This window comes from Streptomyces sp. NBC_00631, assembly GCF_045206895.1.
Classification (GTDB): Bacteria; Actinomycetota; Actinomycetes; order Streptomycetales; family Streptomycetaceae; genus Streptomyces.
This window is the reverse complement of sequence record NZ_CP107734.1, coordinates 4,052,517-4,165,807: the sequence shown is the minus strand read 5'-3', so window position 1 is coordinate 4,165,807 and position 113,291 is coordinate 4,052,517. Positions and strand designations below refer to the sequence as shown.

Below are 113,291 nucleotides of genomic sequence, written 5' to 3'. Positions count from 1 at the left end.
GACGGTTCGGAAGGGGCAGAAGAAGCAGGAACTCTTGGGCGGTACCGGCAGGCCGGCCTCGGTGATGATGCGCTCGCAGTCGTCTCGGCGCAGCCCGAGGTCGAGGAGGGGGTACTCGATGACCTCGTGGGCTTCCCTCCGCCGACGGTTGGCGCGATGGATCTCGTCGAGCGAAATGCCGATGCCGACCGCCGCCGGTGCCTTCGCGGTGGCGCCATGCTCCCGAAGCCACCGCCCGACCACTTTGATCTTGAAGTCTGCGGTGCAATTACGGCGGCCAGGAGCGCCGTTGGCCATACGGACCGGGATGGGGATTGACCGGGTATCTGGCCGGTTCAGCCGCTGCATGAGGGTTTCCGTAGCCCCGTCACGGCGCTGTCGCTTGAGCTCGTGGATGTCCAAGCCCGCACGCGTGGCATACGGGATGGCGATCTCGCGAACGTACGCGAGGGTCGCCGGGTGCTCGCTGTCGTCCCCGACATTGGCGAAGAGGAAGCTGGGGAAGTCGATCTTGCGCTGGGCAGCCAGCACCAGCAGCGCGGTCGACTGGACGCCGCCTCCGTAGGAGATGACCCTCATCGGGCATTCACCTGACGGGTGAGCGGCCGGGTCGAGGACAGCCCGTGGGCCTGTTTCCGTCGGGTTGTCGTGGTGGGCTCCGGGGGTGCGTGACAAGATCGGCATGTGAGAGACAGTATTGATTGAGGGGAGGGTTATCAAGTGTTCCTCTCGCAGCTGTCGGCGAACACCGCCTAGTTGCGACATCGCGTTCTGGGGATCCGTTCCAGTCGGGACGGGAAAGGCCGACTAAGGTCGCGGCTCGATGACCACAGAGTGTCCCTCTGCCAGGACTGCTGCCAGGAACTCAGCCGCGGCAGCCTGATCGGCACCGGTGAATGTCCGCGCTGCGGGCGGGACCTTGCGCGACGGCTGCGAGAAAGGCGCTCTCTGCCTTCGCCCGCGTGGTTTCTGCGGGGCGCGGTGACCTGTACGCAGCAGCTCGACCTCGGACGCAAGGATGGTGCGCTGACGCAGTTGCGCATCATCCAGGATGGTCTCCAGCAGCCAGAGAGGGGAGCCGGAGAGGGTCAGGTCAGCCTCGGCGATCTGTCGCCGGTTACGCCATCGGGAGATCGCCTGCGCGTCCCGCGCGAGGATGCGGGCGACCTCCTGGATGCCGAGGATGACCGGGAGGTCCCGCTTGTCCTGGACCTCGTAGCCGCGAGGGATGCTGGTCTTGTAGGCCGTGAGCCGGTCTTGCGCTACGTGGCGGTCGCCGACGCCGTCGAGCCGCATTACCGTCGCCAGCAGCCAGTACGGGTTGCCGGACGCGACCAGGTCAGGTGCGGCGAGCGCGCCCTCTGTCCGCCATTTCTGCGAAGTTTGGCGCTCTACTCGATAGAGGGAGGCGATTTCTGCATGCCCCAGCAGGAACGGGACCCGAACCTGTGCCATGAGGGGCCTTCCCATCACCTTCGTCTCCGTGGGGTGGCGTTGAGCGGGGGAGTTGCTCCGCCGCTCAACGCCGTGCACGCAGATCTTAGGTGTGCTCCCGTCCTGGCCGCAGCTCCCACGAGCCCACCTCGGTGTAATAGCGGCCGAAGTGCTGCAGCCAGGCTGCGAGGGTCTCGGTCGTCCTCCGTGCCTGGTCTTCTGGGTCTCCTGTCCGTTCCACGATGGCCTTCTGGAGCTCGATGTTGCTGAGGCGCTCGCCGACGAGCAGCTTGTGGAGTTCTGGGATGGCGTGCAGCCGAGCCTCGACCGCCGTGTTGAAGTCGTGCTCCGCCAAACCTGCCGGGACATCGAGCATGGCAAGGTCCTGGATGATGCCAGCCTCAACCGGCGAGGTGAATCGTGTTCGCCCGCTGTAGAGCGCGAACACGTTCTCCGGGCGCCTCGTCTCCGGGTACCAGAGTGGGGCGGGTTCGCCCTCGGCCGGGGACGTGATGCGTTCCTCCCTCAGAAGTTCTGCCTGCTGCCGGACAAGGGCGGCCACCACGGGTGTGGCCGCTGCCGAGCGGGACTCGATCAGGCTGAGAACGCGCTGCACTTCGGGATGTGTGAGGGGCACATCCAGCAAGAGCTCCACGTTGGCGTTGGGGACTCGGCCGGTGGCCTTGCCGGTCAGGTTCGCGGATCCGACCAGGCATCGGTCATCGGCGACGTAGATCTTGGCATGCAGCGACGGGCAGAGAGTGATCTGCACGCGCTCGTCCCGCTCCGCCGCCTCGATGATCTCGGGATCGGAGACCCCGGCGGCTACCTCCGCGGGAGTCCAGCGCGTGACGCATTCGATCGTCTCCACCGAGGCCGGCACCGAGGCGAGGGTTGCCTCGAAGACGGCCTTTTTGATGAAGGGCGCCACGAGGATCACTCGCGTGGTGGCGCCCTTCATCAGGTCGGCTATCTGCTGCCAGACGTGGTCCGGCTGCGTCACTCGTCATCGCTCCCGTCTTCGATGAAGTCGCGGGCGTAGCGGCCCCAGTCGCGCCGGGCGTCCGAGATCCTGGCTCGGTCCCGCTTGTTGGGGATCTCGTCCTCCATGCGGGCCCAGGAGAAGACGAGGAGTTTGAAGGTGTCGGAGGCGCGGGCGAGGCGTTGGCGGAGTTCGGCCTCGCCCGCGTCTTCGGGTACGTCTTCAAGGACGGTCATCAGCTCGCTGTGCAGCGGGTGTTCGGTGTTGAAGATCACCTGCAGCATGCCGGCCATGAGGTCGATGTTGAAGAACGCCGTGGAGTCCTGCGGGCTGGAGATCCAGCGGACACGCCAGTCTTTCTCCAGTGCCTCGTCGACCATGGACTGGGCGGTGTCCTCGTCGAGGTGGTGTCGCTCGGTGAGCGCCGCGAACTGCTCCTGGCGCTTGTCGTTCTCGGTGGCTTCCTCTGCCAGGCGGTCGGTCGTTCCCGTGTGACCGTCCTCCTGCCGGCGCTTCACCGCGTCCGTTGCCTTGGACGTGACGACGTCGTCGTGGCGCTTCTTGCCTCCCCGGTTGCCCAGCGTGTGCTGCTTCAGCTTCCGCCGCATTTTGGGCAGCAGGTTCTTCTCCAGGTAGAGCGCGAGATCGATCAGGGGCAGGCGCGGGTCGCCGAATTCGGCGATGCGGTCCTTGAACGCCTTGGGCGTCTCGTCCCCCTCGGCCTCGGCCGTCCAGTCGAAGTGGGCGAGAGACGAGAAGACCGTGGCGGTCTGCTTGTTGTTCGTGACGCCGAAGATGTCGTCGAGCTCCGGGGGGAATTCCACCTCGATGCCCCACCAGCGCTCGACGGGGTCGTACCCGATGGCCCACTTGGAATCGAGGTCGAGTTCGCGGCCCTGCCGGACCAGGGAAATCCCGATGTTCCGTCGAGCATGTTGACCCCATGGGTGGAAACCGGCGTCGCGGTTGGGGTTCGCGTTGTCGGGCCACGGGTGACCTTCGACGTCGGCGCGGCGGGCCTCGGGCCGGGCGATGGATGCCCGCACCTTCACGTTGTGCTTCGTCCCGTCGACCGTGATCGGGAAGTAGGCGACCCCGGGTTCCTTCTCGTTGCCCATGTCGAAGGGTTCGAACATGGGCTTGTTCCCGAACGGGGGCGGGGTCCCGGTTGAGTCCATGAGGTACAGGGGGTCGTTGGGCTCGGCGAAGTACGCCCCGTTGTCTCCTTCGAGGACCTTTCCTTCGCGGACCGGCGCCATCTTGATCTCCACCCTGCCGTCGTGGAGGTAGTGCCGGTACACACGGCCAATCAGCTCGGCAGTGTTCCGCAGGGTGGCGCCGGCGCCGTGCCATTTGACCCGGTCGAGGTCCGACCAGACCACGAGGGTGCCGGTGGTGCCCAGGGGTGCTTCGCTGAGGTCGCTCCAGTACTCCGGCACGGGGCGGTGCACGGGGCTGGGGACGTCGTCGAGTCCGCCGTTGATCTCCTCAAGGTCGAGGTAGGTGTACATGGCGTTCGGGGACCCATTGGTCCAGGACCAGACCTCGACCCTGGTGCACTGGGACATGCTGGAGTTGGGCAGCCCCATGCCGAAGCGTCCGATGCGGTTGCGGTCGCCCCCGAGGCCGTCGCCGTACTTCAGGGCGCGCCGCAGGAGTTCGGCGTCCATGCCCTTGCCGTTGTCGAGGACAGCTATGGCGTCCACCCGGTGCCTGGTCTGGGTGGCGCCCTGCACCGGGCTCTCACAGGCGAAGACCTGAACCAGTGTGGCTTCCGCGTCGATGCTGTTGTCGATCAGCTCGGCGAGCGCATAGGCGGTGTTCTTGTAGCCGCTGTCGCGCATGGCCTTGACGGTCAGCGAAGGGCTGACGATCCGGTATTTGCTTCCCTCGCCGGTCACGCGGTCTCCCATACGTCTTCCCAGTTGGTGAATGCCTCGGCCACGTCTCCGAACCCCGGCAGCTCCGGGTCGACGACGGTGACGATCTCGCAGGTGGCGGTTCCGCCGGCCTTGGGGCCGCGGATCACCCGGCCGACCATCTGGCTGTACAGGACCAGCGACTTGGTCGGTCGGGCGATGACGGCAGCACTGGCCGCCGGGGCATCGAAGCCTGTGGTCAGGACCCCGAAGTTGCACAGAATCATGGGGCGTCGCCCGGCGCCCTTGAAGCGTCTGATGGCATCGTTGCGGTGGCGGGGCGAGGACTCGCCGGTGACGAAGTCGGCATCGAGGCCGAGCGCCGACAGGACGGCGGCGATCAGGCGGCAATGGTCAACGGAGGCCGCGAATACAAGGATCCTGCGGTGCTGGCGTTCCAGTAGCTCCAGCACGGTCTGGACGACCTTGAGGTTCCACTGCTCGTCGCTGGCCAGCGACGCGATGATGTCCGACGGGATGTCGAACGACTTCGCGAGCAGCTGCTGATCGCGCGCGGACAGATGCAGGCCGGCTTCGGAGGCGACGGTCTTCATGATGGGCTTGGCCAGGTAGCCCTGTTCGATGAGGGCGCTTACCGGGTTGCTGTATCCGTCGATCTGCAGCATGACCTTCTGGCGGGCGAAGAAGTCCGACAGTCGCTCATCTTGCGTGACGTCCGCCCAGGTCCGGCCGGGGGTGGCCGTCAGGCCCAGCAAGCTGGCATCGGGGCGGATGGTGAGGGCGTCCACCACTCGCTGGTAGGTCGGCGCGATGATCTGATGAGCCTCGTCGAAGACTGTGAGGGTGCTGCGCGATGCGAGTTTACGGAGAAGCTCCGGATCGCTCTTGTCCGCGGAGACGGCCTTCTCCAGCCCAAGGATGACAAGGCCGTCCGTCAGCGCCTCCACATCGGTGGGCGCCTCACCCCACATCCGGACGACCGAAATCGGACGGTCGCCGAGCTTGGACCACGCTCGCTCGAACTCCGCAGCCGCCTGCTCCAGCAGTTCCTGTCCACGCGCCAGCCACACCACGAGCGTGGGCTCGTGCTGCCGCAGATGGTCGGCGATCAGGTTCATTCCGGTACGGGTCTTGCCCACGCCTGTCGGCAGGTGAAGGACAACCCGCCGCGGCCCGTCGTACAGCAACTCCTTCACGCGTGCGGCTGCGCGCCGCTGGTGGGGGAACAATCCGTACTCGGGTTCGGAGTTTTGCCGAAAGAGCGGGGGCAGCGCAGGTGCCCTGTCGACGCTGAAGCCGAAGAACTCCAGCAGCTCCCGTTGCTGCTCACTCGCCCACTTCAGACCGTTCAGGTAGACCAGGGCATCGGTGCCCGCGCCGTCCGCCCCAAGACGTTGGGCAAGCTCTGTCTGCTTGTCGGCGGGCAGGAGCCGTAGCAGCTCCTCGCGGTCCGTCTGATTGGGCACGAGCTTCTCGGCGTCCACCGCCACGGCAGCGACTGCCCGGAGCCGCTCATCGCCGGCGCTTCCGCCGTCGATGAGGTCGAGCAGAGCGCACATGTGCTTGCCGAGCCGCTCGCGGATGTACGGCATGGGAGCGCTGTCCAGCACGGCTTGGAAGGACATACCGGGCGACCACGCTGTCATCGATTCACCACCCCTGCGGAACAGGGGAGATTTCCCCCAATGTCTGAATGACCGTCAACTTCCGGAGCCCCCGCCTCAGTTTGTGCATGCAGAGCTGTCCGCAACCCTGAGTCGCCCCAGAGTTACAGTGCCCGATCACCATAAACCCACGCACTGACACTCGGATCTCAGCGATTGATATTCGCAGCTCAGGGGTGCTGATGAGGTGTGGTCGGTCCCTTAGAGGATCCCGTGCCGCCTCTGTGCCGATGCCCTTTCCCGATATCGGTTGCAGGCGCCCAAGCAATAGGGAACATTCGTTCGAGTTACAGTTTGCGCTCCGGGCTGAGTGTCGGTTTCGCGGACTGATCGATCTCGATCGCTACGATCGCGACTCACTCCTGGTGCCGCCCCCGGTGCGCACGTCCGGGTTCCACCAGGAGTAGATTGTGTGCGGTGCTGAGCGAGACGAGGTGGGGCATGAGGGATGAGTCTGATGGGCCGGTTTCGGCGTATCTCGACTACAACGCGACGGCGCCAATTCGGCCCGAGGCGTTGGCGGCCGTTGTGGACGCCCTACAGGCCGTCGGTAACGCGTCGAGTGTGCATCACCCCGGCCGGGACGCCGCCCATCGCGTAGAGGTCGCTCGTCGGCACCTTGCTGACCTGCTGAACTGCTCGTCCGGGGAGATCATCTTCACGTCGGGGGCAACCGAAGCGAACAATCTCGCGCTGCGCGCGGCTCACCGCCGCGAGGCCCGGATTGTGACGAGTGGTGCAGAGCACCCTGCGGTGCTGGAGACAGTCCGGGATCTGGCCCAAAACGAGCCGGGATCGCTGACCGTCTTGCCGATGCGGGCGGACGGCCTGGTGGAAACTGTGGCCCTGGAGGAAGAGCTCGGCCGGGGCGACGTCAGTCTCGTCTCCCTGATGGCGGCCAATAATGAAACCGGGGTTCTCACCGACCTCGCGCCGGTCGTCAAGGCGGCGCATGCCGCAGGCGCGCTGGTCCACACGGACGCCACACAGATGATCGGCCGGCTGCCCCTGGACCTTTCCGAAGTGGACGTCGATCTTCTGTCCCTGTCGGCCCACAAGTTCGGCGGCCCTCAAGGCGTTGGCGCACTGTTCGTACGACGCGGCACACCGTTGCCGTTCAGGCCGCTGATCACCGGTGGCGGGCAGGAAAAGGGGTGGAGGGCCGGCACCCTCAACGTGCCCGGGATCGCCGGTGCCGGAGCTGCCGCTGCAGCCGTCAGCCGTGACCTTGCCGACGACGTCGCCCGCGTGACCCAACTGCGCGATCAGCTCGAACACATGGTGACCACGGCTGTGGACGGATGCCGCATCAACGGCCAACAAGCCCCCCGCCTGCCCGGCGTGGCGAGCATCACCTTCGCGGGTGCCCCCGCCGACGCAGTCATGGCCGCCATGCCGCACATAGCCGCATCCGACGGAAGCGCCTGCGCCTCGGGAGCCCCAACTCCCAGTCACGTCTTGCTCGCTATGGGGCTGAGCCGGGAGGAAGCAGAGTGCACTGTGCGCTTCTCCCTCGGCTACGCCACAACCGCAGACGAGACCGCCGCAGCTGCCGAGGCGGTGGTGCGTGCGGTCCACCAGGTGCGCGCCGCCATGGCAACGACAGCCGGCGCCGCTGCTCACTGACTTCAGCAGTTCCCTTTATCTCTTCTATCTCTTCTTGTATTGAGAGGCCCTCGTATGGCAGACAGCAGGCTCGCGGAAGCCGCACATTCCAGCTTCGCGCGCCATGAGACCTTCGCCCCCCGCTTCGGCTGGCTGCATAAGGCGTACATGCAGGTCAAGGACAATCCGGCTGCTTTCCTTGCCGAAGATGCTCCGGTCCTGCTAGGCGTGGGTAAGAACATGGTCCATGCCATGCGGTACTGGTCAAAGGCGTTCAAGCTGACCCGCGAGCACGCCGACCCGGCGGGTAAGACGAAGGCCCAGTACGCGTCCCCGACTTGGGAAGCGCGGTGGCTGCTCGACGAGAAGGATGGCGCCGATCCCTACCTTGAGGAACCTGGCAGCTTGTGGCTGTTGCACTGGTGGCTCGTGTCGTCGCGGCCGGGCGCCAAATGCTGGGCCCCCGCTTGGTACACAGCGTTTCACCTTGCTCCGTTCTCTCGCTTCACTGTCGCGGATATGACGCAGGTCGTGACGCGGCATGTCAACTTCTCCTTCAGTGATGGACCGGTTGAGGCGTCGATCACCCGAGACGTCGAGTGTCTGACCAAGATGTATGCGCGCACGCCGGTCGAACAAAGCGGTTCCCGCGCCACCTATGAAGACCTATTGGCCTGTCCTTTCCGTGAGCTGGACTTGCTGACCTCCGTGGGCACCCGGGGAAAGCAGGAGTGGCAGTTCACCACTGGCACGCGCACCTCTCTCCCGGCCCACGTCCTGGTCTACGCCTGCCTCGACTACGCCGCCCGCGACACCCAGGGTTCCGGCTCCATCTCTCTGGCGCGACTTGCCAACGAGCCCGGAGCGCCCGGCCGGGCCTTCCGGGTCCGGGAGCCTGAGATCGTCGCCGCCCTCGACAAGGTCGCCGTGGGTCGCCCGGAACTCAACAGGGTGGACGCCGTCGGCCAGCGGACCATGTCCTTCTCCAGCGATCCGAGGGCGCTCGCCTGGAACATCCTCGACGAGCAGTACGACCACGTCACCCGGCGCCCCGGCTTTCCCACCCGGGACGAATGGAGCGCGCAGTACCCGCAGTTGGCCGAAGCAGAGGAGGCCGAGAAGGCCGAGAAGGCCGAGAAGGCTGAGAAGGCCGAACGCAAGTCCCAGGACCACCAGCAGCAGTTCACGACTCAGGAGAACGCGTGACTACCGCAGCTCCCACGCGGACCTCCCGCACCCCGCAGGACGAGGCAACCCCTCAGTTCCCGGCTGGTATCGAACTGGTCGGCTCTCAGATGCGCTCGACCAACCTCGAACGCGACGTCGAGGACGAACTGCACGGACCGTATGTCGGCGCGAAGGCAGTTGACGTACTGGAGCGCATCGCCAACGCTGTCGGCGACCTGCGGCGTCCCCGCGCGTGGTCCTTCACCGGACCCTACGGCTCCGGGAAGTCCACGCTGGCTAACCTGATCGACGCGCTTCTCGGCCGCGACGAGGACCGCCGCGACGAGGCTCACCGGATCCTTGCGGACACCAGCCCAGCCCTCGCCGAGCGTCTCGCCACGGCTCGGGCCGAGCGGACGGGAACCGGGTTCCTCGGAGCCGTGGCCACCGCGCGGCGGGAACCGCTGGTCGCCACTGTGACCCGTGCGCTGGAGACCGCGGCAAAGCGCCGCTGGGGCAAGCGCATCCCGAAGAACATCGCCGCAGCACTCGCGGCCTGCGAAGACCCGACGACGACAGGGCCGAAGACGAAGCAGGTCATGGCCGCCATCAAGGCCCTGACCGACAATCAGCAGCCGCTCCTGCTGATCATCGACGAGTTCGGCAAGACCCTCGAACACCTTGCCGGACACAACGAATTCTCCGGCGCCGAGCACGATCTCTTCCTCCTGCAGGAGCTCGCAGAGCACAGCGCCGGGCCCAACGGCCTGCCCGTCTTCCTGGTAACCCTGCAGCACCTGTCGTTCATGGACTACGCGTCACGGTCCAGTGAGCTCAAAATCCGCGAATGGGCAAAGATCCAGGGCCGCTTCGAGGACGTCACCTTCGTCCCGCACCACGGCGACTCCCTGCAGCTCCTGCGCCGGCGTCTCGACCACTCCGCGGTCGACGCAGCGGGCCAGGACCTCATCCGCGCCTCGGCCCAGGCATCAGCCCTCGCGTGGAAGAACCACGGTCTGAACGTCCTTACCGAGCTGTCCAGCGACGACTTCGCCGGCCTCTACCCGTTGCACCCACTGACGGCGATCGCTGCGCCGATCCTGGCGGCGCAAATCGGCCAGCACGACCGCAGCCTGTCGGGCTTCCTCAACAGCGGAGAGCCCAACACCGTCCGTGACTCGCTGGCCGCACACTCCCAGCCGGATGCTGAACATGCCAGCACGGTGCAGCTGCCACAGCTGTACGACTACTTCCTCAACTCCGGCCGGACCTCTCTGCTCGCGGCCTCCAACGCCGGCCGCTGGATCGAAGTCGACGCGCGTATCAAGGAAGCCAACGGACTGCCCGACGCCGACCAGGCGCTGCTGAAGACCATCGGCGTTCTGAACCTCATCGACGCCGACGGCGCGCTCAGCGCCACCAGCGAGATGATCCACCTCGCGCTCCACGACCCCACCGACCTGACGGACGCAGGCGCCTTCGCCGGCCTTGAGGAGCAGCTCGCCGACCTCGTCCGCCGCGGCTTCCTCGTCCACCGGGAATTCAGCGGTGAGTACCGTGTCTGGCAGGGCACAGACTTCGACATCGACGCCCGCTTGAAGGAGATCATCAGTCACCTCGACGATGCCTCCATCGTCCAGCGCCTGGGCGCACACCTCCCCAGCGCCGTGGTCGCCGGCCGCCACAGCCAGGTCACCGGGATGATGCGGGTGTTCCTCACCGCCGTCAGCGGCCCAGAGACCCGCGAGATCCAGGCGCCGGACGAGCTGAAGGACCCGGCCGACGGCCTCCTCGTCTTCCACCTCGGCGCCCGGGACCAGCTGCCCACCGTCAACTCGACGTTGCCGGTGATTCTCGGAACAACCACGCACCCCGACGTGGTACTCAACTCCGCCACGCACCTCATCGCTCTGAAAGAGCTGCTCGAAGACAAGGAACTCGATCACGTCGCCCGGCGCGAGGTCACCGACCGAGCCGTCCAGGCGGAGGCCGAGCTGCGGGAGGTCATTCAGACGGCGTTCTACCCGCCGACCCAGGACGCCACCTGGGACCTGTGGAACGCCGGCTTGGCCCCCGAGGCGTCTCCCGACAGCTCGAGCCTGCCGGCCCGCAGCCTCAGCGGCCTCGTCTCCCTCGCCTGCGAAAATGTCTTCCCGCACACCCCGCACATTCGCAACGAGATGCTCGGGCGGCACTCGCTCACCAGCAACGCCGCCCGTGCCCGAAGCGATGTGCTGGACGCGATGCTCACCCGCTCCGGCGAGCAATACCTGGGCTTCGACGCGACGGCCGGAAGGTACGGTCCGGAGCGAGCCATCTACAGCGGCGCGCTGGCCTACCTCGGCCTGCACCGGGCCAACAGCACCATCCAGGCAGAGAATTCCACCAGCAGCCTGCTGCCGTACGGCTTCTCCGCTCCAGGCGAGGGCCACGAGCACGCCCAGCCCGTCTGGGAGGCGCTGCAGAAGGCGCTGGACGCAGCAACCCGGCGTACCAGCCTCGACCAGATCATCCGGGTCCTGATGAGCCCGCCCTACGGGGTGAAGGCCGGTGTCTGGCCTCTGCTGGTCGTCACCGCCCTGGTGATCCGCCGACACGATGTCGCCCTCTTCGAAGAAGGCTCCTACCTGCCCCGGCTGACGCCGGACGTCGTCGACCGCATCCTCGCCGCCCCAGCCCGCTTCGACGTGAAATACACGCCGGTAGGACAGGGGCAGCGCGCCAGCGTGATCAAGAAGCTCCTGGTGTCTTTGAAGGTCGAACCACCACGCTCACAGGCACTGCGCAACCCTGATCTGCTGTCCGTAGCCAGGGCGTTGCTCGAACGCGTCATGGTTTTGAACAGCTACGCTCGCAAGACCAAGCGCATCTCTCCGGATGCACTCGCCGTGCGCAACGCCCTGGCAGACTCCCAGGATCCAGACGATCTGCTCTTCAGGGCTCTGCCCAAGGCGCTGGGCCTCGCCCCCATCGAAGCCGGCACCCGCGCCAACGCGGCAGCCGCCACGGAGTATGCCGACCGGCTGACCGCAGCGGCAGACGAGATCACCGGAATCGAAGGCACGCTGCGGGAAGAAGTGGTCGCGGTTCTCGCCGAAGAGTTCCGTCTGCCCACGACGCTTCCCGAGCTGCGGTCGACACTCGCGGCGCGGCTGAGCGGCTTCGCCACGGTGTCACTGAACCCGGAGCTGCGGGGCTTCGTCGACTTCGTGCTCAGCGAGAGCCTCGCTGACGAGGACTGGCTCGACCCGATCGTCGTCCGTCTCACCAACAAGGCACTCGGAGACTGGGATGACCGGGACGCAGGCATCTTCCCTCGCCTTGCACGCGAGATGTCCGCATCCCTCGACCGCGTCGCCCACCTCTACCAGGACAGCAGCGAGCCCCGCGAGCAGGAAGTAAATCTGGAGACGCGGCTGTTGACCTTGACGGACAAGACAGGGGCGGAACGACGGACGCTGATCTACGTGCCGGAACAGTCCCGCGGCCAGGCCGACCAGCTGGCGGCCGACGTACTGCAGCAGGCTGAGCAGGCCCTCGGACCCGACGGTGCACGGATCCTGCTCGCAGCTCTTGCGCAACGCGTTGCTGACGGGCCGGCTGTCACAGCAACTGACACGAAGGAGGGGGCATGACGGATCCAGTCACCCAGGAGAAGGTTCGCCACGTCCTGGGGATCTCAGGCGGCAAGGACTCGTCGGCGCTTGCCATCTACATGCGCGATCGCGTGCCGGAGATGGAGTACTTCTTCTGCGACACCGGTGCCGAACTGCCAGAGACGTACGAGTACCTCAACCGGCTGGAAGCGGCCCTCGGTAAGCCCATCGAGCGACTCAACGCCGACCGGGACTTCGATCACTGGATGGAGGTCTACCAGGGCACCCTGCCCAGCCCGCAGATGCGCTGGTGCACCAAGAACCTGAAGATCAAGCCGCTGGAGGAGTGGGTCGGAGACGACAAGGTCATCTCATACGTCGCGATCCGGGCCGACGAGAACCGCCTCGGCTACGTCAGCACCAAGCCGAACATCGATGCCGTCTTCCCCTTCCGCGAGGACGGTATCGACAAGGACGGCGTGATGCGCATCCTCGACGAGGCCGGCATTGGGCTCCCCGGCTACTACGAGTGGCGCACGCGTTCGGGCTGCTACTTCTGCTTCTTCCAGCGCAAGCACGAGTGGGTCGGTCTCAAGGAGCGCCACCCCGACCTGTACGACAAGGCTGTGGAGTACGAGGACAAGGTCCGGTTCCGCCACACGGCCATGAAGGGCCGCAACTACACCTGGTCACAGGGCGAGTCGCTCCCGGAGCTCATAGAGCGCAAGGATGAGATCGAGGCTAAGCACCAGGCGGCCCTGGACCGCGCGGCCAAGCGCGTTAAGCCGAACAGGCCCCTCCTGGAAGTCCTGTCCGACGCACTTGACTCCGACGATGACGAGGCCGGCTGCTCCGTCTGCCACCTCTGAGGCGTAGATACAGGTAAGTGGCCCGGCTCGGTCTGCCCAGCCGGGCCACTGCTCTTTCCGGGTAGTTAGCGCCCGCGAAGCCACCTGTGCCCCGGGCCGCCAGCGGTCAGTCAGACGGCGGCGGAACCAGTGGCAGGACCACTACTCAACTGGATGTCGCTCTGCGCGATGAGGCATCTTGTGGCGCCAGTCGGGCTGGAGGGAGGCAGGAACCTAAGCGCCGAACTGGGCGAACGTCACTGGCTAGCCCATGTGGATCCCGGAGCTGGTGTCCAGGAGTCTTTGGGGTGTCATCCCTTTCAGACCCTCATCCGCCACCAAGTCGGCAAGTTCCCACCGCAAGTTGAAGAGGTCAACTGCTAGGGTGTGGGATCGACTTCCGTTAGAGCGAGCGGATCCGCGCGTCCGTGCACCATGGGGGGATGGGTGTTTACTGCGTTCGAAACGCGCGTGCTGAACGTTCGCGAGTACTTGGCGATGGGACGGGAACGTTCCGAGCTGATACCAAGAGTGCCCGGCATCTATATCTGGACACTTGACTTCACTGATATCGGAAAGACAGCACTCGAGCACGAACCGGAAGACGTATTTTCTCTCATTCAGACGAGAATCAGCGCGCCCCGTGGTGAGCCACTCGAAATTGGAATGGTTGGACGGTATAGAAATGTCCTCATTCAGGATGTCCCGCCTGAGCTGACGCGTGCTTCAGCTGTCCGGGTGGAAGAGATGATAAAGGGTCGCAACCTGCATCTTGAATGGGCTTTTCTGTGCGCGACGCTGTTTCAGAGGCCGCTGTACGTAGGTAAGGCTGTCAACTTGTCGGTACGCCTAAAGGCGCACATGAAGTCGGACTCTCATCTCAGTGGCGAGCTTGAACGCCTGGGACTGACAGTCAATGACTGTGCGGTACTCATGCTCCCTGTGAAATCACCCGACAATATCGCGGACCTTGTGGCAGCTGAAGAGGAACGCGCTCGTGCCTTGCGGGCGGCTGGCGTGGCCCAACCGACCGCAAGGAATATGCTTAACGCAGGAGAATATGACGGCGCAGACGAGGACGATGACGCGGGTGACGATTTGGACGCCGAAGACGATGAAGCTCTCTTCTCGGACTCCGAACTTGACGCCGCAGCAGCACCCGAGTTGAGACAAGCAGATCAGCTGGTGCGTTTTGCTGAGTCGCTGACCATTCGCGCCGCCCACCCTTTGCTGAATATGAAGATGGACTAACCCATGAGCCTTTCGTCACTAAGCCGTCGGCGCCCAGCCTATACCGACCAATACTCCTACGTCCGAGGCGAATACGCCATCGGTGATGAGAAAGTACCCTACTTCTCCATCTCGATGACCATCAGGGAAGCAGATCAGTACCTGCGCCTGGCCCGGGAGCTAGCATTTAGTGACGACGAGCCCGTAAACCTCGAGGAACTGTTTCAGCGAACGGTTGACGAGGACCGTGCCGCCGGCCCGATCGCTACTTACTTGAGGCAACCCGGCTCGCTCAAGTTTTTCAACGCCTTCACCGTCGTCCTCCTGCCAGTCGATCCGGACAAGGCCGACACAGTCGCTGAAAGCTACATTGAAGACTCAGCCGCCCCGGCCGAAACCCCGGATGGTGATCTGGAGCGTACGTCGATCGGCCCCGTCCAAATCGACAACTTGCCCGGAACGGATATCGGGTTCATCCGGTGGAGTACTAAGCTTGCTCGTGCGGTGATTCTCGATGGCCAACACCGCTTCCTGGCCTTGAAGAAGATCCTCGACTCACCGCAGACCAACCTACTCAAGCCGGATACCACGAAAATTCCTGTACTTCTTTTGGTTCTTGACGAGAGAGCCGGATTCGTTCCTGCTCGAGATCAGGACAGGCTGCTCCATGCCTGCAGGAGCATTTTCGTCGCCCTAAACAAGCATGCCGTGGCGGTCTCAAAGACGCGCACATACCTGCTTGACGATCAAGACATCGTGTCCGTAAGTATGCGCCGTCTCTTGACGTCGGAAGTAGGAAATGGTCGCGACGGCCAAGATTCGATTGATCGAATTCCGCTGGCCCTCGTCGATTGGCACTCGGATCAGGCGAAATTCGATCGGGGTCTTCATCTTGCAAGTGTCCTCGGATTGCATGAAACCATCCGGCAGATCTATCCGAATCGTTGCGACGAGTCGGACTATGAGGGCCTACGTGAATATATCACCAAGGTGAGTGCGCTCATCGGCCCTACAGGTGATTCACGCTGGTCGGAGCTCGCCCTGCGTAATAGGGTGAGTAAGTATGAAGACGACGCATTGCCATTCATATTCTCTGCTGAAGAAGTATCTGCGGTTGCGGATGCTTTCGCGAGCGGTGTTGGGCAGGCGATCGTGCGCCCCCTCCTGCGGCTGGAGCCCTACAAAAAGCTACGGGAGGGCTATCAGGCGGCAGGGCTGATCGGCGGCCCCTTGGAGCTCTGGCTTGGCTTCGACAAGTACGGAAAGCAGGCATTCCAAACCCGCACGGGGAATGATCCGAGTGACCTTGCCCGTAGTATCGCGGAGAATGTGAAATCCGGCGATAACGCATTTGCCGTGATCTTTCAGCGCGGCATCCTCCTCTCGGCGGTCAGGTTTGATACCGCCCGGTCTGACTTTTCCGGCGAGTGGGAATGTTCATCGGATAGATTCGCTGTCCTTGATCGCTGGATCGAACGAATGAACGTGCGGGTTGCCCCCTATCTCGCCCACCCTGACTTCTGGCTAGGAACCGGAATTAAGGGTGACCGCAATGTCAACTACACTAAGGTGGGTGCCAATGGCGTCAAGGGACTGGTTTCCCTTGCGGTCATGTGCCCGATTGTCGAGCTGACAGGGAATGCGGCGACGCTCTCCGAGGGCGGTATCTCTTCAGAGACCCTAACGGGCTCTGAACAGCGCGCCTGGAAAATGATCTCAGATCCCGACAGTCCTTACTTGCGAGATGATCGAGTGATGGCGGACGCCGCAGAACACAGCCTTCAGTTTGCGGCGTATCGCTGGCTTGCTCAGCAATTTGAAACAATCGGTCGCGGACGGGCGCCGGGCGTTGTGGCTGGGGTTACCCGACAGGCATGCATCGAATATCGCAATGCGGCGAAAGCGTACGTCCAGAGCGAACTCCGTGCATCGGGCCTGCCAGTAGACGAAGAGGTCGTACTGCAAGGGGTTCTTGTCCTCGGCGCTCGCCGCCTGGCCCAGATCGCGCAGGCATCTGTCTGAACCCTCTCCAGCCCGCCCGTGAGTGGCGAGAGCGCTCTGCAGAGTGAATCCACGAGCGTCCCGCGCTGGGTTGCCGAGGGCGGGGGCTCATCGGCATTCAACGAGAGGAAGCCCCCGTGAAGCGGACAGACGCGGTACGGTGCGAGTGTGGCCCTGCGGCATCCCCCGTCCGCAGGGCCACACTGCTGTTCGCGTGCGTGAGTGCGCTGGTCAGCGACTTCGGCTCGCCTGAGGTCTGGCGTCGGTCGTCGCGATGGCCGGTGCGGTAGCGGTGAGACGCGGAGGCTGCCGCTGGGCGCCGGGGCTGAACTGCCGCGTGCCGGTGCCGTGCGCGAGTTCCTCGGCCAGGTCGGCGATCATGGGGGCGGGTGTGTAGGGGGAGGCGTGGATCGTCCAGGTGGGCTGGTCGATGGTGGGGCCGGCCCAGATGGTCCAGGTGGCGAGGGGGCTGTTCGGTTGCTGGGCGGCGAAGGCGTCGAACTGGACACCGGCATCCTGGGAGGCGTTCGTCCAGCGGAGCCAGCGTCCGTCCACGGTGTGTTTCCATCCGGCGTCAGCGAGGGGTTTCGTGGCGGCGGTGACGGTCTTCTCGTCAACGGGGCTCCCCAGGGCGGTGTCCCATCCGTCACCGTCGGCGAGGTGGTTCAGCAGTGTCTGGAGGATGGGGGTGGGGGCAGTGCCCGTGGCGGTCAGGTGCCACATGCGGTCGGACACTGGCGTCTCGTAGGCGGCCACGGTCCAGGCGGTCTCGCGGGGGTGGGCTTCGTGGATCCGCTCGATGCGCAGAGTCTGCGATTCGTGGATCGCGTGGGTGGTCTCGTCTGACCAGGTTCGCCACTTCTCCCATTCGCCGTGTGCGTCGAGGAAGGTGTCGAGGAGGGCATCGTGGTCGCCGGCATCGGCCAGGTAGGCCGCAACGGTCTCCGGCTCCGGGCGGGCCGGTTCGGGCTTGGCTGGGGTGAGGGCGAGCGGTGTGCGGGCTTCGGCGGCGGCGCGTTCGGTGTCGGTCAGGGGTGCTGGGCCGGGGCGCATGTCTGCAGCGTGAACCTTCTCGAAGGCGAGCATGGCTCCAGCGGGTGAGTCGAAGGTGTCGGCGACTTGCCGCAGGTGGTCCTCGCCGTGGAGGTAGACGGACTTGCCGTTGCGGCCGAGGTAGGTGCCGACCGCGACAGTGGTCTGGCCGTCGTTGGCGTGCGCGTGGATGAGGAGCTGGCCGTGGCGGATGTCGTCATGGATCTTCTGCGCCTCGTTGGAGACCTCTCGGATTTCGCTGCGGGTGCACCAGGGCATCGGGTAGTTCGCCCAGGTCCATTCCTCGTCCATGGCCTCCTGGAGCCGAGGGGTGATCTCGACGGTGATGCCTTTGGCGGTCAGGTGCTTGGCTGCGTCCTGGGCCCAGTAGGGCTCCTCGTGGTCGATGCGGACCAGGACCAGGACGCTGTCGGTGACGAGGGTCCAGTCGGCGGCCTCCAGGCCCAGGTGGGCGATGTGGGCCTGGGCGCCGGTCAGGACGGCGGTCACGGCGCTGGGATGGGTGGGGTGGGTGTCGAGGTGGACGTGGGCGTCGATGGGGAGTGTGGTGGTCACGTTGAGGTGGTCGTCTCTCCTGCCGGTGGCCGGGTCTTGGGGTCCGGCCACCGGCGTATGCGGGGTGCTATCGGGTTGCTCGCGCGGCGCGGGTGACGTGGGTGGCCGTGGTGGTCGGCGGGCCGGCGCGAGTGGTGGGCGTCGGCCGCGGTCGCTGCGGCGGGACCGTTGCGGTGGCGTGCTGCCAGCGGGTGCGGACGGCGCCGATGTCGGCGAGGGATCGGCGGGCGCCGGCGACGAGTTGGAACGGGGTGTTCGCCGGGTCGCCGGCGTACGCCTCGATGTGCCGGCCGGTGTGATCGGCGGTGGCCAGGAGGGAGCGCTGCAGGGCGCGCTCGCCCCAGTGCTCCACGGATCCGGCCGGTTCGGCCAGCAGGCGGAGCACCCGGCCTGGTTCGCTTCCGTCGTCGAGGAGGCCGCGCTGTTGGGCCTCCCACAGGACGGTGACGGGGTCGACGGGCTCGCGGCGCCGGGCAAGAGAGGTCAGGCACTGCCACAGGCCGGCGTGCAGCGGCAGGGTGAGGTCGTCGGGGAGCAGCCATCGGACGGACTCGATATCGGAGGGGTGGGCGGTGGCGGTCGCGAGTAGCAGCCGCTCCTCCTCGACTGCCTCGGTGTAGTCGGGTGGGATGGCTGGCGGGGGTGCGGGGGTGCGGGGCAGGACGCCGGCGCGCGGTGGGAAGCGGCTCGCGATGTCGTCCACGAGCGCGGCGAGTGCGTCGGTCTCGGCGAGCACCGTCTGGACGGGGTGGGGGAGGGAGGCATCGTGGACGGTCTGGACGAGGCGTTCGGCGGCCGTCTGCAGGCGGCGGCGGGCGTGTTCGGCCTCGACCATCCGTGCGTAGGCCGGTGCGTGGCGGGGCCAGGGGCAGACTTGGATGAGGGTGTGCAGGTAGGAGGCGGTCAGTCCGCGCGCCTGCTCGCGCCCTGTGGCGAGCACCTGGTCGAGCCACTTGGTGTTCTTGGCGTGCTCGGCCGGGTCGGGCGGGGGCAGGGTGCTGATCGCTGCGTACAAGGCGGAGTGTGCGGCGGTGGAGAACGAGTTGTCGGCGATGCCGGTCACGTCGGCGAGACGGTGCGGATCGAGGAGGAGGGCGCCGAGGAGGGCTTGCTCGACGTAGTGCACGGGCGGCGGCGGATGCGTGTCGGGCAGGTCGTCGAGGCCGCCATCGTTATCGGGTTCGGGGGTGCGGGTCATCAGGCGGTGAGGGTGAAGTCGTTGGGGTTGAGGGTGACGCCGAGGTGCGGGGCCAGGAGGTGGCCGGCGAGCAACGGCGGTACGGCGTTGCCGATCTGGGAGAACTGCTGGCCTTTGTTGCCGGCCCAGGGGTAGTCGGCGGGGAAGGTCTGCAGGAGGCCGGCCTCGCGGGCGGTGATCCGGATCGGCTCCGGCACCGCCGGCGTGTCCGTGTCCTCCGTCGGTGCGAGAGCCGGTGCGGCGACCCAGGTGCACTCGTTCGCCCGGTGACCGAAGAACAGCGTGCCTGCCGGCTCGGACAGCGGACGGATGGTGGCGTTGGCCTGGTTGTTGCTGCGCAGGGACCAGGACCAGCGGTGCGCCTCGGCGGTGAACGTCGGCGCCGGCGCGGTGGCGGTCCGGTTCTCGCGGGTGCCGTGCCGGGCGACCCATCCGGCTCCTTCGCGGCGGGACTGCAGGACCACAGCCTCCGGTCGCGGCATCCAGGTGCCGCGCTCCCGGGCGTCGGACAGCGTCTTGCGGGAGCCTGAAGGGAACGGTTCGGGCCCGCCGCCGGGTCCGCCGCCGGCGCAGACGGTGGGCACGGGCCGGTCGGTGGCGCCCCAGCCGAGGGCCTCGGCCATCGACACCCATCGGCCACGGCCTGGCCCGAACAGGCTCTCCGGCTCGGCGGTCTGGGCGTGCGTGGGTGGTGGGGGCTGGGCGGTGCGGACGCGGGAGGCGAGCAGGATTGCCCGCCGCCTGGTCTGCGGTACGCCGAAGTTGGCGGCGTTGAGGATCCCGTACCAGACCGAGAACCCCCATCCGCGCAGCACGGAGGCGTACTGCTTCCACAGCGGCAGGACGTCCGGCACTTCTTCCATGGCGACCCACTTGGGCTCGCCGACGGCGTTGAGGGCGTGGAGGTAGCGCATGGGCTCGGCGGCCAGCAGCGAGCGTTCGTCCCGGCACGCGGTCAGCAGCTTCTCGCGGGTGTCGCGTCCGGCGGCGAGGTCCGCCACTGCCTGGTGCACGAGCGGCTGGTCCACCAGGCCGAGGCGCTTGCCGGCCATGGACCATGCCTGGCAGGGCGGGCTCGCGATGAGCCCGGTGGTCTTGCCGAGGAAGGGCCGGACGGGATATAGCGCCACGTCGGTGCGTATGGTCAGCTGCCCTGCCGCTGCACGGGTCTTGCAGGCCCATTCGTCCCATTCGAGGCCCACGTCCTGTGCGCCGAGGACGTTAAGTGAGTGGCTCCATCCGCCCGGTCCTGCAAACAGGTCCAGGATGGTCAAGAGGCCAGTCCGAAGTTGTCCTGTGCCGGCTCGACTTCACCGCGGCATGCCCACGGGGAGCAGCCGTCGGCGACTCCTTGCTCCAGCTCCTCCAGGCCAAGTCCGCTGTCGGTGAGTTCTTCCTGCATCGCTGCCCATTCGGCGGCGGTGACGTGATCGATGGGGGCCTCGCTAAGCGGCACGCGGGAGCGGTGGAGAAACGCCTCGCCAAGCAGACGGTTGCCGGTGGCGTTGGCGCGGGCATTTCCCTTGCGGATGGCCGCGTCGAACTCCACCACGTCCTCCCATTCCCCCGGGGAGTTGTCGCGGATGTGGCGCCACTGGGCATTTCCGTGGAAAGGACAACCCAAGCAGCTCGATTTCGGAGTGTCGGCCAGGCTGAGCGACGCCAGGTAGCGGACGCAGTCGGACCGTGACCAGCCCATGTCTATGAGCGGGTGCCGGTTGCGCATGTACTTGACGTCGGCGTCCTTGGCCCGGTGAAATTCGTCGGTGGAGATGCCGACCCACTGCTCGACGAAGGCGCCCTTGGGAATGCGTGTGGGATAGGGGTAGCCGAGTAGTTCGCGGACCTTTTTCTTGATCGGCTTAATTTTATATTCCCCGGTACATTGCCGCCTGGTCATACCCGGATTCCCGTCCTTGCTCAGGACGTAGAGCGGCATCGACGCAAACCTGTGGTCGGGGTCCAGGGCATCGTTGCGTATGTTTCCGGACGATACGCGGAGAACGGGTATGCCTGCGGGTCTGGCTATTTCTCGCTCCAGCCGGTCGAGATGGGAATAAACGGCTCTCGGTTCCCAGCCCGTGTCGGCGAAAATTGCGTAGTCGACCTTCGGCAGTATGCCGTGTGCGGAGAGGGCGAGCATGGCGCTGGACTGGATACCGGCACCTAGTGAAATTGCCCGGAAGGCAGGGAGTTCGGAAATGATCGGTCCTGGGGGTGAGGAGGGTGGTGGGGGCTCGGTTCGGCGGCGAGGCGCGCGATGCGGTCGCTGATGAGCGCGGGGTGGCGGATGGGCAGGGCGTGCGTGGTGCGGGGGAGGATCTCCAGGCGGGCGGCAGGGAGTTGGGCGGCCAGTTGCTTGGTGTGGGCGGCGGGGATGTGCCGGTCGTCCGCGCCGGCCATCAGCAGCAGCCGCTCGCCGAACTGGTTGAGCACGGTGGCGTCGCGCGGCTGGTAGCGGCGCAGGCGCTGCCACAGGTCGGCGAGATCGCGGGTGTGGGTGTGGCGGATGCCGTGGCGGCACCGCGGTGGCCGGTCGGCCGGTTGGTAGGGGTGGGGCGCGAGGCTGTAGGGGTGTGTGGTGGGCAGCCGGCGCCGCAGAAAGTCCACCGTGCGGGGCGCCCGGGTGCAGGCCAGGGCGGCGAGGCTGCGTCCGGCGGCCAGGAGCCAGGCGCGCGGGTCGCGTCCGGGCAGCACGGTCGCACCACGTGCGGTGGCTGACAGCAGCACCATGCCCCGGATGCGGGCCTGGTGTTGGGGGTGCAGGGCAGCGAGTTCCTGCAGGACGAGGGCGCCCAGGGAATGGCCCGCGAGCACGAGCGGCCCGGCGGGGACGAGGTGGGTCAGGATCTGGTGCAGGTCGTCGGCGAGCTGCCGGATCGTCAGCGGTGCCTGGCCGCGCGGGGTGTGACCGTGCGCGCGCTGGTCGTAGCGCACGACGGTCAGGCCCAGACCGGTCAGGTGCCGGGCGTGGACGCGCCACAGGTCCGCGGTGACCGACGCGCCGTGCACCAGCACGACCGTCGCGCCGCCGGGACGCGGGCGCGCGGGGGTGTCGCGGTAGACGGACAGGCGCGTGCCGTCCGCGGCGGAGACCGACAACACCTCGGTGGCAGAAGGCGGATTGCGCACAGGTAGGACTTCCAAGGGGGGGATCAGTAGGGGGCAGCCGTTTGCCGTCCGCGCCCGGGTTGGTGGGACTGGCCGTTCGGCACCTCACTGCGCTTGCCGCCGTCCTGGGGGCGGGCGGATATCGGGGAGGCGACCCCCGGCGGCCGGGCGGGAAAGTCAGCGGCGCGATCGTGTGGGGTTGGCAAGGCGCAGGTGCGCTGGCGTTCGGGCCTCAGGTACAGCGCTGACCGATGACCGGGCGGCGGCGCGGGCAGCTTGAGTTCGGGGGCCGGCCGCCGCAGAGCGAATGGTCAAAAGGGCAGGCGGCGCTTGCGCATGGTGCAGTGCTCTGGGGGGAAGCGGGTGGTGGTCAGCGGCTGCGCCGCTGGACCTGTGTGGTGGGCGGCGGTGCGGGGGCGGCACCGGGGCGGGATGGTGCCGGTGGGATGTCCTGCGGGGTCGCGATGCCGAGGCCGATGTGCACGCTGATGCCGTCGGCGTAGAGGTGGGCCTCGGCGCGGACAACGGCACTGAGCGCGTCGCGTTCACCGAGTCCGGGTGGCAGTGCGTGCTGTTGCTTCTCCCCCGCTGATATGAAGCCGTGCTGGGCGAGAATGGCGTCGGCGTGGCCCGTGGCCGCGGTCGCGGTGACCGCGTGGTCGGTGAAGCGGATGGTCACGTCGGGCTCGCGTGACGGGGTTGCGTCGTCCTGGCGCGTGGTCCAGGCGAGGTCGACGAGGTCGTGGGTGTGGGCCAGGAGCCCGTACATCGCGATTCCGGCGCGCTCGTGCGCGTCCTGCGCGGTGCTCGGTGGCAGCAGGTAGAGGGTGCGGCCGAGGTGTTCGCGGGTGAGGAATCCGGCATCGGTCAGCAGCCGGTCGGTGTCGCGGATGCGGCGGTTGAGGACGACGAAGGTGTGCCCGTCGTCGGTGGACCCGATGAACACATCGGGGATGTCCAGAAGAGACAAGGTGGTCCAGGGGTTTTCGGTGGGCGGTATGCCGGGCGGTGGGGTGATGACCCGATACGGCTTCCGATGCCCTTAGCTCCGTACGTCGCGGGCTAGCGGGGACGGATTGGCCTTGAGGGCGTCGTACTGGGCGCTGGTCAGCGGAGGGCCGGCAGATCGCTGCGCGGTAGCCGCTCCCTCCCGTGTGGCGGCGAGGTGGCGGGTGATGCCGGTGGCGACGTAGTGGCACCCGGTCGCACTCAGGTCGAGCTGGTGGGCGGCGTCAGCGAGGTGGCCGGTCATCTTCGGGATGGCCTCGGCGTGGCGAGCGGTGCGCACCGACGCGTCGTCCGCCGGATAGCCGGGGAACGGTGCACCTTCGTAGGGGTTGGCGTGCAGCGCGCTGGCGAGGTCGTTGCCGGCCAGGGAGGAGGCGACCACGACCGAGGACAGGCACTCCAGGCTGGCGCGGCTGCCGGCGACGCTGGTGTACGTGCTGGAGTCGAGCGCGCCCAGGCGGACGAGGACGGTGGCCGTCAGGTCCTGGGTCATGAGCAGAAGCGGGCTGATCTGGCGCAGCGCGTCGGTGCCGGGGGTGTAGGAGACGCCCCGAACGCGAGCGTGCAGGGCCTCGAAGTCGCATGCCAGAGTGCGGAGTTGTTGTGCGTGTTCTGCCAGGTCGAGCAGGGGCATGGGGTGGTGTGGCTCCCGAGGGTCGGTCAGCGGCTTCGGGTGGCCGTCGTCGCGGCGGTGGGGGCGGGCGCGGGTGTCGTGCCGGGTGGCCTGGCGGTGATTGGGCGGCTGATGGCGGCGGCCAGGTCGGTGATGCCGGCGGCGGTGAGACGGACTCGGTCTTGAAGCGGTCCGCCCGTGTAGGCGGAGGACGCGGAGTTCGGGACGCGCTCGGCCAGGCCGTTCGCCTCCAACGACCGCAGTGTGCCGATGAGTACGCGCTCGTCGCGGTAGTGGACGTATTGCCGTCCGAGGGAGCGGGTGGCCACGACGTGCCCGCAGGCGATCTCCCACAGGGCGGTGCGCTGTGTGGCGGTCAGCTGGTGGTCTGGAGCATCGGTGGTGCTCCAGCGTCTTCGTCGGATTTCGTGGGCGATGCTGTCGGCGCAGCTCATGGCGGCTTCGGGGGCCAGGGCGGTCAGGGTGCGCGCCATGGGAAGACGGTGGTCCGTGGAGGCGCTGCTCAGGAAGGCGAGCTGCTGGAGACGGACCACCGCGTTCGACAGCTCGTGACTTTCGTAGAGGCGTTCGTCGGTGACTGCTTTGATGGCGGTGCGGGTTGCGGAGGCGAGTCGCTGGGCAGAGGCGACGTGGGCGTCGGGTTCGGATGGCGATCCGGCTCGCAGGAGGCGGTCGAGCGTGTCGTTGTGTTGCACGTACTGGTCTGCGAGCAGCATGAGCCGTTCAACCGGCGTCGGTGGCGGGGCCACTTCGAAGAGGAGGCCATCGGTGGGCGGTGTCGTCATGCGCGGCGCCGGATAGCCGGGGCGGGCAACGGGGCTGGGGTGGGTGCGCTCGCAGCAGCGGGGGTCCGCGGTACCTCCAGCGCGGTGCGGGCTGCTGCCAGGGCCCGCCTGGCGTCGTCGAGGTGGATCCGCAGGCGGCTGTGGTGGTCGAGCGAGTCGAGCTGTTGCTGGAGCGTGTTCTGCGCCGTGGTGGTGAGGGTGATGAGCGGGGCGAGGGCCTGGGTGTAGTGGGCGATGGCTCGCCCGACGTGGCCGGCGCTCGCGCCGAGGATCTCGGCGGGCGGGAGATCGGCGATGTTCGGGGCCAGCTGGTATTCGACGTCGGCGGCCATGCCAGCGGCGAGGTGGCACAGCAGGCCGATGTGCCGCGCGGCGTTGAACAGGCCGGTGCCGTCCACGGTGATGTGGTGGTCGCGGATGTCCGCGGTCACGGCGTCTACGGCCTGGCGCGGGGACATCTCGTCGAGGTCGGCGGGTTCGTAAGTGTGCAGGGCATCTCCAGACATGTGTGTCAGGGGGCTTGCCACAGGAAGCGGGCGATGTGGTCGGTGCCGTGGCCGGCCCGAGGCCGGGAGGGGGTGTGCCATCCGGCCCGGGGCGGGCGGCCGGCGATCAGGCCCCATCCCGCGCCGCGCAGGGACGCGCCGCTCACGCCCGCCTGGGCAAAGGTGATCAGGCGCTGGTAACCGAGGGCTTTTGCCGCGCGCCACGATGCTCCGTACAGCACCGAGTTGGCGTGGCGTGCGCCGTCGCTGGCGGTCCGGGTGACTTCGAGGGTGGTGCCGTCATCAAGGTGGCGGGCAACCGGCCGGCCGACGATAGCCACGGCGCGCAGCGTGCCGGTCTCCTCGCGGCTCCGACGGCGAAGATCTGACCTGCGGGCGGCGGGTGATGGCGGTGGCCAGGCGCGCACGAAGTCCATCGCCTCACGTGAGCGCACCGGCACCAGGTGCAGCCGGGCGGCGTTCACACGGCCTTCCCGAAGTCGGACTGCGTTGGCGCGTGCTTCGCCACGGCGCGAGCGGTGATCGCCTTGGACGCGCGGGACGACGCCGCGGACAGCTCCTCCGCTCCGGGCTCCAGGTACCACGGGCGCAGGTCCAGCATGGCGGCCCTCATGCCGGTGGCGAAGCAGAGCGCGGTGCCCTTGGGGAGGGCACGGATGGCGTCGGCAGGCAGGATTCGTTCCTGCCGCATGCTGACCGAGGTCGACTTGCCGGACTCTGAGCGTGAGGTGGAGGTCGTCTCGACGTCGTGGTCGCCGATCAAACGGCTGAGCTTGTCCGCGAAGTCCGGGTCGTCGATCCCGGAGCCGATGACCTTGACGGTCGAGGCGGACCACATGGCGTCCATTCCGGCGTCCGACCACACTTTCTGGCCCTGGCGGTAGGACTGCAGGATCGTGATCGGGATGATGCCGCGCGACCCGAGGTGCGAGTACAGGTCCGGCAAGTCGCTGATCTTGCAGACGTTGGCGGCCTCGTCGAGGATCGCGAGCATGGGCGGGTCGAGGCGCCCGCCGGCGCGTTCGGCCTGCGCGGTCGCGGCCCGCATCACGGAGTCCGCGCACGCGGCGATCAGCGCCGAGGCGCCGCCGCCGCCGTCCTTGCTTAGCAGGAAGAGCGTGTCGGTGGAGGTCACGAACGCAGACGGCTTGAACTCAGCGGTGTCCTTCTGCGGGGTGACCCACGAGGCGATCTCGCTGTTCAGCAGCGCGGCGGCGTACTGGCGGGCGGTCTCGTAGATGCCGTCCCTCGTTTCCGGCGGTCCCTCCACCGTGCCCTTGAGCTGGGCGGCGACGGCGGCGAAGCCGTGGTCCCGGAGGATGTCGAGCGGGGTGCGGTCGGCAGGGAAGGCCAGCCACTGCATGACGTCGGTGATCGGCCGCTCGTCGAGGGCCGCGGCCAGGAACAACTGCGCGAGGATGTTGGACCCGGCCTTGGACCAGAAGTCACCCTGCTGGCTCGCGTCCACCGAGGCGGCGAGGAAGTGGCCGGCCAACCGCCCGGCTCCGTCCAGGGTTTTGGCGTCCGCCAAAGGGTTCCACCACATCTCGCGTGCGGCGTGCGCGATCTGCTGCGGGTCCATCGACCACACCTGCCCGACGCGGGCACGGGCGTCGTAGGTGGCGGTGAAGGCGTCGCCGGCGGCTTTGTTCGAGGTCAGCAGGACCGGGCCGGGCGCGGCGAGAACGGAGGGGATCGCGAGGCTGGTGGTCTTGCCCGAGCGGGGCGCCATGATGGCGACGGCCACGTCCTCGTAGCCCATTCGCACCTCGTGCTTGGTGCCCTGCAGGTTGCCGAGCAGGATGCCGGTGTCGCGGGCCTCGATGTGCTTAGCGTTCTTCAGGCTCGGGCGCAGGGAGCGGGCCTTGTCGGTGATCGCCTTGGCCATCAGCGGTTCGATGTCGCGGGCCTTGGCCAAGCCGGCGATCTTTTTCTTCCGGCCGCCGCTGCGGTTCTTGTGCCGGGCCCACAGGACGCCCACCCCCACACCGAGGGCCAGGAGCAGGACGACAGGGACGACGCGGGCACCGATCAGCAGGGACGTCTCTCCCGCTTTGGGCCACAGCTGATCGGGGTGGAGCAGGGCGCTGGTCGGCTGGTAGGGGGCCCAGTCGGCGCCGGTGAGGTAGGCGGTGACGTTGCCGGACAGCCAGGCGAGGTGGGCGAGGGGGACGACGACGGCGAGGACGCCGATCAGGAGGCGCAGGACGAGGTCGTACCCGTCCGTGTTGCTGTTGGAGGAGGAAGGGGGCAAGGGCTACGTGCTTCCGGGCGGGGGCGGGGCGGAGGGATCAGCGGCTGGGGTGGTTCTTGGCCGGCGGCTGTCGCGAGCGGATCGGATTCGTCGGCGAGGTGGCGTGCCGGGCAGCGAGGGAGCGGACGCGTTCTTCCAGCACCCCGGCCACGTACACGGCGAGCACTTCCGTGGTCCTACAGGTGGCGACGTTCGGGTCGCGGGTCGGGAGACTGCGCCCGCTGTCGATGCGCGGTACGGGCTTCGGATCGGCGAGCGCAGCGGTGAACGCGGCGACCAGGTACGCAGGAGTGTGCGCGCCGAAGCGGGCCTGCCACACCGGCCGGTCCGGGCCGAGTTCCTCCGCGCTGCCCAGCCGCTCGACGTACGCGGTGCCGTCGGGCGACACGAGGCCGTTGTCCGCGGAGGCGGGCGACCAGCCGATCCGTTGGTGTGCTCGCGGTTGCGGCCGGATCGGTGAGGGCGTCGGTAACGGCGGCGATCAGTTCGACCGGGGTGAGGGCGCCGAAGCTCGCGTACCACGCGGGCCGGTCCGGCTCCGCCGCGTGGTGAAGGGTCCACCATTGGCCGTCGGGTTCGGGCTCCAGGCGCAGGAGGGCTTTCTGGTCGGGGCTGGAGAGCAGGACGCGCGCCATGAGGGGGTCGTTGCCGTGACTCCAGCCGCAGGCGCGGTGGAGGGGGATGGTGATCCAGGCGGGGTCACCGCCACCGGCCAGGCGGCGCGGGGTGATGAAGCCGACCTCGACGGTCTCGGGAGCCGGGGGCATGGTCACTTCCGTGCCGGGGTTCGCCGGTCGGCCGTGGGAGCCGGCGATGGTGCAGGTGCCAGCGGTGAGGGGGCTTTGCGGGCAGCGGCGTTGATCTCGCGGAGTGTCTTGCCATGGGTGGCCCAGTCGTCGAGGTAGCTCCACGATTCGGCGTGGTACTCGGCGAGGGCGTTGTCGAAGGCCGTGGTGCCGGGCTTGGCGGTGGCGGGAAGGGCGTCTCGGGTTTCCAGCCACTGCTCGTGCAGTTGCTCGAGCCGGTCGAGGGCGGCGTGCAGGACGCCCAATTGGTAGACCCAGCGGCTCTGCACGGTGCCTTCCGGCAGGCGGCCTAGTTGCGTCTCCGCTGTGGCCAGCAGGTGACGGGCGCCGTAGCGGAGCGATTCGAACGCCTCGGCGGTGTCGGCGTCGCGCTGGCTCGCGCGCAGGCCGTAGGCATGGTCGTCGTAGGGCCATCCATCGAGGTCGGTGTGCTCGTCGGAGTAGGCGTCCCAGGCGTCGAGGATCTTCTTGCTGTCGCTCACGTAGCGGTCGAGGTGACGGAGGGAGTCGCGGTGTGCGCGGTGATCGGCGGAAATGGGGGAGGAGTCCTGTCGGTTCAGCGGCGAGCGGCCGGCTGGGCTGGGCCGACTTTCGCCGGGGGCGTCGCGGGTTTCGTCAGCTGTCGGCGGGCGGAGCGTGCCCGGGCGCGGAGCGACTCGATACGCGCGCTGTGCGCGTCGACCACCTGCTGCGGGCGCAGTGGGCTGGGCTCCTGCACGGCGCTGTAGTGGCCGGTGCGGTCGTACATGCCGCGCTGGAGCGGGCTGGCGTCGAGCAGCGCGGTGAGGAACGATCCGACGAGGTGGGCGGGGGTGCGCTCGTCGAAGTAGGCGTGCCAGATGCACGGGCCGCGGAAGTCTCCGTGGCCGGGCTCGCGGGTCTCGACGTGCCAGGACGGCCGGGAGCTGAATTCGCTCAACGGGCGCAGTTCGATGTGACACATGGAGTCCGGCGAGTATGCCGTGCCGCCTGAGTCGCGGTGCCACCCCGCCGAGGTCACCGGCTGCCACGGGTCTGGCTGTTGTGGCGGCGGGGCGATGAGGGCGTCGGTGAACCCGGCGAGGACCTCGGCGGGCACGAGTTCGCCGAACTCGGCGTACCAGCCGGGCTCGGTGTCGGTGGGCTCGGCACGCAGCCGCCACCATGCGGAGGTGGTGGACTGCGGGTCGAACTGGAGGCGGTGGCGAAGGTCGGGGCTGCGCAGCACGATCTCGGCACTCAACGGGTCGGAGACGGCGCTCCACCCGGCGACGGCCAGGCCGTGGGTGACGTGGCGGGCATCCCCAGGGCCGGCGAGGTGCCGGGGGCTGGTGTCGAAGGGGATCTGCCAGGCGTGCTTGTCGGCGAACGCGGCGAGCTGCCGTTCGCTCAGCGGCACCGGCCGTACCCCCGCCCGTTCGCGGCGGTGCTGCCGTACAGGTCGCGGAGGTCGTCCAGGACGTAGTGGAGGGCGTGTTGGTCGGATTGCTCCCATGCGGCCGTGCGCAACTCGGTGATCAGAAGGTCGACCTGTGCGGTGCGCGGCGTGTCCGGGTGTTCCTGCAGGGTCCGGGCGAGGGCGCGCAGGATGTCGGCGAGCTGGACGGGCAGGCCCGTGTACTCATCGAGGAGGGGCTCGACGAGGGCGAGGGCCTGGACGGGGTCAGGGTTCTCGCGCAGGTAGTCGGTGAGGTCAGACAGGGTCTCGGTCGCGGCGTGGATGGTGTCCGGGGTGAGTGCGGGCATCGGGCTCCTTGGGACGGGTGCGTCGGGTCAGCGGCGGGTCCGGGCGCCGCCGGCCGGGGTATGAGTACGGGCGGTGGTGCGTGGCCGTGTGCTTCGAGCGCTGCCCTGGGCCCAGGTGGCGGCGCGGGCGGCCGTGATCCGGGCCTGTTGCCACGCACTGAGCTGGGCGGGCTTGACGGAGACCGACCAGGTGCGGATCTGTGCGCTGTGCGGGACGCGCCCGCGCGGGCGCATCACGGGATCGGGATTGGCGAGTTCGGCCGAGAGGGCTTGTACCAGGTGCATCGGGGTGTTGGGCGTGAAGTTGGCCGTCCAGCCGTTGCCCTGCTGGTCCTTCGCTCCGGTCCACCACATCGCCGTGCCGTCGGGGCTGTGGTGGTACTGCATCCACGCGGTGCCGTCGGGGCTGGTCGCCGTGTAGTGCTCGCCCTCGGAACGCGTGTGCCAGTTCTGCTCCTGCAGGGGCGCCCAGACGTTGGGGGCGTGGGCGGAGCGGGGTCGGGTGAGGGCGTCGGTCATACCGGCGACGATCTCCACCGGCGTCTGTCGGCCCAGGTTCGCCGTCCATTCGCCGTTCAGGCCGTCCGCTTGGCCGTGGATGGTCCACCCGCCGGGCAGGATGTAGGGGTCGTAGGCGACACGGACGGTGCGGTCGGGGCTCTCCATGAGTAGCGGGCCGTTCGTCTTGGACTTGTCCCGCCAGCCCGAGGCGCGCAGGAACTCCGAGACGTGCCGGACGTCGCCGCCGCCGGCGAGGGCACGGGGCTGGACGAGGTAGTGCTGCTCGGCCTGCTCGCCTGGACCCCAGCCCTGCCATTGCTTCTTCTTCACCGGCGCCGCCGGACGACGAGCGGTGCGGGGGCCGGGGGCTTCGCCGCGGTGGTGGCGGGCTGGGTGCCGACGTGCCGCAGGGTGTCCTTGTGTTCGTCCAGGTCGAGGGTGATGTCGTGCAGTTCGTTCGAAGCACGGCCCAGGGCGAGCCACACCTCTGCGGGGAGTGCGCCTCGTTCGGCCTGGTCCTTGGCGAACACGCTGCCGGTGGCGACGAGGTGGGTGATGCCGCCGAGGACTCCGGTGTCGGGGTCGAGGACGCGGGCGATGACCTGCGCGGCCTGGGGAGGGGGAAGCTGAGCGAGGTGGTCGGCGAGCTGGCCGAGTTGGCGGGTGATCTCGTCGGCCAGTCTCACCGGGTAGGGGGCGGGGTGGGACATGCTCCTCCGGGGCGGGGTGCGGTCAGTGGTGGTGGCGGTGGCCGACGCGCTGGGTCTCGGCGAGGACGGCCTCCGGGCGGGCGCCGGCCAGCAGGGTGGTGCGGTCGGGGCCGGTCGGGATGCAGGCGCGCAGGTAGCGGCGGAACAGGGCTGTCGCGAGTCGGGGTTGGAGCCGGTTGCTGATGGGTGGGGGTGTGCGGGCTGCTACGGGTTTCTCCGGGATCGAGCGGTGCGATGGGTGGCCCCGGCGGGGTGCCGGGGCCACCCAGGGGTCTTACGGGCCGCGCCGGGCCTGTGCGGGGCGCGAGGGGGAGCCAGCCGGTGCCGGGTGCTGTGCGGCAGGGCGGGCCGCGCGGGTACGTATGTCGTGCACGGCCTGCCGGTAGGTGGCTTCCTCGAAGACGTCGGGCGCGCAGTTGACCTCGTACCCGGCCAGGAGCAGGGCGGGGATGGCGCGGGTCGCCAGGCGTTTCTGCTCGTCGGCACCAAGGTGTTCGGGCACCGTGTGCCAGATGTACAGCGGCGCGCCCGCGGGGTATTCGTGGCGTTCGAGGCCGAGCTGTTCCAGCAGGTCATGGAGCTGGGCCGGGGCGCCGGTGGGTGTCGGCGTGGAGGGTGGTCGTCAGGGCCTTGATGTAGATCTCGACGTCCGTGCCGTACTCGTCGGCCAGGTTGGCCATGTGTTTCCCTCTGGGATCAACGGTGGCGGAAGGCCGAGGGATGGGCAGAGCTCGGCGGCGGTGTGAGGGCCGCCGGCTGCGAAGCCCGGGCGGCGTGGTTGCGGGCGTGGAGGATCACGCACGCGGCCTGGCTCATGGAGTTCGCGGTGTCCCTGAGCCGTGCGAGGGGTTCGGGTTCCTCGCCGGAGGCCGCCCCCTGGAGGGCACTGGCAGCGATCCAGGCCCGGACGACCACTTCCCTGGTAAGGGGAAGCAGCCCATTGACCGGGGCGGCGATCTCGGTCAGCACCTCGGCCACCGCACTGCTGGTCTTGGCGGCAGAGGCCCGCTCGGCGAGCTGGGTGAGGAAGCGCAGGGCCGCGTTGTGTTCGCTGTCCGGTGTGACCAGCGCATTCAGGGCGGGGTCGAGGTGGACGCTGTGACCGGCGGCAAGCAGGGCGTGCGAGGCAGCGGTCGCCTTCAAGCGCTGGTGCTCGACGGGCAGGCCGTGGGGAAGCCGGTGGTAGTCCCCGCTCGGTCCGGGAGCGGAGAGGAAGCCGCCCGTTCGCTGGAGAATATAAGCCGCCTTCTCGGTGCCGCCGATGGCGACGACCAGGCCGGTGCGAGGGTCCTTGGTGATGGTGATGTACTCCAGCACCCAGAACTCGGGCTCCGTCCGCTTCATCGAACCCTGCTGGCCGGCGCACGACTGCCGGCCGGGGAAGGCGGCATGGAGGCTGGGGCGGAGGTGGGCGCGGTCCGGCCTGCGGGGTGTTGGAGGACGGTGCCGATGCCGAGTGCGTCGAGTTGCGGGCCGAGCTCGCGCAGGGCGCGCGCCTGCGCTCTGGTGTCGTCGCCGCTGAGGCGGTAGATGCCGCTCTGCGGGTCCTGGACGAAGCCGTGGGCGACGAGGATCGCGCCGGCACGGTCGTCGACGGGGGCGGTGGCGACGCTGCCGTCCGGCTGCCAGGTCAGGACGACCCGGTCCGGCTGGGAGGGCTGGATGCCACCCAGGGCGTTGTGCCGGACCTGGGCGAGGGCGCTGTCGTAGCGGGCGAGCAGGTCGCCGGCTATCTGCTCCGCGCTCAGGAACGGGTCGTCCGCCAGGGCGATGCCGTTGGGCTCGGGGACGCCGCGGTACGCCTCGTCGGGCAGAGCGCGGGGGGCAACGGCGGCGATGAGGAATCCGTCGCGTTCGTCGTGCCGGTCCACAAGGACGAGCTGGGCACCGTCGGGGCGGCTCAGGACGGCTGCCTGCCGAAGCGGGTGCTCGGCGAGGGACGCGGCGACCAGGTCCAAGTCCCAGATGCGGTCGGCCAGTTCGGCAAGGTTGTCCTTGGCGTCCGGCGGGAGGTGAGTGCTGGTCCAGGTGTCAGGGAGTTCGCCGGCGAGGACGTCGGCGTACGAGGCGAGGCGCTCGGAGGTGTCGTAGTCGTGCATGGTGTCCTTGGGTGAAGTGAGGTCAGCGGCGCAGTCCGGCGGCCACGGGTGGCGGCGGGACCGGGAGCGTGCGCGGCGGGGGCGGGCAGGGCACACCGTGGAGCGTTCACGTTCGGGGGCGGGGACCTCCCCGGTGCAGGTGCTGCGGCCCGGGTGCGGGGCGTGCCGGTCGGCGAGGGCGTTGCGGGTGTGGGCGACGTCGGTGCGGATGACGTGCAGGTGCTCGTCGACGAGGTAGCGCAACCGCCGTGCGATGTAGGGGTCGGCCGCCTGGCCGAGCCCGCCGTGGAAGTCGGCGGTGCCGATGAGCACTTCCTCCAGCGCGGCGAGGATGCCGTCGTGGGCTGCGGTCAGCTCGGTCAGGGCGTCGGCCGCCTCTTCCGTGGTGGTGGCTTCGCGTATGCGCTCGGCGACGGGGGCTACGGAGGAGCCCAGCGGGAGGTAACTGGCCGGCCGGTAGTCAGTGTCGAAGTCCTCGTCGCAGTCGACGTGGTACCCGGCAGCCCGGAGGCGGGCGACGGCGTCGATGGCGAGATCGGACTCGCCGTCCTCGGTGAGGCCGGTGGGGGCGCGGTGGTAGGTCTCGTGGACCCGGACAACGGCGATGAAACCCGCGCGCTGCAGGACGCTGTGCGCCTCGGGGTCGCCGCCGCGGGCGAGGAGTTCGTCGGAGTGCGGGTCACGGCGGATGTCCAGGAAGCGGTCGGTACGGGGCAAGGAGACGTTTCTCCTACGGCGGTCGGTGGGCGGTGTACCGGGCGGCGGGCGGTGCGGCAGCGACCCGGGGCTCGACCAGATGCGCGGCGGTGCTGTCCAGGTCCTGCTGGATGGCATGGAGGCGGCGGGCGATCAGCTCCAGGCGGTGCGCCGTGTCGGTGCCGGCGGCGCCGCGCTGGCGTGCGACTCGGTGCGCGGTGTGCTCGATGAGTCCGCGGACCGTGGCCAGCGGACCGACTTGCTCGTCGGCGAGCTGCGTGAGGACGCTCGCGAGCTGGGCCGATGCCGTGGGCGCCGGCCAAAGGGCAGGCCGCGCCGTGGGGCCGGAGCGCACGGGAATCAGGCGGAGGTCCTGCGCGATGCGGCGCGCCTCGTCCGCAAGGCGCCGCGCGATGTCGGCGGGCGGTGTGTGCCACGCGCCGTCGAGGCTGATCAGATTGGCGATCAAATCGAGGCGTCCGGGCTGCGCCTGAACGGCAATCCACCGGCAGCCGCGCTCCTTGCCGGGAATCTCGATGCCGGCGGCCCGCGCGAGCCGGTGAGCGATTTCAGCCCACTCGGGGCCGGTCAGCTCCCGGTCGTCCGGGTGAAGCCGGATATCAAGGTGGAGGATCGCCCGCCGGTCGTCGTCCGGGCTGGCAGCGAACGGATACTCCAGATACGGGTCTTCGAGGTGCTCGGCCCACTGGACGGACGTCCAGATCCTCTGCTCGTCGTCCAGGGTGAAGTAATCCCGGCCGGGCCAGTGGGCGACGATCGTGTATTCCGTCAGGCCCTCGTGAGGCGAGACCGGCCGCCCCAGCGCCTCGGCGAGCGGGTCGTGCGGCGTGTGGGTCCGCTCGTGCAGGCGGGGAATCACCGGCCGCCCCGAACGTCGGCGATGTGCACCAACTGGTTGAGGGCGGTGGTGGTGTACCAGCCGCAGTCGATCAGCTCGTTGCGGTCGGCGTACCGCGGCAGGAGAGCGTCTTCCATGGCCCGCAGGTAGATCAGGCAGTCCGGGCAGCGGCGCGAGAGGTGTACGAGGTAGCGGGGGTGGCCGGTGACGTAGGACTGGGCGCCGCCGGTCGCATCACGCAGCCGCCACCCGTCCTCGTCGGTCGGGGTGTGCCAGGACGGGGCAACGATGCGCATCGCATCGCCCCACAGTTCCCCGCCGGCCACCCCCTTCAGGACAACGACAGTGTCACCGGCCTGGAAGTGCTGGTGCGTGATGTCCCGGGTGGGGGTGAGCGGGTCGGGCGTAGGCGCGAAGGCCGACGTGGGCGGGGGCTGGGACATGGGTTCCTTCCACGCAATCGGTGGCGGGGTGGGAGGAACAATGGTCCGGAGGAACGCCGGTTTGGCTAACCGGCGTTTCCCGGCTATGTTCCCCCGCCGTCAGCGGAACGGGTTCTCCGTACCGCGGTCGTTCTCGCCTGCAGCGTCGAGGAGTTCGAGCAGGTCAGTGCCCTCTGCGTCGCGCTGGTCGATCCACCATCCGGCGGCGGTGATGGCGCGGGCCTTCTCCTCCAGCTCCGCCCAGTCCGCCTCGTCCCAACTCCCCTCCACGACGAGCGCGGTGTGCGCGGCCGTCATCAGCTGGTGGCGGGAGCGCTCGCCCCAGTCCAGGGCCTTGGCCGGGCCTTCCAACTGCGGCATGTCGAACTGCTTCGCCCACGCGACGGCAGCCTCCTGCTCAGCGGCCCGCTTGGCCGCGAGCCACTCCTCCTTGGACTCGGGGTCGGCGTCGCGGGCGGCCTTCCAGCAGTCGGTGCAGTCCTTCGCCGCGAGCCAGCGGGCGAACCCTGCCCGCTTGTCGGCAGGACGGCCGGACAGGTCATGAACCACCTGGTGGGAGCACGCGTGCTCCACTGTCCAATGGGTACGGACCCCCGGGGAATTCCGTTTGGTGGGCGTTACGTTCGAGGTCGGGCTGCTGGTCTGGGGCTTCAAATCGAGTGCCTTTCGTTGGCGGTTGGGGTGGTGGCCTGCGTCGTTGTGGAGGGTCGTGCATCAGATGCACGATTCATGCGGCGGACGGAGGTGGTCTGGAGGCTTGGCGGTGGTCTCGGGGACGCTTCCGCCTTCTGCGTCGTCTCAGCGTGTCCTGCGGATGGCGTCTGTGGCCGCCGTGGCGATGGCGACGGGAGCGCTGGAGGGCTGGGGCAGGTGCAGCAAGGTGGTCCCCGGCAAATGGTGGGACTTCGCGGTGAGGGTGAGTTGGAGTACGGCGCAGCCGGCGGTCGTGAGTTGCTTGACGCGGGTGACGGCAGAAGCGGTTTCGTCGCTGCCGTACCGGGCGTCGGTGACGATCACGAGGAGGCGGCCGGCGCCGGGGCGGCTGAGTTCGAGGCCGTGGTCGAGTGCGTCGATGGCGTCGCCGAGGTTGTGGTGGCCGCCTTTGGCATCGAACGTCGTCACGCGCTCTGGTGCTCGGTGGGTGGGTCGGGTCAATGCGGTCAGGTGCTGGTCATAGGCGATGGTGGCGGTAAGGGAGTCGGGGTCGGTCAGGGCTGCTGCGCGTGCCACGATCCAGGCAGCGGACGCGATGGGCGCGCAGGCGGCACGCATGGAGCCGGAGACGTCGACGGCGATACCCACACGCAGCGGTGGGGTGGGGGAGTTGCGGCGGCGGGTGTGGGTGAACGGTTCCGCGGTGGGGACCGACCCGGCCGCGCGCTGAGCGTCGCGGGCGAGGGCGGCGCGCATGTTGAGGCGGCCGGGCGGGGTGGGGCTGGTGGTCCGCTCCTCGGTCCGCTCGCGGTAGGCGGCGGCACGCAGGGCGCGGCTCAGGCGCGCGGCGGCGCTCTGCTCGGCGGAGGTGGGCCTGCGGGTGCCGGTGACCGGGTTGCCGTAAGGCGCCGGTGTGCCGTCGGGGGTGACGGTGGTGCCACGGGCGTTGAAGACCGACTTGGCGGTGGCGGCGGCTTTGCGTCGCTGGCCGGCCCGCTGGGCGCGGTCCTGAGCCTGCGCCTTGGACTGCGCGGCCAGGGCGTTGGTCGCTGCGGCCTGTGCCGCGAGGTCGGCGGCGTCGGTGGCTGCCGTGCTGTCCATGACGACCTTCACGGCGCCGGACAGCAGATCGGTGAGGTTCTCCGGCACGGGCAGGGCGGGGGCCGCGGTGTCCAGAGCGTCGCACCATTCTTTCGCGTGCGCGAGCATGGTCGTGGCGTCGTGGTCGGCGCACTGGTGGGCTGCGGTCCAGATGCGGGTGAGTGTGGCCAGCAGGTCTGCGCCCAGCACCTTTTCGCACAGATCGGCGACGGCCCTGCTCTCGCCGGCGTCCAGGATGCCGACGTCACGGCGGCCGAGGACCAGGGCCGCCACGGCGGCGGCGTGCTCGATGCCCTTAAGGGTGGGGTGGGCGATGTCGGGCATGACCAGGGTTCGGGCACTGGTGCGCAGGTACGTGCGGTCCGTGGGCCGCGTGATCAGGTGTGCGCCTTCGACACGGCTCTCCTCCAGCAGGAGCGCGGCCTCGACGACACGGGGGTTCGCTCCGGCTGGCGCCGTCCAGACGGAGTGGGCCGCGTGCGCGGCCTCGTGGACGAACACTCCCCAGGCGGCGGGATACCGCTCCTCGTCGCCCACGATCCGCGGATGGATCTCGTGGGGCTTCAGCGGGGCGAACAGGCCGGCGTCGAACTCGACCTCGCCCAGCGCGGGGAAGAACGCGGCCGGTGCGCCGCTGCGCGTGCCGGGGCGGCAGGTGACGAGGAGGTCCTGGCGGCCGGAGAGGGCGACCAGCCGATCGCCGAGTTCGGCTCCCACGCGCAGCCACAAGTGCGGGGAGGAACGGGGTTGCGCGGGCGGGGCGCCGTCGTCGGCCCATCGCGCGAGGTCGGCGTCGTCCTCCGGCGTGGTGGCGGGGGACTGGACGTGGTGGGCGCTCATCGCGAGCGGCCCCGGTGTGCGGAGCCGGTGCTGCCCGGGGGCTGCCGGGCGGCTGAGGCGGGGAGCTGCTTGCCGAGGGTGAGGGGCGCGATCTTCTTGATGCCGGCAGCCTTGATGACGGCGGCGGCGACGGCGTCGCGATCCTCCAGAGGAGCGATGCCGACGAGGTTCGCGAGCGCGGCTTTGGTGCCGAGGACGGCCTCGGTCTTCTGGTAGCTGAGCAGCTCTCGCAATTGGGGGGCCCAGCCCAGCTCGCCGAGTTCGACTTGGCGGGAGAGGTGTCGGGCGACCCGGACCACCCGGGCATCGATCCTCAAGGCCAGGGCGAGGTCATAGTCCGTGCCGATCTGGATTTGCACGCTGAACCGGCTCGCGAGCGCCTCCGTCAACACCGCCCCGTGGACGCCGGGATTGTGGCCCGCCACCACGTAGAAGCCCGGCTCGGCCTTGATGGTCTCGCCCTTGTGGGCCTTGACCTGGATCTGCCTGCGTCCGTCCATCGCGGGATACAGCGCCGCCAGGACCTTCGGTGAGATCAAGGTGGCATCGTCGATCAGCAGGGCGCGGCCCTCGGTCATCGCGGTGACCAGCGGACCGTACTGGAAGACGTAGGCTCCCGCGTCGTCCTGTGTGTACTCGCCGATCAAGTCGCCGACCGTGGTGTCGCCGTCACCGGCGACGGTGAGCAGGTCCTCGAACGCCGCCTCGACCAGGCTCGTCTTGCCGGTGCCGGGAGGGCCGTAGAGCAGCACCGGCACGTCGGCGTCGCGCAGGCGATTCAACGCCTCGACGTCGGGCAGGTCGGCCAGCTCCCGGGGGTGGTAGAGCTGGCCCCCCGCGCGGCGGATCGGGCCGGTTTGCCTGGGCGTGGCTGCTGCGGGAGTGGTGGTGCGGGCCGTGGCCGGCTGAGCGCGGGGTGCGTGGGTGCCCGGTGGGCTGATCACAGCGGTCTGCGCGGCTGCGGCGGTTTTCGCGTTCGCGCGGAATTCCGGTTGTCCGGTTCCGCCTTGGTCGGCCTCGCCGCGTCGCACCAGGGTGAGGGCGGCGTTGCGGACGGCGCCGTGGGAGTGGCCCAGCTGCCTGGCCATGTCCCCGATGGTGAGCGTGTCCGCCGGCCGGTCGGCCAGCAGTCGGGCCACCTTGGCCCGTAGTTCGCCGCCCTTGGTGCGCGCTGGACCGGTTGGCGTTCCGGGTGTGGTCAAAACGAGGACCCTTCAACAGGTGCGGGTGCGGGCGGGGTTGGCGATGCGCTGGAGAGGCTGGCCGCTCTCGGAGCGGATCACGGACTGTGCCGACATCGGCGACCGGGCCAACCGAGGCGTACCGTCGGCGCTCACCGGCCGACCGAGGGCTCGGTCCAGGTGCAGGGGATGGCGGGCGACGAGCAGCTCGCTGGCCGCCGAGCAGGCCCATGCGTCCGCTCCGTACCGGGTTCCGTCGCCCGGCAGGCGCAGCCTGGCGTCTCTTCGAAGCCGGCCTGGAGCAGGATCCGCCGGGCGGCGGCGTTGTAGCCGGTGGTGGTGATCTCGCCGGTGATGGTGTGCCGGATCGTCATGAACGGCTCTGTTGGTGCTTCGGGCAAGACGGGTCTCCTATCGGTGGTGGCGGGAAAGTGGTGGGGTGTTGGGCGAAGCCGAGGCGGGCCCGGAGCTTCCAGCACATCAACGGTGCGTGGCTGGACCACGAACGATGGGCAATGACTGCCGACATGCTCCAGGGCGGGCCTCACCGCCCCGCAGCTACCTGGCTCGCCTTTCCGCACGTTCCGATAGCCGGGTGTACCAACAACGGCCATGAATGGATCTCCTCAAAGGGGTTGGAAAGTGGGGGTGTTGCGCCCGGATCAGGGCGTCTTGTGCCGGCCTCGGAGTGGGCGGCGGTGCCGACCGAACTGCATGTGGCCGGTGGGGCCGAGACGTCGGCGAGCGGCGAGAAGGACGGTGAGAGCGAAGGCCGCGCCGGCGGCGGGGAGCGCAGAGCTGGCGAGAGGCTGCTCGGCGAGGAGTCCGGCGAGGGCGGTGCCGGCGGACTGCCCGGCGCCGATCGCGAGGATCAGCCAGGCGTACGCCTCGCTGGTGCGGCCTGCGGGGGTGAGCGCGTCGGTGGTGACGTAGGCGCAGGCGACCACGATGGTCAGGAACGCACCGGGCACGGTGACCGCGGCGGTGGCCGCATACGGGGCCGGAAGGGCAAGGATCGGTAGCCACCCGGCCAGGAACGCGGCTGTGGCGATGATCAGTCGACTGGTGGTGGTGCCGGTCCAGGTGCGGCTTCCGTAGATGAGGCCGCCGAGGAAGGCGCCGGTGGAGAACGCGGCGGGGATGATGCCCGAGAGCATGTCCTGGTGGTGGTGCTCGGCCATGGAGATGGACCACACGTTCATGGCTCCGATCGCGAACCCGATGCCGGTGAGGGAAACGAACAGCAGCAACGCGGCACGGGTGGCCAACTGCCGAGCCGGGGCCGCGTCCTGCCCCACGAACGGTTCGGGGCGCCAGCGTCGCGACGGCGGAGCGAGGGCGACCGCGGCGGTGCCGGCCAGGCCGAGGGCTGCGGTGACGGCGAGCGCGACGGCGGGGTTGTACGCGGAGGCGAGCGCGGCGGAGAGCAGGGGGCCGACGATGTACAGCAGGCCCTGCGTGCCGGTGTCGAGCGCGAGCGCGGCGTGCCGCAGCCGGGGGTCTGGCCGCACGCTCGGCCACAGCGCCCGGAGCCCGGCCTCCAGAGGAGGCGTGGTCAGGCCGCCGACGACGATGGCCGTGGCGAGGCCGGGTCCGCCATACGGTCCGGTCAGGCGCAGAGCCACCAGGAGGGCCGAGTTGAGCAGGGCTGCCGGAAGGTGCACCGCGCTCTGGCCGTGCCGGTCCATGAGGCGTCCCTTGACCGGCTGGGACAGCGCGGAGGACAGCCCGTACAGGGCGCTGAGCAGCCCGCCGAAGGCGATGCTGTTGCCACTCGCGGTGGCCAACAGAAGGATGGCGACGGGCGCCATGCCGTTGGGAAGTCGGCCGGTGAGGGTGCCGCCGAGGAGGCGGGCGACGTACGGGCTGCCCAGCACCGCGCCGTAGGAGATGCGCGGGGCCGGGGCTGGGGAGGCGGTCAGGGACAACGGTTGCTTTCTCGGTGCTTAGCGGTGGTGGGCGGGCGTGATGGCGCGGGGTGGCGGCGTGGGTGGTGCGGTGTCCACGGCCGGACGCGGGCGGACGCGCGGCACGGGGGTGCGGTGCGGCGGCAGGACGGCGACGGTCGCGCCGAGGTCCTGGGCCGTCTCCTCGACTTCGTGGGTGAGGAACTCGATCTGCCGGCCCAGCGCCGAGAGGCGGGCGGCGATCTGGCGGCCCTGCACGGTCTCCAGCGCGCTGGCGAACTGGCTGCTTGTTTCCAGGAGTTCCTGGAGACGGACCATCGGGCCCGGGGTGTAGCCGCGCTGGACGGCGCCGAGGAGAGCTTCGGAGGCGTCTCCTGCGGTCTGGCCTTCGACGACGTCGCGGATGAGTTCCTGCAGCGACACCTCCGGGACCGGCACTGGGCGGTTGAACCGGGAGACGTCCGCGCGCAGCACACCGGGCGGGACCGGGGCGGGCAGTGCTTTTCCTGCCTCGTATTCGTGGGCGTAGTGCCCGATCACCTGCCAGCCGGGTGCGTCCGGGTCACCTCGCAGCGCGACCAGCGTCGAGTCGTCATTCTCGATGAGGTGGGCGAGGGTGATCGGCTGCCCGTCGGCGGCGTACCACGACTCGGTCAGCTCCAGCTCGCCGAGCTGCTGCGCGGCCTGTGCCCTCTCCGTCCACGTCTGCTGTTCCTTGCCGGTCAGTGGGGCCCTGTGGTGGTGCTTGGTCTGGTCGGCGAGGTCGCTGGCGATGAAGCTGTGATCCGCCCAGGCGGCGAGGTGCGGCCACAGGGCCGAGTGCTGCGCGCGTTCGGCCGAGGAGCCGGGGGTGTCCGGCCGGTCGAGGGCCCGGCGGATCTCGGTGGTGGAGGCGGCCAGGCCGTTCAGCACGGCCCGCCAGCCGGCAAGGTGCCGGGCGGGTGGCAGCTCGTCCAGCGCATGGCGGGCGGCTTCGAGCAGAGCATCGGCGTGCGGGGCGAGGTGTGTGGTGTACGCCTCCACCGCCGCCTTGTTGCGGTGGGCTCGTGCGGCTGCCGCGGCGCCTGCGTGGACGGTGCGGCCGTAGCGGTCGCATGTCATGTCGAGCGCGACCTCGCTCTCGCGGTCGATGACCGCCATCCGCAGCCGGAAGTTGCGTGCACCGTCCGTGAGTTCCGGTGTCACCGGGACGGAGCCGTCCGGGGTCGGATTGCTCGCGGGTGTCATCGGGACCGTCCACTGCCCGAGGCCGTCAGGTGGACGGTCGGTGCGTAGGTGGGCTTCGGCGGGATCGGTCGGGCCGAGGGCGGGGAAGTAGTGGGCGGTGTGGCGCGCTGCGTCGTTCGGCCGGCTGCTGCTTGGGCGAGACGGCTGCGGCGCTCCTGGAGCCCGTTCGGCCGGTCCGGGCGTGGTGGGCCGGCGGAGAGGGACGGGTCGAGGCGAATGTCGGCCTGCACGCTGTAGCCGAGGCTGCGCAGGTCGTGGACGGCTTGGCGGGTACGGCGCAGCCCATCGCGTTCCGGCTCGGTGAGCCGGTACAGGCCCGGCGAAAAGGGGACGGGTTCGAACTGCTCGCGGACGAGGAACCACTCGGCCAGGTGAGGGGTGAAGCTCGGTGCGGCGGTGGCGACGAAACCGTGTTCGGGATGGGCACGGAAGCGGAAGTGGTCGGACAGAGAAGGATCCCTTCTTTCTGCTGGTCAGCGGCGAGGGGACGGCGGATGGGTCGTGGTACGCCGGGCTGGCTTCAAGGGGGCGGGTCCGCCGGGGAGGGCTGGCCGAACGTCGGGGCCGGGCATGCTGTCGCTTGCGTCATCCCGTTTGGTGAATTCGGCCTGGTCCAAGGCAGTGTTTGCCCACTGCTACTGCTACTGCTACTGCTTCGGCGATGGCGGCCAAGGCGGCGGCGCGGCTGTAGGCGAGCCGGATCTCGGCAAGAGGGGTCGGGGCATCGCGGGGTCTGCTGGTGTCGTTCAGCGGCGGTTCGGCTGCCGTGGCTGGGCGGCGGTAACTGGCTGGGCCCGTGGGCCTGTCGTGCGCGGTGTGGACGGCCCAGACGGTGCCGGGGTGGAGGTCGCGCGCAGGGCGGCGGCGGTGTGGTGCAGGCGTGCGCGGGCCGCGACGTACTTCTCGGCCGTCATGATCCGCAGGACTTCGGGGTCGTTGCGCAGAGGCGAGTGGGCGAGATCCTCCACGGCCTCGCGCTGGAAGCCGGTCGTGGCGTAGGTCAGGGCTTCGGCGAGTGTGTCCAGACCTCGCGTGATACCGGCGGCGGCCTGGGCGAGCTGGACCAGGGCGACGCGTTCGGGCGGGTAGACCGTCTGCGGTGTGGTGAACCGTTCCTGCGCGTGTTCGATGGTGTGCTGCAGATGGTGGGCCAGCACGCCGATGTCGTCGGTGAGCGTGATCAGGTTGACGGCGTCGGGGCTGGTGGGGAATGAGGCGGCCAGTTCCTCCAGACGCCTGGCCAGGTAGTCGAATGTGGCCGGAGTGACGGAGGAAGACATCAGACCGCCCCGGCCGCAGCGCTTGTCTCCCGGGCGCGGAGCGCGGCTCGCAGGCCGCGTCCGTAGTTCCACGCATGCCGCCGAGCCTCCGGCTCCAGGACGTCATAGGCGTCCTGGCGGGTCATCTGGCCAGGGTGTTTGCGGTACCGGTAGACCGGCAGGGGAAGCAGGATCCCGGGGCCGAGGCTGGTGACGCCGAGGGCGGCGCAGTAGTCCTCGCCCTGGACGAGCCCGCCCATCGGAGCGGCGCGCACCAGGTCGGTGCGGGCGAGGATGGTGGTCGGCCCGATGGGGATGGTGTCCGCCGGGTGCTTCCAGTACGTCCACACGTCGCCGGCCTCGTGCCGGCCGGGCGGGGTGGGGCATCGCCACAGGGCGGTCGAGCCGTCGGGGTGCAGGTCCTTGCTCCATCCCGCGCACCAGCCGACTCCCGTCGATTCCAGGATGTTCAGCCGTACGGACATGGCGTCGTCGGTGAACTCATCATCGTCATCTGCCCAGTTGGTGTACCGGGTGCGGACATGGGCGAGGGCCAGGTTCCGGGCGCAGGCGGCGCCGACCGGGCGAGGCAGAGCAAGCGTGCGGACGCGGGAGTCCTGCGCGAGCGGGTCGGGCAGGCGGTCCGGCGAGGCGCCGTCGAGCGCGATCACGGCCTCCCACGGCACGGACTGCCGGGTGAGGCTGGCGTGCATAGCGGTCAGGTAGTCGAGCCGGTCTTCGCGCAGGCGGCTGGCGATGACGACGGTGATCAGGGGCAGGGCGTGCGAGGGCAGGGGAGGCTCCGGGAAGCGAGAGTGGACTAGCGGCGCGTGGCGGGACGCGGGGCGTGGGCCTTCGCCGGGGATGCAGCGGGAGCGCCCGGGGGCGGCGTGCTGCGCGATGCCCGGATAACCGGTGCGGGGTCGAGGGAGGACCAGGCCGCCGGGTGGTCGTTGAAGGCGGTGCGCGGGTCGATGGCCCAGTCCACGACCGGGCCGATGTCCTCGTGGAGGAGGCTGATCACCTCGATGCCCTCCTTGTGCAGGATGTACCCCCACTGCATGTCCTGCTCGTCTGCGGTCTCGTCGGTGACCGACATGCGCCGCGGCGGGGAGCCGTCCGGGGTGATCAGGTGGTCGAGGTTACGGCTGGGCCACTGCTCGCCGCCGGTCAGCGCGGCCACGAGCGAGGGCGGGGCGCCGTCGAGGAGGTCGGTGCCCAGCTCGTCCCAGCCGACGGCGACGTCGTCGATGAGGTGACGGGACATGGCTTCCACGTCGTGTCCGAACTTGTACTGGTAGGCGGTCAGGAGCAGCGGCAGGTGGTGGCTGGGTACGCCGTCGAGCTGGACGTGGATGCCGCTGTATCCCGTACCGGTGGTGGGGCGGGCGATGAAGGAACGTGTGGACAGGGAGTTCTCCGGATCGAGCAAGGAAGCGGGGACGTCGGGCGACCACCAGGGGCGCGCGGCCCGTCAGGGGCGGGGCGTTTGCACGCGGTCCGGTCAGGAGGCGACCGGGGGGCCGGAGGCGTCGGTCCGGGCGCAGGTGTAGCCGATCAGTCGGGACGTCTCGGCCTTCGCGGGGACGGTGGCGGCGTCGTTGCACACGAACGTGTACGTGATGGAGGTGCGGGGCACGTCGTGGAGCCAGGCCCGGTCGTCCTTGCCGGGGTTGATCTGCAGGCCGGAGTACGCGACGGCGTCGGTCTGGGTGTGCGTGTGGGAGAAGAGGATCAACGCGCCGCCGTCGGTGGTCTTGAGGGCGTAGGCGTCCGTGTAGCGGTTGGCGGCGCCGGCGAAGACGGTGGTGCCCTGGTTCCCGTAGCGGGTGCCGGTCTGGTCGTGAACCTCGATCTGCCGCTTGCTCGCCTTGGTCGGCGCGAAGACCTTCGTCCCGGTGTCCGTGCCTCCGGTGGCGAAGTTGTCGAGCACGGCTGCGCGCAGCAGGTCGGCGTCCGCTGCCAGCTGCTTGTTGCCGGCGGCGGGAACGGCCGTCGCGTACCCGTCCCGGTCAAGGGCGATGTCCGGCAGTTTCTCGCTGTCTAGGTCGACGACGGAGACCATCTCCCAGCGCTTGTGCTGGGGGCGTTCGGCGAACACTGCCAGACGCGAGGGTGCCTTGCCCTTCTGATCCGAGAGCGCGGCGGCGAACCAGCGATCCTGCCCCGCTTCCAGGCGCGGGATGTACAGCTCGGCGTTTGCCGCGTCGTAGGACCACGGCTTGTACGGCTTGCGGTCCGCTGCGGGAAGCCCCTCGGTCTCGGTGTAGTCCGAGATGGACATCGCGTACAGCGGGCCGTCCTCGACCGTGTCGAGCAGGTGCCGGTCGCGGTCGGTGTTGGCTTCGTTGTTGATCTTGGAGTAGTGGGCGATCTGGGCGAGGGCCTCCTTCTTCGTCAGCGCCGGCTCGGCGGTCGGGGTGGGGGAGGCGCTGCTGCGGGTGGCCCTGGCTGTGGTGTCGGCATCCGGGCTGACGGAAGTGGCGCAGGCGGACGCGGTCAGCGTGACGGATACGGCCATGAGCAGGAGGGCGGTACGGCGTGCGGAGGTGTGCAGGGGAATCAGGAGGCTCCGGGAAATAGCGGATTAGCGGGTACGGGATGCGGTGGCGGATGCCGTCAGCGGGGACGGCGCGGTCACGGCCGGTGTCGCCCGGGTGTCGGCGGCGGCACGTAGTTGCTTCGCGGCGCGGGCGAGGCAGGTGCGGCTCTCACCGAGCCGGTCCACGAGACCCGGGTACGTGGAGGCGATCGCCCGGGTGCGGGCGGGACCAGGTGCTTGGTGGGTGAGTTCGGCGAGGAGGCCGAGGTGATGCACGGCCGAGCCGAGGGCGGCGAGCGCGGCACTGGTGGGCTCGGCCGCTTGGGCGAGCGCGAGCGTGGTGCGGCGGTGGGTGGCCGTGACGCGGGTCGGGTAGCGGGCGGCGGCCCGGTGGCGGAAGGCGCTCTCGCCGACGAGGTAGGTCAGCAGGCTGGCCAGGTGGCGGACTTCGTCGTCCAGGATCTCGCTCAGGGCCGGATCCGGTTGGATCTGGTCGGGGAGCGGGAGGTGGTCGGCCACGGCGTTGAGCCGGTCGGCCACGTCGTGCAGCAGCATCCGCTGGTCAGGATCGGACAGCGGGAACTCCAGGATGGGCGGGGGCGTCTACCGCCGTGCTGAGGACGGCGTGCCCGCCGTCGGCTGTATGCCGGGCGCTGCTATGGGCGGGCGGGGCGGCGGCGAAGGCGGACAGGTCGGTGCGGGACGCGGTCATGGGTTCCTGAGGCGCCGGGCGGCCTGGCGGTAGCGGGGCAGGAGCCGCCGGGAGACCGTGTGCGCGGCGCGGACTGCCTCGGCGGGGACTGCGATCGCGTGCGGGGCGTTGTCGTCGCCGAAGTAGTCGTGGGTGATGCCGTGCAGAGATCGCGCGCCGACGAGGACCTGCCCGCGATGCAGCGGGCGGTCGATCACGACGAGCTCAAGGCGGTTGGGGCCGGTGAGGATCGCGGCGCGGGGAACGCGGAATTGCATCCAGGCACTGGCCAAAGACGCGTTGTCCCACAGGTCGTCGAAGAAGTCGAGCTGGCTGTCCGGATCGGCGAAGTCGGTGATGCAGGAAACCCATTCGCCGGGCAGACGGTGACACAGGCCATGGGCGAGGGACTCCAGATCGCTGCCGGAGGTGGCGATGCGGACGGCCTCACGCTGTGAACGCCGGTACTCCCGTTGCTGGTTGTCGCGCCACAGGTCTTCGACGCGCTTGCCCGCAGCGGGAGCACCGGCGTCCGCGAAGATGCGGGGCAGGTGGTATTCCACGCCGATGCCTTGTCGGTCGGCATCGGCGAGGAACCGCGTGAGCCGGGCCGGAACGTCGTGGTCGTACCTGTCCTGGATCAGGATGGAGCCGAAGACGCCTCGTGGGCGCCAAAAACCGTGGTCAGTAAGAAGGGTGTGGGCTGCAGCGGGGGCGTCGTTGCTGGTGAGGGCGATGACACCGATCTGGTCGTGATCGCCGAGGCTAATGGCGGGCATGGGCTTGTCTGCAGGTCCGTCAGTGTCGAACAACGCCAGGCTCGTGCGAGTGGAGTTGATGTCGGACGATGAGGCTCCGGCCGGTGACCCACCATCGTCCGGGACGTGGCCGGTGTGGTCGAGCAGTTCGAGGGGCTCGGAGGTACTGCGCAGTTCGAGGTGCTGCTGCGACCGGTGCGGCGTCGACTGTTCAGCGGGTTCTGGCACGGGGACCTCGTGGTGTCGGGAGGGCGGGGGCTACATCGCTTGTCGCCGTGGGCGGGTATGTCTTCGATCTCATGGCAGCCTCGTGACCTGGCGGTACACGTCGTCGGAGGTCTGCTCGCGGAGGCGGAGTCGTCGACGGAGCGTCGGGGGCGGCGAAGGGGTGTGTGCCGCCGATGAGGGAGGGGCGGCCGTCGAGTTCGTCGAGCCAGGTCAGGAGTTTGGGCAGGTTCTTGTCGGGCCCGAACGCGAGGTAGGTGCCGTCGGCGCTGTCGCAGCCGAACCACTCGGCTATCCCCAGCCTGATCCGGGAGTTGACGCGGCCCATGTGCACGCCTTTGCCGCGGGCCTTCGCCTCGCGGGCCAGCCGTTCGGCGACGGGGCCGAGTTTCCACTCGGTCGATCCGGCCAGGAACAGGACGTCGAAGTCGTCCCAGGGCAGCAGCCCGGGTGTATCGCAGCCGTCCTGGGCCGCGTAGGCCGCGGGCACGCCCAGGTTACGGATGCGGGCCAGCCACGGCAGGGACTCGGTGAGGGTGCCGGCGGCGTCGAACGGCTGGTCCGGGGCGAGCGCCCACAGGCAGCGATCCGGCCCGTACCGTTCAACGGTCCGGTGCAGCCAGGCGAACCATGCTTGGGCTCCTGGCCAGTACCGGCCCTTGCCGTCGCTGCCGAACTTCGAGTTGTCACAGGCATACAGCGCACCCTCGGGGATCCGACTGCCTTGCGCCGGGGTGGTCATACAGCCGATGCGTCCGGCGCTCATCGCGGCCCGAATCTCAGGCCCCGAGGGAGTGCCGAGATAGCGCACCATGTACCTCCCCGGAGGCGACGCCGACCGCAGTCCGGGCCACCTGCTGGCCGGGCGGAAGCCCACGAAGTGGGGCCCGCGGCTGGTGGACCTCGTCATCCCGGGAAGGCAGCACGTTCCTGGTCTTTGAGCCGGGCGAGGGCGCAGTGAGCGTCGGGTGTGCCTGGTTCACCGGGTGCGGCCGGGCACGGGGGTGGTCGCCGTCGGTGGCCCCGGGCTCGGGCCCGGCGGGAGACCGGCCCGGGTGGTCCGGCGCGCGGGGGCCAGGGCACGCATGCGGTCGACAGCAGTGTGCAGGTCCTCGCCGAGACTGCGCAGGGTGGCCGCCGCGTCCTGAAGGTCGTAGTGGAGGTCGAATCCGTCGTCCTGCTCGGATTCCTTGGCCTTTTCCGCGGCTGCTTCGAAGAACTCGCCGAGCCGTTCCAGCAGGCCGCTGGTGGGGTCCAGGATCTGGTGCAGCAGGGCGGCGGCGTCCGGAGGTGACTCGGTGGCGTTGAGCCGGTCGGTGAGAGCGAGGAGTACGTCGCCGTAGACGAAGGCGCGGTCCGCGTTGCCGGAGACGTCCGCGGGCTCGGGGGTGCGGAGCGCCGGCTCGGCTGCGGACACGGGGGTACGGGCCGTGGGCGAGAAGGGAGTTGGCAGTAGTCCGAGCTGCGCGAGGCGATAGTCGATCGACTCGATCAGGGGCTGTGCGCTGCCGCCGTGCCGGGCTTCGGGCCGCTGGGGTGCACCGGGGTCGTCGGAGGGCGCCGAGTCGTAGAGGACCTCGAACAGCGACGGGTTGTCGGGGTGCTCGCGGGTCGCGATCCAGCCCTCCGGATTTCCCGGCGGGCGGTCGGAGGGAGGCTCCTGCGGCGGACCGATGATCAGGCAACTGCCGTCGGGGAGCGATACGCGCACGATGTAGGCGCTGAGGCCGAACTCGATGTCGCACTCCAGCCCGCGCTCTCGCAGTGGCGTGGTGATATGCGCGTGGCGGCGCCAAAGCTCCTGCCACCACGGGGTGTCCACGTTGCGATGGTCGGGAAGCGGTGCGAGCGCAGCCGCGCGGCGGGCCTCTGGAGTGTTCTCCTGGTCAGCGGCCACGGTTCCTCCTGCGGGAGGCCGGCGCGTGGTGGGACGGAGGTGTCCGGCGTGCGGGGTCGACTTCGGGCTTCGGCACGGGAGTGAAATCGAGTTCGTAGTCGTCGTAGGCGGCGATCAGGTCGTGTTCCATCTGGGCTTCGCGTTCGGCGACTTGTGCGATGAGGTCGTCGTGCTCGGCCTGGCACTGCCGGTAGTCGGCCCAGTCGGCGTCGCTGAGGTGGGCGGGGCGGTTCAGAGGACTCCTTGAAAGGGTGGGGCCGGTCCGGGTCAGAGGTGGCGACCGCCCGGTTTGGGCGGCGGCACCGGGCTCTGGCGCTGGGAGGGCCTGAGGAAGAAGCGGTGGAAGTCGAGGTGGTCGGTGAGTTCCTGGACTGCGTCACCGAGCGCCTGCGACGCGCGCCGCAGACAGGCACGCGCCGTCGCGTGTTCGACGACCATGCGGTTGTCACGGACGTAGCTGTCGTTCTCGCTGTACGGCCGGGGCAGTGAGAGCGCGGTCTGTGCGGTCTCGGCGAAGTGCGGTACGGCCTGGCTCGACAGGGTGACCGCCGACGCCAGATGGGCGAGGACGGTGCTGCCGGCACGGTTCGTACTGGAGGTGGTCCGGGCGAAGTCCTCGGTCAGCTGGACGACATCACTGGCGAGCGTCTGTGCGCCGGTGACGTGCTGGAGAAGCGCGGTGTAGGACGGCGAGGCCGGGACGCGACCGGTGTCGTCCAGTAGCTCCCACTGCTCGAACGCGCAGGAGAGTTTGCCCCTCACGGCGTTGAGCGCGTCGATGAGGTGGAGCGTGGTGGCGCGCGGGATCAGTTCACGCCGGATATCAGTATTCATGAGTCTTTTGCCACTTTTATATGCATCCGCGCGTCGGTGTCGAAGAGTGCCAGCTCGTACGTGTGCAGGAGGTGCTGCACGATGAAAGATCGTCCGGCGACTTTCCACAGGCCACGGCCTCGGTTGAGGTGGGCGATGGCGTCCATTTCGACGAAGGTCAGGCCGAGCAGCGAGGCCGCGGCGTGGAGTTGGTCGGTCTCCTGGCGGTAGATGATGCGGGTGGAGCAGTCGGCGAGGAGGCCCTCGGCCAAGGCCCGGCCTTGTGATCCGGCGTCGCCGGCGGTGAGCAGGTCGGACAGTCGGTGGATCACCATGAGGTTGGCGATGCCGAGGCCGCGGCTGAGCTTCCACTGGGCCTGCATACGCTGCAGCAGGCCGACGTGCCGCATCAACCGCCACGCCTCGTCGTACACGATCCAGCGCCGGCCGCCGGACGGGTCGGAGAGGGCGGACTCCATCCAGGCACTCGCGCAGGTCATCGCGAGGACGAGGGCGGTGTCGTCGCCGGATCCGCCGAGCCGGGAGAGGTCGATGGTGAGCATCGGTGCGTTCGGGTCGAAGGCGACGGTGGAGGGGGCGTCGAACATGCCGGCCAGGTCACCGTGGACGAGGCGGCGCATGGCGTGGGCCAGGTCGCGGGCGGCGTCGCCGAGTTGGCCCGACATCATCCCGGCGGCCTCGTCGAGCGCACTGGGGTTGTTGAGGGTGGCGGCGACATCGCCGAGCAGCGGGGTGCGGCCAGTGTGGACGGCGCGGGTGACGACGGCGTCCAGGGCGACGTCCAGGGCGGTGTGTTCCATGGGCATCAGGTCCCGGCCCAGGACCGTCCGGGCCAGGGAGCCGAGTAGGAGCAGGCGCCGTTTGCGGATCTCGCCAACCCAGTCGTCCTCGGAGACGCTCTCGGGTCGCGGGGCCGCGTCCAGGGGGTTCAGCCGTCCGGGTAGTCCGGGGCCGAGAGCGACGGACCGGCCACCGAGGGCTTGTGCCACCGGCGTCCATTCGCCCTTCGGGTCACACGGCACGTAGACGCGGTATCCGAAGGCCACCGAACGCAGCGCGAAGGACTTGGCGAGGGCGCTCTTGCCCTGGCCGATGACCCCGGCGAGAAGGAGGTTGGGGTTGGTGAATCCCTCGACCTTGCCGTACAGCGCGAACGGATCGAAGACGAAGGACGCTTCCGCGTGGACGTCGCGCCCGATGTAGATGCCCTCGGCGCCGAGTCCGCCTTCGGCGAGGAAGGGATAGGCACCGGCCGCGACCGCGGTGGTCATGCGGTGGGCAGGCAGTTTCAGCCGGTTCCCCCGCGCGGAGGCAGGTCCGGGACGTCCGTTCGCCGGGTAGAGCGCGGTGGGCATCTCGTGCGCGGCGGACGCGGTCTCGCTCTGGTGGGCACTGGCTTTAGCGCGGGCCTTGGCTGTGGCCTCGGCGAGCTGGCGACGGGCGGCCTTGCGGCTGGCGCGGTCGGTGCCGTGGGGGGTGAAGAGCGGGCTGGCGGAGGCGCGGCGGGCGCGGCGGGCGGGCCGGTGGTTCATCGGTGGCCCTCGTTTCTGCGGGTAGTGCTCATCGCACGCAGGCTGTGGTGTGCGGGCGGAGGTCGGTGGGGGTGGTCTTGCGGCGGATGACATGCCCGGCGGCGAGATGGCGCTGGCAGATCGTGAGCACGGGCGGTCCCTCGGGCAGCCGCTCTGGATGGCATGCGCTCGACTCGGCTTCTGCATCAGTGTGGGTGGGCAGCAAGTGGAAGGCGGAGTGGACCTCGCTGGTGGCCTGCCAGAGGCGGGTGTGCGCGGTGGCGAGGCGGCGGCCGGCGGCGGGGTGCGCAGGCCGGGTGTTTTCGGCGAGCCGGTCCAGGAGCTGGTGCAGGGCGGTGAGGTGGGCGTGCAGCACGTCAAGGTGCACGCGGTCCGCCGGCCGGGGCGGGTTCGCGTCCGACGGTGCCAGGGCCCGGGTGTGGTGGCGGACTCCGGCGCTCGCAGCGCGGAGGTAGGGATGCGCGTCGTCCGGACGCGTGGGAGTGGTCAAAGGTGGTGGTCCTTCCTGCCGTCAGGCAGGGGCGGTGACGGATGATCGAAGAGCGGCGGGCGCCACGGCGCTGACAGGCGGGGACGGGCCCGGCTCACAGGGCGGTCCGGGCAAGCGGGAGCGCGGTGAGGACGAACGCGTCCGGCTGCTGATAGTTGAGCCGTCGCAGATCGACCCCAGAGGTGACGGCGTGGGTCTCGATCTGTGCGCAGGCGGCGTCCAGGAGGGCATCGGTCTCGGCGGTGACGGTGACCAGGCCGGTCAGGGCCACGTCGGCATGTCCGGCGATGAGCTGGCGCTCACGCTGCTTGACGTCGGCGTACTCGACGGAGTCTTCCTCGCTGTCGACCTGCCCCCGGCGGGCCCTCTCGTTGGCGTCGGCGATGATCGCCGCCTTCTTCCGCTGGACGTCTCGCAGCGCGGACTCGAGTCCCTGCGGCACGTATATGAGGGAGAGGCTGCGCCGCACGCCGGCCGTGAACATGATCCCGTGCAGGAACCCGGCCCCCATCTCCGTCCTCGGCCAGTTCTCCACCCAGTACGTCGCGTGCCGTGCGCTGTCGGTGGCGAGACGGTCGTACTCCTCGAACTGGACGACGGGCCCGGCGGCTGCGGGATCGGCCTCGGCGCGGCCGGTCTCGGACCACTGCTGGAGGGCGGCGAGCGCCTTTGGGTCGTAGGCGGTGCGGATAACGGCGGCGATCTCCCGCGCGCTCAGCCACCCGGTGACCTGGAGCCCGGCGTTACGGGCGGCCTGGGCGATGGACGCGGAAGTCTGCTCCATGACGGTGAACGCCCCGGGCAGCCCTCCGCCGGCCTGCGAGATCAGGCGCCGGGCGGCCTTGAGGTCGAGGGAGATGGCGAGATAGGTCTCGTGCGGGGCGGCGGCGGGGCCGGCCGAGGCGACCAGCTCGGAGTAGATCTGCCCGGCCACCGGGGTCTGGGGATGCCCGTTGTGGGTCCAGTGGCGGGTGAGGGTGTCGCCCGAGTCGGGGACGGTGCGTTCCAGCACCTGGACGGTGGCGACGTGCCCGGCGCGGGCGATGCCCGCCAGCGCGCGGCCCCAACTGCTCACGTTGTGGTTCTGCGTCGCCGGGTCGAGGAGGGCGAAGGCACGGCTGCTGACGCGGGCGATGGCGGTCAGAGTCTGCTGGTGCGGGTCGTGCACGGCCGCGGCGCCGTTGGCGGAGTCGCCGGGGGTGACCACCTTGAGGGAGGCGGTGGTGCCGGGCAGGTGGAGGATGCCGTCCTGCCTGGGCCGGGTGACGGGCCGGGCGAGCCAGAGGGTCTGGCCGGTGCGGCGGCGGTGCGCGTAGCGGGCGACGATCGGTGCCCAGTCGATGAGGGAGCGGCCGTGCCGGCGGATTGTGACGAGCGCACCGGATGCCGCCCACAGCGGGGCCAGGGCGACGGCGCCGAGCAGTCCGGTGGAGACCACCGTCATCAGCAGAAGCGCCAGTGTGCAGGAGACGAGGATGAGTTGGGGCAGGGAGAGGCCGAGGAGGATGCCGCGGCGGGACCGGTGCGGGAACTTCACCGTGACCGGGGCGACGGAGAGATCAGTCAAAGGGGCGGGTCCTGGAGACGCGGGGGAACCCGGGGGCGGGAGGTGCAGCGCACGTCCCGCCCCCGGCGGACGGGCAGGGGATCAGAGGCCGGTCGGCGGCGGAGGAGGTGAGGCCGACCCGCTGGACGTGGCGTTCTGTGCGCTGGAGGGCGGGGGTGCGCCCTGCGGCGGCGCGGTGGTGGTCGGCGGCGCGGACTGCCATCCGCTGCCCTGGCCGGAGGCGGCGTTCGCTCCGGGCCCGCCCGGCCCTGGGCTGCCGCCCATCTGGCCGCTGGTGTCGTCGGACACGCTCGTCGGCGCGGGCTGGACGGCTTTCTCCAGACCGGACTTGACCGCGTCGCCACCGGGCGAGATGCCCGTACCGCCGTCCTGCGAACCTTCCTTGCCCCCTCCGCCGCCGGTCGGGTTGGCGGCGACGTCGCCGGGGAAACCGCCACCGCCAGCGGCGTCGGGCCCCTGCGGTGCGGCGCCTGCTCCGGCGGCAGCGCCACCGGTTCCGGCAGTGGCCGCTGCCGCGGCGGCCTTACGGGCGGCCCTCTCGGCATGCGCCTTGGCGATCTGCGCTCCGGCGCCACCGGCACGGTGGATGGACTCGCCGTCGGTCCCATCGGCCGCCCAGTGCACGAACTTGAAGACGGCGTACGGGCACAGCAGCACCAGGATCATGATCACGATGCCGGACATGACGTCGGCCAGAGCGGCGATGCCGTCCTTGGCCTCGGTTTTGCCCATGGCGGCGATACCGAGGACGAAGATCACGGTCATCAGGAGCTTGGAGACGACGAGGGTGGCGGTGGCCTCGATCCAGCCCTTGCGCCAGCGCCGCGCGACCTCCCACCCGCCGCCGGCGGACGCGAAGACAGCCAGCGTGACCATGACGAGGATGCCGACCTTGCGGACCATCATCACGCACCAGTAGAGGAACGCGCCGACGGCGGCACCAAGGCCGGCGACAACCGCAACGAGCCAGCCCATCCCGGACAGGCCCGCGATCTGGTTGACCTTCACGATGCGTCGCACGGCCGACTCGATGTTCAGGTGGGCGGTCTTGAACAGGCCGTCGCTGACGGCATCGACCACTTCGACGGCGACCGTGGTGAAGGCGATGGCGCAGAAGGCGAACAGGACGCCGCTCATGGTGCCGGTGAACGCTTGCGCCAGGGCTTGTCCGTCGCGTCGGATGGCGGCCCGGACCAGCTGTGCGCAGAATGTGGCGACCAGCAGGACCAGGCCCAGAGGCAGCAGCATCTCGTAGTTGTCGACGAACCACGACGCGTTGAGATCGACCTTCGTGGTGGTGTTGACGGCCTCGGCGGCCAGATCGGCTGCGGCGGCGGCCAGTTCACCGGCGGACTTCGCCATCCAGTCACCGATGGCCTTGCCGGGGTCCGAGGCGAAATCGACTGCGTCGCCGACGGCGCACAGCTTGTCTGCCAGGGGGAAATCACAGAAACCCAACGGGAGTTACTCCTCCTTTCTTGTCTCAGGCGCGGGTCACTGCGTGACGCTCGGGGCGATGGCGGCCAGGGTGCAGTCGTGATTCGGGCGGCACTGGACGGCGAGGGTCACGGCCCGTTCCTCGGCTCCGCCGCCGCCCTTCTTCCAGGCGATCTGCTGCTTGCCGTTGACGGTGACGACGTAGATGTACGCCTCGGTGATCGCGGACGGGTCGTCGGCCAGCGCCTGCTTGAACGCGGAGGGGTAGTGGCCCTCGGTGACGCCGGCGGTGGCGTGCTGATCCTGGTCGGCCATCCGCGACCACAGCACCGGATCGGGCACCTGACCGGAGACAGAGGCCCAGTCGGCGTACTTGGCCTCCGTGGTCATCCAGGCACGCATGCCGGCGAGCTGCTGGTCCCGGCTGGTGTCGCGGGTGTCGTAGGACCACAGCATCTGGGCCGCCGCCTTGGCGTAGGCGACCGGTTCGGCGATCTGCGGAGGCTGGGACACCGACCCGGATCCGGAGGAAGGCTTGGGGGCGGCCTCGGAGGAGGACGGGCTGCCACTCGGGGTGGGCGCGGCGGTGCCCGGGGCCTCGTGGCCGTTGCCGCCGCCGGTCAGCAGGGCGACGATCCCGGCGATGGCGAGCAGGGCTGCGACGGCGGAGGCGACGATCGCGATGCGCCGGTTGGCCGACCAGCCACTGCCATACGAAGACAGGGAGGGGAGTCGTTTCTTCATCAGTGCACCTGCGACCCGAGGGTCGAGAAGAACGCGACGATGCCGTTCGCGGCGCCCAGGCCCAGGGCGGCGCCCGCGGCCACGACCGCGCCCTTCTTCCCGTTGGCCTCGGCCTGGTGACCGCCCGTGTGATGGCCCCAGGCCCACACTCCGAGCGATACAGCGAGGGCGCCGACGACGGCGACGATGCCGAACAAGTTGATCGAGTTGACGACGTTCTTCAGCACGCTCAGGCCGGGCAGGCCACCGCCCGAGGGCGTGATGCCGGGGTCGTAGGCCAGGTACTGCACGGTTTCGAGTAGGGGCAAGGAGGCTCCTTGGGCACGCCGAAACCCGGCGCGCGGGAATCACAGAAGGAAAGGGAGGAACGAGGCAGCGCCTCGTAGAAAGGGAGGGCAGACACCGTGCAGGAACCGGCTGGCCCGGGCGGCGTCCGCGAAGAGACGGCATCGCTCGCACGAGGACGCAGCAGGTGCCGCGCCGAGGCCGCGGACCGAGCCGGTGCTTCCAGCGAAGGCGCGCCGGCTCAGGGGCCGAACCGGCCGTGGGAGACCCCTACTTCGGGATCGACGGCTTCGGAGCGGGGTTGGTCTTGTACGGGTTCGCGCAGTTGTAGATCATGTAACCGCGGCCGATCTTCTTGCCGTCCGACTTCCGGGTGACGGTGCCGCGCGTGTACCAGGTCTTCTCGACCTTCTTGTAGACCCACTGGTCGTAGACGACCTTGTCGTGCCGGTAGCCGATGCCCAAGACCGTGGACGTCTTCGACGGTGCCTTGCGCACCTTGACCGCACTGCAGCTAATGGTGGTGGTGCCGGTGTCGTACGCCTGTGCCGTGGAGGCGGTGGCCAGGCCGCCGGCGACGACGGCCAGGCCCAGAGAGGCTGCCGCGAGGGCACGCTGGGCGCGGGGGCGGGTTATCAAGCAGATGCTCCGTACTGATTAGGGGAATCTCGGTCAGAGATGGTGTGCCGGGGCCCTCGCGCCCCGGACGGCGTCACAGGACGCGGCGGGCGGCGAGAATCGTCCAGTCCTTGATCGGAGTGATCCGGACCGGCTTGGTGGTGCGCGGCGCCTCGATCACGAGGCCCTCGCCCATGTACATGCCGACGTGCTCAGGGCGGGCGGCGGTACCGCGGCTGAAGATCAGGTCGCCGGGCTTGAGTTGGGCTGGCGAAACCGCCTTGCCCTCGTTGACCTGGGTGTACGTGGTGCGGGTGAGCGTGACGCCTGCATGTGCGTACGCCTGCTGCATCAGGCTGGAGCAGTCGCAGCGGCCCATCGGGTCGGGACCATGCGCGTTGGTGCAGGTGCCGCCCCACTGGTAGAGCGTGCCGAGCTGGTGCATCGCCCACTCGATGGCCTTGCGCGCCTTCGGATCGGCGTCCTTCGGGATCGCGTAGCCCTTCGGGACGCTTCCCTCGGGGATACGGCCGAAGCCGGAACCGTCCTGGCCCGGAGCACAGCCGCTCGTGCCGGTCGATGCTTGCTCGCCCTGGTCTGCGTCCTTGCTGTCCGCGTCGGTGCCGCCGCCCGGGAAGGTCTTGGCGATGGCATCCTGCAGCGCGGTGGCCAGGCTCTCCCACTGCGCATACGCGTCGGGGTAGGCGGATCTCTGCACGGCTTGGGCGGCCTGGGCGACGGTCATCTGCTGCCAGCCGCTCACCTTGAGCAAGTGCTTGTAGAACTGCTCGGAGGCGTAGACCGGATCGCGGATCTGCTGGGCACTGCCCCAGCCCTGGGAGGGACGCTGCTGGAACAGGCCGAGCGAGTCCCGGTCCCCGTAGTTGAGGTTGCGCAGCCGGCTCTCCTGCATCGCGGTGGCGAGCGCGATGATCTGTCCCTTCCTGGGGACGTCGAGCGAGAGGCCGGCGGCCACGATCGTCGCCGCGTTGGGGACTTGTTCGGCGGGCAGGTCCAGGCCCTCGACGTGGACGTTCTTGCCGGACGCGCCGTCGAGAATCTTGGTGACCTGCTCGGCGACCTCGTCGGTGTCGATGTCGGTGAGGCAGCTGCTGAAGGAGCTGCTGCTCTGCACGGCGTCGGCGGAGGAGGCCAGCATCATGCCGGTGCCGGCGATCAGGATGGGGGAGAGGAAGACGACGCCGATGCCGGCGGCGAGCGCCTTCAACCGGAGCGGATCGCTCGCCGGTCAGGGCTTTCGGGCGTGGGTGGGTGGCGAGACGTCATGAGCGTGTCCTTCGGGGTGCAGTGTCCGGCCGTGCCGCGTGCGCGAGGCGTGATGGGAAGGGCGCGGCGGCCGGGATGGGCGATCAAGGCGGGCCGGTGTGGGCGAGTTGCCGCTCGCTCCGCGTGGCCGGGCGGTGAGCTAGGTGTGCCGGGACAAGGGGGTACCTCCGTGAGGTGGGGCAGGGGAGTAGTCAGCGGCGGTGTGCGCCGGACGGTTCAAAAACAGTAGGCCCAGATCGGCGGTTGACCAAAAAGCTGGCGTGAGGTATCGGAATCCGGCACCTCACGCCAGCTTTTTGGTCGTCGGCGTTTTCGCCTCTACAGTTTTTGGACTCCCCCCTCGCCTTCCTCGGTCTGTGGCCCTGGGCTTCTGCATGCCCACTTCCGGCCCGCGAGGATTTCTGTGCGAGGCGGTGAGTTCTCTCCGCGACTCCGCACCCGAATAGGGGTTCCTCTTTGCCTTTTTCCCTGCACCAGGGCGACGCCCTCAGTGTTCTCGCCGGCCTTCCGGGCGGCTGCGTCGACTCCGTCATTACCGATCCGCCGTACAACTCGGGCGGTAGGACCGCGAAGGAGCGCACCACCCGCTCCGCGAAGCAGAAGTACACCTCCGCCGACGCCCAGCACACCCTCCCGGACTTCACCGGCGAGAACATGGACCAGCGCAGCTACGGGTTCTGGCTGACGCAGATCATGACCGAAGCCCACCGCCTCACCAAGACCGGCGGGACCGCGCTGCTGTTCACCGACTGGCGTCAACTCCCGATCACGACGGATGCGATCCAGGCTGCCGGGTGGCTGTGGCGCGGGGTACTGGCCTGGCACAAGCCGCAGGCACGGCCCCAGAAGGGCCGGTTCACCCAGAACTGTGAATTCATCGTCTGGGCCAGCAAGGGGGCGATCGACGGCTCCCGGAACCCCGTCTATCTGCCCGGCATGTACTCGGCCTCGCAGCCCTCGGGGGCGAAGCGTCAGCACATCACGCAGAAGCCCGTCGAGGTGATGCGCGAGCTGGTCAAGATCAGTCCTGAGGGCGGCACTGTGCTCGACTTCTGTGCCGGCTCCGGCTCCACGGGGGTGGCCGCTCTGCTGGAAGGCAGGGACTTCATCGGCGTGGAGAAGACCGAGCACTACGCGGCGATCGCGGCTGACCGGCTCACCGAGACGATCCGCGAGACCCTCACGCAAGACGACGTGGTTCTCACCGCCTGAGCCGCGAGCGCGCTTCCCGTCAAGGCGACTGGCGCCCTAGTCGGCAATCCGGCGAAGTGGACTTGTCACCCGCCGGCCGGTCCGAGCATTGCCGCTTCCGTCTACCTCACATTCCGCGTCTCGTAGGAGGCCCAACTTCTTCATGCCCGAACCCATAAAACCCCCTGACGATGGGGAGTTGGAGCCGGTACGCATTCCCGATCCACAGCTGGAAGGAATCGAGGCGAGCGTCCGACGGCTTATGGAGCAGTCGGCGCAACAGGCGCAGCAACTCGACCACCTCGCGTCCGCCCCGGAGCCGAGCGGATCGCCGTTCGCCGCGTTCGGCATGCCGGGGCTCGGCGGGCCGCTTGCCGCCGCTCCGCCGGAGCCCCGCCCAATCCTGGAACTCGACGGGGAGGAACGCGAAGACGAACTCGACGCCTTGTCGGACTGGATCGACGACTTCTTCCTCCCGGTTTACGGGGCGGAGGTCACCACCGCAGCGCCCTGGTGCCTGCAGTGGCAGGAGCACGATGATGTCGTGGCCTGGCTCCACGCCCTGTGGCTCGCCTACCAGCAGCACAAGGACCCCGAAGCCGGATTGAGCGGCCTGTTCGTGTGGCACCGGGACTTCCTCACCCACGCCCTTGCGGCCGTCCGCGCACCGGGCGGGCCGCTGTCGGCCTGCATGACCTCTCCCGACCGGCCCGCGCACCGTCTTCTGCCCGGCCCGCCGCCGTCCGCGCGCACGGAGACGGCGGCCACGGCGGAAGCCGACGGGCCTGCAGAGCCGACGTCATGACCGCGGGACAGGGACAGCCCGCCTTCGGCCTGAGCTTCGACCCCCGCGCGCTGACCGATCTCCTCCAAGCCCCCAGCGATATCCGCGACCTCACCCTCGCCTACCTGCAGGAAGTCGTGAACGCGCAGCGCTTCGGACTGCGCCTCGACGGTGACCTGGAGGGCTACCGCAAGCTGTTCGTGGACTCGCGCAAGGACTGGCGCGTCGTCTACGGCGTCCGCCCGGCGCCCGCGGAGTCCGCGCATCCGAAGGAGATCCACGTCGTCGCGGTCCGGCCGCGTGCGGGCAACGACGTCTACGACGAGGTCGGTCGCCGCCTGGGGATGACTCGCCGGCCGCTGAGCGCCCGCACCCACGCGGCCCGCTCCCGCTCCCCGCAGCTGACCACCCGCACTCCCGCGCCCCGGCCCGGTCCACCACCCACCGCACTGCCGGGTCTGCCCCGTCCCGCACACAACCCCGCGCATCACCACACCCGCTGAACGCACGGAGCCTCGCCTATGCCCCCTGAACCCGCGCCGACACCAGCCCGGCGTGCGGTCTCCCCGCTCGACCACCGCATCGAAGCCACCACCGGCCACGACATCGACACCCTGTGGGCCTACCGCGACCGCGGCATCCTCGACGAGCCCCACGCCCACCTGGTCGACCAGCACCGCGAGCTGGCTAAGACCCAGACCGGCGTCACCTTCTACCTCCGCCTCCTCAACCGCCTTTCCAGCGGCGAGTTCGACGTCGATGGCGCCCTGTTCACGCGCATCGACCGCACCGTGGACCAGCTGGAGGAGGCCGCCGAAGCGCGGAACGCCGCCGCCGGGAAGGTACTCGCCGCCCTGGAGCCCATCGAGGCCGCCGCAGCGGCCCCGGCGCCCAGCGCGCAGCAGCTCTCGACGGACGATCAGGCCGCGCTGCTCGCCATCGCCGGCGGCGCCAAGCTCTACGAACACCTGCTGACCGGCCGGACATCCGTCACCGCCGCCTCCGGCACCCGCATCCCACACGCCAAGCTGCAGCGACTGGAGGACGCCGGCCTGGTCGTACGGGATACCAGCCACCCCGTGCACGCCGGCCAGCCGGTCGCACTCACCGACGCCGGACGCGCCGCGCTGTTCGCCGCCCGGCGGACCCCCACGACACGGGCACCCACGCTCCCGGCTCGCCCCGGCACATCGCCGTCCACGCCGGTGCAGCGGCGCTGAACTCCACCGAAAGGCCCTTGTTGCCCCCTACCGAACCGGCGCTTGCCCGGAAGCCCATCCCCCAAGTCGACTTCGAGCTGGATGACTTCGATGCCGACGAGGAGATGTACCTCGACTTCTACCGCCAGGTCGCCGTCCACGAGGACATGCTCGTCCCCCTCGCCGCACACCACACCCCTAACGGCGCGCACAGCTACTACGTCCTCTTCGACCGCACCGCCACCTGGGGACACCCTGGTATGCCGCAGCTGCTCGCCGTGCATCTGCAACGGGACCGAGAGAAGCGGACCTTCACCTTCGAGCAGGCCGGCGTGCCGCTGCCCGCGATGGCGCAGTCCTGGCTCGTCCACCGTGGCTGCCCGCAGAACGCCATCGGCCTCGACCCCGAGCTGGGGCCACCGCCGGCGGACGAGGCGACTCGTGCGCTGGAGCGACGCCTCGCGGGCGACGGCGACCACTACGCCATGGGCTACTCCTACACCCGCGACGACCCGGACGACACGGTCACCGTCGTGGCACTGCGCGCCCTGGACGAACGAGCCCCAAGCCCGTTCCGCGTCGTGGTCGAGGAGGTCGACACCGACGCGTGGACGCACACCCTGCGCGAGGGCGGCTTCGACACGGTGGGCGAGGCCCTGCAGTGGTGCGACGACCGGCTTACCGGCGAGGCTGGCCCCCTGCCGCCGGTCCGCCCGGCAGCCGCAGCCAGCCGCCCGGCAGCCCTGCCGAAGGCCCCTGCCCCACGCCCACCCGGCCGCTCGCGCTGAGCGCCAAAGCCGACGCGGGCGGCGAAACATAGCCGACGATCGCCGGTTAGCCAAACCGGCGATTCTCCGGACTCTTATACAGCCGCCGGAACAACTCCCGCGGCGCCATTCCATGCAATCCCTATGCCTTCACGGAGGTTTCTTCCGCATGCGCTCCACCCGAATTGCCATATCCGCGGCGATGCTCGGAGTAATCGCTCTGCCGATGCTGTCCACTACGCCCGCGAGCGCGGCCCCCGCCGCCGCTGCCTCGACGGCCACGAGCATCGTGACGCCCTGCCCGGACCTCCCGCCGCTGCCGTACAAGGTCCACACCAAGGCCGTGACCATCCGGTCCAAGGCCACCACGAAGTCCACCGCGCTCGGAGTGCTCTACAAGAGCCACAAGTTCACCGTGCACAAGAAGAGCGGCAACTGGCTCTACATCACGGACAAGACGACCGGCGTCAAGGGCTGGGTCTCCGGCACATACGTGTACCGCGACACCCGCATGTGCCTGGACTGACAGACATTCAGCAGGAAAGCGACTGGGCCGCCGGGCACGGACGCCCCTCACATTCCCCCAGGCATCGGCCCTTCCAGAACAGGAGTTTTCCTTTTGTCCGACGGCATATCCGATGACGCTGAGGATGTCGTGGGCGTGCTCACCGAACGGATCGAAGCGCACTTCGCCATGGACATGGACCAGCTGAAGGCCGCGGTCGCCGCCGCGCCGACCGCGAACCCTGACGCCACCGACGTCGTCAAGTGGCACGGCCTTCTCGTCCAGGCGCAGTCCGTGCTCGACCGCGCGGAGGACGACCTCCTCGCCGCGCTGGAAACCCAGCCCAGCGAGGTCGACGACCCGACGATGGGCCTCGCCCACCGCGTGAACGCGGCCGTGACCACACGCGACGGCCGGGCCCTGGTCGTGCGGTGGCTCCTCGACCCGGACGCTCCGGGGAAGAAGGACCTCGCCGCCGAACGCCTTGCCCGTCTGCGCCCCCGAACCGGGCCGGCGGTACACACCAGCGCTCCCCACCGACCCGCGGGCACACCCGCGTCGGCGTGGCGGGCGGGAAGGCCCGTCCGATGAGCCGGGACAAGGCAAGCACCATGGACGGCGACCTGCAGAAGGTCTTCGGGAACCCGGTTCCCGAACTGTACGAGGCGGCTGTCGGCCACGATGCCTCGCCCGCCCTCGCCCGTGCCCTGGAACTGCGCTCCTTCCTGGCGCTGACCGAGGAACAGGTCGCCCGCGTCCGCGACCGCGTGCACGCGGACATGGATCCGGACCGCGACATGGGCGAACTGTCAGCGGACAAGCTCCGCTTCGACGCGCAGTGGCTGGAAGCGGCCCTCGACGCCCGCAATGGCTACCGCGCCGCCCTCGGCGAGCTGCTGCGCACCATGCCTCCGCCCGACCAGCGGGCCCGCCCCGTCCGCACGGCACAACTCGAGATCACCGCAACCCTGCCCCCGTCCACCGCCCCGGCACCCCCGCGTGCCGGGGCGGCCTGGGCCCGCCGACCTTGAAAGCCCCCGCTTGTCCCACCTCACGTCCACCGAGGTAGCCGGTCGGATCAAGGACCTCTACGGCGCGCCGCTCGCCGACCTCGAAGCCCACGCCCAGGACCAGCCGCCCGGCATGCTCTCTGCCCTGCTCGGCATGCACCACGACCTCGCCCTCGCCGAGCGCAGCATCGACGTCCACCGCGTCCACCTCGCCCAGCTCATCCACCCCGAGCGGCAGATCGGCCAGCACGACGTCTCCCACCTTCTCGATGGCTCCCGCCGGCTCGCCGAGGCAGTCGCAGTCCGCGACGTCCAGGCCAAGTCGGTCGCCGCGGTTCTGCAGAGCCTGGCCCGCGTCCCAGCTCCAGCGCCGTCCCCGCCGACTCCCTCGCCGCCCGTTCCGGCTCCACCTCTTCCGGCCCAGAGCACCGCACACAGCCGCTGATCCGCTGGCGATTTCCCTTTACGTACCCAGGAGTTCCTCCCCTTGGCCATCACCGCACTGCCCCCAGACACCGAAGCCGACATCGCCCGGGTCACCGAGGCCCTCGCCATGATCACCCCGCGCTGGAACGTGAGGATCCTGCTGGCACTCTCCGGCCCGCCGCTGCGCTACAGCGAGCTGGCGGCCAAGGTGTCCTGGCTGCAGAACGGCCAGCTCCACCCCAAGCTCAAGGCACTGTGCGACGCCGGGCTCGTCGAGCGCACCGAACACACCGCACGGCATGTGACCTACGGCCACACCGGGCGTGGTGCTGCCCTGCTGCCGGTCTTGCCGTTGATCGTCACCTGGGCCGAGGAGCATCTGGAGAAGGCGGACCGTCCGTTGCCCGCGATCGAGCAGATCGAGGACAGCCTCACTCTGCTCACCCGGCGGCACGCCGCCGCCCTCCTGTGGGTGCTCAAGTCCCGCGAGGAGGTCAGCGGGCGGGCCCTGGCTCGGATCGTGATGCCCAGCAGCGACTGGACCAACGTGTACCCGCCGCTGCGGCAGCTGGTCGCCGACGGGCTGGTCGACACCGAGGGCCTCGGCCGACCCTACCGGCTGTCCGCGGCGGGCGATGGCCTGGGCCCCGTTCTGGGCGCCCTGTCCGCATGGTGTGCCGGACAGCCCCTCAGCCAGGCGGCCCAGCACCCGGTCTGGGGGCACCCGCAGGTGAAGCCCGCGCCGAGGCCGTGGGTCAGCAGCCAGTCCCGGCTGGCCCCCGCGGCGCTCCCGCAGGCCCGGACGGGTGAGTTCTCTCCGGCGTGGCACAACCGCGATCTCTTCTCCCACGCCACGCCCGCCCGCCCGAAGGCGGCCATCCAGGCGGGAGGTCCGCGCCGATGACCACCCTCTTCACCCCTGCCGAAGTACGCCACGCTGTCGAGCTGCTGGCGTCGCGCTCCTTGATCCGACTGGTCACCGAGATCGACGACAACGGGGCGATACCACCGCGGCGGCTGGCCGCTACCCTTCCCGACCTCTCCTCGCACCAACTACGCCGCGCTACTGAAACGGCCCACGCTCACAATCTCGTCCGCGTTGCGCCCGGCGCCGGTCTGGAACTCACCGAGCAGGGTTCGGAGTTGGCCGACCTGTACGACGCGGTTGCCCGCTGGGCCCGCCGCCACGCCTACCCGGCACCGGTCTGCGAGTTCAGCAGTCGCGTCCGCCACGTCCTCGACCTCCTGGCGCCCTCGCTCGCGACCGAGCGCGCCGACGGCCTCCCGCGGCCGTCCGCCGAGCGGCTGCCCAGCGACGAGGCCGAAGGCGACCTTGTCCGTCCCCGAACCCTCCTGATCCAGTGGCTGGCCCGCAACCCTCAGATCACCTGGGTGTCCGAGCCCGAGCCGGCCGCGTGAGCACAGCGGCTGCACCCCCGCGTGCACGCCACAGCGCCGGGCTGATGCGCAGCATCTACCTGCCGCGCACGGCGGACGCCCTCGCGTTCGCGATGTCCACCTACGGCATCCCGCTGCTGGTCCTGGCCACCACGCGCTCCCCCGCGCTGACGGGCGCCGCGTTCGCCCTGGAGTGGATCCCGCGGCTGGCGGCGTTCGGGTGGGCCGGATCCATCGTCGACCGGCGCGGGGCGGCCGTCGTCTTCCACCTCGCCTCCCTGGGACGCGCGCTGGCCCTCGCCGCCGGCGCGGTCCTGCTCCAACTCCACTCGTCCGGCACCGTGGCCAGCGCAACGGTGATGGTGCTGGCGGCGACGACCGGCGTGCTCACCGAGTTCAGCTACATCGCGGCCGAGACCGCGGGCGCCGCCGCCGGCCGACGGGCAGGAAAGCGGGCCCACCGCGTCCAGGCGGCCCTGCTTGGCGTCGACCAGACCGCGACCCTGGCCGGCCCAGCCCTCGCAGGGGTTCTCCTGCTCGCCGGGCCGCCGACGATGCTCGCGGTGATCACGGTGCTCTCGCTTCTCGCCGCGATGCTCGCCCTTCGTACACCCCCCTCACCCGTTGCCCCGGCCCGCGCTCCGAAGAGACAGTCCGGCGCCGGACTCCTCACCGGGTGGCACACCATCCGCTCTCTTCCGGCACTCGGCTGGCTGGTGACCGGGCTGACCCTGTCCAACCTGGCCACCGGACTCCTCCAAGCGGCCGGTCCGGTAATAGTTGTCAAGCACTTCGGGCAGTCCACCACGGCCGTCGGCCTGGTCTGGTCCGCAGCCGCCGCAGCGACGCTCCTCAGCGTCACACTCTGCCGCTTCGCGCTCGACCGCCTGGGCCTGTGGCCGGTCGGCGCCGCCTGCGCCGCCCTCGCCTCGCTCGCCTGCCTCGCCGCCGCCCAGGCCCCCGACTACTGGTCCTACCTGGTCCTGGTCGCGGTCCTCATGGCGGCCGACGGCGGCATGACGGTGGTCCTGCGCACCCTGCGCTCCCGCCTGATCCCCCCGGAGAAGTTCGGCAGCACCCTGTCGGCGACCATTCTCGTCCTCCTGCTGCCCTTCCCCGTCGCTGGCGTGCTCACCGCGCTCACCCCGCCCGACGCGCTGGGCTACGTCATCACTGTCTGCGCCGGTCTGCAGGCCCTCGGCCTGCTGTACGCGTTCGCCCGCCTGCGCACCGATCCCGCCCTGCGCACCTGACCCTGCCGCGCTTTCCCCAGCCTGTGGAGAACCTCATGTCCATCGCCGCCCTCAGATCGCACCGCGCGAGCGGTCGCACCATCACCGAACAGTTCCACGCCTTCGACGCACACAATCCGCACGTCTACCGCGCTCTGGAACGCATGGCCGCCCGCCGCCTGGCCGCCGGCGCCACACGGGTCAGTTTGAAGGACCTCTTCGAAGACCTGCGCCGCCAACTCCCGTACGGCGTCGCCGGGCTGAACAACAACTTCACCGCCCTCTACGCCCGCCGCCTGATCGACGACCACCCCCACTGGGCCGGCGTGTTCGAGCTGCGCCGCCGCCGCGCCGCCTGAGACATCCCCTTTCCCTTCCCTCGACCTGCCGCCTACCGACTCGGAGAACCCCTTCTTGTCCGCTCGCCCCCTCGTACTCGTCGTCTCCCCGGGCGATGAGGCGGATCGCGGCAACTGCCTTGAGCAGGTGGCCGCCGCGTACGACATCGTCTTGTTGACCGGCGCCGAGCCATCGTGGGAGAAGCCGCACATCGTCGACCACGCCGTCGCCGATCTGCACCACACCACCGCGCTGCTCTCCGCCGGCCGGGCTCTTGCGGAACGACACGACCTTGACGGCGTCGTCACCTGGGACGAATGGAACCTCGTCCCCACCGCCCGCCTCGCCCGCGCGCTCGGTCTGGCCGCGAACCCCGTCGAGGTGATGCGGGCCTGCCGCAACAAGGCCACCGCCCGCACGCTGTTCGCCCGCCACGGAGTGCCGTCGGCAGCCTCGATGACCGCCCGGACCCTGCGGGAGGCTGAAAGGGCGACGAGGACCCTCGGCTTCCCCGCCGTCATCAAGCCCGCCGCAGCGGCCGGCAGCATCGGCGTGATCCGCATCGACCGGCCCGAAGAGCTGCCCGCAGCCTTCGAGTTCGCCTCGGCCGGCGCACACCGCAGCCGCGAGGACAGCGGCGTCCTGGTCGAGGAGTACCTCGACGGACCGGAGGTCTCCGTCGAATGCGTCACCCACCGCGGCACCACCACCGCCGTCGCCGTGACCCGCAAGCGCCTGGGCCCCGCACCCTACTTCGACGAGACCGGCCACACCGTCGACGCCGCCGATCCGCTCCTCGCAACGGTGGCGCCGACCGCCGGCGCTGCCATCAAGGCCCTGGGAATCACCGACGGCGTGCAGCACGTCGAGATGCGCCTGGTCGGCGGCCGGCCCCGGCTGATCGAGGTCAACGCGCGCCTCGGCGGCGACATGATCGGCCACCTCGTCCACCTGGCCACCGGCGTCGACCTCGCCCGGGCCGCCGCCGACATCGCCTGCGGACATACCCCCGACCTGACGCCCAACCGCCACCAGGCCGCAGCCATTCGCCTCGTCTACCCCGCCTACTCCGGCACCCTCACCGCCCGCCGCCTGACGGCACACGTCGGGGGATTGGAGCGTGTGCGCTTTCAGCGACAGGCCGGCGACCCGCTCGTACTGCCACAAGACGGCGGCGATCTGTACACCGCCCGCATCGGCTTCCTGATCACCACCGGGCCGACCGCCGCTGTCGCCGAAGCCCGCGCCCAGGAGGCGTACCGCAACCTCGACGTCCAGGTCGCCCCGCTCCCGCCGACGGCCCCGACTACCGGGCAGGGCGCCGCGTGAGACAGACCGCAACGCACGAGCTGGTGCGCAGCCGCCGCTTGCTAACCGGGTACTTCGCCGGACTGGGTGTGGCGATGGCCATCTTCGGCGCGCGCATGCCCGCCGTTCAGAACGCCGCAGAGGTGACTACCGCCGGGCTTGCCCTGGTCCTGCTGGCCGCCGCCCTCGGCATGGTCACCGGACTCCAGGCAGGTGGACGCCTCGCCCGCCCGGCCCGACTGCCCGCGCTGCTGACCGGCGGTGCTATAGCGCTCGCCGCCGGTCTTGCCGCCCTCGGGCTCTGCTCCAGTCTGGACAGCCTCCTGGCATCGGCGTTCGCCTTCGGCATCGCGCACGGCGTCCTTGACGTCGCAGCAAATGCCGCAGCGGTCCGATGCCAGGACGCCCACGGCCGCCCCATCATGGGCCGGCTGCACGCAAGTTACAGCCTCGGCGCCCTCCTCGGCGCCGCACTCGCCGCCACCACCGCCCACACCTCACACACCGTTCTGTTCGCCGCAGTGGCAGCCGGAGCCGCCGCGGCGGCAAGCGCGACCACGCGACTCACCCGCACCGTCGCCAGCCCCGCACTCGAGGCCGTCCACCACGGTGCTGCACCAGGCTCACCCGAGCAGAGGAGGCTGTCCCGGCGCCGATTGTGGCTGCTGGGCGCACTTGCTGCCGCCACGCTGCTGGGCGAAGGAGCCGCTGCCGACTGGGCCTCGGTCCACCTGCACGACCTCGGCGCGACAGCCGCGACCAGCGCCGCGGCGTACGGCTGCTACAGCGCCGCCATGGCCGCAGGCCGTCTCGCCGGAGACCGGCTCACCGCCCGCTTCGGCGCGGACACCGTCGTGCGCACCGGCGCCGCGTTGGCCGCGCTCGGCCTCGCCACCGGACTGGCCGGCTCCACCACCGCCTCTGCCCTCTTCGGCTGGACGGCCTTCGGCCTGGGCCTGTCCGTCACCATCCCCAGTCTGATCACCGCCGCCGGCACTGGCGGACCCCGCGCGGTCGCCACCGTCGCGGTCACCGGCTATGTCGGCCTTCTTGCCGGTCCCGCCCTCATCGGCGCTCTCACCACCGTCACCGCACTGCCGCACGCGCTGCTGCTGCCCGCCCTCCTCGCCGCAAGCGTCGCCGTGCTCGCACCCAAAGCCTTGGAGAAAACGACCCCTTGACCCGCACCTCCGCCTCCCCGAGCGGCGTGGACGCCCTGATCCTCGACTACAACGGAGTCCTCGGCCTCCAGCCCAGCACCGCCATGTGGACCCGGCTCGCCGACCTCGCCGAGTGGCCCGACCAGCATCTCCCCTCGTTCCAGGACGCCTTCTGGGCTCCCCGCAACGCCTACGACGCAGGGGAACTGAGCGATCTGGCCTACTGGGCCAAGGTCCTCGGACACCACCCCGGCCCACGGTTGCTGCGCACCCTGCGGGCCGCCGACACCGCCATGTGGACCCGAACCGACCCGCGCGTCCTCGATGTCCTGTACCGCGCCCGGGCCGCGGAGCTGCCGATGGTGCTGCTCTCCAACGCCCCGGCCCACCTCAGCGACGTCCTGGACGCCACCGTCTGGCGGCGCGAGCTGATGGACCACGCCTTGTACTCCGCCCGCCTGGGCCTGTGCAAGCCCGACCCGGCCGTGTACGAACACGCCCTGGCCGCCACCGGCGTCGCCGAGCCAGCACGCGTGCTGTTCGTCGACGACCGCGAGGACAACTGCCAGGCCGCCGCCCAGCTGGGCCTGCGAACCCTCCACTACACCGGCCAACCCGCCCACCTGGAACGACAGTTGCTGCCCACCCTCGCGGTCGGCACCGCTTCCTGACCGCGCACCGCGCCGCTCACCCTCCGGCCCAACCCTCAGGACTTTCGTGCCCGACACAGAAGAGATCGACGGCGACGCCTACGTCTCCCCCCGCTACCTCGCCGCCAGCACCTCCGCCGGAGACCCGGCTCTGGAACCGCTGCTCGCGCTCGGCTTCGACCTGCGTCACGACGACCTCGGCAACGCATACGTCACCGCGCCCGACCACCGCGTCCGACTCGGCTATCTGCCCGAGGGAGACGACGACGGTCTGTGGCGCATCAACGCCTACAAGGACTCGTTCGGCCCGCCGGAGTGGGGCGTCTGTTTCAACGACCGCGTCCCCACCGAGTTCGTCCGCGCCTTTACCACTGCTCTCGCCGAGGCGTACGGGCGTGGCCCGGACGCGTACCTCGCCAGGCCGGCCGCCGGGGTCGACGAACACGATCCCTTTCTGGCTGTCGTGCCCGTGCTGAAACAGGGCTGGGAGATCGACCGCCCGCGCTGGGGCGTCTTCGCGGTCCAGTCCCCCGACGGGCTGGCCGGCCTGGAGTTCACCACCGGCGACCTCGATCCGGAAACTGAGTTGACCACACGCGACGCCCGGTGGCAGCTGTGGGCGGGCAAGTCCATCGACCGGCCCGCCTGGTACGCCACGGCCAGCACCGACACGCCCGTCGCCCTGCTCACCGCCGTCACCGAGTGCGTCGCCGATCCGGCTCCCCTGCCCCGGTGGCGCGAGGAGACCTTCAGCTACATCAAGGGCATGGCCCAGCTCACCCCGATCCTTCCGCCCGGCCCGGCGGCCCCCACCCCGCTCGACGTGCAGCGGGCCGCCGCATCCCGCCGCCCGGCCGCGCTCCCCGCGGCCAGCGTCCCGCGCTGGAGCACCACCAGCCGACCGGCCCTGCCCGGTCCACGCCGATAGGACCAGCCCGACCCCTACCGGAGACCCCCCTTGTCCCTGCAGGCCCCGGAGTTCTTCGCCGAGTTGTGCCTCCCCTTCCACGACAGCACGGTCGTGGGCAACACGTACTTCGCCGCTCCCGTCCCCGGCGTACCGCTGCGGCTGCGGATCGATTTCACCGGCACCATCCACGCGGACACCTACGGCGGCCTACGCCTGGCGGTCGTCCACCCGGACCGCGGCGAGATCGACGCCGTCGTCCTCAGCTTCCTCGACCACGGCACCTTCCACCGCCGCGACGAAGCGACCAACACCCGGCCGAACACCAAGCAGCACGGCACCTTCGACACGTACCACCGCCCCGGCCGGCCTCCGTGGGAGGGAGCCGTCACCACCGGGCTGCGCGACGCCATCGAGCAGTACACCGCCGTCTGGTTCCCCGGCGCCTGGACCGCGTCCGCGCCGAGCCGCGCCGCAGCCCGGACCGCGCACACGTCTCCCGCCATGCCGATCACCCGCAGTGGCGCCCGCGCCCGCTGAGCCGCCCCCACCGCCAGCCCCCGCGTTCCGCACTCTTCCAGCAGGAGCCCTGCCCGTGATGAGCCACCCCTTTGAAAACCTCGACCCCGCCCAGACCGTGCAGGTCCTTCCCCGCCACCTCGCCGGGCCCGGCGCCGTCGACCCGCGTACCGCATGGGCCTTCCCCTACGACGAGGGCTGGCCGTTCGCCCAGACCGACGACGGCACGGCCGCCGCGTTCAGCCCGTGCCTGCGACTGCAGACCACGTACGAACCCAGGCCCGACCAGCGCGGCCAGGGTACGTGGACCGTCAGCGCGCGCCGGGCCCCGTTCACGCCGCCGGCCTGGCGGATCACCTTCGACGCCGCCACCCCCGTCGAGTTGCTGCATGACGTCCACACGGAGCTGCTCGACCTCTACCTCGAAGACCGGTACAGCGACCACGACCGGCTGTTGAAGGACGAGACGGCACCGCACGAGGCGTACGTGCCGCTGCTCACCCGCGGGTGGAGCCACGACGTCAAGACCGACGGCACACAGACGTTCCTCACCCCGGAGGGACTCGGCGGCCTACGCCACCGCTACGCCATCAACGGCTCCAGCGGGCCGGCCTGGCGGGCCTGGGGCGGATACCCCAGCGAGCCGCACTGGACGGCACGCTTCTCGTTCGGCACGCCCACCACGCTCGTCGCGGCCTTCACCGCCTCGCTGATCTCCACCGAGCCACTGCACCGCACCGTCCAGGACGTCCCCGTCCACACCCGCCGCGCCCTCTACATCGCCACCACGACACCCAAGCAGCCTCACGGCAGCACACCTGTCGCCCCGCCACCTCCCGCCCCAGTTGCTGGGCGAACCCGCTGACCTTCCCCACCCTCTGATCCAAGGAGTCCTCCCCTCGTGCACGCACGCTTTGTCCGATCCGCCGCCGTCGCCGTCGCGGTGACCGGCACCCTCAGCTGGGCGCCGGCCGCGAGCGCCCAGCCCTCCGAACCGACCCCCTCGGCGTCCGCCGAGACACCGGCCCCGGACGCGGGCAGCGTCGAGATCACCGCCAAGGACCCGGCCGGGGACGCGCTCCCCAGCGCCGCGTTCCTTCTGCTCGACTCCGCCGGCCAAGAAGCCGGACGCGGCAAGACCGACGCACAGGGGAAGCTGACCTTCTCCGACCTCGCGCCGGGCGTCTACCGCCTCAAAGAAATCTCCAGCGGCAGCAGCCTTCACGACACCGCCGATGACCAGGACGTCATCGTCACCCCGGGCAACGCCACCCGGCTCACGATCGTCGACCCGTTCAAGGCCGCCTCGGTCCTGCTGAAGGGCAAGGACGACAAGACCGGCAAGCTGCTGGCCGGATCCACGGTCAACATCGGCAGCGGCGACAAGACCATCCTGACGCTGACCACCGGCGCCGACGGAACGGCCAGCGGCAAGCTGCCCATCAACTCCCGTACCGGCACGGACTTCTGGGTCAAGCAGGTGAAGGCACCTGCCGGCTACAACATCTACAAGCCCTCGAAGGCGTTCAAGGCCAAGCCGGGCGATCCCGTGACCGTGACCGTCACCAACGCCAAGACCGCCACCACCCCGCCGCCCGCGGAGAAGGCGACAGACAAGCCCAGCGAGAAGCCGAGCGACAAGTCCTCCCCGGACAAGCCCGGCAGGGACGAGGACACCCCGGCGCCGTCTGCCTCGGGTACTCCGACCTCCAACGAGACCGCCTCGCCGGCTCCCTCCGGCTCGCTCGCGCACACCGGCGCCGACGCCACCCCGTGGCTGATCGGCGGCGCCGGAGTCCTGATCGCCGCTGGCGGAGGCACTCTCTTCGCGGCCCGTCGCCGACGCACGGACAACTCCACCGACGACGGCTCCTCCGCGAGCTGACCCACCCACGGCCCTCCGCAAAGCCCCTGGAATGCACCCACTGATTCCGGGGGCTTTGGCATAGGCGCGGGTCCGATGCGAACGGAGGCGGGGCGCCACCCGCCGCACACGCGTGACCCTTGCGTAGAGCGACGCCCAACCGTGAAGGCCCGTATGGATATTCGCCTTCAAGAGTGGACTCGCCACCGCGTGGGGGTCGGCCGGTGTCGAACGCCAGCGCGATGTCGCCTGGGTGCGGCACACTGCCGCCGGTATCAGCTTTCCCGTACCAAAGGAGCCGTTCCTGTGGCCGAGCGAATCGTCGTCCCCGACCTGTGGACTGGGCGTTGCCAGTGTGGCGATCACGCGTACGAGGCGTCCGGCATCCCGGACGACCCGCACTTGTGCTCGTGCGAGCACTGCACGCGCCTGTCCGGTTCTCCCGCGATGGCCTGGGTCGGTTTCCACAGGGACGCCCTGAAGTGGACGGGCCCGGCAGGGGAGCCGGCATACTTCTCCACCTGGCCGACTCTTCACCGAGGATCCTGCCAGCGCTGCCACACCCAGCTCACCTCTGTCGCGGACGGCTCGGACATGATCATGGTGACGATCTTCAGCCTCACCCGGAGCGCCGAACTGGCCCCGGTCGGACACAGCTACCGCGAGGCGGCGGCGCCCTGGATGACCATCACGCTCGCGCCCGACCCGCGACCCGGCACGTGACGGTCGGCAGCTAGCCTCCACGCTTGACTCACGCGCTCATGGGATTGGCGGATCTGATAACCGACCCCCACGACTGTGACCACCACTCATGCCGACATACCGCCGTGCTGTTGTTCGAGCCCCGCGCGGCCTCGATGACGGCCGCCGCTTCTCCGCGTGCGATGGTCACGCGGGGCTGTCGCCCGGAGCGTGGCTTTCGCGTCGGCCGCAGGCGGAAAGGTCGTCGGAGAGCGGCTTTCCCTGCTCCCCGCCCTACTGTGGAAGGGCAACGATCTCTCCTGGGAGCACAACGAGTGACAGCGTCAATGGAGCGGCTCTGCGACTGGGTCGTCAATAAGGACAAGGTCTGGGTGCACGGCGACCGGATCACCGACGGCCACGTCGCTCTCGACATGCGCCTCACCCCAGGGCTCGACCCTGGTGAGGTCGGCCGGGACGGGCAGTGGGTCCTCCGCAAAGCGCAGCCCTCGCGCTGGGTGGCTGAGCAGCACCCCGACCTCTCAGACGTCATTCCGGACCCGGCCGACGGCGCGGACTGGAGCGAGGTCGCCTGGTCGGCCTGGGTGACCCGCGGCCTGCGTATCGGCGCGCTACAGGGCGCCGCGGTGGCAGTGGACCACGGATGGCTCTCTCGCCTCCAACCCGGCTACCGGATCGAGGGGGCTCCCGGACACGCGTTCCTGCGGATCGTGACCAAGAACCCCGAGCCGTCGCTGCTGTCGGGCGGTGCCGCGCACCGAACGGTGATCGGTGTCGTTATGCCCACGCCCATCGAGGGTTCGGGCGCTGTCCTTGACGCCATCGTGCAGGACCTCGCCGGGTGAGCAAGCGGCCTCAGCTTCCAGGTGACCCCTCCGACCTGTACCTGCGCATCTCCTACGACGACGAACTCTGGGACACCCCGCAGGCCGACACGCTGGAGCGATGGAGCGTGTCCGTCCTCCACCGTCGGCGTGTGCACGACGGAGGCCAGGGGCCGGCGGCCACGGGCAACTGCGTCACCGGGGAGTGCCCCGCGCGCACGGTCGAGGACGCCACCGTGGGGTCGATGACGTTCTACCGGGTCCACCTCGACCGCGGCCGGAATGCGTTCCGGGCGATGGAAGAGGAATCCGAGGAGCTGTACGAAACCGCCCAGGTGCTCCTCGATCCCGAGACGGGCTTCTTCACCAGCGAGGTCAGCGAGCTGCTGGAGTACGTCGGCTCCGCGCTGCTCGTCATGGACCGGGTGACGCTGGATCCCCCGTGGCGTGGGCACGGACTGGCGGCCGTACTCGGTTGCGAGGTGATCCACCGGCTCATGGCCGGCTGCCGGGCCATCGCCTGCTCACCTGGCATCACCGACCTCAGCAGCCGGCGTCTGACAGACCAGGCCGAGTGGGACCGCGTGAAAACCAAGATCGCCCAGGGATGGCAGAGCCTCGGATTCCGCCCCTTCCGCGACAACGTCTATCTCCTCTCGCCCGCCTCACAGGACCTGGAGGAACAGCGCGGCGCCCTTCGAGGGCGGCTCGCGGAACTCGGTGCCTCCTGGCGGAAGGGCACATCTTGACCGGCCTCGCCACCACGAGAGGCGGGCACGCCAGGGGTCGGGCTAGGCGCGGGCGGGGGGCAGGTCGTAGCGGCTGACGGCCAGGTATGTCTCCGGTGTCGCCGATTCGAGGAGACCCACGTTTCCCTCCAGGTCGAGTTCTGGCTCCCGAGGACGGCGTAGAAGGTCACTCCAGTTGCTTGCCGCACCCTGCTCATAGGCGTCGCGGAGTAGATAACGCAGCCGTGGGCGGGCTTCCTCCTGCTGTTCGCGGAAGATGCGCCGCTGGGTGAGCCCCTGTACTTCCTGGGCCTCGTCGCTGAGTTCCAGGTGGGCGGCCGGCTGGTCCTCGGCGCGCAGCCCTGGGGTGCGCCGGGCGATGGCGAGGTCCTCCTCGTGGAGGCGCTCGCAGGCGGCGAACAACTTCCGAGACATGCCGAGGTGGACCTCAGTTCCGGGGATGCGGCAGCTCAGGAAGTCGTCGAGGCCCATTGAGCGGATACCGGCGCGCAGGATGTGCTCCTCCGCACCGGTCACTGCTCGGCGGGCGTCGGCCCGCATGGCGAAAGTGAGGCCATCGCCTTCCAGGGGCGTGGTCAGCCCGGAGCGCCGGTGACGGGAAGCGCGGTCGGCGGGAACCGGCACGGTACGCAACTGTGAGGCGGGAGCCGAGCGCAGCGCCAGGTAGGCGAGCATCTGCGCGCGGGCCGCGCCGATGAGCGCGTCGTCGCTGTCGCCGAGCTGGTCTTCCAGGTTGCCGGGGCCCGCCGCGTCGTCGGCGGTGTCGGACCCGTCGGGGGCGAGCGGCGGCTGGCCGGGGTGCAGGTCGTGGTCGATGGTCAGGAAGAGGTCGTCACCGGGCCGTACGGACGCCCCGACCAGGACGGTGCGGTGCGCGTACGCGCCGAGGACTTTGCTGCCGGCCGCCAACTGCGCCCACCCCTTGCGAAGTGTGCCGACACCGACATCGCCACCCTTGGCCTCGATCAGCCAGTACAGCTCCTCTGCCTCGTGGTGCCCCCACAGGTCGGGCAGCTTCTTCTTCGGATCTTTGAAAGTCTTGTGCAGAGCCGGGACGGGGCCGCCGAGTTCGAGGTGTTCGGTCTGGCCGAGGCCGAGCAGCGAGCGGCAGGCCCACTCCGTCATCGTCATGCCCAGCCGGTAGCCGGCGGCATTCTTCGCGCTGCGCTCGGTCCCGTGGGCGTAGACCGGGTTCCAGGTGAGGCGCCTGCCCTTAGCGCCTGGCACGGGATGTCGGGGCTTCACGGGATGCGCGCCGAGGTAGGCGTACAGCGGGGAGATCCGGGCGAGGAGTTCCCCGTGTGCGTAGCGCGGCTGGTTTTGCAGGTGCGGTGTGACGTCGCGGCCGACTTCGGTGGCGGCCTTGATGATTTCCCGCCATGTGGTGGTCGGCGCGTACCAGCCGTCGGCCGCCGGGAATCCGCCCGATCCGGCCCACGCCTTGTGCTTGGCCGTCCGCCACTGCCTCCGGGGCTTGTCTGCAGGTCCGTTGCGAAACAGGACCGGTATGTCGAAGCTGTCGGCGTAGGTCAGCGGCGGCTCGTCAGGGACGTGTGCGGGGATCATACGGATCACTCTGGCACGGCTCAGGATCCTTCCTGCCGCGGGGCGGCGGGCCGCCGATCTGCTTGACTCCCGTCGGCATGGCGCATTCACGGCCATGCCGAAGGCGACCGGCGTTGTTGGCCTGTCCACACGCCTGCCCGCGTTGCACTGCTCACGGTCGGTCGGGCCAGAAGGTCGACAAGGGGAGCCGGACGGAGGGCAGCTGAACCGCCTGGATTGGTCCGAGAGCGGCTGCAGCAGCGCGAAGAGCTTGGTCGTATGAGCCGGAGCCAAGGACTTCAGCAGAACAGGCAGGACAGTTACCGGGGCGGCGGGCATGACCGGCGCTGCGATCTCCGGAGCCTCGGACGTGCGCGAAGGCGTCGTCGGGAAAGTCGGCTCGCACGGCATGCCAGACTCCGAGGCGCTCGTCGTCGGGTAGCCCGGCCGCTACGGCAGGGCGCATCGGCGGCAGCAGGCGACCGTGATCCTGGACAAGAAACACCCGGTCGGTGAAGTCGACGCTGTCCCCCTCAGGACGCTCCTGCTCCAGCCACGCCTGCGCCTCCTCGCGGGTGCCCGGCCCCCACAGATAATCTGTCGGGAACTGCGTGGTCTCGTAGCGGGTGTCGAACTCTGCCCAGTGAGTATCGTCCCAGCGACTGCCCGGTACGAAGGGGATGGCGCGCACCACGACGTGTTGGTACTCGTCGTCCTCCTGATCTTCCATGGGGCCGGGGGCGGTGAGAGCGTGGGCGGGCTCCATCCGAGCCCGCCCGGAACCGTTCCAGCTCAGCACAGCGACCTCCCGGCGCAGAGGTGCCGGGTACAGGCGCCCACCGGGAGTGGCTTGCCCCCACAGCTGGTTGATCAGTTCCGCCAGATCCCGCACGGTTCGGGCCGCCACGACGGGGGTGTCGACATGGTGGCCGGAGGGATGGGCAACGTAGTTACGCAGCCTGGCCAGCGCCTCCTCGACCGCGCGGCTGCGCCGCCCGCGGAGCAGACCCGCCGTACGCGCCCACAGGCGGAGCCCGTGCAGCATCCCGTTGAACTCGATGGCCTGGTTGGCGACGACCAGCTTCGCGCGTTGTCGCGTCATCCTGTCTGCGCGCTTCTTGACGTCGTCGTACGACGTGACGGCGTAGGAGACGTCCGGGGCCTGGGGGACGCGGAAGGTGATGGTGCCTGCGCACCATTCCAAGAAGCGGTCCCGCAACGCCTGCTCGTAGATGAGGAGCGCCTGGTCGCCGACGATGGTGTACACGTCGTAGCACAGCACGCCGTAGGCGAAGACGGTGCGCAGCCGCTCGAAGGAGTCGCGTGTTCCGGCCGCGACACCCGCCGCCAGGTCGCAGTCGTCGATCTGACGCTGCTGGAACTCCGCAGAGTCCTCGGGCTTCATTCGGCCGCCGAGCCCGTAGGGATTGAACGCCAGCGACAGATCATCCGCGGCGCGCAACTCCTCAAGCGACCGGATCTCCATGTACTTCTCCTCACGATGGGAAACGGGCCAGCATGCACCTACAGGCCCCCGGTCGGCTACCCCTTTCCTTGGGGTGACTTGGTGAGGTCGACGCGAAATGACTCGGAACGGCAGTTGACCTTGGACAACGAAGCCAGTCGCTCTGTCACCACGGACATGTACGAAGCAGCCCTCTCCGCGGCGCACATCGCGGACGCGCACGCTGCCCTCACCGATGCTTCCGCGCACATTCTCGCCATCACCGGGCCCTGCCCGGTCTAGGGTGTCGCCTCATGACGCTGCTGATCGTGGGTGGGTCCGGGTTCCTGGGCACCGAGCTGGTCCGGCAAGCATTATCGGCGGGGCGCCCGACGGCCGCGACCTACACGACCAGGCCCGGCAGTACTCCGGGGGTTACTTGGCGCCGCCTCGACCTGCGCGATCCAGGGAGCGTGGACGCGGTCGTGGCCGAGGTGAACCCTCGCGTCATCGTCAATGCATCGAGCGGCGGGGCCAACTGGGCAGTCACAGCCGAGGGACCCGTCCGCCTCGCGATCGCCGCGGCGAAGGCCGGAAGCAGAATGATCCAGGTCTCCACCGACGCCGTCTTCTCCGGCAAGAGTCACGTTCCCTACGACGAACACTGCAGGCCCGACCCCATCACCCCGTACGGAGCGGCGAAGGCCGCCGCGGAAACGGTGCTTCTGCTCCATCCGGACGCAGCCGTGGCCCGCACCTCGCTGATCATCGGCGACGGACAGTCCGAGCACGAACGCACCGTCCACGAACTGGCCACCGGCACCCGCGAAGGCGTCCTCTTCACAGATGACTTCCGATGCCCGGTCCACGCGAGTGATCTGGCCGCAGCGCTCCTCGAACTCGCGTCGGGCGACACGACCGGCGTCCACCACCTCGGCGGGAACCAGGCTCTCAGCCGGCACGAACTGGGCGTGCTCATCGCCCGACGCGACGGACTCGACGCATCGCGACTGGCCACCGGCTTGCGGGCCGACAGCACCCTTCCCGGGCCCCTCGAAATCCGCCTCGACAGCCGCTCGACGCAGCGCAAGCTGCGCACCACGCTGCGGGGCGCGCACCAGTTCCTCGTCCCCACAACCTGAGAGGCCGATGGCATGCCGTCGGCCCTCCTTCGCTTCGTGGTTCTGGGCACGCCGGATGCGGCACGACTCGGTTCGATAGCAGCGACTGGAGTTAATCGCCGCAAGTCAGCGCGGGGCGGACGACTGGATTCGCTGTCCAAGGACAGCAGTTCGCCGGGGGCAGACAGGAAAGATCGCGGAAAGACTGGCCAACGCGCGTGAGGGCATGTCAACCTAGACGACCTTGCAAGAAACCCCAGGTCAGAGAGGTGAATGCCCGTGACCGTAGCGCCCGTGGGCTCCGGTTTCGCTACCACCGTTGAAGCCCTGCGGCTGCGTGAGTGGCAGCTCGGACCCGGCCAGCCCACGCTGGTGATGGACCAGTTCTCCGCAGAGGACTTCCACCTGATTGTGGACGACCGTGCGGACGTGCACGTCAGCTCGAAGGACGGCCGGTTCTACCTCGGTTGGTTCCCGCTCGGCCGTCCCGGTACGGACGGTGAGGGATGGAAGATCGCTGTGTCCGGCACGGTCAAGGTGCGTGGTTACCACCTGTCGTTCGACATCGAGACGCCGGCCGACATCGTCGCCGCCGCCGTGGCGCGTGTGCTGGAGACCTCACGTCGTGTACGACAGCGCGCCCACGAGTAGTTCTCGCCCGGGCGGCCGGTCAGATGTCGGGCCCCGCCCTTTTCACCGCTCACTGTTTCCGCTCACCCCAGGAGGCTGTTCGTGACGACCCCGGAGATGACCGTCGGTGATCTCATCGACCTGCTGTCAGCCTGCGACCGGGATGCTCCGGTCCGCCAGGCCATGAACCCCTTCTTTCCGATGGCGCACCGCCTGGCGCAGGTCGTGCAGTCCGTGGATGAGACCGGCCGGACCGTCGTCTACCTCGCCGAGGGGCGGGACGAGGACGCACAGCTCGGACATCTGCCGCCCGAGGTCGCCATCGCCCTGACCTGGCAGGGCCCAGTCCAGGCACCCCCGCGCCGCCCCCGCCGCCGTGCTGGCGGCAACTAGACCCGCACCGACCCCTTGGAGGCGCCCCTGTACCCCGACTTCCCGCCCGACCCGTCCATTCCGCCCGGCGGCCAGCCCGCGTTCTGGGTCGGCCCCCGGCATCTGGCCGGTGACGACGGGTGCCTCTACGACGGTGTTGCCGACACGCTCTCCGGTCTGGGCTGGACGAGCCTGACGATTGTCCGCGGACGTCATGAGCCGGACGAGGAACCCCAGGACCGCCAGGTCCTGCGCAGCACCGTTCTGCACATCAGCTCCGACACCCTCCGATGGGCGCAGTGGAGCCTGGCGGACGAGCCGTTCCACCTGGGAGACCTGCCGATCGCCTGGCAGATCTCCGCCCGCGCGGATACCAGCAGCCCGCTCGCGTCTTGGTCGTGCTACTTCACCACCGACGTCCCAGGCGAGGCTGTGGCCGACTTCCTCGTCGCGCTCGACGCCCGAGACCAGCCCGCCGTGCCGTTCGCCGGACCCGAACTGGTCCTCGACGCCGTAGCCGCACACGGCTGGCTCCGCGACATCGACCAGCCCGACGCGGCAGCGACGGACCCGACGTTCACCTCGCACATCAGCCTCGGCGAGGTACCGCCCCTCATCCAGGACGCCGACCCGCGCACCCTGACGACCGAGGTCGACGAGCCAGGACCAGTCGGATGGCAGGCATGGGCCGAGCCCGCGCTCGGCGCCCCCTGTCTGTGGGCGGCATCCTTTGGGGCCAGCGCCCCGCACGACCTCGTGGCAGCTTTTGCCACTTCCCTCAGCTCGACCGCACCGGTCCTGCGCCGGGTGCTGCCCGAGGCCACCCGGGAGCGACTGCTGCGGGCGCCGGCCTAGCCATCGACGGCGCACCTCAGCCAGACGGAAGAAACCCGGTCCCCGAACAGGGGCCGGGTTTCTGGTATTTCCCTCCGGGGTTCGGGCGAGCCATCGAGTCGGAGGACGCGGACCGGGGCGACGAGTACAGGGTGTCGGGCCTGCTCGGCACCGGTGATCGTCTCCGGCCCCAAGGCGGGGAAGTCCGGTGAAGCGGGGGTCTGCTCGGTGTATCGAAGCGGATCGGGTGATGTCGGTTGATTGCCTGACAGATAGCGGCTGGGTCCGATAGATGTGTGCACATGGACGACTCCACGCCTGGTGAACACACTCCCGCAGACGGCGAGCCCGCGCCCTCTGACGAGAAGTCGAAGAGCTGGTACGCGAAGCACAAGCCGAAGATCCGCGTCATCGGCGGCGTGACTCTGAGCGTAAGTCTGGCCGTGGTCGCTTACCTCGCAAGGCAGGGCTCCACACGGCATGAGGTCGAGGACATCGCGGATTACGAACCGGCCTCCGACGATGAAGCTACGGAGCAGCCTCGCCAGTCCTCGCCTGCCCCTGACCGCGACCCCTTCCTCCGAAGGCTCCCTCCCGGTCAGCACGCCAGCGAAGAGGCCAAGGCGAGGTATAGGGAGTTGACGGGGAACGAGCTTCCTGACGGTTACACCGTGGTTCGCCGCTGGATGTACGGAACCGCAGCCTGACCACCGCACTGATGGTGTCCGTCAAAGCGGAACAAGCTCAGCACAGCACTGCTGCCCCCGACCGTCCTGGTCGGGGGCAGCAGTGTGTCGGGGCCGGTCAGCTGGCTGCCGTGGCCTTGGTGAGGGCCTTGTCGAGGTGGCGGTCGACGAGGGCCGGGGAGCCGGAGACGATCAGCAGCAGGCTGCCGTCGCGGATCGCGGTCTGCTTGACCACGGTGCTCCGTCCGTCGGCGGAGAACGTCAGGAGCTGGCTCCACTGCTCGTCACCGAGGCCGTGGGGCGCGGGCAGCTTCTGCGAAGCGATGTCGATCGGGGTGCCGCCCGCGACGACCTGATAGTTCGGGCAGCCGGTCATGGCGTCGAAGATCCGGCCGATGCCGTCGGAGAGCTTGGTCGCGCCGTCGCTGTACAACTCCTCGGAGAACTCCGAGGAGCTGCCGCCGTAGGTGAAGGCCGTCTTCGCTTTGCGGGGGAAGGTGAGCGTGGCGCCGGTGGCCGCGTCGCCGCCCAGTTCGCTCAGGGCCGGGCAGCCGATGACGGTGACGTCGTCGTGCTGGGAGGGGCGCTCCGGCTTGCGCAGGTAGCCGCTGCCGAGGTCGCGCTGGTCGAGCAGGCGCGTCTCCAGCGCGGCCGACGTCAGCGGAGCAGCCTGGGTTGTGTCGGCCGGCGACCCGGTCCGAGCGGAGGCGGCGGTGGCGTGCTGGGCGCCGGTGGTGTCGGTGGAGCAGGCGGACACGGCGAGGAGGGCGGCGGTGATGCCGAGGACGGTGGTGGAGACGCGAACGCGCATGACGGAACTGACCCCTTGGTGCTAGGCGACGGGTGGTCAGTGCGGGCCCGCGGGCCCGGTGGGGTCGTAGGAGTGGAGGTCAGTGCCCGAGGTGGCGCAGGCATTCCTCGAACGTGGCGTGCGTCGCGTCCGCCGGTCCGCGGTTCCGGTTGAACCAGGCGGTGTCGAGGCGGGTTTCCTGCTGCTGGTGGCCGACCCGGCACCGCAGCCAGATCTGGTCGCGGGTGGAGAGGATGAGCCAGTCCCGGTACGCGCCGCACTCGGCGCAGGCGACCATCTCGCCGTCGAGGACGAGCGGCTGCTTCCACGGCATCATGGTGCCGTCGACCTGATCGTGGCTGGGTACCCGCAACTCCGGCGGAAGGAAGTCGTCCACCACCGCGGTCGGCTCGATGTGTTCCGGCTCGGCCGGCGGCACCCCGATCCCGGGCGGGACCTCGTTCTGCAGCCGCGCCGACAGCTCGAAGAACCGGCGCTGTTCCGCGCTGGGCTCCTTGGCCCGGCGGCGTATTCGCTGAAACACCCTGGCGTCCTCCTGTGCCTCGTCCTGCTCGCTTCATGATCGTGCCTTACGCCCCTGGCGGTTTCAATTCACAAAGTCCACAGTCGCCTTCGGGCAGGTCTTCACGCGTTTTCCGCCTCCTGGGGGGCGCGGATGACGAGTGGGCACGGCGCGTGTCTCCGAGCGGATGAGTGATGTCCCCTCGGCGTGCCCGAACACGCCACGTCGGCTTCGACCGCCCAACTTCGCGTCGCCAACTGGCTCGAGTCGCCGCACCTGCGCCCTTGCGTTCCTCCTGAGTGTGCGCAGCGCCCGTGACCCACAATGCGGTGGCGTACGGTCATGCTGGGTCGCGAACGGGGCGGTGGCGGTCCGCCTGCTCCTGGTCGTGCGCTGAGGCTGCACCCCGGCTGGCAGGGCTCACCGGGTCTTGCCCGATGTCTCCTCCCCGCTGCGGCGGCGGCCGGGCGCGGAAGTCTGGGTGGCCGTCCTGCGCGTTGCGGACTGGACCCCAGCGGTGCCGCTCTCGGACAGGGGCGAGGCGTCGGCGGGCAGATCGGCCGTCCGCCGCATCCGCCACACCAGCACGTCGCTCACCGACTCCGCGGTGCCGAGTTCACGACGCCCGACCGCAGCGGACAGAAGAGCGGCGGGATCGTGGCCGGCGGCTTCGGCTTCCGTGATGGTCGCGGCCAGGGCGTACCAGCCGGGTTCGGCGAGGATCCGCTCGGCGAGCCCCGGCAGCGCTTCGCGCAGCAGCACGGTCTGCCGCTGGAGCACCGGCCGGCTCAGACGTCGGCCTCGCTGGTAGAGCACGCCGAGCGGCTGAGCGGCGGCGGCCCGGTAGGCGGTGCGCAGATGCCCGGCCGCCTGGGCGGCGGCTTCGGCCTGCTGGGCATGGCCCTTTCTCGAGTGCCAGTGGGCGGCGGCGGTGATGAGGAAGAACAGCATGTCGATCGCCATCGCGGTGGTGGCACCGTCCTCACCACGGCCGAGGGCGGGCCCTCCGTGGACGAGGTCGCGGGCGGCTTGCCGCAGCGCGCGGTCGTGCCCGCGTACGGCGCGCACGTGGGAGCGGGAGGCCCGCTCGAACGCTGTTGCGGCTTCTCGCAGTTCGCGGCGGGTGTGTGCGGCGGAGGTCTTCGCGAGCGCGTCCAGGACCTCGCCGGCGGCGGCGATGTGGGCGGCGGCGACCGCGTCGTCGCCGTGCTCGACGATGAGCACGGCCTGCCACGCGGCCGATGCCGTCCCGCGGCGGGCGGAGGCCGGGGCGCCGGGCCCCGTACGGACCGTGTCCTCTTGCCGTGGAGTCGGCTCGGCCCCGGTGCCGCCGGACCAGCGCTCCCGGATCCGGGGCAGCGACAGGTCGGGGGCCAGGCGCGCGCCGGGGTAGAACACCGGCTCGCCGTCCTTGTTCAGGTCATCGGGCAGAGCGACCTTGTATCCGAGGAGGTCTCCGGAGGGCGCGGCACGCTTACGGATCAGGAGACCGGCAGCGGCGAGCCGGTCGAAGAACTCCTCGTCACTCCTCGCACCGGACACCGCGCGCCGTACCGTCTCCCGCAGCTCCTCGCGGGCGGTGCGCTCTCGACCCTGGCGCTCGGCCTTGTGCCGTTCGGCGCTGGTGGGCCGCTGGGCGGCGGTGCCGTCACCGGGGGCGACCTGGTGGAGGCCGAGTTCCTTCTCGATGAGGCGGCACTCAGCCTGGGCGCGTTTGCCGGAGCGGAAGTCGTCGGGGCGGCTGCCGTCCTCGCACACCAGGGTGGCGACGATGTGGATGTGGTCGTCGGCGTGGCGTACGGCTGCCCAGCGGCAGCCGGGCTGCCCACCGCCGGGGTCGACGCCGGTGGCGGCCACGATCCGCCGGGCGATCTCACCCCATTCCTCGTCGGACAGGATCCGGTCGTCCGCGGTCGCGCGTACGGAGGTGTGCCATACGTGCTTGGCTGGGCGGGCGTGCTTCGGCAGGGCCATCACGGGCTGGTCCAGGAGCTGCTGGAGGTCCTTGAGGGTGGCGTTCGGGTCACGGCCGGGGTCGGGTGCCATGCCGTCGAAGGAAGCGACGAGATGGGGGTCGGTGTGGTCCTCGTACCTGCCGGTCTCGTAGAGGTATTTGAGGAGACCGAAGGTCTCTGATCCGGTGTTGTTGACGCTGGGGATCACGCGGCACGCTGGTCGATCAGGCGGGCGGACGCGTCGCGGACGCTCTCGGCCGCACGGTGGACGGCGGCGATCGCCGCTTCCAATTGGGGAGTTTCGGCACCGGAGTTCAGGGCCTTCACCGCCTGGTTGAGGTTGCTGCCGGCCCAGCCGAGCTTGCGGCGACTGTCGAACAGGGCGGTGATCACTTCGCGTTCGTCGGCGATCTCGGCGCTCGTGCGGTCGAGGTCACGGGCTGCGGCGAGCGCGGCGCGGGCGAGGAACCCGGCGACGGACAGGTTGCACCGGCTGGCGGCGGACTTGATCAGCGCGAACTCTTCTTCGTTGAAACGAGTGTTGGGCTGATGCAGGCGCTTCGTGGCGCGCGGCTGACGCGGACGCTGACGAGCGCGCACAGCGCGCTCACGGCGGCTGCGGCGCTCGGTCGGCTTCTCCTCCTGTCCCGGCTTCGATCCGCCCCCGGTCGAAGCCTGATGGACCTGCGCCCCCCGGTGCAGGTCCTCCCCGTCCCCTTTGGGGGCGGGGTTGGCGGAAGCTACGCTTCCGCCCCAACTTGCTCGCCCTGAGACCGAGTTGGAGTCGCGAGCAGGTTCCGGGGTGGTGCCGTTTTGGGTGGGGTTCGTCATCGGATTTCGGGCCTTATGGTGCGGGTGCGGTACTGGATGGTTGCGGCCAGCGTGACGAGATCGGCCGGTCCCAGGAGGACGCGGACGGGTCCGTCGGGGTGGTCCTGGACGAGCCACTGGCCGGTCGGCGTGAGGACGGCAGCGTGCAGGAGCCGTCGGCGGACCAGGACGTCCGCCCAAGCGCTGGCCTCGGCGGATTTGGGCTCGGAAGAGCGAGACGGACGCGAATTCACTAGGTGTCTCCCGGAGCGGGGCGGTGGCCCGGCAGGAGCCGGGCCACCCATTGCGGATAGAGGCACTGAGCTGGGGGTTTGCCGGTTCAGCCGCACTCGGGGCAGCGCCCGACGTGGCTGTTGAGCGCCCGGGCCATCCGCTGCTTCGTCGAGGCAGCCTGCTTTGCGCTGGACTTCGCCGCCGGCCTGCCCTCGTGCCGCTTGGAGTGGGCGAGCATGAAGCCGATCTCCCGCTCGTAGTCGGCACGGACGGTGTTGAACTGGTGGCAGGTCCTCATCGGGCGGTGCTCCTTGTCTTTGTGGTGTCGTCGCTCCGCAGTTCCTGGAGGACGAGGCTCAGCCGGTCGTTCCGGCCGCCCTGCAGGCCCTCGCGGCGGAGGATCTCCCGCAGCTGGACCCGGGTGAGGGACTCGTTGCCGTCCCGTTCGAGCAGGGCGGGGACGTGGGGGCGTACCTGCTGGACGAGCTGGTCCATCGACTGCTCCAGGTCGCGTGGCAGGCGCTGTGTCTGCGGGGTGCGGGACCGGCCGCGCTTCCCCTTGTTCTTCGTCCTGGTCTTCGTGAGCGCCTTCCGCCGGAGAGGGGCCTGGTGTCCCCGGTCCCCGGTGGGCTCGGTCCCCGTGTCGGTGTCGGTCGGTCCCCGGTCCCCGGTGGGCTCGGTCCCCGTGTCGGTGTCGGTCGGTCCCCGGTCCCCGGTGGGCTCGGTCCCCGTGTCGGTGTCGGTCGGTCCCCGGTCCCCGGTGGGCTCGGTCCCCGTGTCGGTGTCGGTCGGTCCCCGGTCCCCGGTGGGCTCGGTCCCCGTGTCGGTGTCGGTCGGTCCCCGGTCCCCGGTGGGCTCGGTCCCCGTGTCGGTGTCGGTCGGTCCCCGGTCCCCGGTGGGCTCGGTCCCCGTGTCGGTGTCGGTCGGTCCCCGGTCCCCGGTGGGCTCGGTCCCCGACTCGGCGGCGTTCGGTCCCCGACTCGAATCAGGGCCCTGAGCAGGTACTTCTCGCGTCAGGCGCTCGGTCCCCATGCTTCGGAGGTCGCTCTCCGAGGCTTCCGGGTTGGCGGGACCGGCCCCCGGGACCGCGCTTGTTTCTGGGGCCTCGGTCCCCACGCCGGTCCCCGCGTTCTCGCCTTCGGTCCCCGCGCCTGCCGATGCCTTCGAGTCCGCGATTTCGGGGACCGGTCCCCTCGGGGCACTCGGTCCCGGGCCCTCGTCCGACTCGGCGGGACCGTGGGGTCCGGTTACGGGGACCGGCACCTTGGAGGCCGACTGCGAGGGGACCGTTGCTGCCGTTGCGGTGCTCTGCACCTGGGACCAGGGGGAGGGCAGCGGGACCGTAGCGAGCGCGAGTGCGTGCCGGCGGGCGGCGAGCTGGTCGAGCAGGTTCGCGCGCTGGAGGGGGTCGGTGCCGACCGAGGCCCTGCCGACCGCCTTCGACAGGCGCCGCGTTAGCCGCCGGCCGCGCCAGCTCCGCTGCTGTTCGGGTGTGCGCTCGGCAAGGCGGGCGGCGAGGGCGACCGCGCGTGCAGTGGCCCGGTCCCGGGTGATCTGCGCGGCGTCGCGGTCTCGCGCGGCGATGCCTAGGCGGGACAGGAGCCGCTCGCGCGCCTCTCGGCCCAGAACGGCGATCAGTCCGTGTGAGGCGGCGCCCGGGGTGCGCAGGCGCAGCTCGATCCCCATCGCGAGGTGCCACAGCATCGCTGCCATGACCGGTCCGACGAAGGCTCGGACCGTGCCGCCGATGGGGCCGCTCTCGGCGTAGGCGGGGATCACCTGCACTCCGGTGATCACCCAGACCAGGGTGCCCGGCAGTCCGGGCGCGCCCTGGACGGCGAGGTTCTGGCGTGCCATCAGCGCAGTCGCGAACAGAGCGAGTTCGGCGGCGGCGAACATTCCGGCTCGCTCGGCGGTGCCGGCCATGTCGAGGAAGTCGGCGGCGAAGCGCCAGCTCGTGTCGGCGCTGTAGGCGGTGCAGCCGAGGGCGGCAAGAGCAGCGACCTTGACCGCCGGACCGCCGAGACGTTTCTGCGGGCGCGGACCTCGGCGCCGGATTGTCCAGGCGACCAGCACCAGCAGGGGGGCGGCGGGCACGACGGCGGCGAGGAGGAGAGGGAGGTCCGGAGCGGCGCTGAGGGACAGGACGGGGTGGGTCATGCGGCCTTTCCGAGAGAGGCGGACGCCGGAGTCGACGCTGCCGGGCGGGCTACTGGCTGCTGTGTGCCGGGTGCAGCGGGCGCGGGACTGCCTGCTGCCGCGGTGGTCTTCTTCCGCTTCTTCTTGGGGCGGGGAACGCCGTAGGTGCGGTCGCGGTCGAAGACCTTGTTGGCGGCCTGCCGCAGCAGGTCGCGGGCGTGCTTGTGGCTGATCTGCAGGGCGGAGGCGAGCCGGCCGGGCCGCCAGCCGCGCACGTAGGCGTGGTCGATGACGACCTGCCGCTCGGCCTCAGTCAGATGCACGTCGCGCCCCTGGAAGAAGGCCGTTACGCGCCGGTAGTCGAGACGCTGGGGCAGTCCCTCGTGCAAGGGGCGCCGCTCGGCTTCGGTGAGGCCGCCCCAGATGCCCTCCTTGAGGACGTTCTCCAGGGCGAAGTCGAGGCAGTCGCGGCGCACCGGGCACCAGCCGCACAGCTCCTTCGCCTCAGCGATCTCTTCGTGATCCCGGGGGCCGGGGAAGAACACCGCGTCGGCGTCCTCGACGTCCATGCCGTGGCACGCTCCGCGGGTGTGCCAGCTGGTGTCTCCAATGCCGCGCAGGCCGGTGGCCGGCGCGTCGTGGGTGGTGATGTGGCGCAAGGCGATCTCCGATGTGCTGCCGCGTCTGCTGGCCGGGTCGTGTGCTCGGCGGGTGCGGCGTCGGGTGCCAGCTGCGGGCACATGGGCGTGCGCCGCGGCCGGGGCGGGACGGTGAAGTTGGGAGGCGGTGCATCGGACGGAATGCACGGGCCGCATGCGCCGGTCAGGCCATGGCGGGCTGCTGAGCCTGATCGTTCTGCTGGGCCTGCTGGGCGGCGGCGAGGTCGAGGCGGCCGGGATGCGGGGTGGCACGCGGGGCAGTGGTACGTACCCCGTCGTCCGGGCCGATCCGGCGGCGACGGCACGGCTCGCCGGGCTGGGCCAGGCACCACTCGCAGCGCACGCTCAGGGCGTCGGGCATCCCCTGCGCGACGGCTGCTTCGCGTGCTGCCCGCGCGGGCCGGTAGGGCGCGAGGGCGGCTCGGGCCGCGGGCGGGATGCAGGAGCCGATCTCCCGCAGCCGCGCCTCCAGCTTCGGGTCGATCCCGTCGCGACCGCTGGTGATCGCCCGGGCCTGCGAGGGCTGCGCGGTGCCGGCGGCGACCGCGCGGCGGGTGCCAACCAGCTCAGCGGTCCAGGCGGCCTGGTCGTCCGGGTCGACGGACGGCGTGGGATCGGAGTGCCGCGCCAGTCGGTCGCGCCGGTAGCTCTCCCAGGGCCGGGCCACGTCCGAGGGCAGGATCTGGTACGGCGAGTTACGGATGTGCTGGCGGGCGGCGACGCGGACGTCCCACCCGTGGGGGGTAGCCATCGGCACATCTCCGAGAAGCTCGTGCCACTGGGCGAGCTGGTCGCGGGCCTCGCCCTGGTCGGTGCGGATGGTGCGGGGGTCGAGTCGGCCGATGTAGGCCAGCAGGGCGGCGATTTCGCGGCGGTCCACGGTCAGCCCTCCGTTCCGGTCGGCTCGTCCAGGGCAGCGAGAAGGGCAGCGGTGTGGGCCTCGGCCCGCGTCATGCCGCCCGGCACGGAGAGGCCCTTGCCGGGCACGGCGTAGAGGGTCGGGCGACCCGGGGCGTGCTCTCGGGCGATCCAGGAGCGCCAGTCGGCCGCCCAGGCATCCGCTGGCCTCGGCTTGAAGGTGGCCCGGTGGGCACGCCACTTCGCGTCGGCTGCCTGCAGGCCCTGCTCGCCGAGGCGGTCGAGGTGTCCCTGCTGGCGGGCCCAGGCGTGGGTGGCTGGGTCGACCTGCCACTCGGCAGCCGAGAGGACGGCAGCACCACCACTGCTGTACCTACGGTTCAAATCCGGTTCACTACGGTTCTGTGTGCCGGTTTCCGGTACATCGCTGTGCCGGTTTCCGGTACGTCGAGGTGCCGGTTTCCGTCGGGACCTGCCGGTTTCTGGTACTGCCGGTTTCCGGGCCCTCGCGGGGGATTCCGGCACCTCACGGGGGCGGATTCCGCACCGTCGCAGGGCCGAGATCCGGAGCGTCGGGGTGGCCTCGGGCGCCTGGTCGGGTTCCTCGTCCTCCGCGGTCTCTGCCACGGCCTTGGCGGCGAGGGGGAGGCGATAGACGGTGCTGCGCTGCGGGCCGGTGAAGTCGTCGAGCTGCTCCAGCTCCCCGGCGCGGACCAGGCGGTCGATGGCTTCGCGCACGGTGGAGACGGAGGCGCGTGTGCGCTTGGCCAGGCTCGACAGCGAGGCCCAGGAGACGCACTGCTCGTCGGCCACCCGGTCAGCGATCGACAGCAGGACCAGACGCGCGGTTCCCCTGCTGGAGCTGTGCTCCCACACCCACTCGCGGGCTTCGCTGCTCATCGGCCGCTCCCGACGAGCAGGCGGGGCGGGCGGCCCGCCGAGGCAGGGATGGTGTGCTCCGGCTCGGGGCACTGAGGCGCCGAGGCGGAGGTGGCTGCCGCGCAGGCCAGGCAGAAGGGCCTTTTGCGCAGGGCAGGAGGCATGCGATACTCCTCGTTGCAGTGTTGCCACGCTGACGCGCCCCTAGGAAGGACTCAGCGTGGTGATGGTGGGCAACCTCCGCCCTTGCCGGGGCGGACATGCCATTTAGCGTTCGGCGTCCGGGAGTTCCCGCTCTCGGACGCCGTCGCTGTATGCGGACCTACCGGGCGATGGCTGCTGCGCTCCTTGCGTCCGTGGTGCCGGGCAGTCTGCCCGGGGACGACGAACATACGCACGGACCCGTGTCAAGATCCAGAGTTGGTTCTTAAACTCTGTACTGGTTGCAGAGAGTGACGGGTGGAGCCCCCTTTTGTGCTTGCCCGGAAGCGTCGACTCGTGCCCTGTCCACCTGAGAGTTGCCGCTCTCGGCCGGGTGGCATCTTGTTCTGCTCTCGGACACGCCGGCCGCCGGGTGATCGCGGGTGCGCCTGCAATTCGTACGGTGTATAGCTCGCGTGCGCACATTGCCCCCACGCCCTATTTCTCACAATGTGGGGCCATCGGGGAATTGGACTATTCCGTCCCGCTCCGTCGGGTGTTCGGCACCGGACTGGGCGACTGTGAATGTCAGGCAGGACCCCTGCGGATCGGTGAGGGTGGGCCCGCATCCACGGCCCCGTCGCCGGCGGCGGCTGGGTGCCGAATCCGGCGGCGCATTGCGCAGGCGGCGACGGCGGCGCGGCATGCATGGAGGGTCCTTCCTGAGGCTCGCACCGTAGAGAGCCGGAGCCGGCCAGCGGGTGCGATACGGAAACGTACGCCAGTTGCGTAGATGTATCAAGCCTGGGCTACAGTTGCTCTAGAGGACGCCCCCATGGGCTCGATCGCCACCCTGCAGGAGTTCATGTGCCCCCACGTCAGTTCGACGGCAGCCGCGTACGTGCTGTCCGGCGGGGCAAGGACCTCCATCAGAAGGAATTGGCCGAGATGGTGGGCGTCAGCCCCCCCACAGTCGCGCGATGGGAGAGCGGCCAGGACTTCCCCAAGGGTGAGAAGCTCCCCGCGATTGCAGCGGCGCTCGGTCAGCCGCTTGATGTCCTTTTCCCCCACGACGGTCCGCCGGACCTGCAGCTCCTGCGCTGCGATGCCGGCCTTAGCATGGCGCAGGCCGCTGCGATCATCGACGCGAGCCGCGTGCCAGTGAGCAACGCCGAATCCGGCCGGCGCCGGCTCAGTGATGCTTACGTGCAGCCGCTCGCACGGGCGTACGGGGTGACGAAAGAGGAATTGCTGGCCGCCCAGGACTGCTCGTTCGGGCTTCGCCCCAGGGGCTCGCGTGACGAGCAGGCGTCCGCACCTCGCACGGTCGGGGAGAAGATCAACTATCTCCTGCAGTATGGGTACGTTGGTCAGGAAGCGCCCTCTGATGAGGAAATTGCGCGGATCGTCAATGAGCATGCGGGCATGGCGGCCGTCAGCGCCGACGGCATCGCCGCCCTTCGCGCGGGTGCCACAACCGAGGTTTCTCATATGGTGCGTGCCGGCCTAGCCCAGGCCCTCCAGGTCGACGTGGCCCTCTTCCAGGACGATGCCGAGGTCGACCCTGCGGCCCGCGAATTCCTGGAGGCACTCCGCTTCCTGGGCTCGATTCACCGAGGGCAGATCCTCGGCCTGGCTGCCCGAGGCAACAGCAGGGGTCTGTCCGCCGAGATGATGGCCCACATCAACGAGCTCGTCGGAGAGCTGAAGCACAAGCTGCCAGAGGTGGAAAACGAGGAGTGACGCCGTCGGCGAGCACTCCTCGCGGGCTTGGATGTCTGAGGCGTTTCCGCTCTGCTGGCTTGAAGGAGAAGAAGCGGGAGGAGATCCGCGCCAGGAACGCGGTCACGCGGGCGAAGGTCCTGGCCGAGACCACCGCCGCCGAACAGGCAGCCCGCACCCAACCGCCCGGCAGGCTCTGGCAGGTCGCCCGCGTGTTCCGCCACGGCCTTGACTAGGCCCTGGCCAAGCTCGCCGACGAACACGTCGTCACGACGACCGTGGGCTTCAGCATCGGCGACCACGGTACGCCGGCGGTGTCCCCCTCGTTGACGAGCACAGGGCCCGGCAGCCGTCTTCGGTCCTGCCCCCGGGCGCGTACGCGGGGAGGGCGTTCCTGCTGCTGGCCGGACTTCTGCTGATCTTCCCCACCAGGACCGACCAGCGCCGGTTCGAGAACGGCAGTCGTCTTCGTCGTCCTCTGCGTTCGCCTCACCGTGGGCGGAGCAGTGGCCGGTCAGGGTGGTGAAGACCAGCGAGTCCAGGCGGCGGGGGCAGCTCGGCCCGCGCCAGGCGGGCGGTGGCCTCGGTCGGCGCCTGCTCCTCGCGTCGCTCGTCGCCAGATCACGTCCACCAGGTGCGACACGAGCAAAAGCGCAGCAGCTGCAGCATCTCGTCGAAGATGATCCGGTCGCTGATGCGTCGGCGGTGACAGCCGAGCGGATGGTCTAGGTGGTACACCGGCCGCTCGGGCAAGAGCACCGCGAGAGTGGTTCAGTCAGCCATGATGGCAGCGCGGCACAGGTCCCCAGTGATCACAGAGCGTCACAACTCCATGATCACTGCGGCCTGTGCCCGTTCCGCAGTCGACGTCCTCCAGCGTGTCTATCCGCGCAACCTCTAAGACGCCGTAAGGTCTACGCCGAGCAGCTCGGAGAGAGTGGCCACCGTCTGCCGGGGGTCCTGGTTGTGCACCCCCGCGAGGCCGAGCCGCTCCGCTGCCCGAACATAACCCTCGGTGTCGTCGACGAAGATGCACTCCTCGGCCGGCAGAGCCATGAGCTTGAGTGTGATCTCGAAGAGCTCGGGGTCGGGCTTGCGCAGCAAGTGCTGCTCGGAGATCACCACGACGTCGTACAGCCGCTCAAGCTCGTAGCCGTCGTACAGGTCCCAAGGCGCGAGCCCTACGGAGTTGGACAGGATGCCCACCTTGATCCCGGCTCGCCTCGCAGCAGCAGCCGCATTGATCATCAGCGGCTCAGGACGCAAACTGCCGAAGATCCGGCCCATCAAGTTGTCGGGGGAGACGCCGAGCTTCTTGCCCGCGATGGTGTTCCACTCGGTCTGACTGACCGCGCCGCGCTCAAGATCGCTGGTGAGCCGGACGCCCTCTTCGTCCTTGTACAGCGCGGAGATGCAAGCACCCTGCGGGAGTCCCTCACGCTGCTCGAAGGCGAGCACCACGGGCAGTAGGGGGGTGGTAAGAACGCCCCCGAAATCGAGGATAAGACCGGAGCGGTTGGACATGCGGGAACTCCATTGCTGAGATTTCGACGCCTATCCAGACCGGACGGCGTAACGGCCCGGCTACATGTGGCGACGGCAGTATCTGTGCGTCGCGGGCCGGGTCCCCTTACGTAGCGGAGCAAGACCTATCAGTCCGCGTGACCGACGGTACCAGCTCAGTTCATGCAGCAGATGGTGCTAAATCTCACTTGCCGACACGCCATCAAGATCGCTATGTCGCATGGTTATGAGCGAAGGGCAATGAGGTCTGAACTGCGAAATCAGCATGTGAGGCTCATTGCAGGCTACCTGCCTGGTTCGGATTCCGTCTCTGTGCAGTGCAGGAGAAGCTCCTGAGCTTGGTCCGTGGTGATGTGCGAGTAGGCCGCGCTGACCCGTGCTAGCCACGCCGCTTCACTATCGGTGTCAACGAACGGTTTCGCTCTCAAGGTAGCAGCGGGGTACGGATTGGCTGGCATGGTATCAGCGGCCTGGAGTCCGGCCTTAATCCAGTACGCTTCCGCTGCCGGCTCGGGGTCGGGGAGCGAAACAGTGATGTCCTCGGCAGCGAACATCAAGTCTCGTGGAGCGTAGTAGCGCAGCTTTTCGCAGGCGTCAGCAATATCTTGGGTCCATCGGTCCAGGCGAACATCTACGGGGACGCGAATGTGCATGAGTTCCACGAGGCGCCGTCCGGGCGGATACAGGCTCGTCCCAGGAAAAGCCTCCACCAGGTCAAACCAGAGTGGATAAGTCTTGTAGAGGGTGCGCCAAGTCTTCCACTGGGCCGCCGCCGCGCTGGTGGTGGGAATGCTCGCACCGACGGCAACGATGAGGAACAGCAGATCCATCCATATTGATGTGGCGTCTACGAGGAGCTGCACTGTGGATGGGCTTAGTGGGAAGGCTACCGCAGACCAGAGGATGGTGATACGGGCCAATGTATGGGCCAGCCCCATCCACATCGAAATCCCCATCAAGCCCAGTCCCACACGCATGCTTGTGCTCTCGGCCTGTCGCGCCGCCCTCGTCCACTGGTAGCCGCAAATCGCGGTCGTGATAAGTGGGAAGAAGTAGAAGACGGTCATGTAGACCGCGACTCCCCATTCTCCAGCGTGGTCGATGAGGAAATTTCGGCTCGGCGTGGGGCGGTCCACCACAGTGAAAAATAGGACCGTGAGCAGAGTGACGCCTATCGCCCCAGCCTTGTACGATGCGCGGGCGACCCAGCGGGAGACCGCTACGTGCCGCGGTACGACTGTCTCCGAGCTTTTCCCGTAGCTGGTGGCGACGTAGGTCAGGGCCGCGATGATCGATGCAGTGCTAGCGAAGTGCCTGAGTAGGGCACTCAGGTCCACCACGGGAATACGATCTAGCGCATCCATTACTGCTGGCGTGTAGAGCCACAGGGCGACAGCGAATCCCGCATAGCCGCCCCAGAGCGCCCTGCGGTGAGAGTCACCGTACCGAACTGCAGGGAATCGCCATACGGCGATTACGGTCATCACTGCCGCAGTTAGGTATGTAAAGTAGTCGAACATGCAACCAATGACTATCTGCGCTGGCTGCACGTTTTGCCGACCCGCAAGGGCGACTGACTGCAGCATTAATTGCCAGTAGGAAGACTATTCGGTGCGGCGAAAGTGGCGAGGTCGATAATTGTACCTCGGTGGTCGCCACCCAATCGTGGTTACCGTCGGTGCCGCGGTGGAGCAACTGGGTGAACCAGTGAAGACTCCAGGAGACTGACCATGTCATCCCCTGTGGTCGACTGGCGACGCGCCAACCGTTTTATCAATGAGGCTGAAATCTCCGCCTGCTTTTCCTCGGGACTGTCAAAATCTACGCGCCCTTGGACCACAGTCGACGGGAAACGTAGAACCACTTCCTGGCGGATGCGTTCAGGGATGTATCGCTCGATCTCGGCAGCCGTCAGGGAGGTCCCGTGGTCCAGCCATTCGTGCGCGAGCTCATGGAGAATGATGTGCTCGGTGTGATTGCGACTTGAACGGCGGCGATAAAGAATGATTGTGAACTCTGGCGCTTTGACTCGAAGACCGCATGCTGTGCCCAGGCCCCCGTCGGGATCGTCCAGTGGCACTAGTCGAATCTGGCGACCAGACACACCCTCCATATTCCGCACCAGCGCCTCGATACTGAAAGGAGCGGGGATGGGGAGATCGGCGAGTAGTCTCTCGCATTCTTTCACGAGTGCGCGCCGTGAAGGGTCTCTACGCCAACGCATGGCCGCTCCATTGAAATGCCGCTGAGGTGTTCTCTGCCAGTCTCATCCCGATACTCATACGCGGGGCGCTAGTAGTCGGGAGCTTGTGCTTGAGGCATGCGGCGGTTGGTCGGCGCGGCCTGTTCGGTGATGGTACAAGGTGGAAAGCATGATCCATATAGGCGGGAGTGTTGTGAAGGTCACCCGGGCGCAATAATCTCACAATCTGGATTCCAAGATCGAAATTAAGCGGCGACTCCTTAACCTCTCCTTAACTTCTTCTTAACCTCAATGCCAGTGGCTTAAGGTATTGGCCTTAACCTCAGTCCTTACTGACAGTCCGTCGGTTTTCCTGGTGGGCTGTTTCGGCTCTGAGGACTGACCGTGGCAGGGCTGGGCTCCGGCTGGCGCGCCGGGATCCACGGCTCCGGTGGGGTGGCGCGGGTCGCAGGGGGGAGAAGGTGCTAGCCAGGATTCGGGAGAGCGCCCGGCGAACTGAGCGGCGGCCTCAGCTGCCCGCACCGAGCGGGATCGTCGCGACGTGGTCCCACGGTGGCGGACGGCGAGCGCCGCGGGCGCGGTACCTGCCCGGGACGCAGCCGACCGTCCGCACAGTACGGCCGTGTACCAGGCTCGTGGGGTGATCTCGGCGGTCAGTCCGCAGCCGTCGGCACACGCCTCCACGGTATCGGCGGCTACGGCATCCCACTGCCTGCGCGGGGTGTTCGGTGCATCGACCACGATTTCCTGGACACCCAGAATGTCCGGGGCGAGCTCGCGGACAGCGGCGGTGCGTGCGTTCCAGGCGTCGGTGCCGTGGTCGCTTACAGGCGGGTCAGGGAGCAGGTGGCGGCGGAGTCACCGGGTAGCCGTCTTCCAGCACCACCGCGCCGCCCATAGCGCGGGCGTGGAGAGCGGCCAGCGCGCGGCGGGCGTTCCCGGGCGCCATCAGCGTGGGGAGTTCGCCGGGGTCGACGAAGTCAACGGCCTCGATCTCGCCGGGACGCGGGCGGATCGCGGCGATCTGTTCGCTGTCCCAGGTGCCGCCATCGAAGACGTAGATGATCTCGCCGGGGAACGTGGCGGGGTCGTATCCGGGGGTGGTGTGCGGGACCCAGTCCACGGCCAGGGTCCGGCTGATCGGCAGGTGGATGCCCAGTTCCTCCAGAACCTCGCGAGCAGCGGCCAAGGCGGGGGCTTCCTTGGGGTCCACGCCGCCGCCGGGCAGGAGCCGTGTTTTTCGGTAGGTGACGCGCTGGAGAAGGACGCGGCCGGCCGTGTCGGTGACGAGCACGGACACGCCGGTCCACAGGGTGGCCCGGGAGGCGCCGTACGCGGCAGCCGGCACGGCGGTGCCGTGCGGCGCGGGGTCGCTGGGCGGTGGAGAGGTCATGCGGGCTCCGAATCAGTGAGAGGGGTAGCGGACGTGGCGTGCGGGCGGGTGGCCTACGAGCACGTGCCGCCTGGGTGGGAGGCGGTGGTACGGGTGGCGGGATAGGCGGTGGGGTGGGCTGCTGTCTGCCACCGTCATTCTGCGGCGACCGTCGTGTCGGCGAACGGGGTGAAGTGCGCGCGCGGGTGGTCGATGGGCAGGTCGGGCCGCCAGGAGGTCAGGACTTGGGCGCTGCACTCGAACAGGCCGGAGGGCAGGGAGTCCAGTGGCCACCAGCGCCAGTCGCCCACGCTCTCGTCTGGCTGGTCGGCGGGGTTCCCCTGCCAGGTGGTGACGAGGGCGGCCACGGTGATGCGTACGACGTCGCCGACGTGGTCGAGGAGCGTGCCGAGCAGGCGTACGTTCTGCGGGAGGGCGGTGAGGCCGGTCTCCTCGGCGAGTTCGCGTACGACGGCCTCGGACAGCGATTCGCCGGGCTCCACCGTGCCGCCGGGCAGCTCGACCGTGCGCCGGCGGTGCCGGCCCAGCAGGACACCGTCCGGCCCAGACAGGATGATGCCGACGCCGAGGGCTGCGTGCGCTTCAGGTGGCCGGGTGGTGCGCGGGCGGGACGTGACGCGCACGGGGCGCCGGACCTCAAAGAGCCGGTAGGAGGCGTGGTTGCCCTCCTCCGGGGCGTCGAGGACGGTGATGTGTTCCACCCGAAGCCCGTACTGGACCAGAAGGTCCTCCCACAGCTCGGGCGTGAGCACCCACATCTGGACGGTCAGTTCCGGGCCGTCGGCCAGCCGCAGGGACTCCGGCCGGGGGACGAGCGCGGTCGAGGGGCCATCGCCGTGGGAGTTGGTGTGCAGGACGGTGAAGCACAACTTGCCGCCGGGCTTGAGCGCCGCGCTCAGGGCGGGCAGCAGCCGGTGCGGGTCGATGTAGGGGACGGAGTGGACGGAGTAGATCACGTCGTACGGGGCCGCGGCGTGCAGGTGCTCGACGGCGTCCGCGAGCACCACGTTCAGACCGGGCAGTCGGTCGTAACGGGCGTGGGCGCGTTCGATCTGCGTGGGTGAGAAGTCGACGGCGTCCACGAGCGCGCCGTGGTCGCGGGCGAGGTGGGCGGCGTGCCGGGCAGGCCCGCAGCCCAGGTCCAGCACCCGTCTGCCGTCAAGGTCGCCGAGGATCGCGGTACCCGGCCCGGTGCCGCCGGGGCCCCAGTCGATTCGCGCCACCTCCGCCAGGGGTGTGCCTCGCTGGAGATGGTGGCGGCCGTAGGTGGTCCACGCCTCGGCGTTGGCTGATTCGATCATGAAGCGGCTTTCTCCGGTGGTGGAAAGGGCGGGTCACGGGCGCAAGGCGAAGCAGGCCAGGAGGTCGAGGTCGACAGTTGTGACGGTGGACCAGCCGGAGGTGAGGACTTCGAGGTCGTGGCTGGTGATGCCGAGACGTTGGAGGGGATCGTTGGCGTCACGCCGGTTGGCGAGTTCGGTGACCACCCAGAAGATCCCGCCGGGAACGAGGAGTTGACGGACCCGGTCAAGGAAGGCGGCCTTGTCGGTGAAGAATTTGTACGCCAGGCGGCAGGTGATGACCGCGTACGCCGGATCGGGCAGCTCGCTCAGGTCGTCGGTGGCGAAGTCCATGACCTGGAAGTGGGGTTGGCCGTCTCCGCGATGACCGGTGTCGGCGAGGGCGATGGCGCTGGGTGCGCAGTCGATGCCGGTGCTCCGGTAGCCGAGCGGGTCGTGCAGGTGGTGGGCCAGAAGGCCATCGCCGCATCCAATGTCGAGGGCCGGCCGTGAGTGGCCGGGACCGAGGTGTTCGGCGAGGAGTTGCCTCTCCGGGTCGGTGATCTTGCGGTAGCGGCGGCCGGAGGCCCACAGGGGTTCCCAGTAGGCGACTGTGGATTGGGTCATCCTTCTTCCCCTTCGCTGCGGTAGGCGGCCCGGTCCTGCTGGAGTTGCCACAGTTCCTGCATCAGGCCGGGCTGGTTGACCAGTTCGTGGAAGGTGCCTTCCTGTACCACGCGGCCCTTGTCGAGGACGACGATGCGGTCGGCGGTGGAGGTGTTGGCGAGGTTGTGGGTGACGAGGACGACGGCCCGGTCTCCGGCCATGTCGCGCAGGCCGGTGAAGATTCGGTGCTCGGCGCGCGGGTCGAGGTCGGAGGTGGGTTCGTCCATGACGAGCAGGCCCGCGTCTCGGTGTGCGGGCCGGGCGACTGCGATGCGCTGCCACTGTCCCGGCGACAGGGCTACGCCGCCCCAAAACTCCCGGGCCAGCAGGGTGCCCAGCCCCGACCGCAGGGTTTTGATCACGTCGTCGGCGCCGCTGGACCGTGCCGCGCGATGGATGGCCGCGTCGCCCTCGGCACGCTGCTGGCCGAGGGAGATGTTCTCGCGCGCGGTCATGGGCCAGCGGGCGAAGTCCTGCGGGACCACGCTGGTCTGGCGCCACACGGCGTGGGGGTCGAGGTCGGCGACGCTGATGCCGTCCCAGGTGACGACGCCGCTGGTGGGTAGGTTGAGCCCGGACAGCAGTTTCATCAGGGTCGACTTGCCCGAGCCGTTCTCCCCGACGACGGCCACGATTTCGCCTTGACGGACCTCGAAGTCGACGTTGTGGAGGGTGTCCTGGTCCGCCTCGGGGTATCGGAAGGTGACGTTGCGCAGGGCGATGTGGCGCGGCCGTTGGGGGGTGAGGTCGCCGCGGTCCAGGCGCTGGCCGGCGGCCTCCGTGACGAACCGCTCCCAGTCGTCGAGGTAGAAGCCCGTGCGCATCAAATCCCGGCCGTAGCCTACGAGTCCCTGCAGCCCGGTGGCCGCGGAGCGCAGCGCGAACACGGCGGTGCCGGCGGCTGCGGCCGAGATCCGGCCGGTCCCCAGCAGCAGGAACACCGCACCCCACACCAGCGAGGACGCCAGGCCCGTGGCCGCGGCGCCGACGACGGCGATCTTGGCCCGGTCCCAGGCGGCGGTGTTGCTGGTGGCTTCCACCCGCTCGGCGCTGACTGTGTACTTCTTCAGCAGGTAGGGGGCCAGGGTGTCGGTGCGGATCTGGTCGGACTGGTTCTTGGCGATCAGATGCCAGCGCAGCATGGTCTTCACGCGCCGGTCCTTGTGGGTGGCGACCACCGCGAGGTAGGTGATGCGTTCGCCCCGGATGGAGGCGACGGCCTGCGGTACGGCGGCCAGCAGAAGAAGGGGCAGGAGCAGCGGATACAGGCTGGCCAGGACCACAGCTGCCGCGATCAGGGTGGCCAGGGAGGAGACGTAGTTCTGGGACTGGCCGATCATGTCCCGGCTGACCTCGACGCCGCGCTCGGCAGCGTCGAACCGGTCATTGAAGCCGGGGTGGTCGTAGGCGGCCTGTTCCGCGTTGGTCGCCGCCTCCAGCATCTTGTACTCCGCCTCGCGCTGAATCCGCGGGGAGAGCCGGTTGGACAGGGCCTGGATGGCGATGCCGAGCAGGGCCCGCAGTCCGGCCGTCCCGGCCAGGACGGCCACGGCCGGGATCGCCGCGGGCAGCCGACTCGTGTCGTGTGCCGTCTCGATGAGCACCGCGAGCGCCTCGGTGGTGGCGAACAGCCCGAGCGCTCCGGAGATCCCGGAGACGATCTGGCAGGCGAGAAGGGCGATGACGGCTTTGCGGTCGACCTCCCAGGCCAGGGAGAAGGTCCTGCGGATCAGTGAGGGAAGCCGCCGGGCCATGGTGCGTCCGGTCAGCAGATCCGCGATCTCCAGACTGTCCCCACCCGGATGGTTGAACGCCAGTTCCTCCTCGTCGGGCACCGTACTTGCCTCGCCGGTCTCGCCGGTCTCGCCGTTCTTGTCGTGTAGTCGGTTGGAGGTCTCCGTCACGGCCTGTCTCCCTCCTTGGCTCCGGGGGTGGAGGCGTCGGCGGCCGAGACGCTGTCCGTCACGGCCGAGGCGCGGCTACCGGGATCGGACGGCGCTACCGGTAGCGCCCGCAGGGAACGCACCGGGGAGAGCACCAGGACGATGACCGGAACGAGCAGCAGAACAGTGCCGGCGATCAGGGCGCTGCGTACCCCCTGCCATGTGCCGATGGCTCCGGCGAGGGGGGCGGCGACGGGGCGCGAGCCTCCCGTGAGAAAGGTGCTGACCGCCTGCATGCGCCCCTGGAGACGGGGGGTGGTGATCATCTGGCGGATGGACCGCTGGGTGGTACCGACCGCCGCCGCGCACAGGAGCTGGACGGCGAGCGCGGCTCCGATCGTGATCTGCCACCCGCGTCCCGGAGACGCGAGCAGCAGCGGGAGCTGGGTGAGGGGGGTCAGGACGAGCGCGGTGAGCATCATCGGGCCGGGACCGAACCACCGGGTCATGCGCGGAGCGAACAGGGCGCCGGCGCAGCTGCCCAGGGCGGCGGCCCCCATGACGAGGCCGAACGCCGTTGAACTGAAGCGGAGTTCACGCAGCAGGTACAGCGCCCACACGGTGTTCAGCACGCCCAGGGCAAAGCTCGTGGTCGAGTTGGTGAGCGTGAGCGTGCGCAGGGTGGTGTCGCGGAAGACGTACCGCATGCCCTCCACGATGTCCGTGCGCAGCCGCGCACCACGGGCCCGGGCCGGGGGCGTGGGCTCGGTGACGCGGATACGAGTTGTGCACCAGGCGCTGACGGCGTAGGAGAGAGCGTCCGCGATGAGCGCGCGGGGTGCCCCCAGGACGGAGACCAGGACCGCGCCCAGACTGCTGCCCGCCGTGGCGGACACGGAGAACAAGGCGCCGATCCGGCTGTTGCCCCGCTGCAGCAGGGAACGGTCCAGCAGGGTGGGGAGATAGGCGATGGCGGCGGCATCGTGCACGACCCCGGCACTGGCCTGGACGAAGGCGACCACCATCAGCTGCTGGAAGGTGAGCGCGTCCAACGCGGCGGCGAGCGGCAGGCTGAGTAGGGTGATCAAGCAGACCAAATCCCCGCCGATCATGAGGGGGCGTTTGGGGTGACGGTCGGCCAGCGCCCCGGCGGGCAGCGCGAACAGCAGGCTGGGCAGGTGCGTCAGGAACACGAGCGCGGCCACCTCGGCAGTGGAGGCGTTCAGCTCGACCACGGCCAGGAAGGGCACGGCCACGCCGCTCACCGACGATCCGGCAACGCTCGTCGCCTCACCCGCCACGTAGAGCAGATAGGGGCGGTGGCGCCACAGAGCCGGGGCTTCAGCTGGGGAGGAGGGAGCCGGGACGCGAGCCGGACCTGGGGCGGGTTTCGGAGCAGGCGTCATGCCGCGCCCCCGTCCGCCGAGACGGTGATAGTGGTGTACAGCCGTCCGGCGGTGAAACTCTCCAGGACCTCCCGGGTGTAGGGGTGGCAGTCGCGAGGCGGATTTCCGGGGTCGATCCACAGGATCCCGTCGTGCTTGTGGGGTTCGGCGTTGACCGGGACGCCCTGCCACCGTTGCGCGGTGAACACGGCTCCGATCACGCGCACCCCGTCCGTGTCCAGGTAGTGCACCAGCTGGCAGAACTCCAGGTCCTCGGGTGCGACGTGGACACCGGTCTCCTCGGTGAGTTCGCGCAGCGCCCCCTCGTCGAGGAACTCGCCGTCCTCCAATTTCCCGCCGACCACGGTGATTTGGTTCGCGCTGGTCCTTGACTTTTCGTTGTGCCGCACGGCCAGGATGCGCCCGTCGTCGCGCACCACCAGCACCATCAAGTTCGCCGGACTCAGATACGGATCGCCCACGCAGTCCGCACCTCCAGCCGGGCCAGTCTCGTCCGCCCGCCGCTCGACGATCCCGCGGTCACCGTGGGGTTGGGTGCCGCTCATGCCCCCCACCTCGGATCCAGGTCTGAGATATCCGCCGCGAACATGTGCACGGCGTCAACACCGTGCCCAGTCCGGGTGTGGTGGGGCGAGGCGGCCGGGCCCCGCTGTTCGAGAGCAGGAGGAGTGACAGGGAGAGCAAGGGCGGGATTCATGGATTCCTCCTGTGAAGACCTGAGTGGATGGGGCGACTGGTCAACTTCCCTGCTGGAGAAGCAGTTACGGCTGACGGAGAGCGATGAGTCGGTCGAAAGTTCGACCGCGGTCGGACCGCCCTTGGGGGAACTGGGTGACGTGGCCGTGATGCGACGTTCGATTCACTCGCACAGGGGGTCGTCACTCTCTGGAGGGATTGCCGTGGTTGAGCTGGCTCGCGCCTGGGCCTACGACGCCCCTCCTCCGGAACAGGGACCGGCGCCGGAGCAACAGCCGCGTAGCGGTGCCTCTGTGCGAGACGGGCCCCCTTCGAGGTCAGGTGACCAAGTCCCAGGCAGGCAGCGGAGCGAAGGCCCGTCGCAGGGCTTCGACGAGCCCGCGATAGGAGAGGTCGACGACCAGGGTGTGGTGATCGCTCAAGCCGGTCATGTCCAGAACGCTGACTCCCAGCACGGCCTGGACTGTCCATGGATCCATGTAGCCGCGGTCGATCCGCGACTCGCCGCCCTGGCCGACGGCGGCGAACCCCGCCGTTGGAGCCAGGGCGCCCGATTGGCCGAGGCGGCGCGCGGCGAACCGGGCCGGGTCGTGCATGTTGCAGTCCAGCATCAGGTCGTCCAGCATCGTGCAGCTCCGCCATGATCCGTCCGCCTGCTTGAGGGCACGGTGGCGACGGTGCACGAGGTCCGTGACCGTGGTCCAGTCGATCTCCGGTACCGACTCGCCGACGGGCTCCGGGTATTCGTTCGTGTCGCCGAACATCCAGCAGGCTGCCCGGGAGCGCTCGGGGTCGGTACCGTGCTGGGCTTTGACCTTGTCCGCCAGGGCCGACAGCTCGTACGCCTCGGCCGCCCGGCCGAGCGGCGAGCAGAACGCACTGTGGAACTCGGCCGTCACGATGGGCACTTCAGGAACTTCCGGAAGCGTCAGCTGCACATTGGTGGGAGGCGTCCGGAACACCTTCGGGTGATGGTGTTGAAGACCGACGGCGAACGTGGACTCCCTCACCAGGAGCCCCGTCGGGTTGCGGCCCTGGCCCATACGGGCGCGGAAGCCGCGCATCCCCACCGTCTCCTGCAGAGCCCGCCACCGCCGTTCGGCGGCTTCCTTGACCTCGGCGCTCGCATCGGGCCTGGCCTGCGAGTACGTGAGCTCCGCCAGCCCCAGCCAGTCAGCCTCCAGCGGAGCCAGCCGCTCCCCGTAGTTCTGATGCCACAGGAGGGGAAGGACGCCTGGTTCTTCCTCGGGGCCGGCATCGTTCTTGATGTTCGACTGCACCAGTCGAACGACCCGTTCGCCGTAGGACGCTTTCGACGGGACGAGGGAGGACGGCCGGGCTATCGGCATGGGAATCCTTCGGGGTCAAGGACGAACGGAGGCGGGCGCCTGTCGCGCCCCTGGTGGAAGACAGGACAGGCGGTTTGGTAGGGGCTGGCGGAGCCGGAGCGCACCGTGCGTGGCCGGGAGGCAGCCGGCGTGGTGGCCTCCCGCCTGCGCGGAGTCAGCCGGGCACGGTCTCCACGGGTGGAAGGCGATCGCCGACACGTGTGCCCCTTGGGTTCACGGACGGGATCAGGAAGCCTTCGTCGACCAGCGGTTGGATTGCGCGACGGTAGGCAGCAGCGGATACACCAAACTCCTTCGCGAGCACCCTCTGGCGAGGGAGCATGCTCCCGGGCTGATAGATCCTCGTCGCGAGACGCCGACGGATCGTGAGCTCGATGTGACTGCGGGCCTGGCGGGGGCTCCGGTGCGGAATCGGAGGAGTACTTGGGGCGTCCGCCACCTTTGCGCCTCGGTGGTGCAGGTGGACCAGGCCGTTGTGGGCCAGACCGCGCAGGGCGACCGCCACGACGTGGAGGTCGACTTTGTAGCCGCTCGCCAGATCTGTGGACACCAGGAGGACGCCGGGCGGGATCACTCCCTCGATGATCGCTTCCTGCAGACCGCGGTGTACCCGGCTGGCCTGTCCGGCTTGTTTCGGATCGAGCAAGCGCGTCTCTTCATCGCTGAGGTGGGCTGACGCGTTCACAGGGCGATCACCGCATTCGGAGCTGTGAGGGATGGAGTTGGCCCCATGCCCGATCCAGGGCGGGACACGGCGGATGGGAACGACACCGGTACCGGATGGATCCGGCAGACGATGACGGCGGCACGGCGCGGCTTCCTCATCCGGTCGGTGCCTCCGTGCGGCGAACGGCGGTGACGGTCTCGGGGACAGGTAGCCGGCCCGCCGCCACATGCAGGGCACCGGCAAGACGCGCGTAGGTCTTGGCGTCGTCCTTCGGGTTCGTGTGCCACAAATCCTCAATGGCGGCGAGGACGGCGAAGTCGCCTAGCAGCCATCGCTCCCACTCATCCAGGGACCGGCCGTATCCGCGGGCGAAGGCGTCCTGCAGAGCGGGGTACTCAGCCCACAGCAGCGACGGCCGGGCGAAGTCGACGACGGCGGCCATCACCTGCGAGCGCTCGAACCCGGTCAGGGCCAGGGACCGCGTCACCCGCTGCCATCGCCAGGCGCCGACGCCGAACGAGCCGTGACAGAAGGCGACCGGCAGCTGTGGCAGGTCCTCACGCAGGACGGCCAGGCGGTTCCGGATGGCCGCGCGGTGCCCGGCGAGCACCGGGGAATCGATCCGTTCCAGTACGCGGTCGACGTAGTCGATGTACCGCAAGGTGTTCTCGACGGCCTGCGCATGCCGATCGCCGACCCCGAGTGTGCTCTCGTGCAGGATGCGCAGCAGCTGCCCAGCCTGCTCGTGCACGGATTCGCGCAGATGAAGACCCCTGTCGGGCGCGTCATCCACGCGTTCGCCACGTGGCTGCCGCGTCAGTAGCGCCCGCAGTCTGGGGTCGAACCCGAGCAGGCGCGGCGCCTGTCCGGCGCCCAGCCGCCCGATGGCGTGCCGGTGCGCGGACACCTCGCGCTGGAGGTCGCCGTGGGTCCGGGGAACTCGCAGCTCGATGATCCCTTCCAGCGAGGACATCCGCCAACTGCGGGCGCCGGAGCCGTCGTTGGGCAGCTCCCACGTCGGATGGCGTCCCACGTAGTTGTTCACCCAGGTGGCCAGCTCCGGCGGGAGCGGCGCCGGGGCCCCTCGTGGCCCCGTAACTGGTCCCTTGCCTCGGTCTGCCTCGCTCGGGTCGGGTGCCGGGGCAGGTGGGACGCTGCCGGCCGGGCTCCGGCGGGCGGGCGCCACCGACAGCAGCGGCAGCGGCGGCGTGGCGTGCAGAAGGACGCCGGTGCCCGTAGTCGTCACGTGGAACGGAGGCAGGCAGGACAGCGCTGTGGCGGGAAAGCGCATCGAGACGGCGCGGCACGTCACCGCCTCCACCAGTACGGCGTAAGCGGCAAGCTGGCACCGGTTGGCTGCGCCGAACGCGAGGGTGAGCCGCGCAATGGCGGTGTTCACGGGGGCGACGTCGCATTGGAACCGGGCCGCGATGCGTGATGGACTCATCCCGGCGACGATCAGATCGAGGACGTCCTGATCGTCCTTGAGTACGTGAGGCTGTATGCCGGGCACATCGGGCAGTCGCTCGCGGGTGACCAGTCCGTACACGGCGCTGATGGCGGCGAGATGCTGTCGGCTGTCTGCCGCGAGCACGTGGCATAGTCGCCGCGTTCGCGCGTCGATCTTAGTGACGCTGTTGAAGGTGGCTCCGGCGATGTCGCTGCGGCGTCGCCCAGCCGCGATCAGACGCAGGATCGTCAGGTCCTCCTCCTCCAGGAGAACCGGCGCACCGGCGGGCGGGGCCACGGTCGTGGCGTCGGCCGGATCGGCAGGCAGGTCGTTGAGGTGTTCGCAGGCTGGGGTCATGAGTTTCGCTGTCGGCGCTCTCGGTGCGGTCTGTCGGCGTGTGGGGAAAGGGAGAGGCCAGCTCCGCCCGCGACGGGGGGCGCGGACGGAACTGGCGGTCCTGGGGCCGGACGGCTCCGGCGGGGTGACGGATCAGGCTGTGAGAGCGAAACGGGCACGGTAGAGATCGATGACCGTGTCGAGGTCGTACGTCACGACCACCGTGTGGTGATCGCTCAGGCCCGTCATGTCGACGACCTCGACTTCCACCACGGCGGGCAACAGCCAGCTGGTGGTGTAAATGCGGTCCACACGGTGGGCCGGGCCGTGGGTGTCGCATGCATCCACGGTCGGCGCAACGGCCGCCAGGCCGGGGCCGCCGGGCTGGAGGGCAGCGTGCCGGGCGACGTCCTCCAACCCGGCGGTCAGCAGGATGCGGTCCGGCTCGGAATCCATCACCCACTGTCCGGGCGCGATCTCATAGCTCCGGTGGGCACGGTGCGGCAGGTCAGCGATGTCGTCGAGCCGGGGGAGCGGCAGTTCGCCGGGGACGAGCCGGTCGGGGGCGACGTAGCTGTTGCTGTCCATCCCGATCGCGAGCACGGGTAGCTTCCGCTTCACCATGCCCCGCCCGTTCGCGTAGCTCTCGACCCGGTCGGCGAGCCGCGTCAGGTCCTCGGCCTCGGCCCGCCGTTTGGTCGGTGAGTTGTAGGAGAGGTGGGCGCAGCCGGCCACCACGTCGACGTCCCGCGTACCGCGCACGCGGAGGGTCATCGCGGTGGGATGAAGGAGCCACCCGGGCCACTCGGTGTCCCACGGAGTGATCTGCTCGAACACCTCCGGGTCGTAGTACAGGGCGGTGGCATGCTTACCCGGGCCGAGGTCGCCGACGAGCTTCGTGATGCGCTTGGACTCGCCGAACAGGGTGGCTCCGCGCCCGGTCGGCGCATAGCCGAAGGTTTCCTGCCGGCACAGGATCGTCGGGCGCAGGTCGGCCAGCCGCTTCTGCATGGCCAGCCACTTCGCGTAGTCGCCGTTGCCGTTGAGCTCAAAGTTGCAGTTGACAATCCTGATGCGCCGAGCAGTCGACATGACCTTCCCTAAGCGTGCGGGCTGTTGAGCGAGCGTTGCGTTTCGCCGAGCCGAGGCCAGAGGCTGTTTGCCGGATGAACGGCCACCGCGAATCCGGCCATGTGCGACGCCAGCGGCAAGAGCGAGGCTCACGGCGGCATTTCGAGAACGCCGCACGGCCCGCACCCGCCCCACCGGCGCGACGGGGAAGGGGATCCTCCCCGTGTGCCCCAGGGCAACTCGGTGCCGAGCGCTCGGGCCGAAGGCCGGTGCGGCGGCACGGCTGCCCGGGGCGGTACAACTCTGGCCGAAGGTCCTGATCGCTGCTACACGGTGGTGGGGTCGTTCGGCAGTCGTTGGAGCGACGTACCGGCCAAGAAGGTCCGGCGAACCACCACTTTCCACCTCGGTGTTGGCACGGTGGGATCGGCTGGCTGGGAGAAACGATGCTTGAACGATTCAACGAGGGTGGTGCAACGAAAGCGATAAATCGTCACGGTGGAGGTGCGGCATCACCCTCCGGACCCGGGATGGACGGCGTGAGCCGTGTCCGCCAGGCCGGCGGACGTTGTGGGAACGGTGGTCGGCCCCATCGGACCGTGGCTCGCGTACGCCGTTGTACGTGCGGGCTACGGCTGCGGGGCCTGTCGAGGGAGGGCGTTGGTGTTCGGTTGCGTCACCACGGAGCGCCACGATGAACTGCGGGCTCAGGTCCGGGCGTTCGCCGAGGCCGAAGTGCTGCCTCGGATACCTTTGTGGGAGCAGACCCGGAGCGTCGATGACGAGCTGATCCGAAAGGCTGCCCGGCGAGGATGGATCGGTGTCACCGTCGACCCGTCCTACGGGGGAATGGGCGCGGGCCATCTCGCGAAGACGATCATCATCGAGGAACTCGCCCGCGCTTGCGGAGCGATGGGGGCCGCGGTCCAGGCATCTCTGATCCCGGTCGCCATGATCATCAACTACGGCAGTGCAGAGCAGAAGGCACGCTGGCTCCCGCCCATCTCCCAGGGAGAGTGCCTTCCCACGATCGCGGTGACCGAACGGGTCTCGGGAAGTCACATAGCGGGAACGCAGGGGAAGGCCCGCCGCAGGCGGGGCGGCTGGCTCCTGAACGTGGAAAAGGCACACGTGGGCAACAGCCATGTCGCCGACCTGCACTGCGTGGTTGTACGAACCGGGCCCGGACGAGGCGACCTGTCGGCATTCCTGGTGGAGGAAGAGCGCGACGGCGTCTCCCTACGCCCGCAGGTGCCGGCCATGGGGCTGAACGGGTTCTCCTTCGGCACGGTGGTCATGGAGGACGTGTGGGTGCCGGAGGAGAACCTGCTGGGGATGGTGGGCGAAGGCGAAGACGCGGCCGACTCCTCCAGCGTCCTGTACGGACGGGCCAATCTGGCCGCGGTCTCCCTCGGCGTGCACCGGGCAACCCTGGATGAGACGCTGCGGTTCGCCGACGAGACGGAACGCTACGGCAGGCCGCTGAGCCGGCTGAGCACCGTGGAGCAGCGGCTGGGCCAGATGGTCGCCAACCTGGAGACGGCCGGGACTCTCGCCTATGCCGCGGCCAGCATGCAGGACCGTGGCCTGGCCTGCGACGGCGCGTTGATGACGGCGAAGCTGATGAACTACGAACTCGGCGTGAAGTCAGCACGGTTGGCCATGGAGGTGCATGCCGCGTGCGGGGTGTTCACCGACCGGCCGCTGGAGCGGTTCTTCCGGGATGCCCAGCCGATCTACGCGCCGGCCGGGACATCCGACGTCCAGCGGCTACGGCTGGCCCGGCTGGCACGGGGCGCGACGGCGGGAGCGCAGTGGTCCCAGCGGTTTGCTGCCCCCGCGCCGTCGATGGTCTCCGTGTGAACTACGACAATGCGTCGATGCGCCGGTCGAGGAGGTATTGGCCCTGTGCCCCCCGCTCCTTCATGTAGTCGAGCATCCGCCGGCCGTCTTCCATCGGGCGGATGTCACGGCCGACCACGCAGATCGTCATGAGGGCGATGCCCATCTCCTTGTCCATCAGCCGGATGCCCATGTAGGTGCGGATACCGACCAGGTCCACGACCTCGTTGCCCGCGAAGTCGGGCTTCATGCACACGTCGGGAAGGATCAGGGCCTTCGTCCGGTCCAGGGTCTCGGGGCAGTAGCCGTGTTCCAGCGGCATGACCCGTCCCACGGCGGCGGCCAGGGCATCGGCCTCCGCGGCGGAGCCGAGTTCGTCTCCCGAGGGCAGGTGCATGCCGGTGAAGAACTGGCGGTCCGAGATCGCGTTGGCCATCGCCAGTGCCCCGGGTACTCCTGAATCACGGGCCAGGGCCGTGGTGAAGCGGTCGAACTCTTCGTCGGGACGGTCGGCGAGGCCGAGTTGGTGCAGCCGTGCCATCCGATGCGGTGTCTGGGCGTGCAGGGTGCGCTGGGTACGGGTGAGGTCAGACATGCTCTCTCCGGGAGGCGGAAGGGGGTGAATGGCGTGCGCGGACGGCCATGACGTGCGCGTGCTTGACGAGGGTGATCAGTACGAGGCGGGCCGAGCGGGAGTCACGGGCGTCGCATCCGACGACCGGCGTTTCCGCCTCAAGCCGCAGCGCAGCGCGGACCCAATCGAGCGGGTAGCGGTCAGCCCCTTCGAACAGGTTGACGGCGACGATGAAGGGCAGATCCCGCCGCAGGAAGTAGTTGATGGAGTCGAAGCAGTCCTCCAGGCGACGGGTGTCGGCCAGGACCACGGCGCCGAGGGCGCCTTCGACGATGTCGTTCCACATGAACTGGTAGCGCTCCTGGCCTGGAGTGCCGAAGAGGTATAGGGCCAGGTTCTGGCTGTCGAGACTGATGCGGCCGAAATCGAAGGCCACCGTGGTGGTGGTTTTGCCCTCGACGCCGTCGATCTTGTCCGTGCCGATCGCGGCCGTGGTCAGCTGTTCGTCGGTCGAGATCGGCTCGATCTCGCTCGTTGTGCCGATCAGGGTGGTCTTGCCCGCACCGAAACCGCCGGCTATGACGACCTTCACCTGGCTTAGCGGCTGGTCAGAGGGCTTCGAGACCTGCAAGGACTCTCCTCAACGTTTCCGGGTCTTTGGCGTCGGCCTGTTGGGCCGGGATGGCCATCAGGAACTTCTCGGTGATCAGGTCTGCGACGAGGACCTTGACGGCCTGGACCGGCAGTCGCATCCGTCCGGCGATCTCGGTGATCGTGAGTTTGTCCCTCCGGCACAACGCGAACGCGTCCGAGCGTTCTGGCGCTCCCTGGGGTGGATGCGGGGCGGTGCGGCACGCCTTGACCAGCGTGGTGCGCTCCAGGTCCAGGCGCGGGAGGGTGCGCCCTTCATTGACGGTGTACGGGCGCAGCCTGGGCGGGCCGCCGGAGACGTGGGGTGCGTGCTCGGGGGTCGGCATCAGCCGACCACGGCGGCCCGCACCGGGGTAGCCAGGATCGGCGCGGCCCGGGTGGCCAGCATCCGCATCTCGTATCCGACCACGCGTACGTCGATGTCCTTGGTGCCGAGGACCGCCAGCACGCTGTTGTCACCCACCCGCGCGGCGAACATCATGCCGACGGTCGTCTCCATGATCACCTGGATTCCCACGCCGCCTTCGGTGTCCGGCAAGAGCGAACTCACCTGGCCGCACAGCGAGAAGGCGCCGACCGCGACGGCGCCCAGCCGGTCCGCATCATCCTTGTCCATGCCGTAGAAGTGCTTGAGCATGCCGTCCGAGGACGACACCGCGGCGCCGGTCGCCGAGGGGACGGTGTCGACGAGTTTGGACAGCAGCCAGTCCAGGCCGCCGATGCCGTCGGTCGGGGTGTCGGTGGTCACTGTGATCTTCTCCTTGGATCAAAGGGTGGGGGTCAGCTGGCGGGAGCAGGTTGCTCGGGTCCTGCGCCGTCATCACGCGCGGCTGAGTGCCATCCGCTGGTGAACTGGTCGGCCAGCTGCCAGTTGTGTTCAGGCTGAGGGGCGTCGTCGCCCGTGCGTGCCCCGGTCTGCGTCGGGTTCGTCTCGGGAGACTGCGGAAGGTCGGGACGCACAGGGAGGGGGCGCAGGCCCCCGACCGGGCCGGGTGTAC

Annotated in this window: 117 protein-coding genes and 2 pseudogenes (2 of these 119 cut by a window edge); 37 read left to right on the top strand and 82 right to left on the bottom strand. The window is 69.4% G+C overall.

Translation table 11 applies throughout. The features are described from left to right. From OHB00_RS19080 to OHB00_RS19060, 5 genes are all read right to left on the bottom strand, one after another. Positions 1–579 carry the 5' portion of a phosphoadenosine phosphosulfate reductase gene (locus tag OHB00_RS19080; protein WP_406436094.1) on the bottom strand. It extends 222 nt beyond the left edge of the window, so only the first 579 of its 801 coding nucleotides appear in the window; it begins with the start codon at positions 577–579; its stop codon lies beyond the left edge, outside the window. A gap of 228 nt (positions 580–807) precedes the next feature. Next, positions 808–1,455, bottom strand: coding sequence for a hypothetical protein (locus OHB00_RS19075; RefSeq protein ID WP_406436093.1), 648 nt, complete (start codon positions 1,453–1,455; stop codon positions 808–810). 85 nt (positions 1,456–1,540) lie between these two features. Beyond that, positions 1,541–2,437 carry a phospholipase D family protein gene (locus OHB00_RS19070; protein WP_406436092.1) on the bottom strand — a complete coding sequence of 299 codons (897 nt, stop codon included), beginning with the start codon at positions 2,435–2,437 and terminating at the stop codon, positions 1,541–1,543. Then, complete coding sequence (locus tag OHB00_RS19065; protein ID WP_406436091.1) at positions 2,434–4,317, bottom strand: ATP-binding protein; 1,884 nt, start codon at positions 4,315–4,317, stop codon at positions 2,434–2,436. Before OHB00_RS19065 ends, OHB00_RS19070 begins: the two co-directional genes overlap by 4 nt. Then, positions 4,314–5,888: a DEAD/DEAH box helicase gene (locus tag OHB00_RS19060; protein ID WP_406436090.1), complete on the bottom strand. Its 1,575-nt coding sequence runs from the start codon at positions 5,886–5,888 to the stop codon at positions 4,314–4,316. Before OHB00_RS19060 ends, OHB00_RS19065 begins: the two co-directional genes overlap by 4 nt. A gap of 489 nt (positions 5,889–6,377) precedes the next feature. On the opposite strand from OHB00_RS19060, the gene OHB00_RS19055 reads away from it, so the two are divergent. The 6 genes from OHB00_RS19055 (at position 6,378) to OHB00_RS19030 (ending at position 16,428) form a co-directional block, all read left to right on the top strand. Further along, on the top strand, positions 6,378–7,586 hold the full coding sequence (locus OHB00_RS19055) for a cysteine desulfurase family protein (protein ID WP_406436089.1): 1,209 nt from the start codon (positions 6,378–6,380) through the stop codon (positions 7,584–7,586). Positions 7,587–7,640: 54 nt separating this feature from the next. Beyond that, positions 7,641–8,771, top strand: a complete 1,131-nt coding sequence (locus OHB00_RS19050) for a DUF4007 family protein (RefSeq protein ID WP_406436088.1) — start codon at positions 7,641–7,643, stop codon at positions 8,769–8,771. Between the two features lie 401 nt (positions 8,772–9,172). Continuing rightward, positions 9,173–12,367 (top strand): ATP-binding protein, encoded by a 3,195-nt coding sequence (locus OHB00_RS19045; RefSeq protein ID WP_406436087.1) that lies wholly within the window; start codon positions 9,173–9,175, stop codon positions 12,365–12,367. Next, the gene (locus OHB00_RS19040; RefSeq protein ID WP_126272101.1) at positions 12,364–13,197 is read left to right on the top strand and encodes a phosphoadenosine phosphosulfate reductase family protein; all 834 of its coding nucleotides are present in this window, start codon (positions 12,364–12,366) and stop codon (positions 13,195–13,197) included. The genes OHB00_RS19045 and OHB00_RS19040 overlap by 4 nt, the downstream gene beginning before the upstream one ends. Positions 13,198–13,623: 426 nt before the next feature. After that, a complete protein-coding gene (locus OHB00_RS19035) occupies positions 13,624–14,427 on the top strand; it encodes a hypothetical protein (protein WP_406436086.1) in 804 nt (267 codons plus the stop codon). Between the two features lie 3 nt (positions 14,428–14,430). Further along, positions 14,431–16,428 (top strand): DNA sulfur modification protein DndB, encoded by a 1,998-nt coding sequence (locus OHB00_RS19030; RefSeq protein ID WP_406436085.1) that lies wholly within the window; start codon positions 14,431–14,433, stop codon positions 16,426–16,428. Positions 16,429–16,638: 210 nt separating this feature from the next. On the opposite strand, the gene OHB00_RS19025 is transcribed toward OHB00_RS19030, so the two are convergent. The 48 genes and pseudogenes from OHB00_RS19025 to OHB00_RS18790 form a co-directional block, all read right to left on the bottom strand. Continuing rightward, positions 16,639–18,015: a DUF317 domain-containing protein gene (locus OHB00_RS19025; RefSeq protein WP_406436084.1), complete on the bottom strand. Its 1,377-nt coding sequence runs from the start codon at positions 18,013–18,015 to the stop codon at positions 16,639–16,641. A gap of 67 nt (positions 18,016–18,082) precedes the next feature. Further along, entirely contained in the window at positions 18,083–19,213 is a 1,131-nt protein-coding gene (locus OHB00_RS19020; RefSeq protein WP_406436083.1) for a DnaB-like helicase N-terminal domain-containing protein, read from the bottom strand. Then, the gene (locus OHB00_RS19015; protein WP_406436082.1) at positions 19,213–20,487 is read right to left on the bottom strand and encodes a DNA cytosine methyltransferase; all 1,275 of its coding nucleotides are present in this window, start codon (positions 20,485–20,487) and stop codon (positions 19,213–19,215) included. The genes OHB00_RS19020 and OHB00_RS19015 overlap by 1 nt, the downstream gene beginning before the upstream one ends. Then, positions 20,484–21,356, bottom strand: coding sequence for a hypothetical protein (locus tag OHB00_RS19010; RefSeq protein WP_406436081.1), 873 nt, complete (start codon positions 21,354–21,356; stop codon positions 20,484–20,486). Before OHB00_RS19010 ends, OHB00_RS19015 begins: the two co-directional genes overlap by 4 nt. 23 nt (positions 21,357–21,379) lie before the next feature. After that, positions 21,380–22,345, bottom strand: coding sequence for an alpha/beta fold hydrolase (locus OHB00_RS19005; protein WP_406436080.1), 966 nt, complete (start codon positions 22,343–22,345; stop codon positions 21,380–21,382). A 349-nt stretch (positions 22,346–22,694) separates the two neighbouring features. Then, on the bottom strand, positions 22,695–23,294 hold the full coding sequence (locus OHB00_RS19000; protein WP_406436079.1) for a hypothetical protein: 600 nt from the start codon (positions 23,292–23,294) through the stop codon (positions 22,695–22,697). 72 nt (positions 23,295–23,366) lie between these two features. Further along, positions 23,367–23,966 carry a hypothetical protein gene (locus OHB00_RS18995; protein WP_406436078.1) on the bottom strand — a complete coding sequence of 200 codons (600 nt, stop codon included), beginning with the start codon at positions 23,964–23,966 and terminating at the stop codon, positions 23,367–23,369. A 26-nt stretch (positions 23,967–23,992) separates the two neighbouring features. After that, positions 23,993–24,682: a hypothetical protein gene (locus OHB00_RS18990; RefSeq protein ID WP_406436077.1), complete on the bottom strand. Its 690-nt coding sequence runs from the start codon at positions 24,680–24,682 to the stop codon at positions 23,993–23,995. Between the two features lie 65 nt (positions 24,683–24,747). Continuing rightward, positions 24,748–25,257 (bottom strand): hypothetical protein, encoded by a 510-nt coding sequence (locus OHB00_RS18985; RefSeq protein WP_406436076.1) that lies wholly within the window; start codon positions 25,255–25,257, stop codon positions 24,748–24,750. Between the two features lie 5 nt (positions 25,258–25,262). Then, a complete protein-coding gene (locus tag OHB00_RS18980; protein ID WP_406436075.1) occupies positions 25,263–25,721 on the bottom strand; it encodes an XF1762 family protein in 459 nt (152 codons plus the stop codon). Further along, a complete protein-coding gene (locus OHB00_RS18975) occupies positions 25,718–27,511 on the bottom strand; it encodes a type IV secretory system conjugative DNA transfer family protein (RefSeq protein WP_406436074.1) in 1,794 nt (597 codons plus the stop codon). The genes OHB00_RS18980 and OHB00_RS18975 overlap by 4 nt, the downstream gene beginning before the upstream one ends. A gap of 37 nt (positions 27,512–27,548) precedes the next feature. Then, the gene (locus OHB00_RS18970; RefSeq protein WP_406436073.1) at positions 27,549–27,899 is read right to left on the bottom strand and encodes a DUF317 domain-containing protein; all 351 of its coding nucleotides are present in this window, start codon (positions 27,897–27,899) and stop codon (positions 27,549–27,551) included. A 118-nt stretch (positions 27,900–28,017) separates the two neighbouring features. Then, positions 28,018–28,146 (bottom strand): annotated as a pseudogene (locus OHB00_RS18965) (DUF317 domain-containing protein); the annotation flags it as partial. 134 nt (positions 28,147–28,280) lie between these two features. Continuing rightward, entirely contained in the window at positions 28,281–28,799 is a 519-nt protein-coding gene (locus tag OHB00_RS18960) for a hypothetical protein (protein WP_399472692.1), read from the bottom strand. A gap of 74 nt (positions 28,800–28,873) precedes the next feature. Further along, positions 28,874–29,695 carry a DUF317 domain-containing protein gene (locus OHB00_RS18955; protein WP_406436072.1) on the bottom strand — a complete coding sequence of 274 codons (822 nt, stop codon included), beginning with the start codon at positions 29,693–29,695 and terminating at the stop codon, positions 28,874–28,876. Further along, positions 29,686–30,042, bottom strand: coding sequence for a hypothetical protein (locus tag OHB00_RS18950; protein WP_406436071.1), 357 nt, complete (start codon positions 30,040–30,042; stop codon positions 29,686–29,688). The genes OHB00_RS18955 and OHB00_RS18950 overlap by 10 nt, the downstream gene beginning before the upstream one ends. A 27-nt stretch (positions 30,043–30,069) precedes the next feature. After that, entirely contained in the window at positions 30,070–30,873 is an 804-nt protein-coding gene (locus tag OHB00_RS18945) for a DUF317 domain-containing protein (protein WP_406436070.1), read from the bottom strand. Then, positions 30,870–31,253, bottom strand: a complete 384-nt coding sequence (locus OHB00_RS18940) for a hypothetical protein (protein WP_406436069.1) — start codon at positions 31,251–31,253, stop codon at positions 30,870–30,872. The genes OHB00_RS18945 and OHB00_RS18940 overlap by 4 nt, the downstream gene beginning before the upstream one ends. A gap of 22 nt (positions 31,254–31,275) precedes the next feature. After that, positions 31,276–31,518, bottom strand: a complete 243-nt coding sequence (locus tag OHB00_RS18935; protein ID WP_406436068.1) for a hypothetical protein — start codon at positions 31,516–31,518, stop codon at positions 31,276–31,278. A 9-nt stretch (positions 31,519–31,527) separates the two neighbouring features. Then, positions 31,528–31,755, bottom strand: coding sequence for a hypothetical protein (locus OHB00_RS18930; protein WP_406436067.1), 228 nt, complete (start codon positions 31,753–31,755; stop codon positions 31,528–31,530). A gap of 194 nt (positions 31,756–31,949) precedes the next feature. Beyond that, positions 31,950–32,597 (bottom strand): hypothetical protein, encoded by a 648-nt coding sequence (locus tag OHB00_RS18925; protein ID WP_406436066.1) that lies wholly within the window; start codon positions 32,595–32,597, stop codon positions 31,950–31,952. Beyond that, positions 32,594–33,352, bottom strand: a complete 759-nt coding sequence (locus OHB00_RS18920) for a hypothetical protein (protein ID WP_406445862.1) — start codon at positions 33,350–33,352, stop codon at positions 32,594–32,596. The genes OHB00_RS18925 and OHB00_RS18920 overlap by 4 nt, the downstream gene beginning before the upstream one ends. A 730-nt stretch (positions 33,353–34,082) precedes the next feature. Then, positions 34,083–34,928 (bottom strand): relaxase/mobilization nuclease, encoded by an 846-nt coding sequence (locus tag OHB00_RS18915; RefSeq protein WP_406436065.1) that lies wholly within the window; start codon positions 34,926–34,928, stop codon positions 34,083–34,085. Next, entirely contained in the window at positions 34,925–35,350 is a 426-nt protein-coding gene (locus tag OHB00_RS18910) for a hypothetical protein (RefSeq protein ID WP_406436064.1), read from the bottom strand. The genes OHB00_RS18915 and OHB00_RS18910 overlap by 4 nt, the downstream gene beginning before the upstream one ends. A gap of 99 nt (positions 35,351–35,449) precedes the next feature. Next, positions 35,450–35,923, bottom strand: coding sequence for a hypothetical protein (locus OHB00_RS18905; protein ID WP_119580312.1), 474 nt, complete (start codon positions 35,921–35,923; stop codon positions 35,450–35,452). A 225-nt stretch (positions 35,924–36,148) separates the two neighbouring features. Next, a complete protein-coding gene (locus tag OHB00_RS18900; protein ID WP_406436063.1) occupies positions 36,149–37,945 on the bottom strand; it encodes a hypothetical protein in 1,797 nt (598 codons plus the stop codon). Next, positions 37,942–39,084: an AAA family ATPase gene (locus OHB00_RS18895; RefSeq protein WP_406445860.1), complete on the bottom strand. Its 1,143-nt coding sequence runs from the start codon at positions 39,082–39,084 to the stop codon at positions 37,942–37,944. The genes OHB00_RS18900 and OHB00_RS18895 overlap by 4 nt, the downstream gene beginning before the upstream one ends. A gap of 194 nt (positions 39,085–39,278) precedes the next feature. After that, on the bottom strand, positions 39,279–39,500 hold the full coding sequence (locus OHB00_RS18890; protein ID WP_406445858.1) for a hypothetical protein: 222 nt from the start codon (positions 39,498–39,500) through the stop codon (positions 39,279–39,281). A 288-nt stretch (positions 39,501–39,788) separates the two neighbouring features. Beyond that, positions 39,789–41,054 carry an MFS transporter gene (locus OHB00_RS18885; RefSeq protein WP_406436062.1) on the bottom strand — a complete coding sequence of 422 codons (1,266 nt, stop codon included), beginning with the start codon at positions 41,052–41,054 and terminating at the stop codon, positions 39,789–39,791. A gap of 18 nt (positions 41,055–41,072) precedes the next feature. Further along, positions 41,073–42,260, bottom strand: coding sequence for a hypothetical protein (locus OHB00_RS18880; protein ID WP_406436061.1), 1,188 nt, complete (start codon positions 42,258–42,260; stop codon positions 41,073–41,075). Beyond that, the gene (locus tag OHB00_RS18875; RefSeq protein ID WP_406445857.1) at positions 42,257–42,709 is read right to left on the bottom strand and encodes a hypothetical protein; all 453 of its coding nucleotides are present in this window, start codon (positions 42,707–42,709) and stop codon (positions 42,257–42,259) included. Before OHB00_RS18875 ends, OHB00_RS18880 begins: the two co-directional genes overlap by 4 nt. Before the next feature lie 297 nt (positions 42,710–43,006). Further along, positions 43,007–43,540 carry a hypothetical protein gene (locus OHB00_RS18870; protein WP_406436060.1) on the bottom strand — a complete coding sequence of 178 codons (534 nt, stop codon included), beginning with the start codon at positions 43,538–43,540 and terminating at the stop codon, positions 43,007–43,009. Beyond that, positions 43,540–44,292 (bottom strand): glycosyltransferase family 2 protein, encoded by a 753-nt coding sequence (locus OHB00_RS18865; protein ID WP_406445855.1) that lies wholly within the window; start codon positions 44,290–44,292, stop codon positions 43,540–43,542. Before OHB00_RS18865 ends, OHB00_RS18870 begins: the two co-directional genes overlap by 1 nt. Before the next feature lie 47 nt (positions 44,293–44,339). Beyond that, on the bottom strand, positions 44,340–44,912 hold the full coding sequence (locus OHB00_RS18860; RefSeq protein WP_406445853.1) for a hypothetical protein: 573 nt from the start codon (positions 44,910–44,912) through the stop codon (positions 44,340–44,342). Positions 44,913–45,023: 111 nt separating this feature from the next. Then, entirely contained in the window at positions 45,024–46,040 is a 1,017-nt protein-coding gene (locus OHB00_RS18855) for a hypothetical protein (protein ID WP_406436059.1), read from the bottom strand. 66 nt (positions 46,041–46,106) lie between these two features. Next, positions 46,107–46,616, bottom strand: a complete 510-nt coding sequence (locus tag OHB00_RS18850; protein WP_406436058.1) for a hypothetical protein — start codon at positions 46,614–46,616, stop codon at positions 46,107–46,109. Between the two features lie 153 nt (positions 46,617–46,769). Next, a complete protein-coding gene (locus tag OHB00_RS18845; protein ID WP_406436057.1) occupies positions 46,770–47,531 on the bottom strand; it encodes a hypothetical protein in 762 nt (253 codons plus the stop codon). Positions 47,532–47,721: 190 nt separating this feature from the next. Next, a complete protein-coding gene (locus OHB00_RS18840; protein ID WP_406436056.1) occupies positions 47,722–48,501 on the bottom strand; it encodes a hypothetical protein in 780 nt (259 codons plus the stop codon). 213 nt (positions 48,502–48,714) lie between these two features. Further along, positions 48,715–49,632, bottom strand: a complete 918-nt coding sequence (locus tag OHB00_RS18835) for a hypothetical protein (protein WP_406436055.1) — start codon at positions 49,630–49,632, stop codon at positions 48,715–48,717. A 267-nt stretch (positions 49,633–49,899) separates the two neighbouring features. Further along, positions 49,900–50,466, bottom strand: a complete 567-nt coding sequence (locus tag OHB00_RS18830) for a hypothetical protein (RefSeq protein ID WP_406436054.1) — start codon at positions 50,464–50,466, stop codon at positions 49,900–49,902. Then, positions 50,463–51,998: a VirB4 family type IV secretion system protein gene (locus OHB00_RS18825; protein WP_406436053.1), complete on the bottom strand. Its 1,536-nt coding sequence runs from the start codon at positions 51,996–51,998 to the stop codon at positions 50,463–50,465. Before OHB00_RS18825 ends, OHB00_RS18830 begins: the two co-directional genes overlap by 4 nt. A gap of 28 nt (positions 51,999–52,026) precedes the next feature. After that, on the bottom strand, positions 52,027–52,488 hold the full coding sequence (locus tag OHB00_RS18820) for a DUF6238 family protein (protein WP_200747075.1): 462 nt from the start codon (positions 52,486–52,488) through the stop codon (positions 52,027–52,029). A gap of 94 nt (positions 52,489–52,582) precedes the next feature. Then, positions 52,583–54,055, bottom strand: a complete 1,473-nt coding sequence (locus OHB00_RS18815; protein WP_406436052.1) for an SCO6880 family protein — start codon at positions 54,053–54,055, stop codon at positions 52,583–52,585. Between the two features lie 81 nt (positions 54,056–54,136). Further along, the gene (locus OHB00_RS18810) at positions 54,137–55,513 is read right to left on the bottom strand and encodes an ATP-binding protein (RefSeq protein ID WP_406436051.1); all 1,377 of its coding nucleotides are present in this window, start codon (positions 55,511–55,513) and stop codon (positions 54,137–54,139) included. A gap of 36 nt (positions 55,514–55,549) precedes the next feature. Then, a complete protein-coding gene (locus OHB00_RS18805) occupies positions 55,550–56,236 on the bottom strand; it encodes a hypothetical protein (RefSeq protein WP_406436050.1) in 687 nt (228 codons plus the stop codon). After that, positions 56,236–56,544, bottom strand: coding sequence for a DUF6112 family protein (locus OHB00_RS18800; protein WP_406436049.1), 309 nt, complete (start codon positions 56,542–56,544; stop codon positions 56,236–56,238). Before OHB00_RS18800 ends, OHB00_RS18805 begins: the two co-directional genes overlap by 1 nt. A 247-nt stretch (positions 56,545–56,791) precedes the next feature. Further along, positions 56,792–57,160: a hypothetical protein gene (locus OHB00_RS18795; protein ID WP_406436048.1), complete on the bottom strand. Its 369-nt coding sequence runs from the start codon at positions 57,158–57,160 to the stop codon at positions 56,792–56,794. A 73-nt stretch (positions 57,161–57,233) separates the two neighbouring features. After that, positions 57,234–58,367 (bottom strand): C40 family peptidase, encoded by a 1,134-nt coding sequence (locus tag OHB00_RS18790; protein WP_406436047.1) that lies wholly within the window; start codon positions 58,365–58,367, stop codon positions 57,234–57,236. Between the two features lie 515 nt (positions 58,368–58,882). Between OHB00_RS18790 and OHB00_RS18785 the strand changes: the two genes are divergently transcribed. From OHB00_RS18785 to OHB00_RS18675, 23 genes are all read left to right on the top strand, one after another. Continuing rightward, the gene (locus OHB00_RS18785) at positions 58,883–59,638 is read left to right on the top strand and encodes a DNA-methyltransferase (RefSeq protein WP_406436046.1); all 756 of its coding nucleotides are present in this window, start codon (positions 58,883–58,885) and stop codon (positions 59,636–59,638) included. A 241-nt stretch (positions 59,639–59,879) separates the two neighbouring features. Then, entirely contained in the window at positions 59,880–60,422 is a 543-nt protein-coding gene (locus OHB00_RS18780; protein WP_406445852.1) for a DUF4913 domain-containing protein, read from the top strand. Next, positions 60,419–60,904 carry a hypothetical protein gene (locus tag OHB00_RS18775; RefSeq protein WP_062643714.1) on the top strand — a complete coding sequence of 162 codons (486 nt, stop codon included), beginning with the start codon at positions 60,419–60,421 and terminating at the stop codon, positions 60,902–60,904. The genes OHB00_RS18780 and OHB00_RS18775 overlap by 4 nt, the downstream gene beginning before the upstream one ends. Before the next feature lie 18 nt (positions 60,905–60,922). After that, positions 60,923–61,621, top strand: coding sequence for a hypothetical protein (locus OHB00_RS18770; protein ID WP_406436045.1), 699 nt, complete (start codon positions 60,923–60,925; stop codon positions 61,619–61,621). 17 nt (positions 61,622–61,638) lie between these two features. Beyond that, positions 61,639–62,388: a hypothetical protein gene (locus OHB00_RS18765; protein ID WP_406436044.1), complete on the top strand. Its 750-nt coding sequence runs from the start codon at positions 61,639–61,641 to the stop codon at positions 62,386–62,388. A gap of 181 nt (positions 62,389–62,569) precedes the next feature. Beyond that, the gene (locus OHB00_RS18760) at positions 62,570–62,893 is read left to right on the top strand and encodes an SH3 domain-containing protein (RefSeq protein WP_406445850.1); all 324 of its coding nucleotides are present in this window, start codon (positions 62,570–62,572) and stop codon (positions 62,891–62,893) included. Positions 62,894–62,986: 93 nt separating this feature from the next. Beyond that, positions 62,987–63,463 (top strand): hypothetical protein, encoded by a 477-nt coding sequence (locus tag OHB00_RS18755; protein ID WP_406436043.1) that lies wholly within the window; start codon positions 62,987–62,989, stop codon positions 63,461–63,463. Then, on the top strand, positions 63,460–63,903 hold the full coding sequence (locus OHB00_RS18750) for a hypothetical protein (RefSeq protein ID WP_406436042.1): 444 nt from the start codon (positions 63,460–63,462) through the stop codon (positions 63,901–63,903). The genes OHB00_RS18755 and OHB00_RS18750 overlap by 4 nt, the downstream gene beginning before the upstream one ends. 10 nt (positions 63,904–63,913) lie before the next feature. Further along, entirely contained in the window at positions 63,914–64,327 is a 414-nt protein-coding gene (locus OHB00_RS18745) for a hypothetical protein (protein WP_406436041.1), read from the top strand. A gap of 42 nt (positions 64,328–64,369) precedes the next feature. Beyond that, positions 64,370–65,212 carry a winged helix-turn-helix transcriptional regulator gene (locus tag OHB00_RS18740; protein WP_406436040.1) on the top strand — a complete coding sequence of 281 codons (843 nt, stop codon included), beginning with the start codon at positions 64,370–64,372 and terminating at the stop codon, positions 65,210–65,212. Then, positions 65,209–65,727: a regulator gene (locus OHB00_RS18735; RefSeq protein WP_406436039.1), complete on the top strand. Its 519-nt coding sequence runs from the start codon at positions 65,209–65,211 to the stop codon at positions 65,725–65,727. The genes OHB00_RS18740 and OHB00_RS18735 overlap by 4 nt, the downstream gene beginning before the upstream one ends. 44 nt (positions 65,728–65,771) lie before the next feature. Then, positions 65,772–66,959, top strand: a complete 1,188-nt coding sequence (locus OHB00_RS18730; protein WP_406436038.1) for an MFS transporter — start codon at positions 65,772–65,774, stop codon at positions 66,957–66,959. 35 nt (positions 66,960–66,994) lie between these two features. After that, complete coding sequence (locus OHB00_RS18725; protein ID WP_406436037.1) at positions 66,995–67,297, top strand: hypothetical protein; 303 nt, start codon at positions 66,995–66,997, stop codon at positions 67,295–67,297. Between the two features lie 55 nt (positions 67,298–67,352). After that, a complete protein-coding gene (locus tag OHB00_RS18720; protein WP_406436036.1) occupies positions 67,353–68,606 on the top strand; it encodes an ATP-grasp domain-containing protein in 1,254 nt (417 codons plus the stop codon). Then, complete coding sequence (locus tag OHB00_RS18715; RefSeq protein ID WP_406436035.1) at positions 68,603–69,766, top strand: MFS transporter; 1,164 nt, start codon at positions 68,603–68,605, stop codon at positions 69,764–69,766. The genes OHB00_RS18720 and OHB00_RS18715 overlap by 4 nt, the downstream gene beginning before the upstream one ends. Next, a complete protein-coding gene (locus OHB00_RS18710) occupies positions 69,763–70,416 on the top strand; it encodes an HAD family hydrolase (protein WP_406436034.1) in 654 nt (217 codons plus the stop codon). Before OHB00_RS18715 ends, OHB00_RS18710 begins: the two co-directional genes overlap by 4 nt. 46 nt (positions 70,417–70,462) lie before the next feature. Then, positions 70,463–71,323: a DUF317 domain-containing protein gene (locus OHB00_RS18705; RefSeq protein WP_406436033.1), complete on the top strand. Its 861-nt coding sequence runs from the start codon at positions 70,463–70,465 to the stop codon at positions 71,321–71,323. Between the two features lie 30 nt (positions 71,324–71,353). Beyond that, complete coding sequence (locus OHB00_RS18700; RefSeq protein WP_406436032.1) at positions 71,354–71,842, top strand: hypothetical protein; 489 nt, start codon at positions 71,354–71,356, stop codon at positions 71,840–71,842. A gap of 58 nt (positions 71,843–71,900) precedes the next feature. Beyond that, positions 71,901–72,686 (top strand): DUF317 domain-containing protein, encoded by a 786-nt coding sequence (locus OHB00_RS18695; protein WP_406436031.1) that lies wholly within the window; start codon positions 71,901–71,903, stop codon positions 72,684–72,686. 36 nt (positions 72,687–72,722) lie between these two features. Further along, positions 72,723–73,706, top strand: coding sequence for a SpaA isopeptide-forming pilin-related protein (locus OHB00_RS18690; protein WP_406436030.1), 984 nt, complete (start codon positions 72,723–72,725; stop codon positions 73,704–73,706). Between the two features lie 285 nt (positions 73,707–73,991). Further along, positions 73,992–74,408 (top strand): GFA family protein, encoded by a 417-nt coding sequence (locus tag OHB00_RS18685; RefSeq protein ID WP_307839306.1) that lies wholly within the window; start codon positions 73,992–73,994, stop codon positions 74,406–74,408. 293 nt (positions 74,409–74,701) lie between these two features. Continuing rightward, positions 74,702–75,232, top strand: coding sequence for a hypothetical protein (locus OHB00_RS18680; RefSeq protein ID WP_406436029.1), 531 nt, complete (start codon positions 74,702–74,704; stop codon positions 75,230–75,232). After that, positions 75,229–75,960, top strand: a complete 732-nt coding sequence (locus tag OHB00_RS18675) for a hypothetical protein (RefSeq protein WP_406436028.1) — start codon at positions 75,229–75,231, stop codon at positions 75,958–75,960. The genes OHB00_RS18680 and OHB00_RS18675 overlap by 4 nt, the downstream gene beginning before the upstream one ends. A gap of 42 nt (positions 75,961–76,002) precedes the next feature. Here the strand turns inward: OHB00_RS18675 and OHB00_RS18670 are convergent, their stop codons facing one another. Both OHB00_RS18670 and OHB00_RS18665 read right to left on the bottom strand, forming a co-directional pair. After that, on the bottom strand, positions 76,003–77,526 hold the full coding sequence (locus OHB00_RS18670; protein WP_406436027.1) for a gamma-glutamyltransferase: 1,524 nt from the start codon (positions 77,524–77,526) through the stop codon (positions 76,003–76,005). A 151-nt stretch (positions 77,527–77,677) separates the two neighbouring features. Continuing rightward, on the bottom strand, positions 77,678–78,991 hold the full coding sequence (locus OHB00_RS18665; protein WP_406436026.1) for a hypothetical protein: 1,314 nt from the start codon (positions 78,989–78,991) through the stop codon (positions 77,678–77,680). Positions 78,992–79,263: 272 nt separating this feature from the next. Between OHB00_RS18665 and OHB00_RS18660 the strand changes: the two genes are divergently transcribed. The 5 genes from OHB00_RS18660 (at position 79,264) to OHB00_RS18640 (ending at position 82,613) form a co-directional block, all read left to right on the top strand. After that, positions 79,264–80,091: an SDR family oxidoreductase gene (locus OHB00_RS18660; RefSeq protein ID WP_406436025.1), complete on the top strand. Its 828-nt coding sequence runs from the start codon at positions 79,264–79,266 to the stop codon at positions 80,089–80,091. Between the two features lie 258 nt (positions 80,092–80,349). Next, positions 80,350–80,721, top strand: a complete 372-nt coding sequence (locus OHB00_RS18655) for a DUF317 domain-containing protein (RefSeq protein ID WP_406436024.1) — start codon at positions 80,350–80,352, stop codon at positions 80,719–80,721. A gap of 81 nt (positions 80,722–80,802) precedes the next feature. Then, positions 80,803–81,093, top strand: a complete 291-nt coding sequence (locus OHB00_RS18650) for a hypothetical protein (RefSeq protein ID WP_057608360.1) — start codon at positions 80,803–80,805, stop codon at positions 81,091–81,093. Positions 81,094–81,108: 15 nt separating this feature from the next. Next, entirely contained in the window at positions 81,109–81,927 is an 819-nt protein-coding gene (locus OHB00_RS18645) for a DUF317 domain-containing protein (protein WP_406436023.1), read from the top strand. A gap of 281 nt (positions 81,928–82,208) precedes the next feature. Then, on the top strand, positions 82,209–82,613 hold the full coding sequence (locus OHB00_RS18640; RefSeq protein ID WP_406436022.1) for a hypothetical protein: 405 nt from the start codon (positions 82,209–82,211) through the stop codon (positions 82,611–82,613). Positions 82,614–82,710: 97 nt separating this feature from the next. On the opposite strand, the gene OHB00_RS18635 is transcribed toward OHB00_RS18640, so the two are convergent. The 9 genes from OHB00_RS18635 to OHB00_RS18595 all read right to left on the bottom strand — a co-directional run bounded on the left by OHB00_RS18635 (position 82,711) and on the right by OHB00_RS18595 (position 91,460). Then, positions 82,711–83,403 (bottom strand): hypothetical protein, encoded by a 693-nt coding sequence (locus OHB00_RS18635; protein ID WP_406436021.1) that lies wholly within the window; start codon positions 83,401–83,403, stop codon positions 82,711–82,713. Between the two features lie 79 nt (positions 83,404–83,482). Beyond that, positions 83,483–83,926: a hypothetical protein gene (locus tag OHB00_RS18630; RefSeq protein WP_406436020.1), complete on the bottom strand. Its 444-nt coding sequence runs from the start codon at positions 83,924–83,926 to the stop codon at positions 83,483–83,485. Positions 83,927–84,325: 399 nt separating this feature from the next. Next, positions 84,326–86,068 carry a relaxase/mobilization nuclease domain-containing protein gene (locus OHB00_RS18625; RefSeq protein ID WP_406436019.1) on the bottom strand — a complete coding sequence of 581 codons (1,743 nt, stop codon included), beginning with the start codon at positions 86,066–86,068 and terminating at the stop codon, positions 84,326–84,328. After that, a complete protein-coding gene (locus tag OHB00_RS18620) occupies positions 86,065–86,691 on the bottom strand; it encodes a plasmid mobilization protein (RefSeq protein WP_406436018.1) in 627 nt (208 codons plus the stop codon). Before OHB00_RS18620 ends, OHB00_RS18625 begins: the two co-directional genes overlap by 4 nt. A gap of 319 nt (positions 86,692–87,010) precedes the next feature. After that, a complete protein-coding gene (locus OHB00_RS18615; RefSeq protein ID WP_406436017.1) occupies positions 87,011–87,202 on the bottom strand; it encodes a hypothetical protein in 192 nt (63 codons plus the stop codon). Next, positions 87,199–89,064 carry a hypothetical protein gene (locus tag OHB00_RS18610; protein ID WP_406436016.1) on the bottom strand — a complete coding sequence of 622 codons (1,866 nt, stop codon included), beginning with the start codon at positions 89,062–89,064 and terminating at the stop codon, positions 87,199–87,201. The genes OHB00_RS18615 and OHB00_RS18610 overlap by 4 nt, the downstream gene beginning before the upstream one ends. After that, positions 89,061–89,702 (bottom strand): WhiB family transcriptional regulator, encoded by a 642-nt coding sequence (locus OHB00_RS18605; RefSeq protein WP_406436015.1) that lies wholly within the window; start codon positions 89,700–89,702, stop codon positions 89,061–89,063. Before OHB00_RS18605 ends, OHB00_RS18610 begins: the two co-directional genes overlap by 4 nt. 163 nt (positions 89,703–89,865) lie before the next feature. After that, positions 89,866–90,582, bottom strand: coding sequence for a hypothetical protein (locus tag OHB00_RS18600; RefSeq protein ID WP_406436014.1), 717 nt, complete (start codon positions 90,580–90,582; stop codon positions 89,866–89,868). Between the two features lie 2 nt (positions 90,583–90,584). Beyond that, positions 90,585–91,460, bottom strand: coding sequence for a helix-turn-helix domain-containing protein (locus OHB00_RS18595; RefSeq protein WP_406436013.1), 876 nt, complete (start codon positions 91,458–91,460; stop codon positions 90,585–90,587). Between the two features lie 987 nt (positions 91,461–92,447). Here OHB00_RS18595 and OHB00_RS18590 point away from each other — a divergent pair. After that, positions 92,448–93,323, top strand: a complete 876-nt coding sequence (locus tag OHB00_RS18590) for a helix-turn-helix domain-containing protein (protein ID WP_406436012.1) — start codon at positions 92,448–92,450, stop codon at positions 93,321–93,323. Positions 93,324–93,382: 59 nt separating this feature from the next. Next, positions 93,383–93,538, top strand: a complete 156-nt coding sequence (locus tag OHB00_RS18585; protein ID WP_406436011.1) for a hypothetical protein — start codon at positions 93,383–93,385, stop codon at positions 93,536–93,538. 406 nt (positions 93,539–93,944) lie between these two features. On the opposite strand, the pseudogene OHB00_RS18580 reads toward OHB00_RS18585, so the two are convergent. From OHB00_RS18580 to OHB00_RS18520, 13 genes and pseudogenes are all read right to left on the bottom strand, one after another. Beyond that, positions 93,945–94,111: pseudogene (locus tag OHB00_RS18580) on the bottom strand (IS5/IS1182 family transposase); the annotation flags it as partial. An 88-nt stretch (positions 94,112–94,199) separates the two neighbouring features. After that, the gene (locus OHB00_RS18575; protein ID WP_406436010.1) at positions 94,200–94,826 is read right to left on the bottom strand and encodes an HAD-IA family hydrolase; all 627 of its coding nucleotides are present in this window, start codon (positions 94,824–94,826) and stop codon (positions 94,200–94,202) included. A 284-nt stretch (positions 94,827–95,110) separates the two neighbouring features. Then, entirely contained in the window at positions 95,111–96,346 is a 1,236-nt protein-coding gene (locus OHB00_RS18570) for an MAB_1171c family putative transporter (protein ID WP_406436009.1), read from the bottom strand. A gap of 1,518 nt (positions 96,347–97,864) precedes the next feature. Further along, on the bottom strand, positions 97,865–98,422 hold the full coding sequence (locus tag OHB00_RS18565; RefSeq protein WP_406436008.1) for an NUDIX domain-containing protein: 558 nt from the start codon (positions 98,420–98,422) through the stop codon (positions 97,865–97,867). Between the two features lie 134 nt (positions 98,423–98,556). After that, positions 98,557–99,723 carry a bifunctional class I SAM-dependent methyltransferase/NUDIX hydrolase gene (locus OHB00_RS18560; protein ID WP_406436007.1) on the bottom strand — a complete coding sequence of 389 codons (1,167 nt, stop codon included), beginning with the start codon at positions 99,721–99,723 and terminating at the stop codon, positions 98,557–98,559. Between the two features lie 33 nt (positions 99,724–99,756). Continuing rightward, positions 99,757–100,329, bottom strand: coding sequence for a class I SAM-dependent methyltransferase (locus OHB00_RS18555; protein WP_406436006.1), 573 nt, complete (start codon positions 100,327–100,329; stop codon positions 99,757–99,759). Then, the gene (locus OHB00_RS18550) at positions 100,326–102,272 is read right to left on the bottom strand and encodes an ABC transporter ATP-binding protein (protein ID WP_406436005.1); all 1,947 of its coding nucleotides are present in this window, start codon (positions 102,270–102,272) and stop codon (positions 100,326–100,328) included. The genes OHB00_RS18555 and OHB00_RS18550 overlap by 4 nt, the downstream gene beginning before the upstream one ends. Continuing rightward, on the bottom strand, positions 102,269–103,657 hold the full coding sequence (locus OHB00_RS18545; RefSeq protein ID WP_406436004.1) for an MFS transporter: 1,389 nt from the start codon (positions 103,655–103,657) through the stop codon (positions 102,269–102,271). Before OHB00_RS18545 ends, OHB00_RS18550 begins: the two co-directional genes overlap by 4 nt. Continuing rightward, complete coding sequence (locus OHB00_RS18540; RefSeq protein ID WP_406436003.1) at positions 103,654–104,202, bottom strand: NUDIX domain-containing protein; 549 nt, start codon at positions 104,200–104,202, stop codon at positions 103,654–103,656. Before OHB00_RS18540 ends, OHB00_RS18545 begins: the two co-directional genes overlap by 4 nt. A gap of 468 nt (positions 104,203–104,670) precedes the next feature. Beyond that, positions 104,671–105,702, bottom strand: coding sequence for an endonuclease/exonuclease/phosphatase family protein (locus tag OHB00_RS18535; protein WP_406436002.1), 1,032 nt, complete (start codon positions 105,700–105,702; stop codon positions 104,671–104,673). A gap of 154 nt (positions 105,703–105,856) precedes the next feature. Beyond that, the gene (locus OHB00_RS18530; protein WP_406436001.1) at positions 105,857–106,597 is read right to left on the bottom strand and encodes a GntR family transcriptional regulator; all 741 of its coding nucleotides are present in this window, start codon (positions 106,595–106,597) and stop codon (positions 105,857–105,859) included. Continuing rightward, positions 106,524–108,116: a hypothetical protein gene (locus OHB00_RS18525; RefSeq protein ID WP_406436000.1), complete on the bottom strand. Its 1,593-nt coding sequence runs from the start codon at positions 108,114–108,116 to the stop codon at positions 106,524–106,526. Before OHB00_RS18525 ends, OHB00_RS18530 begins: the two co-directional genes overlap by 74 nt. 192 nt (positions 108,117–108,308) lie before the next feature. After that, complete coding sequence (locus OHB00_RS18520; protein WP_406435999.1) at positions 108,309–109,379, bottom strand: endonuclease/exonuclease/phosphatase family protein; 1,071 nt, start codon at positions 109,377–109,379, stop codon at positions 108,309–108,311. A 510-nt stretch (positions 109,380–109,889) separates the two neighbouring features. Between OHB00_RS18520 and OHB00_RS18515 the strand changes: the two genes are divergently transcribed. After that, a complete protein-coding gene (locus OHB00_RS18515) occupies positions 109,890–111,089 on the top strand; it encodes an acyl-CoA dehydrogenase family protein (RefSeq protein ID WP_406435998.1) in 1,200 nt (399 codons plus the stop codon). A 1-nt stretch (position 111,090) separates the two neighbouring features. Here the strand turns inward: OHB00_RS18515 and OHB00_RS18510 are convergent, their stop codons facing one another. The 5 genes in view from OHB00_RS18510 to OHB00_RS18490 are tightly spaced (at most 32 nt apart) and all read right to left on the bottom strand, a layout consistent with a single transcriptional unit that may run on beyond the window. Beyond that, entirely contained in the window at positions 111,091–111,663 is a 573-nt protein-coding gene (locus tag OHB00_RS18510) for a GAF domain-containing protein (RefSeq protein ID WP_406435997.1), read from the bottom strand. Then, on the bottom strand, positions 111,656–112,273 hold the full coding sequence (locus tag OHB00_RS18505; RefSeq protein ID WP_406435996.1) for a GTP-binding protein: 618 nt from the start codon (positions 112,271–112,273) through the stop codon (positions 111,656–111,658). The genes OHB00_RS18510 and OHB00_RS18505 overlap by 8 nt, the downstream gene beginning before the upstream one ends. Beyond that, positions 112,251–112,619: a DUF742 domain-containing protein gene (locus OHB00_RS18500; protein WP_406435995.1), complete on the bottom strand. Its 369-nt coding sequence runs from the start codon at positions 112,617–112,619 to the stop codon at positions 112,251–112,253. Before OHB00_RS18500 ends, OHB00_RS18505 begins: the two co-directional genes overlap by 23 nt. After that, positions 112,619–113,041, bottom strand: coding sequence for a roadblock/LC7 domain-containing protein (locus tag OHB00_RS18495; RefSeq protein ID WP_406435994.1), 423 nt, complete (start codon positions 113,039–113,041; stop codon positions 112,619–112,621). The genes OHB00_RS18500 and OHB00_RS18495 overlap by 1 nt, the downstream gene beginning before the upstream one ends. A gap of 32 nt (positions 113,042–113,073) precedes the next feature. Continuing rightward, positions 113,074–113,291, bottom strand: partial view of an ATP-binding protein gene (locus OHB00_RS18490; RefSeq protein ID WP_406435993.1) — the final stretch only. The gene runs 1,537 nt beyond the window's last position; 218 of the gene's 1,755 nt are visible here — the last part of the coding sequence; the start codon falls outside the window, past its right edge — the gene reads right to left on this strand; it ends in the stop codon at positions 113,074–113,076.

What these genes read in the sequence shown, in the direction of transcription:
- OHB00_RS18950 (WP_406436071.1), bottom strand. Translation starts at nt 30,042, where the DNA reads ATGCCCGCACTCACCCCGGACACCATCCACGCCGCGACCGAGACCCTG.
- OHB00_RS18640 (WP_406436022.1), top strand. Translation starts at nt 82,209, where the DNA reads ATGGACGACTCCACGCCTGGTGAACACACTCCCGCAGACGGCGAGCCC.
- OHB00_RS18805 (WP_406436050.1), bottom strand. Translation starts at nt 56,236, where the DNA reads ATGAAGAAACGACTCCCCTCCCTGTCTTCGTATGGCAGTGGCTGGTCG.
- OHB00_RS18595 (WP_406436013.1), bottom strand. Translation starts at nt 91,460, where the DNA reads ATGAGCAGCGAAGCCCGCGAGTGGGTGTGGGAGCACAGCTCCAGCAGG.
- OHB00_RS18990 (WP_406436077.1), bottom strand. Translation starts at nt 24,682, where the DNA reads ATGCTGCTCGCAGACCAGTACGTGCAACACAACGACACGCTCGACCGC.
- OHB00_RS19040 (WP_126272101.1), top strand. Translation starts at nt 12,364, where the DNA reads ATGACGGATCCAGTCACCCAGGAGAAGGTTCGCCACGTCCTGGGGATC.
- OHB00_RS18615 (WP_406436017.1), bottom strand. Translation starts at nt 87,202, where the DNA reads ATGAGGACCTGCCACCAGTTCAACACCGTCCGTGCCGACTACGAGCGG.
- OHB00_RS18880 (WP_406436061.1), bottom strand. Translation starts at nt 42,260, where the DNA reads ATGACACCCGCGAGCAATCCGACCCCGGACGGCTCCGTCCCGGTGACA.
- OHB00_RS18995 (WP_406436078.1), bottom strand. Translation starts at nt 23,966, where the DNA reads ATGCCCCTGCTCGACCTGGCAGAACACGCACAACAACTCCGCACTCTG.
- OHB00_RS18735 (WP_406436039.1), top strand. Translation starts at nt 65,209, where the DNA reads ATGACCACCCTCTTCACCCCTGCCGAAGTACGCCACGCTGTCGAGCTG.
- OHB00_RS18670 (WP_406436027.1), bottom strand. Translation starts at nt 77,526, where the DNA reads ATGATCCCCGCACACGTCCCTGACGAGCCGCCGCTGACCTACGCCGAC.
- OHB00_RS18825 (WP_406436053.1), bottom strand. Translation starts at nt 51,998, where the DNA reads ATGAACCACCGGCCCGCCCGCCGCGCCCGCCGCGCCTCCGCCAGCCCG.
- OHB00_RS18750 (WP_406436042.1), top strand. Translation starts at nt 63,460, where the DNA reads ATGAGCCGGGACAAGGCAAGCACCATGGACGGCGACCTGCAGAAGGTC.
- OHB00_RS18855 (WP_406436059.1), bottom strand. Translation starts at nt 46,040, where the DNA reads ATGGCCGTATCCGTCACGCTGACCGCGTCCGCCTGCGCCACTTCCGTC.
- OHB00_RS18840 (WP_406436056.1), bottom strand. Translation starts at nt 48,501, where the DNA reads ATGAGCGCCGGACGCATCGGCTGTATGACCACCCCGGCGCAAGGCAGT.
- OHB00_RS18660 (WP_406436025.1), top strand. Translation starts at nt 79,264, where the DNA reads ATGACGCTGCTGATCGTGGGTGGGTCCGGGTTCCTGGGCACCGAGCTG.
- OHB00_RS18540 (WP_406436003.1), bottom strand. Translation starts at nt 104,202, where the DNA reads ATGAGCGGCACCCAACCCCACGGTGACCGCGGGATCGTCGAGCGGCGG.
- OHB00_RS18910 (WP_406436064.1), bottom strand. Translation starts at nt 35,350, where the DNA reads ATGTCCCAGCCCCCGCCCACGTCGGCCTTCGCGCCTACGCCCGACCCG.
- OHB00_RS18500 (WP_406435995.1), bottom strand. Translation starts at nt 112,619, where the DNA reads ATGCCGACCCCCGAGCACGCACCCCACGTCTCCGGCGGCCCGCCCAGG.
- OHB00_RS19050 (WP_406436088.1), top strand. Translation starts at nt 7,641, where the DNA reads ATGGCAGACAGCAGGCTCGCGGAAGCCGCACATTCCAGCTTCGCGCGC.
- OHB00_RS18870 (WP_406436060.1), bottom strand. Translation starts at nt 43,540, where the DNA reads ATGTCTTCCTCCGTCACTCCGGCCACATTCGACTACCTGGCCAGGCGT.
- OHB00_RS18555 (WP_406436006.1), bottom strand. Translation starts at nt 100,329, where the DNA reads ATGACCCAATCCACAGTCGCCTACTGGGAACCCCTGTGGGCCTCCGGC.
- OHB00_RS18985 (WP_406436076.1), bottom strand. Translation starts at nt 25,257, where the DNA reads ATGTCTGGAGATGCCCTGCACACTTACGAACCCGCCGACCTCGACGAG.
- OHB00_RS18695 (WP_406436031.1), top strand. Translation starts at nt 71,901, where the DNA reads ATGAGCCACCCCTTTGAAAACCTCGACCCCGCCCAGACCGTGCAGGTC.
- OHB00_RS18635 (WP_406436021.1), bottom strand. Translation starts at nt 83,403, where the DNA reads ATGCGCGTTCGCGTCTCCACCACCGTCCTCGGCATCACCGCCGCCCTC.
- OHB00_RS18620 (WP_406436018.1), bottom strand. Translation starts at nt 86,691, where the DNA reads ATGACGAACCCCACCCAAAACGGCACCACCCCGGAACCTGCTCGCGAC.
- OHB00_RS18535 (WP_406436002.1), bottom strand. Translation starts at nt 105,702, where the DNA reads ATGCCGATAGCCCGGCCGTCCTCCCTCGTCCCGTCGAAAGCGTCCTAC.
- OHB00_RS19030 (WP_406436085.1), top strand. Translation starts at nt 14,431, where the DNA reads ATGAGCCTTTCGTCACTAAGCCGTCGGCGCCCAGCCTATACCGACCAA.
- OHB00_RS18775 (WP_062643714.1), top strand. Translation starts at nt 60,419, where the DNA reads ATGACCGCGGGACAGGGACAGCCCGCCTTCGGCCTGAGCTTCGACCCC.
- OHB00_RS18770 (WP_406436045.1), top strand. Translation starts at nt 60,923, where the DNA reads ATGCCCCCTGAACCCGCGCCGACACCAGCCCGGCGTGCGGTCTCCCCG.
- OHB00_RS19075 (WP_406436093.1), bottom strand. Translation starts at nt 1,455, where the DNA reads ATGGCACAGGTTCGGGTCCCGTTCCTGCTGGGGCATGCAGAAATCGCC.
- OHB00_RS18560 (WP_406436007.1), bottom strand. Translation starts at nt 99,723, where the DNA reads ATGATCGAATCAGCCAACGCCGAGGCGTGGACCACCTACGGCCGCCAC.
- OHB00_RS18565 (WP_406436008.1), bottom strand. Translation starts at nt 98,422, where the DNA reads ATGACCTCTCCACCGCCCAGCGACCCCGCGCCGCACGGCACCGCCGTG.
- OHB00_RS18920 (WP_406445862.1), bottom strand. Translation starts at nt 33,352, where the DNA reads ATGCACGACTACGACACCTCCGAGCGCCTCGCCTCGTACGCCGACGTC.
- OHB00_RS18510 (WP_406435997.1), bottom strand. Translation starts at nt 111,663, where the DNA reads ATGTCTGACCTCACCCGTACCCAGCGCACCCTGCACGCCCAGACACCG.
- OHB00_RS18575 (WP_406436010.1), bottom strand. Translation starts at nt 94,826, where the DNA reads ATGTCCAACCGCTCCGGTCTTATCCTCGATTTCGGGGGCGTTCTTACC.
- OHB00_RS18940 (WP_406436069.1), bottom strand. Translation starts at nt 31,253, where the DNA reads ATGTCCCACCCCGCCCCCTACCCGGTGAGACTGGCCGACGAGATCACC.
- OHB00_RS18665 (WP_406436026.1), bottom strand. Translation starts at nt 78,991, where the DNA reads ATGGAGATCCGGTCGCTTGAGGAGTTGCGCGCCGCGGATGATCTGTCG.
- OHB00_RS18570 (WP_406436009.1), bottom strand. Translation starts at nt 96,346, where the DNA reads ATGTTCGACTACTTTACATACCTAACTGCGGCAGTGATGACCGTAATC.
- OHB00_RS19060 (WP_406436090.1), bottom strand. Translation starts at nt 5,888, where the DNA reads ATGCCGTACATCCGCGAGCGGCTCGGCAAGCACATGTGCGCTCTGCTC.
- OHB00_RS18760 (WP_406445850.1), top strand. Translation starts at nt 62,570, where the DNA reads ATGCTCGGAGTAATCGCTCTGCCGATGCTGTCCACTACGCCCGCGAGC.
- OHB00_RS18725 (WP_406436037.1), top strand. Translation starts at nt 66,995, where the DNA reads ATGTCCATCGCCGCCCTCAGATCGCACCGCGCGAGCGGTCGCACCATC.
- OHB00_RS18925 (WP_406436066.1), bottom strand. Translation starts at nt 32,597, where the DNA reads ATGAAGCGGACGGAGCCCGAGTTCTGGGTGCTGGAGTACATCACCATC.
- OHB00_RS18610 (WP_406436016.1), bottom strand. Translation starts at nt 89,064, where the DNA reads ATGACCCACCCCGTCCTGTCCCTCAGCGCCGCTCCGGACCTCCCTCTC.
- OHB00_RS18890 (WP_406445858.1), bottom strand. Translation starts at nt 39,500, where the DNA reads ATGACGATCCGGCACACCATCACCGGCGAGATCACCACCACCGGCTAC.
- OHB00_RS18530 (WP_406436001.1), bottom strand. Translation starts at nt 106,597, where the DNA reads ATGTGGCGGCGGGCCGGCTACCTGTCCCCGAGACCGTCACCGCCGTTC.
- OHB00_RS18830 (WP_406436054.1), bottom strand. Translation starts at nt 50,466, where the DNA reads ATGAATACTGATATCCGGCGTGAACTGATCCCGCGCGCCACCACGCTC.
- OHB00_RS18730 (WP_406436038.1), top strand. Translation starts at nt 65,772, where the DNA reads ATGCGCAGCATCTACCTGCCGCGCACGGCGGACGCCCTCGCGTTCGCG.
- OHB00_RS18900 (WP_406436063.1), bottom strand. Translation starts at nt 37,945, where the DNA reads ATGAGCGCCCACCACGTCCAGTCCCCCGCCACCACGCCGGAGGACGAC.
- OHB00_RS18845 (WP_406436057.1), bottom strand. Translation starts at nt 47,531, where the DNA reads ATGCCCGCCATTAGCCTCGGCGATCACGACCAGATCGGTGTCATCGCC.
- OHB00_RS19010 (WP_406436081.1), bottom strand. Translation starts at nt 21,356, where the DNA reads ATGCTCGCCCTCTCCGCACACGGCATACTGCCGAAGGTCGACTACGCA.
- OHB00_RS18545 (WP_406436004.1), bottom strand. Translation starts at nt 103,657, where the DNA reads ATGACGCCTGCTCCGAAACCCGCCCCAGGTCCGGCTCGCGTCCCGGCT.
- OHB00_RS19020 (WP_406436083.1), bottom strand. Translation starts at nt 19,213, where the DNA reads ATGACCCGCACCCCCGAACCCGATAACGATGGCGGCCTCGACGACCTG.
- OHB00_RS18780 (WP_406445852.1), top strand. Translation starts at nt 59,880, where the DNA reads ATGGAGCAGTCGGCGCAACAGGCGCAGCAACTCGACCACCTCGCGTCC.
- OHB00_RS18850 (WP_406436058.1), bottom strand. Translation starts at nt 46,616, where the DNA reads ATGCTGCTGCACGACGTGGCCGACCGGCTCAACGCCGTGGCCGACCAC.